Source organism: Novosphingobium colocasiae, from assembly GCF_014652555.1.
GTDB lineage: Bacteria > Pseudomonadota > Alphaproteobacteria > Sphingomonadales > Sphingomonadaceae > Novosphingobium > Novosphingobium colocasiae.
This window is the reverse complement of record NZ_BMZA01000004.1, coordinates 1-112,994: the sequence shown is the minus strand read 5'-3', so window position 1 is coordinate 112,994 and position 112,994 is coordinate 1. Positions and strand designations below refer to the sequence as shown.

Genomic DNA, 112,994 nt, shown 5'->3' with positions numbered 1-112,994 from the left:
GAGCCTTCCGGGGCACTGCAACCTCCCGGTCAGGCACCATGCGCCCAAGCGTTGCCTTTCAAAGGTCCGCATTCCAGCGGATGGAAAGGTATAGGGCTTTCGTGCCGGACAATGTGCCGCCCGTTGCAGCAACTGCATCCCCCGTTCCCGATTTTCCCGAACTGGTGCGGGTGTTCGCGCGCATCGGTTGCCTCAGCTTTGGCGGCCCGGTCGGCCAGATCGCGCTCATGCACCGCGAACTGGTCGAAGAACGCGGCTGGGTGACCGAGGATCAATATCTCCACGCACTGAACTTCTGCCATCTCCTCCCCGGCCCCGAGGCGCAGCAACTGGCGATCTGGATCGGCAACAAGCTGCATGGCATCAGGGGCGGGATGGCGGCGGGGCTGCTGTTCGTCATCCCCGGTGCGGCGGTGATCCTCGCCCTGTCGATCCTCTATGGCTTCGCCGCCAAGCTGACGTGGTTCGCCGCGCTGTTCCTCGGCATCAAGGCGGCGGTGCTGGCGATCGTGGTGCAGGCGCTGATGCGGGTCGCCGGAAGGGCGCTCAACACGGGGTTCAAGCGGGCTCTGGCGGGTATCGCCTTCCTGTGCCTGTTCCTGTTCAACCTGCCCTTCCCGCTGGTGGTGCTGGGGGCCGGGCTGATCGGCACGATTGCCGCCGCCAAGGTGCCGCATCTGCTGGCGCTCAAACCCGTCGCGCCGGCGGGGGAACTGGCCCCGCGCCCGTGGCGGCACAGTCTCAACGCCGTCGCCATCGGCAGCGCCGCCTGGGCCGCGCCGATGATCGCGGTGTTCGCGCTGCTCGGGCCGGACCACGTCCTGTGGCAGGTGGGCGTGTTCTTCTCGAAGCTCGCGGTCGTTACTTTCGGCGGGGCCTATGCGGTGCTGGCCTATATGGCCCAGCAGGCGGTGCAGGGCTTCGGCTGGCTTTCGCCCGGGGAGATGGCCGATGGCCTGGGGCTTGCCGAAACGACGCCGGGCCCGCTGATCATGGTGACCCAGTTCGTCGGCTATCTGGCGGCGTTTCGCGACCCTGCCCCGTTCACGCCCATCATCGCCGGCCTGCTGGGCGCGGCGCTGACCACCTGGGTGACGTTCGCCCCCTGCTTCCTGTGGATCTTCGCCTTCGCGCCGTGGATCGAGCGGCTGGAACATGCGCCGCGGCTCAAGGGGGCGCTCGCCGCGGTCACGGCCAGCATCGTCGGCGTGATCGCCAACCTGTCAGTCTGGTTCGCGCTGCACGTCCTGTTCACACGGGTCGCTCCGGCCACCGTAGGCCCGGTGCAGATCGCACTGCCCAACCTGACCAGTCTTGACTGGCGCGCGGCGCTGATTGCGGGCGTGGCCGCCTGGCTGGTGATCGGCCGCAAATGGAACGTCATGGCCGTGCTCGCGCTGGCGGCAGGGGCCGGACTGGTGCTGTGTCAGGCCTTCCCGGCCTGATCCCCCCGCTCAGGCACCGACGAGCCCGCGCACCGCGCTTTCGAACAGCGCGCGCCCGTCGGTGCCGCCATGCGTCGTCTCGATCGCGCGTTCGGGGTGCGGCATCATCCCCAGCACGTTGCCGGCGGCATTCAGCACGCCGGCGATCTGCCGCGCCGAACCGTTGACGTTTTCGGCATAGCGGAAAGCCACCCGGCCTTCACCTTCGAGACGGTCCAGCGTGGCATCATCGGCGTAGTAGTTGCCGTCATGATGCGCGACCGGCACGGAGATGGTCTGCCCCGCCTCATAGCCGCCGGTGAACAGCGACTGGGCGTTCTCCACGGTCAGCTTCGCGTCCTTGCAGACGAAGCGGATGGTGGCGTTCCGCAGCAGCGCGCCGGGCAGCAGGCCGCTTTCGGTCAGCACCTGGAAGCCGTTGCACACGCCCAAGACCGGCACGCCGCGATTGGCCGCTTCGATCACCGCCTGCATCACCGGCGAGCGCGAGGCGATGGCACCGCAGCGCAGGTAATCGCCATAAGAGAAGCCACCGGGCAGCGCGATGAAATCGAGCCCCTGCGGCAGGTCGGCATCGCCGTGCCAGACGCGATGCGGCGCGGTTCCCGATACCTTCTCCAGCGCCACCGCCATGTCGCGGTCGCAGTTGGAGCCGGGAAAGGTGATGACGGCAGAGTTGAAAGCCATCAGGCGGCCACCTTCTCGATGCGGTAATTCTCGATCACCATGTTGGCGAGCAGCTTGCGGCACATATCGTCCAGCGCCTCATCCGATACGCCGTTGTCGACATCCAGCTCGAACAGGCGACCGGCGCGCACATCGTGGACACCCGCGAAGCCCAGACCTTCGAGCGAGTGCTGGATGGCGCGGCCCTGCGGATCGAGGACGCCGGGCTTGAGGCTGACGTGGACGCGCACTTTCATGACCGGGGCCTTTCGCTGTTCCGACAGGACAGATTCGTTGATGCGCCTATGACTCCGCATGGCGTCCGGGGCAAGTCGCGCTATGGAAGAAGTCGGGCCGATCCGCGGCCCCTTGCGCCAGAATCGCTTCGCACGGCCTTCGGAGACCCGCCTCATGACCATATCGTTCGCCGGCCAGGTTGCCATCGTGACTGGTGCCGGCAATGGCCTCGGCCGGGCCTATGCGCTGGAACTGGGGCGGCGCGGTGCCAGGGTGATGGTCAATGACCTCGGCGGCGCGCGCGACGGCAGCGGCCATTCCGATGCCGCCCGCGCCGTGGTCGAGGAAATCCGTGCCTCCGGTGGTGAAGCCATGGCCGATGGCGGCGACGTTTCCGATTTCGCGCAGATGGAGGCGATGGCCGCCCGGGCGAAAGAGGCATGGGGCGGTGTCCACGTCCTCATCAACAACGCCGGGATCCTGCGCGACCGCACCTTTGCCAAGATGGACATGGCCGATTTCGAACGGGTAGTGCGCGTCCACCTGCTCGGCAGCGCCTATGCCACCAAGGCGGTGTGGAACATCATGCGCGATCAGGGCTACGGCCGGGTGCTGATGACAACCTCGTCCACCGGGCTCGGCGGCAACTTCGGCCAGGCTAACTACGGCGCGGCCAAGGCGGGCCTGATCGGCCTTGCCCGCACCCTGCGTATGGAAGGCGCGCGCTACGATATCCGGGTCAACGCGATCATGCCCACCGCCGGCACCCGCATGACCGCCGATATCTTCCCGGAAGAGGCCTATCACGCCTTCGGGCCCGACAGCGTGGTTCCGGCGGCGATCTACCTGGTATCGCGCGATGCCCCGACCAACGCCATCGTCGGCGCCGGGGGCGGCGTGTTCCAGAGCGCGCACATCACGATGAATGATGGGGTGCTGTTGCAGGGTGAAGCGCTATCCGCCGAAGGCTTCGCCGCCGCCTGGCCCGAAATCAGCGCCTGCGCCGGGGACGCCGAATTCGTCAACGGCATGGACCAGGCTGCACACGCGCTGCGGATGCTCAGCCGATGATTGCAAATATTTAACACCACACCGCCGCATCACGATTGACCGCGCGCGTTCGCACCGGCAGCTTCGTGCGGCAACGGGCTGGGGGCAGTCAGCATGCGCGGAGTGATCGATCGGGGCCGCACCGGCCGGTTGAAAGTGCTGGGCGTCCTGGCGCAACTGTCGCTGGGCGCGTTCGTGCTGCTATGGGGCCTGGCGCTGCCCCTGTGGCTGTGGCGCTGCGTCCAGGTGCTTTCGAATCCATACGCCGTGCCGCAGTCGGCGATGGAAGTGGGGGCGATCGCCGTCATGTCGTTAACCACGCTGCTCGGCGTGCTCACGGTCGTCCCTGCCGCGCTGTTCTTTCTCGTCTGGCTCTATTTCGCGATCGACAACCTGCACGATGCCGGTTTGCCGGGGCTCAAGGCCCGCCCGGTGTAGAGCGTGGCAAGCTACTTTGTCCCGATCGCGAACCTGTTCGTGCCCCCCGGCATCGTCCGTGAACTGTGGAACCGCAGCCACGGCGAGGACGAATGGCAAGCGAAGGCGGATGTCGCCGGCGTCAGCATCTGGTGGGCCGGCTATCTCGGCGGTGGCCTGATCCTTACCTTGCTGGGCATCCTTGCCCTGTACGACGGGATGACCAACGCCATAGTGCTGGTTCCCCCCGGCGCGAACGAGGGTATGCTCGCCCTCGCCATGCTGCTGCTGTGTGGTTCGGCATCAAGCCTCGTGCTGGTGATCGGCGGCATCACCAAGGCCCAAAGTAACCTGGACAACACCGACCTGATTTTCGGTTAAGCGCCGAACACCAGCAGCGCCAGGCGTTTGGCGACACATTCCGGCAACGCATGAACGGAGCGATAAGTGTATTCAGAGAGCGAGATTGCCTCCGCAGTGGCCGCCGGTGCCATCACCGCACAAGCCGCCGATGCATTGCGGGACCATGTCGCCAAGCTTCGCAACCTGCCGGCAGCCGACGAAGAGAATGTGCGCTTGATCTCGAGCTTCAATGACATTTTCGTCACCATTGCCTGCTCGCTCGTCATCTTTTCGGCCATCTATGTGGGGACTGACAGCCATGCCTGGGTCGGCGGCGCTCTGGTCGCTATCGCTAGTTGGGCGATGGCCGAAATATTCACCCGCAAACGCCATATGGCACTCCCGTCCATTGTTTTGCTGGGCGCGCTTGTCGTTGGCGCAGGGATCGCGGCGAGTGACGTTGCGGGACTGCTAATGCCGCGGCATGAGATCGTCCGTTCCTTCAATTATAACGGCCACACCAACTTCTGGACCGCAGAAGTCCGCTATCCGTGGCAGGAGGGACTGATGGCTTTGGCTGGGGCCGCAATTGCGGGAATTTGCGCTGTCCTGCACTGGTTGCGTTTCCGCATCGCGATCACAGTCGCAGCCGCAATCGGCGCAGCCGTGCTCATTGTCCTGGCCATTGTGGCCGCCTTGACGGACCAGAAAATTGCCGCAAATCCCTTCATCGCGCCCGTTGCCCTCGGTTGCGGGATTGTCGTGTTCATAGTCGCGATGCGGTGGGATCTATCTGATCCTGAACGCCGAACCCAGCGTGCTGACATCGCTTTCTGGCTTCACCTTCTCGCAGCACCGTTACTCGCCCACCCGATGTTTTACTGGCTGGGGGTTCTCGGCAATAATCGCATTTCGCTTGCTAGCGGCCTCGCCGTGCTGGGGATTTACTGCGCCTTTGGCTTTATCGCGTTGATCATCGATCGCCGGGCGCTGCTGGTATCGGCGCTGGCCTATGTGATTGCGGCCCTATTCGCGTTGCTGGACACCTTTGGCTCCGTAAGCTCGGCGGTAGCCCTGACGACATTGCTCATCGGCTGTGCATTGCTGGCGCTATCGGTATTATGGGCCCCTCTGCGCGCGCGGGCACTACATCTCGCGCCCGAAGCTCTGCGCTTGCGGTTGCCGGCTGCGGCTGTCCTGATCCCCGGAAGGATCAGTCTTCCACCACCTTGAGCAGCTTGCGTTCCAGCGGGCTCAGCACGCCTGCCAGTTCGTGGCCGCGCTTGAGGATCTGCCCGGCTTCGCCGAACAGCGTCCACATGCCTTGGCGGGTACGGAGCGACGGACGTTTTTCGATGCGGGCCTGCGGGCGTTCGGCCGCGCGGCGATAGGCGCTGAAGGCGGCGGCGTCCTTGTCGAAATCCATGGCATAGTCACGCCACAGCCCGGCCGCGACCATGCGGCCGTAGAGATCGAGGATGCGCTGGAGTTCCGGCCGCTCGAACCCGATCTGGAGCGGGGCGCGGCCGGGGAATGCGACGATGCTGGCAGGGGTGCTGGTGGGACCGTTAGGGCCAACGCTCATCCCGGTCAGATGCCCTTCACCACCGGTTCGTCGGCCCGGACATCCTCACGCGCCGCCTTGAGCGCGTCGATCTCACTACGCAGCAGCGCGATTTGTTCTTCCAGTTCATCGACGCGCTGGTTCGGGGCTGGCTCGCACGGCTCCTTGCACGGCGTGCCATAGGGCATGAACTGGCGGGCATAGGTCTCGGCCGAAACCAGCGTGGAGCGGGCCTTGACGCCGATCATCGTCGCGCCTTCGGGCACGTTCTCGGTCACCACCGCGCTGGCCCCGATCCGCGCGCGACGGCCGACGGTGACGGGACCTATGATCTGCGCGCCCGAGCCGACGATCACGTCATCCAGCAAGGTCGGGTGGCGTTTGCCGCCGACGCCGTTGGTGGGGTTCGAGCCGCCCAAGGTAACGCACTGATAGATCGTGACGTTATCGCCGATCTCGGCCGTTTCGCCGATGACGGTGAAGCCGTGGTCGATGAAGAAGTTCTTGCCGATGCGGGCACCGGGATGAATGTCGATCGCGGTCAGGAAGCGCGAGAAATGGTTCACCGCGCGGGCGAGGAAAAACAGCCGCGCCTTGAACAGACGGTGGGCGATCTTGTGAAAGAACAGCGCCCAGGCTCCGGGATAGAGCAGCACTTCCCAGCGCGAACGCGGCGCGGGATCGCGCGCGACGACGGAATCCAGGTAGCGGACAAGATCACCCAGCATGGCCTAAATTTCCCATCAATTCCGTCGCGTGGCAAGCCCCACCGCCGCGACCAGCCTTCACTCCGGTTTGCCGGGCCCCATAATCTCTTCCAGCGCATCACGCCAGATGGCGATTCCAGGGGCCTGCTTGCGCTCCAGGCTGAGCCGGTCGATCGCCGCAACGAGGCGTTCAGCCGCCAGATGGCTACGCTCCACCCGTCCTACAAGATAAGTGGTTGCACTTTCGTCAAGCACCAGCCCGCGCATCTCGGCCTGCACGCCCAGCAGCGCGGCCATGCTTTCATCATCGGGCGGGCCGATTTCCAGCGCGAGCGCCGCGCCGAGGCGTGAGGCGAGATCGGGGAGTACCACCTGCCAGCGCCCGGCCCCGTTGCCATAAGGCAGGGCACTGACGATCAGCAGCGGCCGGCCGCTTTCCTGCGCCCGGTTCCAGGCATGGAACAGCGCGGTTTCGTCCATCCGGTCGGCATCGTCCACCGCATCGCCCATCCCGGCATCGACGAACCAACGGGCCAGCAGCGACTTTCCCGATCGCGGCGGGCCAGACAGCAGCGCGGTGCGGAACGGCCAGCGCGCCGGCTCTCCCAGCGCGTCAATGACGTGGCCGTTGCCGGTGCCGACGATGATCCGCGAAGGATCACGGGCATCGGACGGGAACGGAAGGGCGATCTGTCGCATGGCCGGGGTGCCGGAAATCGTTCGGGCGAGGCCGCCGGGATCAGCGGCTGATGCGCAGGGTAGCGCCGCCGCCAGAGACATTCCAGCCCTGCGCCTTGAGCGCCCCCGCCAGCCGCTCCGCCCCGCCGACCACGGAAACCCGCATGACCGAGGTGCCGCCGATCGCCAGGCTCACGGTCGCCGCGCCGCGCACGCCCGGCACGCCGCGAACGGCGGCCAGCGCCGCGTCGACGGCGGCGGCATCGGGGGTGGCGAACTGGACCGAAACCTCTGCCGTCTCGCCCAGCACGGTCTGGTCCAGCGTGATCTGCGGGCCGGCCTGCGGCGCAGTCGGCAGGTCCGACGCCTTGGGCATCAGCTTGTCGCGCAGTTCGGCGAAGGCCCCGTCGTAGACCGCCTGCCCGGCGGTCAGCGTGGGATCAGGGGTCAGCAGCCCCTGCGCCAGCGCGCCGCGATAGAGCTGGTCGATGCGCAGTACGGCATCGTCTAGCATGCGCGGCAGATCCTGCTCGTTCGCGGCCTTGAGCCTGAAACTGCCGAGGAAGCGGTTGTCCGGGCCGTAGCGGGCAGTGAACGTGCCCATCACCGGTCCGCCCGGCCACTGCCGTTCCAGCCGGGCCACCGGCACCAGCACGTCCGACGCTTCGAACTGGTCGAGCAGGTTGCGCCACCACAGGCGGCTGTGCCGGCCGACCTGCCCGGCGGTGAGGATCAGCGATTCGCCGCCGGAGCCCGAAGGCCGCACGTAATCGATCGGGCTTTGGGCATCCTGGTATTCGGCCCAGGCGCGCTGCCAGGGGCCGCGCACTTCATAGACTTGCGCAACGCCGCCCGAATAGAGCACCGGGATCGTCAGCATCGGGGCAGAGCGCGTGATCGTGCCACCGGCGGTGATGATGCCGCCCGACTTCGCCTTGTCGAAAATCACGCCAAGCCGCGCGATATAGCGATGCGGGCCGACCTGTTCGCGTTCGATGACCACGGACGAAACCATCGCGTCGATCGATTCGATCGGCATGTCCGGCCCGCCGATCTTCTTCCACGCCAGCTTTTCCGCCTCTTTCCACCCCGCCAGCCGCGCATCCGCGCCGGTCTTGCCGGTGACATCGACGTCTATCCCGGACACTTCGATATCCTGCGAGGTCATCACCGGGGCAATGCCGCGATCGCCTTCGATCTGGGCGATCAGCCGCGAGGTGCCCGCCACGCCCGCGATCGCCAGTGCCGCAACGCCGGCCATCACTGCCGCGCGGCGGCCGGGCGTACCGGCGGCGAAACGGCCTTTGCGCAGGATCTGCGAGGATTTTTGGGGAAAGGCCATGGTCATAGGTCGAAAAGCATGCGCCTTTTGCCCAAACGGCGATGGAAATCCAAGCCGTAAAGCACTATGCGGCCGCAATGTCCGACGATAACTCCCCCAAGAGCTACAGTTACGAGCAGGCCGGCGTCTCGATCGCGGCCGGAAACGCCCTGGTCAAGGCCATCGGCCCGCTGGCGAAGTCCACCGCCCGGCCCGGGGCCGACGCCGAGCTTGGCGGCTTCGGCGGCTTCTTCGATCCGCGCGCGGCCGGGTACAAGGACCCGCTGCTGGTCGCCGCCAACGATGGCGTGGGCACCAAGGTCAAGCTGGCGATCGATTCTGATCGCCACGATCACATCGGCATCGATCTGGTTGCCATGTGCGTCAACGATCTCATTGTGCAGGGCGCTGAACCGCTGTTCTTCCTCGATTATTTCGCCACGGGCAAGCTGGAGAACGGCGTCGCCACGCGCGTCGTCGCCGGCATTGCCGAAGGGTGCCGGATGGCCGGCTGCGCGCTGATCGGCGGCGAGACGGCGGAAATGCCCGGCATGTACGGCGCGGGCGACTATGATCTGGCCGGCTTCTGCGTCGGCGCGGTGGAGCGCGGCGAGCAGTTGACCGGTGACAAGGTGGGCGTCGGCGATGTGCTGCTCGGCCTTGCTTCTTCGGGCGTCCATTCGAACGGCTATTCGCTGGTCCGCCGTCTCGCCGCCGACAAGGGCTGGAAGCTCGACCGGCCGGCGCTGTTCGATCAGGACACCAAGCTGATCGACGCCTTGATCGCGCCGACGCGGATCTACGTGAAAAGCCTGCTGCCCTTCATCCGCGCGGGCCGCATCCATGCGCTGGCGCACATCACCGGCGGCGGCCTGCTGGAAAACATCCCCCGCGTGCTGCCCGATGGCTGCCACGCGCGCATCGATGCCGGTGCCTGGACCCAGCCGCGGCTGATGGCGTTCCTGCAGGCGCAGGGCAATATCGAGCCGGGCGAGATGGCCCGCACCTTCAACTGCGGGATCGGCATGGTGCTGGCCGTGGCGGCAGACGAAGCAGCCGCGCTCCAAGCCGATCTCGAAGCGGCGGGCGAGACGGTCCACGTGATCGGCGCGATCGAGCCGGGGCCAAAGGGCTGCACCGTGCAGGGAACCGCCGAAGACTGGTCGGCGCGCGCGGTGTGGGAGGCCGTCCACCTTGCCTGATCGGGCCAAGGTCGCCGTGCTGATCTCGGGCAGCGGCACCAACATGGCCGCCCTGCTCTACGCCAGCCGCGCCGAGGATTGCCCTTACGAAATCGTCCTCGTCGCTGCCAACGATCCCGATGCGAAGGGTCTGCGGCTGGCCGAGGCGGAAGGCATCGCCACCTTTGCGCTTTCGCACAAGGGCATGAAACGCGCCGAACATGACGCGGCGATGGACGCGGCGATTCGCGCCAGCGGGGCCCAATGGGTGGCACTGGCCGGGTACATGCGCATCCTGACGGAGGACTTCGTATCCGCGTGGGAAGGCCGGATGGTCAACATCCACCCTTCGCTGCTACCCAAGTACACCGGCCTGCACACGCATGACCGCGCCATCGCGGCGGGGGACAGCCACGGCGGCGTCACCGTCCACCTCGTCACCGCCGAACTCGATGACGGTCCGATCCTGGGCCAGACCCCGGTGGCGATTGTCCCGGGCGATACCGCAGAAAGCCTCGCCGCGCGGGTGCTGATCGCCGAACACCAGCTCTATTCGCGGTGCCTCGCCCGCCTCGTCAGCCGCGAGCGCGATCCCGACTGGCTGGCCGAACGGGTGCGCGAACGCGCGCTGGCGCTGCCGGAAAGCGACGAGATCGTCAGCCACGGCATGCCCTGCTTCGGCGTGACCAAGGGCAAGAAGTTCGCCTATTTCACCGCCGACCACCACGGCGACGGCCGCATCGCCCTGCTGGTCAAGATCAGCGGCGTGGAGGAACAGGGCCTGCTGATCGAGCGGGATGAAGAACGGTTCTTCCGCCCCGCCTATTTTGGCGATGGCTGGATCGGCATGCGGCTCGATCGCGGTGGTGTGGACTGGGACGATGTGGGCGCGTGGCTGGCGCGATCTTGGCGCGCGGTCGCGCCGAAGCGGCTGACGGTGCTGCTGGATGCGGCGGATGCGTTCTAACGAAGATGCCCAAGAAAACGCTACGATTCGCGATAATTCTGACGCTCCTCGCCACTTTAGCGGCATTGCGAGCCTACACCGCTCCCGCGGATTGTACAGACGGTGAAGGGCACGGCCCCGACCCCGGGACGGCAGAATGCAACGCATCCATTGCTGCATCCAATGCACGACGCCCACTTGCAGCCGGCATTGTGTTTCTGACAGTCTTAACAGTCGGAATTGGCGGAGCAGCAATCTGGGTCGGTGCGCGAAAAGTTGCCCGATCCGACTGGATCTAGGCCGGCCATGATCCAATTCCTTGGAAAAGCTTCGGCGTCGCAAGCGAAGTTTGCACTAATGGCATGTCTTTGCGCCGGACTGTCGCTCGCGGCAGCGCCGGCCACTCGGTTCCCCGCATGGCGCGCGACTACTATCGATGGCGCAAACCTCGATCTGAGCGCCGCTGATCGCAAGGTGGTGGTCGTCAATTACTGGGCGACATGGTGCGCGCCGTGCCGCGTCGAAATGCCGATGCTGGACGCCGCTTATGCCCGGTTCCACGGCGAAGCGGTGGAGATGATCGGCATCGCCCTCGACAGCGGTGCCTCGCGCGACAAAATCAGACGCGCCGTCCGGGTCAGCTTCCCGCTGGCGCGGCTGGCCGACACGTCGATCAAGCCATCGCAAGTGCCCGGCGCGCTTCCCGAAACGCGCATCTACGGCCGTGACGGACGGCTGCGCTACACCTTCCGTGCCGGCAAGGACACGCTCGACGGGCCGACCCTCGACCGCATCCTCGCCACGCTGAGTGCGGAACGCTAGAACCGCATTTGCAATCCGGTTGAGGCAATGACCTTGGGGGTCAATTGCCAGCCCTTCACCCGCTGGTAGAGCGGCACCTGTACCAGCCCGAAGGCGGACAGGCTGGAGGTCAGCTTCACGCTGGCTCCGGGCGAGAGGTAGACCTGTTCACCGCCGCTGTTGGTCCGATCGGCCTGAACGCCCTTGTCCCGCCCGTTGATGCGGCCATTGATCTGGAGTTCGGGCGTCACCGCCTGCCATCCCAGATAGCGCAGTGACGCCGATGCTTCGCCCAGCGTGCCGGGCCGGAACCCGTCATGGCCGTGCATCGCAAACTGCACCTGCCCCTGAAGCACCAGCGCCAGCGACGGCGCGATCGTGCTGTAGTGATAAGCACCGACGATCGCCTGAACCGTTCCCGTGCCGGGCTGCAACCCCCGGTCGATCTCCTCGCCCGCTTCGGGCCCCGATGCGAAGCGCTTCTTTGTCGATCCGGTGGGCAGAACCACGCCTAGCTGGAGGCCGGTGATGCCGTTCGGCGTCGACAGCCCCTGCCAGCGACCGACCAGCCGCACATCGCCGATCCCCGCGCCGGTAGAGCGGGTCACCGCCACGGTATCTTCGGCGATAGTGCGATGCGGTCGGCTGATCCATGGCACCGCAAGGTTGAATCCGAAGTCATTCGCGAACTGGCGGTCATAGGCCAGCGTGGCGATGTGGTTGTAAGTGGACCGTTCGATCTCCCGCTCGTTGGGCAGGTCAAGATCGGCCGCATCGACCTTGCCGGTGCCGGTTCTCAGATCGGTCTGCGGGATATAGTCGTAGCGGATGGTCACTGCTTGGCCGGGCTGGGTCACCAGCCCTTGGGAGAGCCAGTCGGACGTGAACGTGCAGCCGCACGAGGCGCAGGCAAAAGCAGGCGCGGGCAGAACCGCGGCAAGGGCTGCCGCGAAGTGGAAGGATTTCATTTTGGCATACTCCGTGGCGGCACGCCCGGGTGGGCCGCGTCGCGAACATCATCAGCGGATTGTCAGGCGGAGCGGGCCCTTGGCGGCGCTTGCGAAGGCGGCCGTGATCGTGGAGGTATCGGCAGCAGCAGCGCCTGCTGTGCCGTGGGTTCGGGAAAAGGATCGGGTGAGGATACGGCTGCGACAAGCGGGGCATCGCCGCCGCCCAGTGCTGCCAGCGCCAGCGCGCAGAACACGCAAGGCGTATCGTGCGCGCCCTGATCGGGTGCATTGCGGTCCTGCCCCGAGATCAGCACCGTGCCACCGCCGTTGCACAGCGCGGCGACCACGCGGCCATCCTCGATCCGGGGCATGACCCCGCCGGGCAGTGCCAGCCGCAGCGTCAGGACAAGAAGCACCGCCAGCAGCGCCAGCAGCGCCAGCAGCCCGCGTGCTTCAATCCATCGGCGCAAGTCCCCCATGGCCGCGCCCTTGGCGCAGCCGTGCCATCCCGTCAACCTGACGGGCCGGTCAGATCTGGTCGTAATCCACCAACGGCCGGCTTTCGCGGGTGCCGCGATAGACTTCGTCCGGCTTGTCGGGCGCGCCCTGGATAACGACGTAGTCCGCCCCCACTTCGATGAGGGTGCCGACAAACGGGAAGCCCGATAGCGAACCGGAGACGCGATAGCTTACGGTATCACCCGGCTTGAAGCTGTCAGGATCGAAGTTGAAGCTGAACGGACAGCTATCGTCCCCTGCGCCCATGCCTTGCATCGTAGCCTCCCGCACCGTTTCCTTGACCTCACGCATCTTGCCGATCGCAATGGTCCTGTCCATCGCCGCGCAACGAAAAGGGCCGCCGGATCGCTCCGACGGCCCTTTTTCATCGCTGACGCGAAAGCGTGATCAGCCGACGATTTCTTCCGGCTTGAAGAAATAGGCGATCTCGATCGCGGCGTTCTCTTCCGAGTCCGAGCCGTGGACCGAGTTGGCTTCGATCGATTCGGCGTAGGTCTTGCGGATGGTGCCCTCGTCGGCGTTCTCTGGGTTGGTTGCGCCCATGACGTCGCGGTTGCGCTTCACGGCATCTTCGCCTTCGAGCACCTGCACGACCACCGGGCCGGAGATCATAAACGAAACCAGATCGTTGAAGAACGGACGCTCGGCGTGGACGGCGTAGAAGCCTTCGGCCTGTTCCTTGGTCATCTGGATGCGCTTCGAGGCGACGACGCGCAGGCCGGCATCCTCAAGCATCTTGGTGACGCCGCCGGTCAGGTTGCGGCGGGTGGCGTCGGGCTTGATGATCGAGAAGGTGCGGGTAACCGCCATCGTCTTGTTCCTTGCGCATTATGGTGTGGGAGCTGTTGGGCGCGCCCCTACCCGCCTTTGTACGCCATCGCAAGGATCGCCTTATCCGGCGCGAACCCAGCGGCCGCCATCCTGCTTCCAGTAATTGCGCACCACGCCCTCGCGCTTGCCCAGCATCGCCCACGCCGCCCGCGCAGCATCGCGGTCATGATCCTCGAAAAAGAAGAAGGTGCGCGCGAACGCTTCCTCCCCGTCGCGCCAGACATTGTCGACGATCGCCAGAAAGCGCGCGCCGTTCACCGCTACCGGCTGATCGGACAGGACGATGGGCTGACGTTCGGCATGCGGTTCATCTGCCTCGCCATTGGCAAGGAAGCTGGTGGGCGATGCCGACCACAGCGCCTGCGACAGCGCCTTGCGCTGCGCCGCGTCGCCCGACACCACCACCATGCGCTCTCCGCCCGCCGTGGCCTTGCCGGCGATCAACGCCAGCGCCCCGCCCAGCGGATCGCGCGTGAGGTGGTAGAAATCGACCTGCATGGCCCCGATCCGCCCGATCCTTTCGATCAGGCTTCGAGCGTATCGCGCACGAACCGGTCGAGCAGGCGCACGCCGTACCCGGTCGCACCCTTTTCCCAGGTGGCACCCGGCTTGTCGGCCCAGACAGTGCCGGCGATATCCAGGTGCGCCCAAGGGGTGTCGTTCTCGATGAAGCGCTTGAGGAACTGCGCTGCCGTGATCGAGCCGCCGAACCGGGCACCGGTGTTCTTCATGTCTGCGATCGGGCTGTCGATCATCTTGTCGTAGGACGGGCCCAGCGGGAAGCGCCACAGCTTGTCGCCGCTGGCATCGCCCGCCGCGGTGAGCGCGCCGGCCAGCGCATCGTCGTTTGAAAACAGCCCGGCATATTCGTGAGCAAGGCTGAGGATGATCGCGCCGGTAAGGGTGGCGAGATCGACAATTCGGACCGGCGCGAATTCGCGCTGGGCAAAGGTCAGAACGTCGCACAGGACCAGCCGGCCTTCGGCATCGGTATTGATGACCTCGATCGTCTGTCCCGACATCGAGGTGACGACATCGCCCGGCCGCTGGGCGTTGCCGTCGGGCATGTTTTCCACCAGCCCGCACAGGCCGACCACGTTGGCCTTCGCCTTGCGCAGCGCCAGCGCCAGCATGGTGCCCGCCACCGCGCCGGCCCCGCCCATGTCCCACTTCATGTCTTCCATGCCGGCGGCGGGCTTGATGCTGATCCCGCCGGTGTCGAAAGTGACTCCCTTGCCGACGAAGGCGACCGGCTTTTCACCCTCTGCGCCGCCGTTCCATTCCATCACCAGCAGCCGCGCCGGACGGACCGAGCCCTGCGCCACGCCCAGCAGCGCGCCCATGCCGAGCGCTGCCATTTCCTTGTCGTCCAGCACGCGCAGCTTGAGGCCGGTGCCTTCCATCCGCGCGATGCAGCGTTCCACGAAGCTTTCGGGATAAATGACGTTCGCCGGTTCGGTGACGAGTTCGCGGGTAAACATCACCCCCTGCCCCACGGCCTGTTCGACCTCCCACAGCCCGGCCGCACCTTCAGGCGCGCCGATCACGGTGATTTCGGCGAGCGAGGGCCTGGCATCGTCCGAAAGCTTGGTGCGATAGCGATCGTGCCGCCAACTGCGCAGTTGCGCGCCCAGTGCCAGGCCGACCGCATCGGCCGCCGAAAAGCCGCTGCCGGTGAGGTCGAAAGTCAGCGCGGTTTCCCCCGAAGTCAGATACTTCGCGACAGCGGTAGCGCCTGCGCGTTCGATCGCTCCGGCACGGTCATCCCCGCCGGCCGCACCGATGCCGACCAGCGCGATGCGCGCCACATCGCCTGACCGTTCGGCGAATCCTTCGAAGATCTGCCCCGCCTTGCCGGTGAACCGGGCTATCCTGGCAGCCTGCGCCAGCACCGGTTCGAGATCGGCCGGCACCGCGTCCAGGTTCACCGGACGGACGATCAGGCGCGACGGGGAAGCGGAGACCGCGTCGAGAAACTGGACTTTCATGCATACTCCTGGGTTCAACGGGGGCGCTCGGCTCGGCCCGAACTTTTACGCCGTGGCGCAACACCGCATTGCAGTTAGGCAACGGCGGTGCGATAGGCAAGGCATGCTCCCTGCCGCGCCGTTCCTGCCGCAAGCCTCCTGCGCCCGCTTGCTCTCCCGCCCTGCCCGGTCGCAAGCGTTCGGTGCCCTGCTCGGCCCGTCGCTGGCAACCTTGCTGGTCTGCGCGCTGACGGCCCCCGCCGCTGCCCAGGACCTCTCCGCCCGCCCGGTGGAGGACCAGCCGATCGCCGGGGCACCGCCCGCGCCGCCCGTCCCCACCAATGGCGAGACCCCGGTGGCTTTCGCCGCCGATGCCGTGGAATACGATCAGACCGGCGATATGGTCACCGCCAGCGGCAACGTGGTGCTGCGCCACGAGAACGATTCCGTGCGCGCCGATACGGTCACGTGGAACCGCAAGACCGGGCTCGTCATCGCCACCGGTAACGTCCGTGTCGTCGATCGCGATGGCAACCAGGCCTATACCGACCGGGTGGAGCTGACGGACGAGCTCAAATCGGGCGCGATGGAAAACCTGCTGGTGGTGATGCGCGAAGGCGGCCGGCTCGCCGCCGAAAAGGGCCAGCGCGACGAAGCGGGCAACATGGTCCTCACGCACGCCGCCTATACCGGTTGCGCGGTGGAGACGTCCAAGGGCTGTCCGCGCAATCCCACCTGGCGCATCCTGGCCGACCGGCTGACCTACACCGAGGCGAACAAGCGCCTGCGCTTCGAGAATGCGCGGATCGAGCTGTTCGGCGCGATCCAGCTTCCGCTGTTCGGGCTGGCGATGGCTTCGGACGGGCGCGCCCAGTCAGGTCTGCTGGTGCCGGATTTCCGGTTCAGCCGGTCCAACGGCATCGAAGTGAGCGACGGCTGGTACTGGCGGATCGCCGACAACCGCGATCTGACCACCACCGCCTATGTGTTCACCGGGGCCGCGCCGATGGTTTCGGCCGAATACCGCGCCCTGACCGAGCGCGGAGCCTATCAGATCACCGGTTACGCAACGTCGAGCAACCGCACCACCATCGCTACCAGCAGCCCCAGCAGCCAGGACACTTTTCGCGGCTATATCTTCGCCAACGGGCGGCTCCAGCTCGATCCCAACTGGAGCGTAAGCTTCGCGCTGCGCCGGGCGACCGATCGCACGTTCCTGCGCCGGTACGACATCAGCCGCGATGATCGCCTGCGCTCGATGGTCAACGTCGAGCGGATCGACGCCGACAGCTACTTCTCCTTCGCCGGCTATGCCACGCAGACGATGCAGGCAGGGACCGATCAGGGGATGATCCCGGTGGCGCTGCCCGCGATCGACTATCGCCGCCGCTTCAGCGATCCGCTGCTGGGCGGCAAGATCGAGGCACAGGTCAATACGCTGGCGATCAGCCGCACCGATGGCCAGGACACCCAGCGCGCTTTTGCCGGGGTGGAATGGTCCTTGCGCAAGCTGACCGGGCTGGGCCAGCTCGTGACCTTCACCGCACTCGGCCGTGCCGACGTTTATCATTCCGACGAAAACGCCGATACCGTGACGTCACTCTATGCCGGAAATCCGGGCTGGGAAGCGCGCGGCGTGGCTTCGGCGGCGGTCGATGTGGAGTGGCCGCTGGTGGGCGCGGCTTTCGGCGGCACCCAGGTGCTGACCCCGCATATCCAGCTCGTCGCGCTGCCGAAGATCAAGAACCTTTCAGTCCCGAACGAAGACGCCCGCTCGATCGAACTGGAAACCGGCAACCTCTTCGCACTGAACCGCTTTCCCGGCTACGACCGGATCGAGGACGGCGTGCGCTTTACCTATGGCGTGCACTGGCAACTCGACGTCCCGCGCTGGCGGATCAACACCGTGGTCGGCCAGTCGGTCCGCCTCAGCAGCCGGCCGACGCTGCTGCCGGACGGCACCGGCCTGTCCAGCAAGGTTTCCGACATCGTCGGCCGCACCGAGGTGCGCTATCGCGATTTCGTGAGCCTGGTCCAGCGCTTCCGCCTCGACAAGGACACGCTGGCCGTCCGGCGCATGGAATTCAACGCCACCGTCGGCAGCCGCAAGACTTACGCCGAAATTGGCTACACCAAACTCAACCGCGGCATCACCAGCGGCATCGAGGACTTGCGCGATCGCGAGGAAGTGCAGGCGGCGGGGCGGGTCACCTTCGCCAACTACTGGTCGCTGTTCGGATCGACCACGGTCAACCTGACCGACCGCAACGAAGACCCGACATATGGCTCGGACGGGTTCCAGCCGCTGCGCAGCCGCCTTGGCCTTGCTTACGAGGACGATTGCCTCGAAGTTTCGCTGACCTGGCGGCGGGACTACCAGACCAATGGCGACGCCAAGCGAGGCGACTCTTTCCTGGTCCGGTTCAACTTCAAGAACCTCGGCACCCGCTGACGCGACCGGGGGATTTTTCACAGTGGACAAGCCGCCCCGCCGCCCCTGCCGCCACCGTTGGCAGGCGGCGGCAAACGGTCTATCGGACACGCTCATTTTCAGTTAAGCCCCCGCGCGGCACATCACGCAAAGGTTGCCTAACGATAGTCGGACAGGCCAGAATCTGCCGGGCTGGCCAGCGATGGCGAGGCCGGTGCGGTCGGGAACGGGATTAAGATCACGGTGCAAGCATTCCATCGAAAGACATTGCAGCGGCGCGCAGGCGCGATCCTGAGCGGCGCGGCGCTGATCGCCGGCCTGATCCCGGCGGCCCCGCTGCTGGCGCAGGATTCGCCGCAAGGGGCGATCGTCATCCCCGACAACGTCACGATCTTCACCAACGACAACCCCAACGTCCGGCGCGCGACCGCCGTGGTCAACGGAGCCGTCATCACCGGGACCGACGTCGCCCAGCGCCTGGCGCTGATCCTCGCCGCGAACCAGGGCAAGATCAGCGACGAGGAAAAGGACCGCCTGCGCCTGCAGGTGCTGCGCAACCTGATCGACGAAACGCTGCAGATCCAGGAAGCCAAGGCTTCGGATATCGACATCTCGCAGGACGAGATCGATCAGTCCTATGCCCGCGTCGCGTCGCAGAACTTCAACCAGAATATCGAGGCGATGAACGCCTACCTGACCCGGATCGGTTCCTCCGCCGATTCGCTCAAGCGGCAGATCAAGGGCGAGCTGGCGTGGCAGCGGCTGCTCCAGCGCAACGTCTCCCCCTTCATCAACGTCTCGGCCGATGAAGTGAAGGAAATGCTGGACCGGCTCAAGGCCGCCAAGGGCACGGACGAGTATCGCCTCGGCGAAATCTATCTCGCCGCCCCGGCCGAAGCGCAGGAACAGGTACACGCCAACGCGCTCCAGATCGTCGATCAGTTGCGCAAGGGCGGCAGCTTTGTCGCGTATGCCCGCCAGTATTCGCAGGCTTCCACTGCAGCGGTCGGCGGCGATCTCGGGTGGATCCGCCTGGGCCAGCTTCCCGCCGAACTCGCCACCGCCGCGCGCGAGATGCAGCCCGGCCAGCTTGTCGGCCCGATCCCGATCCCCGGCGGCTTCTCGATCCTCTACCTGATCGACAAGCGCCAGGTCCTCACCGCCGATCCGCGCGACGCGGTGCTGGCGCTCAAGCAAATCTCGGTCGATTTCCCCGCCGGCACCAGCGAAGCGGTGGCCAGCGCCAAGGCGAAGACCTTTGCCGAGACGATCAAGACCGCGAAGGGCTGCGGCGACGTGGACCGGGTGGCAGCCTCGATCGGCGCATCGGTCGTCGCCAACGATCAGGTTCGCGCGCGAGATCTGCCGGGGCCGCTGCAGAACGCGGTGCTGACCCTCTCCATCGGCGAGACCTCGCCGCCGTTCGGCTCGATCTCCGAAGGCGTGCGCATGCTGATGCTGTGCGGCCGTGATGACGCGCAGACCGACGAAGGCCCGAGCTTCGACGAGCTGATGGCCCAGATGGAAGACGATCGCGTCAACAAGCGCGCGCAAGCCTATCTGCGCGACCTTCGGCGTGACGCTGTCATCGAATACAACTGATCCGGACTGGTGCGGCTGACGCGATGGCGGCGGCCGCGCCCCTTCTGCCGCTTGCCGTTTCGCTGGGCGATCCCGCCGGGGTCGGCCCGGAGCTGTTTGTGCACGCCTGGGCCCAACGCGGCGAAGCGGGGCTTGCGCCGTTCTTCGTTGCCGGTGGCTCGCAGGTCTTGCACGAGGCGGCGCAAGGGTGCGGCCTACCGGTGCCGATCATTGCCATCAGCGACCCGGCTGAGGCGATCGACGCTTTCGCCCACGGCTTGCCGGTGCTTGGTGCCGAGGGTTGTGGCTGGCACCCCGGCGCGCCGGACGCCGATGGCGCGCACCTCGCGCTCGACAGCCTGACCCGCGCCGCCGGCCTTGCGCGTGATGGCGTTGCAGGCGCGATCGTCACCGGCCCCATCGCCAAATCGCATCTGGCGCGGATCGGCTTTACCCAGCCGGGGCAGACCGAATTCGTCGCGGATGCCTGCGGAGTCGCTCATAGCGATGCCGTGATGATGCTGGCGGGGCCTTCGCTGCGGACCGTGCCGCTCACAGTCCATTGCCCGCTGGCCGACGTGCCCGGCCTCATCAGCCGCGCGCTGATCGAGAACAAGGCCCGCATCGTCGCCCGCGCGCTGATCCGGGATTTCGGCATCAGCCAGCCCCGCATCGCGATCGCCGGGCTCAACCCCCATGCCGGTGAGGACGGCCGCATGGGCAGCGAGGATCGCGAGGTGATCGCCCCCGCCATCGCCGCGCTGCAGGCCGAAGGGCTGGCAGTCACCGGCCCGCACCCGGCAGACGCGCTGTTCGCGCCCCATGCACGCGCCGGCTTCGACGTGGCGCTGTGCATGTACCACGATCAGGCGCTGATCCCGATCAAGGCGCTGGACTTCGATGAAGGCGTCAACGTCACGCTTGGCCTGCCGATCGTGCGCACATCGCCCGACCATGGCACCGCGTTCGCCATCGCCGGCAAGGGGCTGGCCCATCCCGGTGCCACTATCGCCGCCTTGCGCATGGCAGGTGCATGCGCGGCACGGCGGCAGGGAACCGTATGACCGCCCCCCTCCCCGCTCTGCCTCCCTTGCGCGAAGTGATTGCCCGCCACGGCCTCACCGCCAGCAAGGCGCTGGGCCAGAACTTCCTGTTCGACGAACAGTTGCTCGATCGCATTGCTGCTATTCCCGGATCGTTGCGCAGCGAGCAGGTGCTGGAAGTGGGCCCCGGCCCCGGCGGCCTGACGCGGGCATTGCTGCGCGCCGGGGCGCACGTCACCGCGATCGAAATGGACCGCCGCTGCCTGCCCGCGCTGGCCGAGCTTGGCGAGGCTTTTCCCGGCCAGCTTCGCGTCATCGAGGGCGATGCGATGAAGGTCGATCCCGGCATTACCGGGCCTTTCCACGTCGTCGCGAACCTGCCTTACAACGTCGGCACCGCGCTGTTCATCGGCTGGCTGGCGGGCGAAGCGTGGCCCCCCGCCTGGCGCTCGCTGACGCTAATGTTCCAGGAGGAAGTCGCGCGGCGCATCGTCGCAGAACCGGATACGGGGGCTTACGGCCGGCTGGCGGTTCTGGCGCAATGGCGCGCGCGGCCGCGACTGGCCCTCAAAGTCCACCGCAGCGCCTTTACCCCGCCCCCCAAGGTGATGTCCGCAATCGTCCACGTCGTGCCCGGAGACGCGCCGGAGGGTGTATCGATGCGCACGCTCGAACGGGTCACCGAAGCCGCGTTCGGCCAGCGGCGAAAGATGCTGCGGCAAAGCCTCAAGGGCGTGCCGGGCGCGCTCGATGCCCTGACAACGCTTGGCATCGACCCCCAGCGCCGCGCCGAAACGCTGTCCATCGAGGAATTCTGCGCGATCGCGCGCGTGATCGGCTAAGTTGGGGGCGGTGCGAGCGAATTTCGGCTGCCGGCGACGTCATCGCAGCCCCAAGGCACTCGCCCCCGTCCGATCACGGGGATAAACCGCGACGGACACCTGCACCTTGCGGTTGAGCCGGTCGAGGATGGTCATCAGCCGGTCGATCGTGAAGCTCTTGAGCCGTGCCTGCCGGATGCGTGAGAAGTCGGCGGCAGCAACGCCGGTAAGCTTTTCGGCCGCCCGGACGGTCAGCTTGTCGGCAGCCAGCGTCTTGCCGATTTCGGCAGCAAGGATGGCACGAAACTGTTCCAGTTCGGCATTGGGCAAACCCAGATCGGCGAACACATTGCCGGACCCGCGCACCAGTTCGAAATCGTCTTCTTCATCCGTCATGACAGCGCTTCCTTCAAGCGTTTGATGCGCTCCTTCACCACGTCGATTTCATGCTTCGGCGTGGCGATTCCGCTGGTCGATTTCTTCTGAAAGGCGTGAACGACCCAGACGTCATCGTCGAGCTGAAGCGCATAAACTACGCGAAATGCATCCCCGCGCTCCTTGATGGCCAGTTCCCACACGCCAGTTCCAAGGCCGATCATCGGCTTGGCAATCTCCGGCGTGTCCCCTTCGGCAATCTGCGTCAGCCCACGCGCGGCCTTTTGCTGTGCGGGCACCGGAAAAGCCCTGAAGTCTTTCAGCGCCCCCTTGAGCCATGAAATATCGCGGAGTGCTTTTCGAGCCACCCCGCATTTGTAGTTAAATTAAACTACAAATGCAAGCGGTGATCCCCTTTAACGAACATGCCCATCCAGCAGCGCCACTTGCGGCGCATCGGGCGAAAGTGCCGCCGGGGCAAGGCGGCTGATCGCGAAGGCACCGCTGGCGACGGCAGCGACCAGCAACAGGCCCTGTAGAACGCGAGAGACCAGGGGGCCGTCGGACACCGCAGCACGGAAGATGCCGGGGTTGCCCAATGCACTGTCGCGTTCGGTCACGAAGGTTACCGGCACGGCCTGCCCTTCGAGCAGATCGGCGACGCTGATGCTGCCGCCAAGAGCAATGCCGCAGCGGTTCGCGCCGGACCAGCGGACCTGGCCATTGAGGATCGAGCCGCCGATCTCGATCGCCACCCGGGTACCGCGCTTGGGCGGCGTGTCGAGCAGCGCGAGGACGCCGCGCGGCGAAGCGTTAGCCAGCGTCACCGGTTCATCGCGCCCGTCAAAGCGCAGCCGGCCATGCACGGCGATGACCGTGCGTTCTTCGAGGCGCTGCTTGTTGAAGAACATCGGGCGGGTCCTTTCCCCGGATCACAACACCGGGACCGGCCCAAATCTACGGCCCAACCCTTGAGGCATCGTTAAGGATTGCGGGAAGCCGCCGCGTTTTCGCCGGCCATGGCGGCCTGAGCCCGGGTGACCGAGGCGAGGCTGGACGAGGCGTAGCGGACCATCGCATAAGACGCCCCGCCCACGGCGATGACCAGCAGTACCGCCTGCATCGCCCGCGCCACCAGCGTGCTGTCGGACCCGATGGCGCTCAGCATGCCGCCCGAAACGCGCCGGGCTGCCCGGCTCCCCGCCAGCGCCGCGGAGCCCGCGCTGCCGCCTAGCAGCGCCGAAACGCTGATCCGCTCGCGCAGGACCACGCCGAACCGGCCACCGGCCCGCCAGCGCACGTGGCCGATCAGCGAATGGCCACCGATCCGCACTTCGACGAATTCTCCGCGGGCGGGCGGATCGCTCATCATGCCGAGCAGCCCGCGCGAGGACAGATCGATCACCGTCATCGCGCGCTCACCCTGCGTGCAGCGCAGCCGCGCGGCCAGGCTCATGCGGGTGCGCGGTTCGACACGCGGCTTATCGACATCGGCCAAAACGAAAAGTCCCCAGGTTGCCCGGCCGGCAACCTAGGGACCATTCCTTGAAGGGCTGTTAAGCCGGGGCGGCGATCAGGCGGTTGCCAGCGCCGCCGCCTTCTTCTTCAGGCGCCAGCCGTGCAGCAGCGGCTCGGTATATCCGCTGGGCTGTTCGACGCCCTTGAACACGAGGTCGCAAGCGGCACGGAAGGCGAAGCTGGTGTCCCAGTTGCCCGCCATCGGTTCATACAGCGGATCGCCGGCATTCTGGCCATCGACCTTGACGGCCATGCGCTTGAGGCTGTCCATCACCTGATCTTCGCTGCAAACGCCGTGCAGCAGCCAGTTCGCCATGTGCTGGCTGGAGATGCGCAGCGTGGCGCGGTCTTCCATCAGGCCGACATCGTGGAGGTCCGGCACCTTCGAGCAGCCGACGCCCTGATCGATCCAGCGCACGACATAGCCGAGGAGGCCTTGCGCGTTGTTGTCCAGTTCCGCCTGGACTTCTTCTTCGGACCAGTTGATGCCGCCGGCCAGCGGCATCTGCAGCAGCAGGTCAAGGCCGGGGATCTCGGCATCGTCCATCGTCTCGCGCAGGGCGAACACGTCGACTTCGTGATAGTGCATGGCGTGGAGCGTGGCGGCGGTCGGCGAAGGCACCCAGGCGGTGTTGGCACCGGTGCGGGGATGGCCGATCTTCTGCGCCATCATGTCCTTCATCATGTCCGGCGCGGCCCACATGCCCTTGCCGATCTGGGCGATGCCGGAAAGGCCGTGCTTCAACCCGATGGCGACATTGCGCTTCTCGTAAGCCGCGATCCAGACCGATCCCTTGACGTCGTTCTTGCGGATCATCGGCCCGGCGCGCATCGAGGTGTGGATCTCGTCGCCGGTGCGGTCGAGGAACCCGGTGTTGATGAAGACGATGCGGTCCTTCACCGCGTGGATGCAGGCTGCAAGGTTGGCCGAAGTGCGGCGCTCCTCGTCCATGACGCCAACCTTTACGGTGTGGCGGGGAAGCTGCAGCAGATCCTCAACAGCATCAAACAAGTCATTGGTGAAGGCGCATTCCTCCGGCCCGTGCATCTTCGGCTTGACGATATAGATCGAGCCTTGGCGGGAGTTGCCGAAGCGGGTCAGCTTCTGCACATCCTGCGTGCTGATGGCGCTGGTGATGACCGCGTCCATGACGCCTTCGGGGATTTCCGAGCCATCGGCCAGACGGATCGCCGGATTGGTCATGAGGTGGCCGACATTGCGCACGAACAGCAGGCTGCGGCCCGACAGGGTGATTTCTTCGCCGGAAGCGGCAGTCCAGACGCGGTTGCCGGCCAGTTCGCGGGTCAGCGCGCGGCCGCCCTTCTGGAAGGTTTCCGCCAGATCACCCCGGATCACGCCCAGCCAGTTGGTGTAGGCAGCCAGCTTGTCCTCGGCATCGACAGCGGCAACCGAATCTTCCAGATCGACGATCGTGGTCAGCGCGGCTTCGAGCAGGACATCAGCGATGCCCAACGGATCATCGCGACCCACTTCGCTGGCGCGATCAAGGACGATTTCGATGCCCAGGCCGTTGTGGGTGAACAGCACCCCGCCATCGCGGGTGGCGAACGGATAAGGGCATTCCCCGCCGGTCAGCGCGGCTTCCCAGCCGGGCAGCGTCGCATTGAGGAAAGCCCGGGCGCGGGCGACCACGGCCGCGCCGCGCGCCTTGTCATAGCCGCCGGGAACGGCGGGCGCGGCGTCAAGGACGTCGGTGCCGTAGAGCGCATCGTAAAGGCTGCCCCAGCGCGCGTTCGCCGCGTTCAGCAGGAACCGGGCGTTCAGCACCGGCACGACAAGCTGCGGACCCGCCATCGTGGCGATTTCGGGATCGACGTTTTGCGTGCCGATGGTGAAATCGCCGGGTTCGGGGACGAGATAACCGATCTCACGCAGGAACGCCTGATATTCGCCCCGCTCGATCGGCTTGCCTGCGCGTTCCCCGTGCCAGGCATCGATCGTCGCCTGGAGGGCATCGCGCTTGGCTAGCAGCGCGCGGTTGCGCGGGGCGAACTGGTCCAGCAGCGCCGCAAATCCTTGCCAGAAGGCACCCGCTTCGTGGCCGATCGGCGGCAGTACCTGCTCCTCGACAAAGCGCGCCAGCGCGGCATCGACCTGGAGCCCGGCACGTTCAACAGAATTGGTCATTTTTCCTCGCACACGTTCACCGTGCGCCACCATGACGGTGTCCCGTCGCGCGACGCAACCATACTTTCCGATAATGCCCTGGGGAAGGAAGCCACCCTATGACGCAAGCCCGCCGCGAAGGCAAGATTGGGCGTGATCAGATCGGACCGCCCCGTTTCGTGACAGCCCTGTAGGGCAGGCTTACACTGCGCGTCGGTTGACCTTACATTAACCTTGAATCGCAGTGATGGATTCGGCGGTAACACGTGTCTGGCACGATCATTGCTGAAACGGTGGGCGTTACAAGAGGATGAAAATGCTCCGCAAAATTGGTCGCCTGTTCGTAATCAAGACCCACTGGGAAGCGTACATGATCATTTACGCCCTGGCGCTGGGCGCTGTCGAACGCGGCAGTGTCTATCTCGGGCGCTTTCCGGGCTTCGGCGGCAAGCTGCTGTTCCTTGCGTGCACCGGCGCGGTGTTCATGGCCGGAGGCAAGATCCTCGATTGCATCAAGTACGAAAAGGCCGAAAGACTGGCCCGTTCCCACGCAGCAGCCGCGGTGGTATCGGCACATCCGGACCGGGAGGCGGCCTGAGCGGAACGGCAAAAGGGCAGGAAGGTGGGGTGATTCTGTTGCAAGGCTCACCCCGGGCCCCTGGAATCCGCTTCTGTTACCCGGTGGGTCCAACCGTGTTCTGACTTTGTAACTTCAGGGCGTTAGCCCCTAGAATTACGCCGCGAGAGCAAGTGCTTCGTTGTCGTTGGCACTTATGAGTTTTGAGCCTTGAACGGGTTACTCAGCCCGGACGAAAACACCGCTTTTCAACACACGTCGATCCTAGTTCGGCCCCGTCATTTGCCCCGCACTGTCCGAAGACACGCGAGGGAAGTGGTGGAGCCGCCGGGTACCGCCCCCGGGTCCGCTGCATCTATTGCACGCTGCAATTTATCGTCATATCCGGCAAGCCGGCACCACCGCATATAAGCGCTTGTGCGCGAATGTGAAGGGAGGGACGAACGCCCTCCCCGATCAGCGATTCTTCAGCGCATCACGAATTTCAGCGAGCAGTTCGACCTCGGTCGGCCCGGCCGGCGCGGCGGGCGCTTCTTCCGCAGGCTTGTGGAGCAGCTTGTTCGCCTGCTTGACGATCAGGAAGATGATGAAAGCCAGGATCAGGAAGTTGATCGTGGCGGTGATGAACGCGCCATACCCGAACATTGGCACGCCCGCCGCCTTGAGCGCGGCGTAAGTCTTCTCGCCGGTATAGTCGGCCGGGATGGTACCGAGCACCAGGAACTTGTTGGTGAAATCGATACCGCCGGTGATGAGGCCCACGAACGGCATGATGACGTCTTCGGTCAGCGAGGCAACGATTTTGCCGAACGCCGCGCCGATGATGACACCCACGGCAAGGTCGAGAACATTGCCCCGCGCGATGAAGGTCTTGAATTCCTGAAACATCTTCACTCCTTCCGGTTCGGCACGCCGATGCACCGGCCACGGATGGCATAAAGGGCCTTGCCTCACAATCGGTTGTTAGCCACCTGCCCGGACATTCCCGCGCGCAGTCCTTGAACCGCCACCCGGCGCTGCTATCTATCGCTCGATAGCCCCTGCGCTTCAGCAGGGCGCACCGAGGAGATCGCCGATGTCGTTCGCCGCGCTCACCCGCAAGGGCCGCACTGTCCTCGCGCTGGGCCTTGCCCTCTCGCTGGCCGCCTGCGGTTTCAACTCCGTGCCGACCAAGCAGGAAGCGGCGAAGGCGCGCTGGGCCGATGTCCAGGCGGCCTTCCAGGAACGCGCCAACCTAGTTCCCAACCTGGCCGCCACCGCCAAGGGCGCGGCCGAACAGGAAAAAGCGATCCTGACCGGCGTGGTCGAAGCGCGCGCCAAGGCGACCAGCGTGCAGATCAGCGCCGAAGACCTCAACAATCCGGCCAAGATGCAGCAGTTTCAGGCGGCACAGGGCCAGTTCGGCCAGGCACTGTCACGGCTGCTTGTCAGCGTCGAACAGTACCCCGATCTCAAGTCGATCGTGAACTACCAGATGTTGCAGACCCAGCTCGAAGGGCAGGAAAACCGCATCCGCATCGCCATCCGCGACTATAACGGCGCGGTTCAGGACTATAACACCGAAGTGCGCACCTTCCCCTCGATGATCGGTGCCAAGCTGCGCGGGGCCGAGCCGCTGGTGCCTTACCAGTCGGTCACGCCGGGTGCCGAAGTCGCGCCCAGCCTCGAAGGAAAGATCTGATCCGGTGATCCGCTTACGCGCTCTCGGCGCGGCGCTGATCCTGGGCCTCGCGCTTGTCGCCGGGATACCGGCGCAAGCGGCCCCGAGCTTTCCCGAGCTGACCGGGCGGGTCGTCGATGCCGCCAACGTCATTCCCGATGACGCCGAAGCGCGGCTGACCCAGAAGCTCGCCGCGCTGGAAACCCAGTCGCAGCGGCAACTGGTTGTCGTCACCGTGCCTGATCTTCAAGGGTACGAGATATCCGATTACGGCTATCAGCTCGGTCGCGCCTGGGGGATCGGCAGCAAGGCCCGCAACGACGGCGCGCTGCTGATCGTCGCCCCGAACGAGCGCAAGGTGCGGATCGAAGTCGGCTACGGCCTCGAGCCGGTCCTGACGGACGGCATGAGCTTCCTCATCATCAACCAGGCCATCGTCCCGCGCTTCAAGGCGGGCGATCTGCCCGGCGGGATCGAGGCGGGCAGCGATGCCATCATCCGCCAGCTCACCCTGCCGCCCGAAGAAGCCGCCAAGGTGGCCGCAGCGGCCGATCAGGCGCAGCAGAACGACAGCGGCGGCTGGGTCGGGCCGCTGATCTTCGTGGTGTTCATCCTGTTCTTCTTCATCCTGCCGATGATCCGCAGCGCCAGCCGCGGCGGCCGGCGCACCGGCGGCTGGGGTGCGCCGATCGTATGGATACCGGGCGGTTCGTCCGGATCGTCCTGGGGGTCCGGCGGCAGCGACTGGGGCGGCGGTGGCTTTTCCGGCGGCGGCGGCAGCTTCGGCGGCGGCGGATCGAGCGGAAGCTGGTAGGACGAAGCACGATGGCGAACACCCGGCCCCTTGACGATAGCGATCACGCCCGGATCAGCGCGGCCGTCACTGCCGCCGAACTGCACAGTTCGGGAGAGATCGTGACGATCCTCGCTGATCGCTCGGACGGCTATACCGATGTTGCGCTGGCCTGGGCCGCTGCCACCGGGCTGGTCGCGCTGATGGCGCTGGCGATAGCGCCCGATTTCTACATGGGCCTGTACGACCACCTGCTGGGCGGCTGGGGCCACGAATGGACCCCGCGCACGATCTTCGCGCTGGCGGCGCTGGTTGCCGGCCTCAAGTTCGCCGGGATGATGGTCCTGCAGATGTGGCAACCGCTGCGGATGCTGCTGGTGCTGCCGGCGATCCGCACCCGGCGGGTCCACGCCGCCGCGATCCGCGCCTTTCGCATCGGGGCGGAGCGGCGCACTGCCGGGCGCACCGGCGTGCTGATTTATCTTTCCATGCGCGAACGGCGGGCCGAGATCGTCGCCGATGCGGCGATCGCCACGCGGGTCGCCCCCGAAGTCTGGGGCGAGGCGATGGCCGCCATGCTGGCGGAGGTAAGCGAGGGCCGCGTTGCCGACGGCATGATCGCCGCCGTCGATCGGGTCGGCGCGATCCTTGCCCCGCATTTCCCGCGCAGCGACCAGGATATCAACGAATTGCCCGACAGGTTGATCGAAGTATGACCGCAGACCGCGATTCCCCCGAAGAAGTCATGTGGGAAGGCCGGTTCATCACCGCCAAGCGGCGGGGGCGCTGGGAATACGTCGGCCGGGCGCGCGGCATACACGCGGCGGTCATCCTCGCCGTCGATGCCGAGGATCATGTAATTCTGGTCGAGCAGTACCGCGTGCCGCTGGGCCGGCCGTGCATCGAACTGCCGGCCGGGCTGGTCGGCGATCATGACCACAACCAGGGCGAAGACCCCGGCATCGCCGCCGCCCGCGAGCTGGAGGAAGAGACCGGCTACCGCGCCGGGCGGATGGAGAATCTGGGCGAGTTCTTTTCCTCGCCCGGCATGGTCAGCGAAAGCTTCACGCTGTTTCGCGCGCACGATCTGGTCAGGACCGGCGCAGGCGGCGGCGTCGATGGTGAGGATATCCGCGTCCACCGGATCCCGCTTGCGGAGATCGAGGCGCGCATGGCGGACTGGCGCGCGCAAGGTTATGCGATGGACGTCAAGCTGCTGATGCTGCTGGGCGCAAAGCTGCTGGGCTGATCGCCTGCGCACCCGCCCAGCCATCTGCCGACGCAAGGCCCGCTATGCCGACGAAGCGGCGGCGCTGGCCGTGGCGGAACAGGCTCCCTTCCCGCTGCGCCCCTACCGCTGCGAACTGTGCCGCGCCTGGCACCTGACCAGCCGCACCAAGGGCATGCGGCTGCCGCGCTTCGAGACCGAGCGGCGGCGGACCCAGAAGCAAACGGCCAGCTGAACCCTTCAGCCGGCCGAATTGCAAAGTTTCCAGCGATGCGGAGCCGGTCATGACCGGCTCCGGACCAGGTTCAGCGGCCGGTCCAGTTGCCGGGGCGCTTTTCGACGAAGGCGGTCATGCCCTCGGTCTTGTCTTCGGTGCCGCACAGCACCTGGAACATGCGGCGTTCCATCAGGATGCCGGTGTCGAGCGTGGTTTCGAACGCCACGTTGACCATTTCCTTGTTCATCATCGCGGCCAGCGGCGGCATCGCGGCGATGGTTTCGGCGGTCTTGAGCGCGTCTTCCAGCAACTGATCGTGCGGGACGATCCGGCTGACGAGGCCGCCGCGTTCGGCTTCCTCGGCGTCCATCATGCGGCCGGTCAGGCACATTTCCATGGCCTTGGCCTTGCCGACGGCGCGGGTCAGGCGCTGCGAGCCGCCCATGCCGGGGGCTACGCCCAGCTTGATTTCCGGCTGGCCGAACTTGGCGCGATCCGAAGCGAGGATGAAATCAGCCATCATCGCCAGTTCGCAACCGCCGCCCAGCGCAAAACCGTTGACCGCCGCGATCCACGGCTTGCGGGTGACGCGGGTGATCTTGCTGGTCCAGTCGGCGAAGAAATCGCCGGCGTAGAAATCGGCAGGCGATTTCTCGACCATTTCCTTGATATCGGCACCGGCGGCGAACGCCTTGTCGCCCGAGCCCGTCAGCACGGCGCAGCGCTGGCTGCTGTCCGCGTCGTAAGCGGCGAACACTTCGATCAGTTCCGTCAGCACCACGGAGCTGAGCGCGTTCAGCGCCTTGGGGCGGTTGATCGTGATGAGCGTGACAGCGCCCCGGGTTTCTACCAGGACCGTTTCGTAAGCCATCGTTTTTCCTCTCTCGTTCAGTTCGACAATACGGGCAGCGGGGTCCAGGCCCGGTTCTTGGGCAGCGGCTGGAACACCGAGGCGACCAGTTCATCCGGCACGTCTTCGGGCTTGGCGGGATGCCAGCGCGGCTTGTTGTCCTTGTCGATCAGCAGCGCCCGCACGCCCTCGATGAAATCGTGCTGGCGGAACATGCGATGGACGATGCCGAATTCGAGCCGCATCTCGTCCTCGAAGCTGCCGAAGTGCGGGCTGACGACCAGCAGGCGCAGGGTCACCTTGCAGGACAGCGGCGACTTGGTGCGCAGGATCGAAAGCTGCTTCTGCGCCCATTCGGACGGGTCCGCTTCGAGCGCGGCAAGCGTATCCTCCAGCCGGTCAGACGCGAACACGCGGTTGATATCGGGCAGGATGTCCATGACCTTGGCCGGCGGCGGCGCTTCGCTGGCATTGTCGAGGATCGAGCGCAGGCCTTCGGGGTGAAGGAGAATCTGTTCCTTGACCTCTTCCAGCCGTTCCGAAGGGATGTAGTGCGTGGCCAAGCCCGTGGCGACGCATTCCGCGCCGTCAAGCCTGCCACCGGTCAGTCCCAGATACTGTGCGATGCGGCCGGGCAGCTTCGACAGATAGCGTCCGCCGCCGACATCGGGGAACAGGCCGATGCCGGTTTCCGGCATGGCGAACACTGTCCGCTCGGTCGCGACGCGATAGCGGCACGGCATCGATATGCCGACGCCGCCGCCCATGGTGATGCCGTCCATGAACACCACCCCAGGCTTGAGGTACGTGTACATGAGATGGTTCATCCGGTATTCCTGGAAGAAGAACGCATCCCCCGCCGAACCGTGCCCGGTGGCACTGTTGGCGATGCTGACGACGTCACCGCCCGCACAGAAGCCGCGGCCTTCGGCGTGATCGATGATCACCACCTGGACTTCGGGCTGCTCCCGCCATTTCAGCAGGGCCTCGGTCATGTCGCGGACCATGTTGAGGTTGAGTGCGTTGATCGCCTTGGGGCGATTGAGCCGCAGCCGGCCTACCCGCCCTTCGATGAAGCACTGGACGTCGTTGTTTTCCACGCTCGAAAAAACTCCCTGGTATCTCGATCTCAGGCGCCCAGCACGTAGCTGCCCGGGGCCTTTTCCAAAACCTTCAATTTGCCGCCGCCCAGCTTGCGGGCCGGCACTTCTTCGCCCGGATCGTTGGCATAAAGCCAGTCGGACCAATGCGGCCACCACGATCCTTCGTGTTTCTGGGCACCGGCGAACCAGGCGTCGGCGTCGGTGGTCTTGTCGGCATTGGTCCAGAACCCGTGCTTTTTGCGCGACGGGTGATTGATCACGCCGGCGTTATGCCCGGAACCGCCCAGGATATAGATCGGCTCACCGCCGAAATACTGCCGGCCGCGAAACACGCTTTTCCATGACGAGACGTGATCGTCCTTGAGGCCGATGATCGTCACCGGAACGGTGATCTGCGTAAGGTCCAGGTGCTCCCCCAGCAGCGTCACCGCGCCCGGTTCGCGCAGCTTGTCTTCCAGCAGGAGCTTGCGGTTGTAGGTGCGCAGGAACGCCTCGGGAATGTGCGATCCATCCTCGAACCAGAACAGCAGGTCCGAAGGCGGCGCTTCCTTGTCCAGCAGATAGTGGCTGATGTACGACGACCAGATCAGATCGTTCGCCCGCATCATCGAGAACAGGCGCTGCAACTCGTCCTTGGCGATATAGCCCTTGTCGCCGATGTGGACGTCGAGCGCATCGACATGCGCGTCGTTCACGAAGGCCGACCATTCCATCATGTCGGTGAAATCGACCAGCGCGCCGATCAGCGTGGCGGAACCCACCTTGTCCAGTTCGCCGCGCGCGGCCAGCACCGCGGTCGCCATCGATAGCAGCGTGCCACCCATGCAGAAGCCGAACAGATCGACGGCATCGGAGCCCGTGACCTTGCGGACCTGCTCGATCGCCTCGATCACCCCGGTGCCGACATAGTCCTCCACCCCGCAATCGCGGTGGCTCTCGTCGGGATCGACCCAGGATACCACGAACACGGTATGGCCCTGATCGACCAGCCACTTCACCAGGCTGGACGCAGGCTGCAGATCGATCATGTAGTACTTGTTGACCAGCGGCGGCACGTAGAGCAGCGGCCGGGCGCGCACCGATGCGGTGGTGGCGGTGTACTGGTTGATCTGCATCAGGTGGTTCTGGAACACCACCCCGCCCGGCGTGCAGGCCAGGTTCTCGCCCAGCCGGAACGCCCCGTCATCGGTGCGCCGCTGGACGATGCCGCGTCCGGTGGCGAGGTCTTCCAGCATGTTGGCGAAACCGGCGATCAGGTTCGCGCCGCAGGTGTCGATAGTCCGGCGCATGACCTGCGGGTTGGTCAGGATGAAGTTTGTCGGCGAAACGGCGTTAAGGTATTGCTCGACGATCAGCTCGGCCATCGCCCGCTTGGACTTGTCCTCCTCGGTCGAGGACTGGACGAATTCGCGCAAGTGGCGGGCTGCCAGCAGGTGGCTGTCCTTGAGCGAGCGGAAGAACGGGCTGCTTTCCCAATCGGCATCGCTGAACCGGCGATCACCGCGCTCTGGCGCTACGGCCGGCTTGGCAGCCAGACCGGGGGTCCACATGTCCTGCCACATCCGCGACCATTCATCGAACGCCTTCATCTGCGTTTCGATCAGCCGCTGCGGCTGTGCCATGACGCCGGTCATCACATCGGTCATGGCCGCCAGCACCGCCGACGTGTCGTAAGAGGTCGCCATGGAGAGCGACGGCGGATTCTGCAGGAAATGCTGCATCGCACCGGAAAGTTTGGCGCAGGCATCGGTAAGGTAATCGATAGATGCCTGTGGGTTAGGCATTTTCGGCGGCTTGGTCATGACGGCTCCCGCATCACTGGATTTTGCAGCGCAGCATACAAAGGCATTGCCGCGCTGCCAATCGCAATCCGACGTCTGTCAAGCCAGCATCTCGCGCCCGACGATCATCCGCATGACCTCGTTCGTCCCTTCGAGGATGCGATGGACCCGCAAGTCGCGCCAGAAGCGCTCGATCGGGTATTCCTTGAGATAGCCATAGCCGCCGAAAAGCTGGAGCGCGCGATCCACCACGGAGGAACCGGTATCGGTTGCCATCAGCTTGGCCATGGCCGCGAACCGGGTCTTGTCGGCCGTCTTGGCAGTCACCTTGTCCGCCGCGATATAGAGCAGCGCGCGCGCAGCCTCCAGTTCGGCCAGCATCTGCGCGAGGGTGAACTGGGTGTTCTGGAATTCGGCAATCGCCTGACCGAACTGCTTGCGGTCCTTGACGTACTGCACCGCTTCATCAAGGCAGCGCTGCGCCCCGCCGAGCGAGCACGCGCCGATGTTGAGGCGGCCACCATCCAGTCCGGCCATCGCGAACTTGAAGCCATCGCCTTCGGCACCGACCCGGTTCGCGACCGGAATGCGCGCGTCCTCGAAGATGACCTGTGCGGTGGGTGAGGAGTTCCAGCCCAGCTTCTTCTCGGTCGCCCCGAAGCTGACGCCGGGGGTATCCTTGTCGACCAGGAACGCCGAAATTCCGCGCGACTTGTGCTCGCCGGTGCGCGCCATCACGATATAGACATCGTTGACGCCGCCGCCCGAGATGAACTGCTTGGTGCCGTTCAGCACATAGGAATCGCCGTCCAGCTTGGCCGATGTGCGCAGCGCCGCCGCATCGGAACCGGAACCCGGCTCGGTCAGGCAGTAGGAACCGATGAGATCCATCGACACCAGCCCGGGCAGGTAGCGATCCTTGAGCCGCTGATCACCGAAGGCATCGACCATCCACGCCACCATGTTGTGGATCGAGATGAATGCGCTGGTCGAAGGGCAGCCATAGGACATGGCCTCCATGATCAGCGCCGCTTCGAGCCGGCCAAGGCCGATGCCGCCGCTTTCCTCCGACACGTAGATGCCGCCAAAGCCGAGTTCGCCGGCCGCCTTCCACACGTCCACCGGGTAGTGGCACTTTTCGTCCCACTCGGCCGCGAACGGAGTGATCTGGTCGGCGGTGAACTTGCGCGCCATGTCCTGGATCGCAAGCTGATCCTCAGTCAGCCCAAACTGTTCAGTCATCTTGGTCCCTGTTTTTGCTGTTCGTGCGACCATTGCGCACGGCCCTTGGGGCGGTCATTTGCGGGAAGAAGCGGCAATCCCTGTCGATCCGGCGTGCCATGATGCCGAACCATGCGGCATGGTGCCGATCGATTTCGCCAGACGATATTTCATCCGGGCGAAGTGGCGGGCGGTGCGCGGGAAGCCGATAGCCACCCGCGCACCGCCCTGCCCGATCAGCCGATCAGTTCGATAATGTCCTTGCCGAACAGGGCTTCATCCGAAGGAATGGTCTTCGGGGTCGCCAGCGGCTTGGACACCCAGGTCTCATTGATGAGATCGCGCCAGGTGATGTTGTTGTTGGTCGAGTTGCCGCCCCACGAACCGCAGCCCAGCGAGAAGGTCTGGCGCATGCCGTTCCACAGGTTGCCCGAATTGGAGGCAGACTGGGGCTGGTTGACCATCACGCGGCTGGTCTTGGTGCCGTTGGCCAGCTTCATGATGTTCTCGTCGGAATTCGAGTAAATCCCGCAGGAGTGGCCCTGGCCCTGATAGGCCTGGATGGCGTTGGTCAGCTTGACCGCCTCGTCGATGTCCTTGGCGCGATACAGCGTCATGGTGACGGTCATCTTCTCGCCCGAGAACTTGTAGTCCGCACCTGTACCGGTTTCGGGAACGATGAAGAACTGGGTGCCTTCGGGGATCTCGAAGCCGGCATAGTTGGCGATGAATTCGGCCGGCTGAGCAACGACCTTGGCGTTGATATGCTCGCCGTCTTCCCAGATCGCGTTCTGCAGCTTGGTCTTGTTCGCGCCTTCGATGATGAAACCACCCTTCTCGATCAGCTTGGCCAGCATCGCATCGTAGATGGCATCGACCAGGATGACCGAGTTATCGGACGAGCACGAAGCCGCGTTGTCCAGCGTCTTCGACAGCAGGATCTTGGCCGCCGCATCGTCAAGATCGGCAGTCTCATCAACGGTGATGACCGCGTTGCCGACGCCGACGCCCAGCGCCGGGGTGCCCGACGAATAGGCCGCCGTCACCATCGCGCCGCCGCCGGTGGCGAGGATGCGATCGCACTGCTTCATGACTTCATTGGTCTTTTCCACCGAAGGCTGTTCGATGGCGATCACCAGATCGGCCGGCGCGCCCATCTTGACCAGCGCATCGCGCATCAGGCCGCAGATCTTGGCGTTGATGAACTTGGCGCGCGGGTGCGGGCAGACGATGATCGAATTGCGGCCCTTGACCGCGCTGATCGCCTTGATGACCGGGGTCGCCTCGGGGTTGGTGGAGGGCGACAGCGCACCGATCACGCCGATCGGCTTGGCGATCTTGACGATGTTGCGCTCGGGCAGTTCCTCGATGATGCCAACCGACTTGTCGTCGATGATGTCATAAAGGGTGGCGCGGGTCTTGACCGAGATCTTCTTGAACTTGCCCTCGTAGTTGCCGAGCTGGGTTTCCTCCACGGTTTCGCGGGCGATTTCCTCGTCCATGCCGGGACGGGCAACGGCGTAGACCATGCCGCGGATCAGGCGATCGACCTGCTCCTGCGTATAGTCGGCGATCTGAGCCTGCGCCGCACGCGAACGCGCGACCAGCTCGGCCACCTCGGCAGCGACGGGGGTTTCGGCAATCAGTTCAGCGGTAGCCATTATGCATCGTCCCTTGTGTTCAGGCCCGAAATCCTGCTCGCGACGGCTGGACGAGTTTTCCCGCCCCTGCCGTCCGCCAGACCTCGCGCAGTGATCGATTTAATCAAGCCATTAAATTCCAACTTCGCCTTTGGCAAGTCGAGACAAAGGCACCTATCACGCAAACGCCAGCGCCCATGTGCAAAAAATTAAACCAGTGTACCTTTAAACGCAAGCCGGCACGGGCGCGAAGCCCGGTCAGCCGGAAACCGGCGCAAGGTCTGCTGCGGGCGGGGACGGTGCAGCACGGTTCCGCCGGGGCGACAGCCCGATCAGCGGCCGCAACCAGCGAAGCTCCCGTCCACCCAGATAGAAGGCCCAGCAGGCGGCGAAAGTCACCATCATCAGCGCCAGGAATTCGGGCAAGGCGGTCAGCCCCTTGTCGCGCAGCCAGTAGCCGAAGCAGACCTCGGCCGTCTGGTGGATGATATAGAACGGGAACACCGCTTCTGCCAGCATCGCCCGCCAGCGGTTGTCGCGGTTCCAGAACCGGTCCGCGATGCCGAACAGCGCCACGATCATGCCCCAGCACTGCACTGCCTTGGCAAAGTGCAGCGGTACGAGCAGCGGGCCCGGCGTCGGCACGTTGCCGGGATAGCGGATGGCATCGGCGGCCACGAGCGCGAAGGCCCCGACGCCGAGCGCGAGGGCAAGCTTCCACTGCGCCGCGATCGCCAGCCGCAGCTTCTCCGAGCGGCGCAGCATGATGCCAAAGAAAAACAGCAGGCAGTAATGCACATGGGCGACAGGATCGCGGAAAAACTCGTGGCTGTCGGTCCAGTTGCCCGGGAACAGGCGCACCGCAAAGATGATCGCGATGCCTGCCGGCAGCAGCCACGGCCCCGCCAGCACCCGCTCCGCCACCTGGCCGGCCGCCTGCCGGACCCGCAGCGGCAGCTTCAGCGCAGCGGCCAGCACGAGCGTATAGGTCAGCAGATAGATCACGAACCACATGTGCATCGGGCGCGGCACATATTCGCCCCGGATATCCTGGAACGTGAAAGCGTCATGGACGAAATAGTAGAGATAGGACTGGGTGTATCCGCCATGGACCAGTCCGGCATAGGGCTGCGGCGGCACGATCACGATCAGCGCGAACAGCAAGGGCACCCCCAGCCGCACCAGCCGGCTGCGCAGGAACGCGCCGTCGCTCTTTTCGCGGGCGAGCAGCGCCGCGCTGGAATAGCCGGAAATGGCGAACAGCAGCCCCAGCCGCCACGCGCTGGTCGCCAGCAGCGGGATCTCCGCCCACGGCACCACGCCCCGGGTTGGCGTGGTATAGCCCCAGGGGGTGAAGTTGATGCCGATGTGGTAGAAGATCAGCAACACGAAAGCGCCGATGCGCAGCCAATCCATCCCGTAGTGGCGTTGCGTCGTGGAAGCCTTCATCATCACTCTTCGGGGTTGCGCGCCATGGCCCATAGCAGGATTGCCTGCAACCGCAACGGACTTGGGACCAGCCGCAAGCGCCGCGACCGGCTCCGTTTCGGAGCCATTTCGGCTGGGTAACCGGTGACAGGACGGGCACTCCCCGCCGCCATGTCAGGTTCTTCCCAACGCATCACCATCAACGATATCGCCCGCATGGCCGGGGTCTCGAAAAAGACCGTCAGCCGGGTGATCAACAATTCCCCGCTGCTCGGTCAGGCCACGCGCGACAAGGTGGCGGCGGTGATCGCGCAGACCGGGTTCGTGCCCAATGCACAGGCGCGGGCGCTGGCGCTGCGCCGCAACTTCCTCGTCGCGCTGGCGCATGACAGCCGTGAACTGCCGCTCTCTGCGCTCACCGCGCAAGTGGCATGCGGCATCGAGTGGGCACTGGCCGGCGGCGAATATGCGCTGCTGCTCCAGCCGATCCCGGCAGTCGGCGGCGGCCCTGCCCTCGCCGCCTTCCTCGACCGGCACCACCCCGCCGCCATCGTCCTGCCGCCGCCGCTGTCTCAGGATAGCGCCCTGACCGATGCTTGCGCACATGCGGGCGTGGCCTGCATCCGCCTGGGCCCGGGCCGAGATAGCGCTGGAAAGGAAGCGGACGATCGCGCCGCCATGGCCGGAGCGGTGGACTGGCTGGTCGCAGCAGGGCACACCCGCATCGGGCTGGTCGCCGGGCCCGATACCTCGCTGCTGGCGCGGGAGCGCGAACTGGGTTTTCTCGATGCGATGGCCGATCACAGGCTCGATCGCGGGGCCATGCTGATCGAACCGGGGGACCTTTCGTTCGCCTCCGGAGTCCGCGCCGGGCGGCTGCTGCTGGCGGTCAGCCCGCGCCCCACCGCCATCCTCGCCTGCGACGATGCGATGGCGGCGGGCGTGCTGCGCGCAGCGTCAGAGGCCGAGGTCGCGGTTCCCGCAGAGCTGTCGGTCATCGGCTTTGACGACACACCGCTGGCCGAGCAACTGACCCCGCCCCTCGCCAGCATCGCCGTGTCATGGGACCGGCTTGCATGCGACGCCGTGCGCGCGGCCCTGCGTCTGGAGACACAAGGCGATGTGGCGACGGGCGAGATCCCGCCACCGACCGGGCTCATCGTCCGTGGATCGGCGGATTCGGCACCCGACAGCCAATTGAAACGCGGCCCGGCGCTCCTAGATCAGGAACGCGGCCTTGTACCGCCCCTCGCATAAGGACATGCCCCCGGTGAACGGTTTCAAGACGACGATGCTGCTGGCCACGCTGACCGCGCTGTTCATGGTGGTGGGCTATACCTTCGGCGGCAGCAGCGGGGCGGTGATCGCGCTGGTGGCGGCGGCGGGCATGAACCTTTTTACCTACTGGAACGCCGACAGCATCGTCCTGCGGATGCACAACGCGCGCGAGGTCGATGCCCGCAGCGCTCCGGAATTTCACGGGATCGTTGCCGAACTGGCGCGCCGGGCGGGACTGCCGATGCCCCGCGTCTACATTGTCGACAGCGCCAACCCGAATGCCTTCGCCACCGGTCGCAACCCCGAGAACGCCGCGGTCGCGGCGACCACCGGGCTGCTGGACATGCTCACCCCGGAAGAGGTCGCCGGGGTGATGGCGCATGAACTGGGCCATGTCCGCAACCGCGATACGCTGGTGATGACGATGGTCGCCACGATTGCCGGCGCGATTTCGATGATCGCCAATTTCGGCATGCTCTTCGGCGGTCATGGCGATAACCGGCCCCATCCGATGGCCGCGATCCTGACCGTGTTCATGGCTCCGTTCGCGGCGATGATCGTCCAGATGGCGATCAGCCGCACGCGCGAGTACGGTGCGGACAAGGCTGGCGCGGAAATCAGCGGCAACCCTCGCGCGCTGGCTTCGGCGCTGGCCAAGATCGCCGGACCGGCCCAGCAGGTCCCCGCCGCAGCGGTTGAGCGCAATCCGGCAGCGGCGCAGCTCTATATCGTTCCGACCCATGTCTCGGAACTGTTCTCCACCCATCCGGCGACGCAGAAGCGGATCGATGCGCTGGTGGCGCTGGAAGGCCAGGGGGCATCCCCGCCACGCCCAGCGGGCAATCTCGGTGCCGTTCCCCCTGCACGCCGCCCGATGTCGAGCGTGCCGCGCACCGGAACGGGCCCTGAAGCCGATCTAAGCGGCGGCCCGCGCCGCTCCAGTTCGGCGCTGGATCCCAACCGGCGGCGCTGATCGCCAAGTTGAAGCCGATCAGGCCGTCAGCGCCTGCACCAGCGAGCGGACTTTCTGCTGGCGCCACTGCGGCAGCGGCGCGACCAGCCAGTAGCCGTGGCGGCAGGCTGCTCGAGCACCGGCCACGGCCGCTTCAGGGGCCAGCCCCTGCGCCAGCAACGCCGGTACACGGGCGCGGCCCATACCGGCCAGCGCTGCCGATAGCGCTTGCCCGGCATCGGGGACCATGATCGGCGGCCGGTTATCGTCATTCCCGGTGGTTTCACCGGGCGTCGGATCGCCGGGCCAGCCGATCCAGTCCCCGGCTCCGATCTCCACCCACTCCGGCGAGCCCAGCGGCACGCCTTCCAGCTCGCCCGGCCCTTCGGTCCAGCGCACGGCAAGATCGAGGTTGGCTTCGGTAAAGTCAGTCAGCTCGCCGTCGACCAGAGCATAGCGGACATGGGGATTGTCGTTGCGGTAAGCGGTCAGCCGGTCGAGCAGCCAGCCAGCCAGAAATTCGCGCGGCGCGGCTATCGTCAGGACGTGGCTGGACTGGCCGGCCTGCATCGCCTGCACGGCGTCCTCGAAATGCAGGAACCCGGTACGCAACGCGGATAGCCCCGCGTTCGCTTCCTCCGTCAGTTCCAGGCCCTTGCTGGTGCGGCGAAACAGCACGACGCCAAGCACGTCTTCCAACGCACGGATCTGCTGACCGACCGCCGCCGGCGTCACCGCCAGTTCATCGGCAGCGCGGGTGAATGACAGGTGACGGGCGGCGGCATCGAAGACGCGCAGCGCATTGAGGGGCAAATGGGTACGCTTCATGCGCGATCCTCAGCCGTCGCGATGGCCATCACCCCGCCGTGGCGGGCGCGGCCAGCGGGAAAAACGGGATCAGCGCGCGCAGTTCCGTGCCGTTGCCGCGGCGGAAGACGTAATAGCCTTCCATGCTGCCGTGCGAAGTGGAAAGCGGGCATCCGGAAACGTAATCGTGGCTGCCGCCGGGCGGGATCGTTGGCTGTTCGCCAACCACGCCCTCGCCTTCGACGATGCTGACATCGCCGTTGCCATCGGTGATCTTCCAGCGGCGCGAGAGCAGCTTCAGCGCTTCATCGGCGTCATTCTCGATGCGGATGTGATAGACCCAAAACCACTTGCCCGCCTCGATGCGGGATTGCTCGGGCAGAAAATTGACGGCGACCCGCACCGTGATGCCGTCCGTGACGGCGGCGTGCTGGAAAAGTTCCTTCATAATCCGGCCAGCCTAACGCCGAATGAACCGGTCCACAACTCCATTGACCGCACCTGACCCTGCCGCCCGCCGCAATGCAGCACGGCGATCAGTCCAGGGCATCGGCACCACAGGTCAGCGTCCAGCGAAATCCTTCACGCGGATAGTCGACCGTCACTTGCGCCGAAAGCTTGACCCGGGGCACATCGACCATGATCCGCGAGCCGAAGCCCTTGCGCTGCGGCGGCGCGACCGCTGGTCCGCCCGCCTCGATCCAGCCGATGCGGAACTGGCCATCATCCAGCGCCCACGAAATCCGCACCCGTCCTTCGGGCACCGACAGCGCCCCGTATTTGAGCGCGTTCGTGCCCATTTCGTGGATCGCCATCGCCAGCGCTTCGGCCGCGCCGGGAGACAGCGGCACTTCGGGACCGTGGCACGTTACCTGTGCCCGCGAATCCCCGAGCGATCGCAACTGCCCCTCGACCATTTCGGAAACCGGAATGCGCGACCACGCCCGCCGCACCAGCACATCCTGATTGGCGGCCAGCCCCCGGATGCGCTGTTCGAGCTTGTCCACGAACTCTTCGCGATCCCCGTCGGTTCGCCGGGCCAGCGACTGGATGATCGCCAGCATATTCTTGCTGCGGTGGTTGACCTCTTGCAGCAGCAGTTCGATCCGCTGTTCGGCCTCGCGCATTTCCGTGACGTCGGTGTTGGTCCCGAACCAGAACATGATCTGCCCGTCATCATCGCGGATCGGCACCGCGCGTGATAGGAACCAGCGGTATTCGCCGTCGGCACCGCGCAATGGGAAGGTGTCCTCCCAGGACTCGCCACTGGCCAGGTGGGTTTGCCAAAGCAAAGTCACCCGATCGATGTGATCGGGATGGTGGACCTGGCTCCAGCCCCAGCCTTCCATCTGCGCCAGCGTGGTGCCGGTGTAATCGTACCAGCGCTTGTTGTACCAGAATATCCACCCGGTGCTGTCGGTGATCCAGGTTAGCTGCGAGATGTTGTCGGCCAGCAGGCGGAACCGCTGATCGGCATCGCGCAGTTGCAATTCGATGCGCTTGTGGTCGGTGATGTCGCGCGCGATCTTGCTGGCGGCGACGACGTTTCCCCCACTGTCCAGCACCGGCGACACGGTAACTGCCACGTGGACCTCGCTGTCGTCCTTGCGCAGGCGGACGGTTTCGAACGTCGGAACCCGGCGCTTGGCACCGATGTTCGCGATGATGTCGTCCTCTTCGCGCTGCCGGTCGGCCGGGATCAGGGTACGGATATTGCGGCCGACCATTTCGGCGGTGGTCCAGCCGAAAATCCGCTCGGCCGCCGCGTTCCACGAAAGCACCGTGCCGTCGAGCGCCTTGCCGACGATCGCGTCGTCGCTCGATTCGACGATCGCCGCCAGCAGCGCGGCCGGATCGGCGTGAGGCACGGTCCCGGTCAGAGCCCGGCCTTCGCGAACGCCTGATCGAGATCGGCGATCAGGTCGTCAGGGTCTTCCAGCCCGATGTTGATGCGCAGCATGCCCTCTGAAATCCCCATGGCCTCGCGTCCTTCCGGCCCCATGTTGTGATGGGTCGTAGAGGCCGGGTGACACATCAACGAACGAGAGTCGCCAATGTTGTTGGAGATATCGATCAATTCCAGACCATCGAGCACGGCGTGGGCCTGGGCCCGCCCGCCGTCGAGCACCATCGAGAAGATCGGGCCGCAATCGTCCATCTGCTTTTGCGCCAACGCCTTGGCCGGATGGCTGTCCAGCCAGGGGTGCAGGATGCGCGGCACCCGCGTTTCCACGAACTGGCCCACCTTGAGCGCGTTCTCGCTCTGCCGCTTCGCACGCAGGTCCAGCGTCTCCAGCCCCTTCAGCACCACCCAGGCGTTGAACGGCGACAGGTTGGGGCCGGTGTTGCGCTGGAACGGCAGCAGCTTCTCGTTGATGAACTGTTCGGTCCCGCAGACCGCGCCGGCCAGCACCCGACCCTGCCCGTCCATCAACTTGGTAGCCGAATAGGCGACCACATCAGCCCCGAACTCCAGCGGTCGCTGCAGCGCGGCAGTGCAGAAGGCGTTATCGATGACGGTAGTGATACCGTGCGCGCGGGCGAGGCCGCAGATGTATTCGAGGTCGGCCACGTCCATGGTCGGATTGGCCGGGGTCTCGAAGAAGAACACCTTGGTGTTCGGCCGGATCGCCGCTTCCCACGCGGCATTGTCGGTGGCGTCGATGACCGAAACCTCCACCCCGAAACGGGGCAGCAGGTGATCGCCCAGCCAGCGGCACGAACCGAACGCGGCGCGCGCGGTGACGATGTGGTCGCCCGCCGAAAGCTGGCAGAGCAGTGCCGCCGTCATCGCCGCCATCCCCGATGCCTGAGTGCGACACGCCTCCGCCCCTTCCAGCAACGCGATGCGTTCTTCCAGCATCGCCACGGTGGGGTTCTGCAGGCGCGAATAGGTCATGCCGTCCTGCTCACCGGCAAAGCGCGCGGCGACAGTGGCGGCATCGTCGTAGCTGTAGCCGGACGTGAGGAACAGCGCCTCGCTCGTCTCGCCCATTTCCGAACGCCAGGTGCCCCCGCGAATGGCGCGGGTAGCCGGTTTCCAGTTGCGGGTCTTGGTGCGGTCTTGTCCGGTCGTGCGTTTCATGGCGGCAGCATCTACGAGCGCAGCGGATGGAGCGCAAGCGGATCGCGCGCGCGGTGTACGTGTGGACCATTGCGCGTTTTCACAATCGCTCCTATCGCACGCGCCCGATGCAACTCGACCGCCGCCATGACCACGATCCATACGGCTGGTGCATCGCCATCGCGCTCGGTTTCCTTGCCCTCGCCCTGTGGCGGATCGGCGTGCCGACGCGCTACTACTTCGACGAAGTGCACTATGTCCCGGCGGCGCTCAAACTGCTGAAGATGATCCCGGCCAACCGCGAGCATCCGATGTTCGCCAAGGAAGTGCTGGCCGCCTCGATCCATTTCCTCGGCGATCGGCCGTTTGCCTGGCGCATCCCTTCGGTGATGCTCGGCACGCTGGGCTTGTTCGCGTTTTCGCGGAGCGTCTGGCACGCATCGAAGAACGGCTGGGCGACCGTTGCCGCCATGATCCTGCTGGCCACCAACTTCATGTGGTTCATCCAGAGCCGCATCGCCATGCTCGACATGACGATGGCATCGCTGGCGATGGTGGCGCTGTGGCAGTTCGGCGCGGCGCTGGACGCCGGATCGCCGGGCCGGGCGCGAGTGCGGCTGATGCTCGCCGGGCTGTGCATGGGCCTGTCGATCGGTGCCAAGTGGACCAGCGTGCCGGTGATGATCGTCCCCGGCCTCACCTTTCTGGTCCTGCGCCTGCGCGAGAGCGGCTGGCGGATCGTCGGCCGCTCGGGAGCCGGGCCGATGCCGGGCATCTCGCTGGCGGAAGCGGCGCTGTGGCTGGGGTTGTTCCCGCTGGCGGTCTACTGGCTGACCTACCTTCCGGCCATGTTCTACGATCGCAAGCCGGTGCTGCCGTTCGACTTCATCGGCCAGCACCTCAAGATGCTGAAATTGCAGGATAGCGTCACCAAGGCGCACCCCTATCGCAGCGTCTGGTACCAGTGGGTCACCGACTGGCGGCCGATCTGGTACCTGTTCGAGAACGTCGACGGTGCGCGGCGCGGGATTATCATGCTGGGCAACCCGCTGACGCTGCTCGCCGGGCTGCCGGCGGTATTCTGGGCCCTGTGGGCAGCGCTGCGCCACCGGCGTTACGACGCGCTGTACTTCGCCGTGCTGTACCTGCTGTGCATCGGCATGTGGGTGCACAACACCAAGCCGGTGCAGTTCTTCTACCACTACCTGCTCGCCGCGAGTTTCCTCATGGCGGTGCTGGCGCTGGCCCTTGAACAGGTCGCGCGCCGCAAGGGCCGCTGGCGCTGGCTGGGCGCGGGCACGGTGGCCGCCAGCGTGGCCCTGTTCGTGCTGTTCTACCCGATCATCGCCGGGTATCCGCTGCCGTACCTGAAGGCCTACAACTTCTGGATGTGGTCACCGACCTGGCGGTGAGCCGGGGCCTTGCGAAGTTTACAAAGGTTACAGTGTGTAACTTTCGTTCTTTGCGATATTTCAATTTTATATCAAGTATTTATTGGCGTTTTCCGAAAGTTACAGTTTGCGCGAAAAAATCGCGATTCGCGCGCTGTCGGAACCTGACGATGGGAAAGAGCCACGGCCACCATGCGCCGGGACAGGGTGCGTAGGAAACAGATATCGACGCGATCTACAGGTTTGACAGACCATCGCCCGTGATGCGGCGAAGCGCCGTCTTTGACCGCTGAGCGTGCTGTCAGTGACAACCTGCACCGGATCACCTTTCCGGATCGGCACGCTCGGGCCGCGATTCCCATAAAAAGAATGAGTTCGCGCAGAGACGCAGAGGCGCAGAGATGTCGCTCTGCGCCGCAGGCTTGAGCCATGTTTCAGCATCAAGACAAACGCTCCGTTGGAAGAGAATGCGGCGCTGCCGCAAGCGCGGCACCTTTGCGCCTCCGCGTCTCTGCGCGAACCCATTTGCCTGTTTCGGACCAGCCCGCCGGTTGGGGGGGGCGGTACCCCCTATTATCGTGCACCACGCGCGAACCGGGCAAAACGATGAATGGGCCCTGAAACAAGTTCAGGGCGACGAGGGCTTCCTGATCAGCGTTCTCAGGGCCGGCCACCACACCGCATTCCAACAACATCGTCATGCTGAACTCGTTTCAGCATCCATCAGGCAGAGCGGCGCTGTTCACGATCCGCGCGCAGGGCCGGAGCTTCAGCATCCGACCTTGGCGCTGCCTGCACGCAAGCCTCAATACTTGCCCCAGACGAACTTCGACGACAGCGCGAAATTCCATACCGAGCCCAGCACGATGCCGCCGACCACGGCGATCATCTCGTTGATGCCGATGGACTTGAGCACGGCAGCAGACCCGACGTTCGTGAGCAGGCCCAGCGAGCAGGTCAGCGCGAACTGGGCCCAGCCCTTCATCAGCGGGCCGAAACCGCGCAGGCGCTTGTCGGAATAGGTGAGTTCGTTGTTGAGGACGAAGTTGAACGTCATCGCCACGATCGCCGCCAGCGTGTTGGCGAGGATGAAATATTCGTTGCCGGAAAGCTGGGTGGACGCGAGGCTGTGGCCCAAGAGCGCCTTGATCGCATGCAGCGCCGCCACCTGCACCAGCACGCCGAGCGCGCCGACGGTGCCGAACAGGGCGAAGCGGGTCGGGATGAAGCGGCCCAGCCACTTGTCGTACAGTCCTACGAGGAATTCGAACACGACGGTCTGGTCCAGCTTGCTTTCGCCTTCCGCGCGGGCAGCGAAGTTGAGGGGGAATTCCTTGACCTTGAGCGGCCGGTCGACCGTGGCCAGGATGTCGAGAAGGATCTTGAAGCCGACCCCGGAAAGCCGGTGGGCATCGCCGCGCAGGGTTTCGGCGCGCAGCATGAAAAAGCCGCTCATCGGGTCGGTCAGTTCGACGCCGGTGACCTTGTTGGCGATCTTGTTGGCAAGGCCCGAGGCCTTGACGCGATCGGGCCGGCCCCAGGCTTCCGTGCTCGCCCCTTCGGCAAAGCGCGAGGCATAGGCAAGGTCAAACCCCTCCTGCGTCACCGCGCGCAGCATGCCGGGCAGCAGTGCCGGATCGTGCTGATGATCGGCGTCCATCACCGCGACCACGGGGGCGGCGGTGGAGCACATGCCCTCGATCGCGGCACTCGACAGGCCACGCCGGCCGATGCGCTGGATGCAGCGCACGCGCGGGTTCGACAGCGACAGCCGGCGCACTTCGTCCGAAGTGCCGTCCGGGCTGTTATCGTCCACGAACACCGCTTCCCAGGCGATCCCGGCCAGCGCCGCTTCCAGCCGCTCGACCATGGTGGCGACGTTTTTGCGCTCGTTGAAAGTCGGCAGCACGACCGCGAGTTCGAGCGGGCGGCTGGCGGCATCGACGGCCTGGCTGAGATCCGATCCGGAAATGGTCATGCGCCCCGTATTAGGTAGTAAACCTCAAGAAACCATTGCCCGCGTGTTAGCCGCGTTTATGGCGCATGTTACAGGCGCGCAAGCACCGCGTCACCGATTTCGCGGGTCCCGGCGCTGCCGCCCAGATCGCCGCCCTTGATGCCGTCGGCCAGCGCGGCTGCCACTGCCGCCTCGATCCGCGCTGCCTGATCTTCAAGGCCGAAGCTGTGGCGCAGCAGCATGGCCGCCGACAGGATCGTCGCCATCGGATTGGCGAGGCCCTTGCCGGCGATGTCCGGCGCGGAACCGTGGATCGGCTCGTAAAGTCCGAACGACGTCTCCGCCAGGCTGGCCGAGGCGAGCAGGCCGATCGAGCCCACGCACATGCTGGCCTGATCGCTGAGGATATCGCCGAAGAGATTGCCGGTGACGATCACGTCGAACGCGCCGGGGTTCTTCACGAGCTGCATCGCCGCATTGTCGACGTACATGTGGGTCAGTTCCACCTCGGGATACTCGGCCGCGACCTCGATCATCACATCGCGCCACAACTGCGAGGTTTCCAGCACGTTGGCCTTGTCCACCGAGCACAGCTTCTTGCCGCGGCCCATGGCGGCCTTGAAACCGACATGGGCGATGCGGCGCACTTCGTCCTCGGCGTAGGACATCATGTCCCAGCCCTGGCGGCGGCCGTCGTCCAGCGTGCGCATGCCCTTTTCGCCGAAGTATACGTCGCCGTTCAGTTCGCGCACGATCAGGAGGTCGATCTTTTCGGCCACTTCGGCGCGCAGGGTGGTCAGGCTCTCAAGGCCCTGGAATACCCGCGCCGGGCGCAGGTTAGCGAAAAGGCCCAGTTCCTTGCGCAGGCCCAGGATCGCCTGCTCCGGGCGCAGCGCGCGCTCCAGATGATCGAGCGTGAAATCGCCCACCGCGCCGAACAGGATGGCACCGGCCGAGCGCGCGGTTTCCAGAGTGGCGGCCGGCAGCGGATGGCCGTGCTTGCGATAGGCCGCGCCGCCGACATCGCCTGCGACCAGTTCGAGACCGGGCAGGCCCAGTGCTTCGAGCACGCGGACGGCCTGTTCGGTCACTTCGGGGCCGATCCCGTCGCCTGCAAAGACCGCGATACGCATTGCCTGTTCCTTTGTCCGTCAACCGCCCTCGATGCGCGCCAGCCGGGCACGCAGGGAATCGCGCGCCGCCATAACATCCGTTCGGCAATGGGCAAGCGGGTTGCGCGCCAGCGCCGGGCCGAGCCGGTCGAACGCGGCCAGCACGGCGCTCCAGTCCGCCGGGTCGGGCCGCCCGACCGGCACGCCGAAGCCCAGCTCGCGCAGCAGCAGCACTTCGTACCCCAGCAGCGCCACCGTCCAGCCGCGCGCCGATGGCGACACGGTGATCGCGTCCAGCAGCGCGGCCAGCGCGGCGAACAGCGGCGGATGGGGCTGATGTTCGGGCAGGGCCGCGGCGGTCAGCGCGGTGGCCCAGGCGATCGCGGCGGCCGGCAGCGGCTCGCTCAGCCAAGGCCCCCGGCTGGTGACCAGTTCGATCCGCGCGAACGGCAATTGCCCGGCGGCGCGGGCGCGGATATCGGCTTCGACCAGATTGCCCGGCAGCAGCACCGGCCGCAACTGCCGCCCCCGGCCCCCGGCGACATAGGCCCCCACCAACCCCGCTTCGGCCGTCAGCAGGCGGGCGATGGCGGCGGTCTCACCGTGCGAACGGGTAGCGCAGACTATGGCGGGCGCGCGCAAATGCATGGCAGGGCTGTGAACCGTTACGCGCGGGGCTGCAAGCGAGGGTCGGTTTGCGATATAACGCTGGAGGGAGACGGAAAGCGGGAGCCCGGGTCAAGCCCGGGCCGACGAAGATTGGGGGGCCAAGCTTATGCCCCACCCCTCCCCACTTCGTCGTCCCGAACCTGATCCGGGACCCGCTTGTTAACGAGACTGCAGATCAACGATGCAGAACAACGCATTGTAATTGCGACGAATTGCAACAAATCTTTACAACACTAAGTGCAAACCGCAGCTTGCTCATGCTCGGTTCCGGCGCACGCCTCGCATGCCTCGCCCGCCGCGCGTTCAGCGGCTTTGTCCCTGGCGATCAAAGGATTTTCGCCGCGCCCCATCGTCCAGTTGCGGCCCAGCCGCACGGTCGGGTTAGGGGCGCACCAGATCTCGCCCGAATTGTCGAGCGCGGTGACCCAGATCAGATTGTGTTCCTGGCCATAGTCGATCATGCCGATCGCATAGCCGTCGCCCTTGCCTAGGACGTGAAGGGGAATGGTGGGGTTGAGCTGTGTGAACATCATGAACCTCAGGAAGGGTTTACGATGTTCAACGCCGCCTTGCCGATTGCGTTCCCCGGTAACGCTCAGCCGTTCCTGGCTTCCAGCGCGGCGACACGCGCCTTGAGGGCTTCGGCCTCTTCGCGGGCGGTGGCGGCAAGCTGCTTGACCGCGTCGAATTCCTCGCGGGTGACATAGTCCATGTCGCCCATGAATTCCTTGAACTTCTCGCGCGCGTTTTCCCGCGCTTCGCGGCCCATCCCGGCGAGCGTGCCGGCCGCGCTGTTCATCATCTTCACGAAATCGGCGACGAAGGGATTTTCGCTTTGCATGGGTTTTTACTCTTGTCCGGTTAGATTTCGAAGCGCTCGACCGCCGCCGGGGCTTCCGCCCCGTCCAGTGCCGGATTGGCTTCCAGGAATGCCCAGTTGAGGTAAGTCGCGAAGAGCACCCAGACAAGATAGGGAACCAGCAGCCACGCCGCCAGCGGGCGGATGCGGCGAAAGAAAAAGATCGTGGCGATCAGCGCCAGATCGAGCAGGCCGATGACGATCAGCCCGCCGGTGATGTGATGCCCGCCGAAAAACACCGGCGACCACGCAAGGTTGAGCGCGAACTGTACCGCGAACGCGCCTGCCGCAACCGTCCGCCCCCGCGCCCCGCGCGCGGCGATGACCATCGCCAGCGCCAGACCCATCATCACGTAGAGCGTGCTCCACACCAGCGGGAACACCAGCGGCGGCGGATAGGCGGCCGGCTTGACCAGCGCGGCGAACCACGGATTGTCCGGCCCGCTGACCGAAGCCTTGCCCGAAAGGAAGCCGAGCAGCAGGCACAACGGGACGCAGACCAGCGACCAGCGCAGCAGGCTGGCGCGCAGTTGCGCGGGGCTTGCCAGGAAATTCATCGGACCATGCCCTTCAAGCTGACCTCACCGTCCCGAATCACAGCGTCTTGCCCAGCGTTATTGGGTGCGTTCCGGCGTTGTGCAATCGTTCCGCATAGGCGCGGGCGCGCGGCGATGCGTCATTTCGAACCATTTCCCCGCCATGCGGACACCAGAAACTCGACATTGCCCTCCGGCCCGGTGATCGGGCTTTCGACGATGCCGTCGATCGTCCAGCCCCCGGCTTCGAGCCAGCCGCGCACCTCGCCGCAGACGCGCGCGTGCAGTTCGGGATCGCGCACCACCCCGCCCTTGCCCACTTCGCCACGCCCTACCTCGAACTGCGGCTTGATCAGCGCCACCAGCCGGCAATCGGGCGCGGCAAGCCGCAACGGCACTTCCAGCACTTTGGCGAGGCCGATGAAGCTGGCATCGCAGACCACCCAGTTGCACGCTTCGTCGATATGCTGAGGGGTGAGGATACGGGCGCTGGTCTGCTCCAGCACGGTCACGCGCGGGTCCTGGCGCAACTTCCAGGCAAGCTGGTTCGTCCCGGAATCGACTGCGAAGACGCGCCGCGCGCCATTGGTCAGCAGCACATCGGTGAAGCCGCCGGTCGAACTGCCGATGTCCATCGCCACCGCCCCGGAGGGGTCGAGCGCGAAATGGGCGATCGCATGGGCCAGCTTGATGCCGCCGCGCGAAACCCAGGGATGATCGCGCCCGCGCACGTCCAGCACCGTATCGCTGCGCACCTGCTGGCCCGGCTTTTCGATCTTGGCCTCGCCGCTGAACACCAGCCCGGCCAGCACCAACGCCTGCGCCCGGGTCCGGCTTTCGGCCAGCCCGCGATCGACCAGCAACTGATCGACACGCGCCTTGGCCGGCGGCTTGCGCGGCCGGTCTGGCGCATCTGACGGGGCGGAAGGGGTCATCGGTCGCATCAAGCCTTGTGAGGGAGGGCGTGTCATTCCATACCGCAAGGATGAAGGCAAATCCGCGCGTCCGCCCTGTCCCGTCCCTGTCCCGCCGCTATCGTCTTCCCTGCATGGCCGGGCTCGCCGTGCTGGCGGGATTGAGCGGCTGTTCCGAACGGCAGGTGATCCCGCGCCCGACGCCGACGCCCACCCCCACGTCGGCGAGCAGACTGCCCCCCGCCCTGCCCGCTCCCGTCACCCCGCGCGCACCCGCCACCGCCCGGCCTGCCGCGCCGCCGCCGCGCGCACCCGCCGCCACAGGATGGATCGACCTGCCGGCAACGCCCGGAAACTGGGTCTGGCGGCCGCTGCCCGGCGGTTCGCAAGCGGTCTTCGCCGACGGCCAGTTCACCCTGCGGTGCGACGCGGTGGCGCGTACCGTCACGCTGATCCGCGCCGGCACCGCGAGCGGCCCCGCAACGATGACGGTATCCACCACCGGCTCCAGCCGATCGCTGACCGCCCAGCCGCAAGCCGATGGCCTTTCGGCGGTGCTGACGGCGCGCGATCCGCTGCTCGATGCGATGGCCTTCAGCCGCGGCCGGTTCGCCATTGCGGTGCCGGGAATGCCGCTTTTGTCGATTCACAACTGGGCCGAAGTGGGGCGCGTGATCGAGGATTGCCGGTAGGCGGCGCGGGCCGTTTCAGGGGCCCTTTCAAGGCTGGGGAAAACCGGCCCGAAGTGCTGATAATGACCGCAAAAAAATTGATTGCAAGACTTGTTGTGCGCTGCGGAATCGGACACAAATTCAATCAAGACGAAGGGAACCGGGAAACGCGCCCAGGAACTCCTGAAGTCCCGGCCGCATTCTTGCGGTGATCTTGGCTCAACAGCGCGAAAGGAGGTGATCCGATGTCTCATGGTTCAGCAGAGAGGTCGGCAATTTCCGTCGCGGAGCATTATCGCTAAAGTCTTCCAACTAGCGATAAAGGCTTCGCTGGCGGCACTTCCCGGCCGCTGACCATGCGAAGGGCCGTACCGGACTACCGGTGCGGCCCTTCTCATTTGGGCCTTGCTCAATCCACCATGGAAACCCCACCATGCGCGCCTTGCCCGCGTTCCTGATCATGGCCATGATCGAAGGCGTTTTCGTTTTTGCGGTCGCGTGGCTGGCGAACCGGCTGCTTCGCCAGACCGGCCGGGCAGCGCGCATCCGGGCGATGGTGATCGCCTGCACCGCTTGGATCGCATTTCTCTCTGGCGGCTATCTGCTGACAGGCGGCAGCGGCGCGCTGATGGAAGGCATGGGACTGATCATCGTGCTGGCGGCGGCCTGCGTGGCGGGGACGCTGCTGGCGACGATTTTATGGGTTTCGCGTGGGTAAGCCGCTTTCTATTCTCCGAACATGCGGGCCTGCGCGGACTCGATCTCTTCCAGATAGCGGCGCCGGACAAAGTTTTCTGAGACGACGCCGACAACCTTTCCATCCTTATCAACGATGGCCAGTTCATCGGCCATCGATGTTTTGAAGACGGCCAGCACCTCCTTGATCCCGACCTCTGGCAAGAGCATGGTCTTGCGAAGCGTCGCAAGTTCCGACACCGGGCGGTGCGGATCGAGATCCGGAGCATAGGCGGCGGCGGTCGGCACAATGCCGTGATAGGCACCGTCCTCGCCCACCAGGATCGCCTTGCTGGTCGATCCGATCGGGACCGCCACCCGAAACTCGGTCACGGTCGCGGCAACCGGCACCGATTTCCAATCGCGCCGCATCATCCGCGCCGCCGTCAGGGACAGCATCCAGCCGATGTCGCGCGGCCCCTTGATGGCGGAGCCGCGCACGTGCAGCCGCCAGGTGGAGAACGAATAGCCGAACACCTCGCGGGTGACGGCGGTCGACAGCAGCGATGCAGTTAGAACGACGGCCATCAGCGCAAAGTTGTGCGTCGTCTCCAGCATCAACATTGCCAGCGTCATCGGCCCGCCGACGATCGCCACGCTGAGCGCCGCCATGCCCACCAAGGCCGCATCGGTCGGCACCAGGGCCAGTCCCCACGGGTTGAGATTAAACGCGAGGCCATAGGCCTGCCCGATCAGCGAGCCCAAGAACAGGGATGCAAAGAACAGACCACCGCGAAACCCGCTGGCCAGCGAAATCACTGAAGCGGCGATCTTAAGGACCAGCACCACCAGCAGGAACGTCAGCGACGGATGCAGCATGAGGTCGATGTGCAAGGCCCCGTGCCCAGCGGAAAGCGTCTGGGGCGAAACCAGCGCCAACGGCATCAGCAGCACGCCGCCCGCGACCGGCCGCCAGCGATGCGGCACCGGCACCCTTTGCGCCCAGCGTTCGGCCAGTGTGACCAACCGCATGATCACGATGCCGAGCCCGGCACAGACAACGCCGAGCACAGCATAGGCGAGGTAATCGAGCAGGGTGAAGCTGCCCGATACCGTCGCCAGCAGATAGGGCTCCACCCCAAGCAAGCGCATGACCACGCTGCTCGTCAGACTGGCCGCGATTACCGGGGCGACATAGGCCGACGTATAAGTGCCGATCACGATCTCGAAGGCATAGAACGCACCGGTCAGCGGCGCGCCGAAAGCGGTGCCCACTGCCGCACCGGCCCCCGCTCCGACCAGCGTGCGCAAGTCCTCGCGGCGCAGGCTCAGCCATTGCCCCAACAGCGAAGCGATCCCCCCGCCCACCTGCGCATAAGTTGCCTCCAGCCCCACAGACGCTCCGCAGCCATTAGAAACGATCGTCTGCGCGGCAATCACCACATTGTCCGATGCGGGGATCCGGCCACCGTGCAGGGCATTGGCCTCGACCACGTCGATCGGCGCGCGCCGACGCCGTGCGACCACCCGGTCGATCAAGGCCAGGGCCAGTCCACCCGCCGGCAAGGCCAGCAGCTTCCAGAAATGGCGGATCGATCCCAGCGCGCTCAACCGGTTAATCGTGACACCGTAGAACATATGCTGCAGCGAATGGGCCAGCCACCCTTGCGCCACGGTGGCCACACCTGCGGCCGCCCCCACGATCGTCGCCAGCACCACGAACGCCGCCTCGCTCGATCGCAACCACTGGCGTGCGTGGACAACAGCCCGGCGGATCAGATGCGGTCGGATGAACAGCATGAACGAAGCTGCTCGGACCGAACTGCGCAAAGGTCAAGGGGTTGTCAGCCCGACACAAGCGCTTATCATCGCTGGAGCATTTCCCTCCCCGGCCGCTGGTGCTAAGACAAAAGATAACTAACTGAAAATTTCTTTTCGGTTGCGCATTTTGTAATTTTAATTCAAAGCGCCCCGATCTGAACAATCGAGGATTCGTGTTCCCATGGCGACTCTCGCCGCAGAAGGCCTGACTTTTACCGCCCTCCCGCTTGCCAGCCCCACCAGCGACGAGGCGCGCGCCGCCGTTCTCGCCAATCCCGGCTTCGGCACCCACTTCACCGATCACATGGTGGTCATCGAATGGAGCGAGGGCGAAGGCTGGCACGATGCGGTCATCGGTCCCCGCCAGCCGATCGCGCTCGATCCCGCCGCGGCGGTGCTGCACTATGCCCAGGAAATCTTCGAAGGCCTGAAGGCGTACAAGCAGGCCGACGGCACCATTTCGCTGTTCCGCCCCGAAGCCAATGCCGCGCGCTTCAATGCCTCGGCCCGTCGCCTTGCCATGCCCGAACTGCCCGAATCGCTGTTTATCGCCGCGATCGAGGAACTGGTGAAGGCCGATGCCGGCTGGATCCCGTCGGCCGAAGGGGCTTCGCTGTACCTGCGCCCGTTCATGATCGCGACCGAGGCGTTCCTGGGCGTGCGCCCGGCCAAGCAGTACAAGTTCATCGTCATCGCCAGTCCCGCCGGCAACTACTTCAAGTCCGGCGCGCCCGCAGTTTCGATCTGGGTTTCGGACTATACCCGCGCCGCGCCCGGCGGCACCGGGGCGGCCAAGTGCGGTGGCAACTATGCCGCCAGCCTGGTGCCCCAGGCCGAAGCGCTGGCGCGCGGTCACGATCAGGTCGTCTTCCTTGATGCCGCCGAACACAAGTGGATCGAGGAACTGGGCGGCATGAACCTCTACTTCGTGTTCGATGACGGGACGCTGGTCACCCCGCCGCTGAGCGGCACGATCCTGCCCGGCATCACCCGCGACAGCCTGCTGGCGCTGGCCCGCGACGAAGGCCTGACCGTGCGCGAGGAGCGCTACAGCCTTGACCAGTGGCGTGATGACGCCACCAGCGGCAAGCTGATCGAGACCTTCGCCTGCGGCACCGCCGCCGTCGTCACCGCCGTCGGTCGCGTCGTCGGCCGCGATGGTGAATTCACCGTCGGCTCGGGCGGGCCGGGCCAGCTTACCGGCAAGCTCAAGGCCCGGCTGGTCGCCATCCAGCGCGGCGAGGCCCCCGATCCGCATGGCTGGGTGCGCAAGATCGCCTGACTTTCCGCCATAGCGCCCTTGCCCTGCGGCCCGCCGAACCTACCTGAGGGGGACATTCCCGCCCCCTCAGGAGATCGCCCTTGTCCGCCACTTACACCCCGCCGCGCGTCTGGACCTGGGACAAGGAGTCCGGCGGCCAGTTCGCCAACATCAACCGCCCCGTCTCCGGTGCCACGCACGACAACGAGCTGCCGCGCGGAGAACACCCGTTCCAGCTCTATTCGATGGGCACGCCGAACGGCCAGAAAGTCTCGATCCTGTTCGAGGAACTGCTGGCGGCCGGGATCGCCGGAGCCGAGTATGATGCCTGGCTGATCCAGATCGGCGAAGGCGACCAGTTCGGCTCGGGCTTTGTGTCCATCAACCCCAATTCCAAGATCCCCGCGCTGCTCGACTGTTCGGGCGAAACGCCGTTCCGGGTGTTCGAATCGGGCGCGATCCTGCTCCATCTCGCCGAAAAGTTCGGGCGGTTCCTGCCCACCGGCAGCGCGGCACGGGCGGAATGCCTGTCGTGGCTGATGTGGCAGATGGGCAGCGCGCCGATGATCGGCGGCGGCTTCGGCCACTTCTTCGCCTATGCGCCCGAAAAGTTCGAATACCCGATCAACCGCTTCGCCATGGAAGCCAAACGCCTGCTCGACGTGGCCGACAAGCGGTTGGCTGAGAGCGCCTATCTGGCCGGAGACGATTACACCGTGGCGGATATCGCCGCCTGGCCGTGGATCGGCCGGCTGGCACTGGGCCAGACATACGTGGGCGCAGACGAATTTCTCGACACCGCCAGCTACGAACACCTCAACCGCTGGGCCCGCACGATCGCCGATCGCCCGGCCGTACAACGCGGCGTCATAGTCAACCGCAAGGGCGACGGCCTGCTACCGGAACGGCACAGCGCGGCGGATATCGACGCCGTTCTTCGCGCATAACCGCAAAAGAAGCCTTTTCAGGACCGGAGAGAGGCGTTAAGCGCCCCTCTCCCGCTGGGGCGTCGCCAAGTGGTAAGGCACCGGTTTTTGGTACCGGCATTCGCAGGTTCGAATCCTGCCGCCCCAGCCAGCTATCACAATTCGCACAAATCTGCGCTTTTCGGCAGCACCTGACCGGAGCGGATTTCGTTCGAGAGGCTTGCTGTCACGGTCCCGGTCGGGTCTTTCGGGGTGCAGCACCCGACCGGTCCGCGATAAGGCCACGGTCAGAGCAGGAAATCACTCGCGCCGAGCGTCAAGGCACCGGTCAGGTGGAGCATGAAATCCGCCTTGCCGTCTCCATCGACATCACCGACGACGTAAGTATCTGCTCCGTTGATGACGGAACGCAGTTCGCCAGCATTGTGCGTGAAGGCAGCCGAGCCGAGATAGGTGAAAGCATCGTCTGCGCCGCCGGCAATGGGGTCGATCGCCGACAGATCGATGCGATCGCCCTCCGCCTGGCTGAAATCGGCGATGAGATCGCTGGTGCTGCCGGACACGCCGCCGAAATCGGCGAGCGACAGGAAGGAGAACTTGTCCGCCCCGCTGCCGCCGTACAGCAGATCGCGCGCCAGCCCGCCGATCAGCGTATCCGCGCCGTCCATGCCGTAGAGCTTGTCGCTCCCGTCAAGACCCGAGAGGACGTCCTTGCCGGCCGCGCCGGTCAGGGTGTTGGCGAGGGCATTGCCGGTCCCGGTGAAGGCGAGGGCACCGGTGTAGGTCATGTTCTCGACCTGATCGGCAAGGGTATACGCAGCCGCCCGCGTCAGCACGGTGTCGATCCCGCCCCCGGCCGCCTCCACCACCAGATCTCCCGCTTCGCTGACCACGTAGGTATCGTCGCCAAGCCCGCCGATCAGCGTATCGGCACCCACGAGGCCATCGAGCAGATCGGCACCTTTGCCGCCCTGGATGACATTGGCGAGCGCATTGCCGATCCCCGTGAAGGCACCGGTGCCGGTGTAGGTCAGATTGTCGAGCGCCGAGCTGAGCGTGAAGGACGTGAAGCTGGTGCGCACGGTGTCGATGCCCTGCCCGGCCAGTTCGCGGATGGAGTCCCCGGCATCGTCGACGACATAAGTGTCGTTGCCGAGCCCGCCGATCATTCGGTCTGCCCCGCCCTTGCCGTCGATCCAGTCGTCACCCGTTCCGGCCGAGGTGTCAATCACATTGGCGGCGGCATTGCCCGTGCCGGTGAAGTTGCCGGTACCGGTGAAGAGCAGGCTTTCGAGGCCGGCCGCAAGCACGTAGCTGGCGCTGGTGGCGAGCACGGTATCGACCCCGGCGGTATCGACCACCCGGTCGAGCGCATCATCGACGAGGTAGGTATCGTTGCCCGCGCCGCCGCTCATGTAGTCGACCCCGGTGCCGCCATCGATACGGTCGTTGGTGGCGTTGGTGGAGGAGACCACGATGCGGTTGTTCTCGGCATTGCCAACGATCACGTGGTTCGCCGAGCCGCCCGCGTCGAGGTTTTCGACATTGGCGGCGAGCGCTATGATAGCGGCATCGGTGCGCAGGGTGTCGATGCCCCCGCCCGCCGCTTCGACGATGGTGACACTGCCGGAAGTGCGGCCGATGTCGGTATAGACATCGTTGCCACCGTTACCGATCAGCGTGTCCAGCCCGGCGGTGCCGCCGCTGAGCCGGTCGATCCCGGCACCGCCATTGATGACATTATCGAGCGCGTTGCCGGTGCCGGTGAAGTTGCCGAGGCCGGTATACGTCAGGTTTTCGATGTTGGCGCCGAGGGTGAATGCGCTGAGCGTCGTTTCAACCGTGTCGGTGCCCTGGCCGACCTGTTCGACGATGAGGTCACCGACATTGTCCACGCGATAGGTGTCGTTGCCCTGCCCGCCGGTCATCGTGTCACGGCCGACGGCACCATCGAGCGTATCGTCGCCGGTGCCGCCGATGATCGCGTTGTTGAGAGCGTTGCCGGTTCCTGCGAAGTTGCCGATGCCGGTGAAGGTCAGCTTCTCGACGTTCGCGGCCAGTCCATAGAGGTTGAGCGTCGTACGCACCTCGTCGATGCCGTCGCTGGCATTTTCGAGGACAATATCGCCGGCATCGTCGACATAATACGTGTCGTTGCCGGTGCCCCCGAACATAGTATCTGCGCCAGCGCCGCCATCGAGCGTGTCGTTGCCCGTGCCGCCAACTGACGTAATCAGATTGGCCAAGGCATTGCCGGTGCCGGTGAATGCGCCAATGCCGATGAATACGAGATTTTCGACGTTGTCGGCCAAGGTGAAGCTGCTCAGCATGGTGCCGACGGTGTCGGTGCCCGCGTTCGCATCTTCGACGATGACATCCTCGGCGTCGCCGTCGCCGAGGATGTAGGTATCATCGCCCGCCCCGCCCCTGAGCATATCGGTGCCGCCGTCACCGGCAAGGGTGTCATTTCCGGCGTTGCCATTGATGACATCATCGCCGTCGCCACCGTAAATTGCGTTGGCGTCATTGGAACCGGAGAGCGTGTCAGCAAAGCCGGAGCCGATGATGTTTTCGACGCCGTATAGCTTGTCTCCAGAACCAGTGCCCTGCTGGTTCAGGTCTCCGAGTGCGACTGTGACCCCTGCCGCAGACTTGGCGTAGGAGATGGTATCCCTGCCATCATCGCCGTAGAAGGCGTCAGCCGCTGACCCGCTGACGAAGGTGTCGTCGCCAGCGCCGCCGTGGACTTCTGCCGCAAGACTGTCCGTGATGACCGTGTCTGCCCCTTCTTCTCCAAAGACTGTCACCTGGGCTCCAGAAACAGTCACTTGATCGTCCCCGGCTCCGGCACGGACTTCAAGCGGACCGAATGTCGCGGTAACATTCAGGCTATCCGACGATTGCGTCAGTCTCAAATATGCGAATTTTTCAAAGTTGCTGACCGTGCCGTCGAAAAGCTCAAAAGTGCCGCTTGCAATGAAGAAGTTTGTGTTCAGATCGACCCCCCCGGTTGATCCGCCCAGCGACAAACGCAGAGTATCGGGTCCCGCTCCCCCGTCGGCGTCATCGCCGAGTCCAACGCTGATCTGATCAGCGCCATCGTCACCTTCAACAATGTCCTTTTCAAGATCGACGTCGTCTTGGGCTACCAAGTCAAGAAAATCGCCGGACGCTAGATAATCGTCCGCAACATCCCCCAATATTCGATCAGCCCCTCTGCCACCACTGATATATGAACCACTGCCTGCCGCATGTATGTAGTCGTTCCCGGTCTCTCCGAACGCAATCGATCCATAATAATCAAACTGAAGTTCGATATGATCATGACCCGACCCACCGTAGGTGTAATTTCCGCCATAAATTATGTCATTTCCAGAACCGCCGTAAGCAGTATCCGAAGAACTTGCAGGCATACTGATGATGTCATTGCCATCGTCGCCGTAAACAACAGGTCCGTACTGCGCAATAGTGGCGTCGATGTTGTCATTGCCATCGCCGCCGTAAATCGCCGCTCCCCATCCGGTATAGTAATTGGCGATGATCGTATCGTTACCGCCCATCCCGTACACAGGCCCCCCCGAAGGATATGCAGTGTCGATGGTGGCGATGAAATCGTCGAAATTGCTGCCTTCGAAATAGCCGATATTCTGGATGTTCTCGATGACGCCAGCACCGATCGTTACCGATTGGCCGCTCTGCAGAGGACGAAAATCTGCATGAACGCCCGAGATCGCGCCTTGAAAACTGATGTATAGCCGATTTCCAAAGGCTGAATAGGCCCCTCCATCAACGCTGTCATTATACCCTGCGTATATGTGATCATCACCGGAACCGCCCAAAATGACATCCGCTTCATCTGTCGCATCTAGCGAAGGTACTATAGCTTCAAGAGAGAACGGACCTGCGATCCCAAAATCACGCTGATCCGAAAAGATCAGGTCATCGCCAGCACCACCCGATAACTGGTCCGCCCCGCCGTTCCCGGCAATGAAATCTGTTCCCGGCGTACCCACATAGATGTCGTCGCCGCTGCCGCCGTTGAATTCCGCCACGCTAAATTCCCCTTGATTTAGCACCTCTATCCGCAGCAAAAACGGGCAAGTCAACGCAAGGGCTGTCATATAGTCCTTCCCGTTACAGGATTTTAACAGCACAGTGGTCGAGCATCGCTTGTCGGTCCGCTTGCCTCCTCGCAAAGGGCGAACCCGCGATGCTTGCGCGGATTACACCAAACTGGAACATTGCGAGCCGAATGCCGGGGCCGATTCGACAGACGGGCGGGCGACGTTCGTTGGGGGGCAGACTTGTTGAGGCGAATGGGAGCAGGGACGGCGCGCGGGGCCGGCGGCGACGCGGCGCTGGCAGCGATGGTCGCGCGCTTCCGCTCGGCTCTGGTCATGGTCGGCCTGCTGAGTGCGGTGCTCAACTTCCTCCTGATCGGCGGGTCGCTGTACCTGATGCTGGTCTACGATTCGGTCCTGCCGAGCCGGTCGCTGCCCACGCTTGCGGGCCTGTTCGCGATGGTGACGGCGGTCTATGTGTTCCAGGGGCTGTTCGACCGCATGCGGCAGCACATCCTGTCCGACATCGGGGCGTCGGTTGACCGGCAACTGTCGGCACGGGTCCAGGACCTGATGAGCGCGATGGCGCTGCGCGGTCACCGATCCGGCGATGGTCTGAGCGCGATGCGCGATCTCGACGCGGTGCGCGCGTGGCTTTCATCCGGGGGGCCGGCGGCGCTGATCGATCTGCCGTGGATCATCTTCTTCCTCGCCGCCGTCTGCCTGCTGCACTGGATTCTGGCAGCCGTGGCGCTGGCCGGGGCGGCGATCTCGATCGGCCTCACATTCCTCAACGAACGCGCCACCCGCCAGCCGATGCGCGAGGTGTCGCAGATCCAGTCGGGCCGCAACGGCCTGGCCGAGAGCAACCTGCGCCATGTCGAGGTGCTGGCCGCGCTCGGCATGCGCCGGCGCATGCGCGAACGCTGGGAAGCCGTGAATGCCACGTACCTGGGTGCCAACCGCCGCCTGGCCGAGAGCATTTCCTATTACGGCGGTATCGGCCGCGTGTTCCGCCTGTTCCTGCAAAGCGCCCTCATCACGGTGGGCGCGCTGCTGGTCATGAGCGGGCAGGCCAGCGGCGGCGTCATCTTCGCCTCATCGATCCTGTGCGGCCGCGCGCTGGCACCGGTGGATCAGGTGATCGGCGGCTGGCGCACGTTCAGCGCCGCGCGCGACGGCTGGGCGCGGCTGAACGCGCTCTTCGTGCAAGTGCCCGAGACCGCGCCGGCCGGGGTGGACCTGCCCCTCCCGAACCGGACGCTGGCGGTGGAGCAGATCCACGTCGCGCCGCCCGGCACGCAACGGCTGACCGCGAGCGGGATCGACTTCAAGCTGGCTGCGGGCGATGCCCTCGGGATCATCGGCCCCAGCGCCGCCGGCAAGACCACGGTGGCCCGCGCGCTGGCCGGTGTGTGGAAGCCACTGCGCGGGGCGATCCGGCTTGATGGTGCCACGCTCGAGCAGTGGGACCCGGAACGGCTGGGTACTGCGCTGGGCTATCTGCCGCAGACCGTCGAACTGCTCGAAGGCACGGTGGGTGAGAACATCGCCCGCTTCGATCCGGCGGCATCCTCCGAACAGATCATTGCCGCCGCCCGCGCCGCCGGGATGCACGACATGATCGTCGCCCTGCCCCAGGGCTATGACACCCCGGCCGGCACTGATGGCCAGGCGCTTTCTGCCGGGCAGCGCCAACGCATCGGGCTGGCCAGGGCGCTGTACGGCGATCCGTTCCTGCTGGTGCTCGACGAGCCCAACTCGAACCTCGATGCCGAAGGGGAAGCGGCACTGGAAGGCGCGATCACCGGCACCCGCGCGCGGGGCGGCATCGTCATCATCATCGCCCATCGCCCATCGGCACTCTCGCGCGTCAGCCACGTCCTGTTCCTCCGGGCGGGCAAGCAGGAAGCCTTCGGACCGCGCGACGAGGTTTTGCGCGCCATCACCCGGACTTCGTCGGCACCCGCGCCGATCGACATTCCCCCCTCTCCCGCTGCTGCCCTGGGTTAAGCCACATGCCCCCCCTGCCATTTGCCGTGCCATCGTCCGGGGACCCGGCCGCAGCCGCTGACGATCCCGACCTGCGTGTCGCGCATGGCATCCGCACCGCAAGGCACACCCTGGCGCTCGTGGGCCTCGCCGCCTTCGTGGGGCTGGTGCTCGTGCCGATCGGCGGCGCGGTCGTCGCTTCCGGGCAGGTGGGGGTGGAATCGCGGGTCAAACGGATCGCCCATCCGACAGGCGGGGTGGTCGCCCGCATTCTCGTCGCCAACGGCGATCATGTCGAGCGCGACCAGTCGCTGGTCCAGCTCGACGACAGCGTGTCCGGCGCGGAAAACCTCTACTCCAACCTGACGGTGGCGCAGATGCTGGCGCAGCGGGCGCGGCTCGACGCCGAACGGATGGGCGCGCCGGCGATCACCTTTCCGGCAGAACTTCTGTCCAGCCGCGATCCGGGCGCGCAGGCGGCGATGGCCAGCGAGCGCAGGCTGTTCCTGACGCGCAACGCCGAACTGGCGCAGAGCCACGCCCAGCTCGATGCCCGCGCCTCGCAGTACCAGCGGCAGATCGCCGGTTTCACCGCCCAGATTTCCGCGCTGCGCAAGCAGCAGGCGCTGATCGCCCCGGAGCGCGAGGGCGTGCGCACCCTGTGGGACAAGGGGCTGGTGACGATCAGCCGCCTCAACCAGCTCGAACGCACTTCTGTCGACATCGAGGGGTCGATCGCCTCGCTGCAGGCGCAGATCGCGGAAGCCGAGGCGCGCATCAGCGAGACGCGCGAACAGGCGCTCACTCTGAAGCAGAGCCGCCGCGCCGAGGCCGGAGCCCAATTCGCCAGTCTTTCGAACACGATCAACGATCAGCAGATCAAGCGGGCGGTCGCCGCAGCGGCGGATGACCGCGCGATCGTGCGCGCGCCCTATGCCGGGATCGTCGACAAGCTGGCGCTGACCGCGGTGGGCGACGTGATCCGGCCGGGCGAGCCGTTCATGGAAATCGTTCCCGACCGCGACCGGCTGACGGTTGAGGTGATGATTTCGCCGGCCGACATCGATCAGGTCCACGTCGGCCAGGCCGCGCGGGTCAAGTTCACCGCCTTCAACAGCACCGCAACCCCGGAGCTGGAGGGCCGGCTGACTTATCTGGCACCCGAGCGATCGACCAATCCCGATACCCGGCAGTCGTTCTACGAGGCGCGGATCGCGATCGCGCCGCAGACCCTGCGCCGCCATCCCGAAATGGTGCTCAAGCCCGGCATGCCGGCCGAGGTGTTCATCTCCACCAGCACCCGTTCGATGCTGTCGTACATCACCAAGCCGCTGCGCGACCAGCTTGGCCGGGCGTTTCGGGACAACTGATCCTTGCGCAGCGTGCTTCTCTGGCCGGCGCTTGCGGCTGCCGAATATGTCCTGGGGTCGCCGGCCTGGGCGAAGGGTCCGGCCGATCCGGGCTCCGGCATCGCCGCTGCCGTCGCCGCCAGTCACGAGAGCGGCATCCCGCCGACGCCGCGTCAGTCCACTGCGGCCCCGATGCTGCCCCCCGGCCCCGACGCTGCCCCGAGCGCCCCGGAACCGGTCCGCACGCTGACCCAGGCGATCACGCTTGCCTCCACCGACAACCCGCGGCTGGCCTCCCAGCGGGCCAGCGCCAGCGCGGCAGACCATCGCGTGGCCCAGGCGCGCGCCGCCTATGGCCCGACCCTTGATGTAGAAGGCAGTTACGGTCTCACCAGTGATCGTAACGACACGATCCTCGGCACCCAGTCCCGTCAGAGCGGCTGGGCCAGCAGCGCCGCAGCCGTGCTCACCCAGCCGCTGCTGACCTTCGGCCGGAACCGCGCGGGAGAGGCGGTGGCGCGGGCGCAGAGCGATTACGGTGCCGAGCAACTGCGCTTCGTCGAGAACGAGGTGCTGCTGACCGTCGTCACCGATTACGTCCTGGTGATCCGCGATGCCAATGCCGTGTCCATCGCGCGGCAGAACACGGCCATTCTCGCCAAGCAGCTCGACGACGACGGTGTGCGGTTCTCGGTGCGCGAAATCACCGCCACCGACCTGCAGCAAGTGCAGAACCGCTATGCCGCGGCCCGCGCCGGACTGGCGCAAGCCGAAGGCCAGCTCGGCGCGAGCCAGGCGCAGTTTCTTCGCGATGTCGGTGCCCCGGCCGGGGATCTGGCCCCGCCGGACCTGCTGGAACTGCCGGTTACGACGCTTGATGAAGCCTACACCGCCGCAGACGAGCGCAGCCCGCTGGTCGCCGCCGCGCGTGCGCGCGAACGCATCTCGCGCGGACAGGCCGACCGGCTGCGGGCCGATTGGCTGCCGCAGGTGGACGTGCGCGGCACCGCTGCCGTGGGCACGCTGACCCCCTATACCGATGACCGGCGCACCCGAAGGCTGCAGGCGCAAGTGACCGCGACGATCCCCCTGCTCGATCTGGCGCGAGCCCCGCGCGTGGCCGAGGCGCACGATGCGAACCGGGCGGACTGGCTGCTGATCGACCAGGCGATGCGCGAAAACCGGGCGAGCGTCGCGGTGGCCTGGAACACGCTGGCTTCGGCGCGCACGAGCCTGGGGTGGTACGTCACCGCCGTTGATGCGGCCCGCGCGGCCTATGAGGGGGCACGCATAGAGGAGCGTGCGGGACAGCGCACGACGCTGGATGTGCTCGACCTGGCGCGCGATCTGCTGAACGTCCAGAACGGCTACAACGCGGCGCTGGCGAGCGAATATGTGGCCCGGGCAAACCTGCTGTCGGCGATGGGCCGGCTCGATGCGGCGAGCCTGCTGGGCGGTGCCCCGGCTGGCGACAGACCGGGGCGGGGACTGATCCAGCGCGGCGACGTGCCGCTGGTGACACCGCTCCTGCGCCTGCTGGACTTGCCGGTGCTCTCGGCAGGCGACGATCCGCGCCCGATCACCGATCCCGGCCTTGCCACCAGGGTCGGTGCCGCACTGCCGTTGCCTGCGGATAGGCCGGAACTGCACATTGATCCCACCACCCCGGACAGGCCGCCGCACTGACGGCAACCGCTTGCCGCCCCGCAACCGGCAGGCCCCTTCACCGCCTTGTCCGGCTGCAAGGCCGGTTCGGAAGCCGGGTCAGCGGCACAAGCTAGCCAGCGGCGGCACCGTCACGCCGGTCTTGTCGATCATGAACCGGCACACGTCGATGTTCGCGTCGACATAGGCGCACATCCAGCGGCGATAGGCCAGGCCGTGTTGACCGCCTGCCGCCGCGATCAGGGCGCGGCGTCTGGCGGGGTGCGGGACGTTGGCGGCGAGGATGGCCGGGGTGACATAGCCCATGCGTCCGTTGAGGAACGCTGCCGCCCGGCCTGCGCCCTCATGATGCGCAAGGTAGGCGAGCTTGGCCGCTGCGGCGGGATCGGGCCGGGCCGGCAGCGCCCTCATGCGGACTAGCTGGGCGAGGTTTACCACCGCGAAATCGGCACCTGCCAGGATCGCCACGCGCGGATCGCAGCGCAGGGCCAGCAACGCGCCGTCGTCTGTGATCGCGTGGGCAGCGTTCACGCACCCGGCGGCGCGCGCCTCGGCGTTGAGCAGACCGCCGGCGCGCCGTGCTTCGCTGCGCCAGGTGCGGTCGAGGAACTGGGTCAGCCCGGTGGCGGACGAGGTCGCCGCCTTGCTGCGCGGGTCCCACTGCCCCGTGCCGCGCCGCTTCGCTGCCTCGGCATCGACGATCGTGGCGATGGTCGATGCCGGCAGGCCGGTGCGCTGCGCCGCTTCGACGAGCGCTGGGCGATAGCGTTCGTTGGCCGGTGGCAGCAGCAGGTTGTTCGCCGCCCAGAGGTCTGACGCCGACACCGTTAGAGGCTTGCGCCCCGGCAGCTTGAGCACCAGCCCCGTCCGCACCCGATCGGGATCGGCGATCGCATTGAGCGCGGCCAGCGTCGCGACGGTCGTGCGATGCGCCTCAGCGATGCGGCCAAGATTGTCGCCCGCGCGCACGATATAGTGCCCGTTGTCCATATTCCACCCTCCAGCCTGATGAAGCCGGGCAGCTTACGCAAAAGGCGAAGTGTAGGAAAATCGGCGGCGAGCGGGGCTTTTGGCTACTGCGGCGACGCCAGCGGCGTGGGTGCGCCGGTAGCATCGACTTGCGCCTCGATATCGGCGGCAGTCCGGGCGATGCGCTCCTGCGCGGACTTGTAGCGCTCATCGAATTCGGGCTCGCGCCGGCATCCGGCCAGCGCCAGCAGCAGACCCAGACCGATCGCTGCCGCGCGCATCAATAGTCCTTCTTGATGCGCACGTTGACGCTGTTCACGCCCGAACCGCCGGCCTGGCTGAGCACCGAAAGCCACTTGGTCACGCTGACTTCGAGCTGGGTGGCGGTGAAGCCGCGCGCGTCAGTGATCAGTTCGACGTAGATGTCGTCCGTCAGGTACTGCCCGGCGGCAACAGCGGTGCCGCGCCCGGTGGCCTCGTCCGGCCCGAGGATGCGCAGCCGGTCTATGCCCGATGCCGCCCGCAGCTTGCCCAGCGGGTTGAGCCCGCCGCCGCTGCCGCGCAAAGAATTGAGCGAAGCGGCAAGCTGCACCGCCTGAAGCGGCGTGAGGTTTTCGACCGAACTGCCGAACAGGATGCGCGAGAGCACCTCGTCGTTCGGCATGCTCGGCGAGGAGGTGAAGGTGATCTGCGGATTGCTCGATCGGCCGCCCACGTCCACCGTCACGTCGATATCGTCGATCGTCTCGGTGGCGGTGATCGCCACGGTCGGATCGATCGGCGATTCGCCGGTGAAGCCGATCAGCCCCTTGGTCAGCTCGAATGACTTGCCGGCAAAGCCCAGCGTGCCGCGGATCAGCCGGACCTGGCCACCCATCACCGGCGCGGCGCTGGTGCCGGACAGGTCGAACCGGGCGCTCCACTCGGATTCCAGCCCCATGCCGGAAACATAGAGCTTTTCGGGCGCGCGCAAGTGCAGGTCCAGTCTTACCAGCGAGAAGGCGCTGGCCGCGTTCGGCGCGGTCTCGTCGCCGGTGATGCGCTTGGGGCCCTTGGGTGGCTTGAAGCGCACGCCGGTCAGCCGGGGGACTTGCGCCGCGCCTTCGCGCACGATCGTGTAGCGCGTTTCCGGCAGCGTCAGCTCGCCCGACAGCAGCGCGGGTTGCCCGGCCACCTTGGTCAGCCGGATGGTCCCGCTGGCGCTGGCCGAGAGCGAGTTGCTGCGCGCCAGCCGCGCGTCGTCGAGCGTGGCGCTAAGGTCCATCGGATAGCCGGCATCGGCGGCGAGGCTGACCGTACCCTTGGCGGTAATCGTTCCGCTGCCCGCCCTGGCGTTCAGCGATTGCAGTTCAAAGCGGTTGCCGGTGAAGGTGCCCGCCAGGTCCATCGCCGTCAGCTTGGTGCCATACGTCACATTTTCGTAAGTCAGCCCGGAACCCTTGACGAGGCCGTTGAGGCAGGGATCGGATACCCGGCACGAGAAGTCCGCCGCCAGCCCGATCGGCCCGCTCAGCCGCTGGTCGGCCTGACCGGCGAAGGAGAACAGGGTATCGGCCGGGCCGTTATAGCGGATGCCGCCGCCCAGCGGGGCCTGCATCAGCCGTTCCATCCAAGGACCGGAACCGGGCGGCAGCGGCCGCAGGCTGGCGACCATGCGGCCGATTACCGACCCGCCCCGGCGCATCACCGCCCGCGCCTCGCCGCCGTCCGGCAGCAGCTTGCCGACTAAGTTGACATCGACCCCCTGGCTGACGGTGGCAGCAGTGGTGCGGGTGAAGTTGTTCAGCGTCAGCCGGGCATCCGCGCGCGGGAAAGCGCCGGGCGATGCCTGCTCGAAATCGAGGCTGCCGCTGGCCCGCCCGCCAACGCCGTAACCGGGCAGGAAAGCGTTCACCAGCGCCAGGTCCACGCCTTCGAGGCGGCTCTGCACCTTGATACCGGGGCCATAGCGGCCGGCCACTTGCGCGGTACCGCCGCCGATCTCGATCGCGGTGGGCAGCAATTCGTAACCGCCCTTGCCGGGAATGATCCGCGCCGGCGATCTGGTCTTCAGATCAAGCCCGCGCGCCTTGCCGTCCAGCGCCACGGTCCACAGGCTGGGCTCCATCCGGGCATTGAGCGCAACCCGGAACGGCACCCCGCTCACGCCTTCGATCAGGCCCTTGGCCGCGCCCCGGCCATCCTGATACTGCACCAGCACGCGTGCCGCGGCGAGGTTGAGCGAACCGTAAGTGGTGCCCGCAAGCTGCGCATCTGCGATGACCTTGGGCTTGTCATACAGCACGGCCCGGCCATCGACGATCGCCGATCCGATCGACAGGTTGGCCGCGCCGGGGAAGATCGCGTTCTGCGCGCGCAGGTTGAAATCTATGGCCTGGTATCGTCCTTCGGCCGCCAGCCGCAGCAGGCCGTTCACGCCGTTGCCGTTCGCGGTCAGCGTGCCGGCAAACGGGCCGCTACCGGTTTGCACCAGACCGCCGGCAAAATCGACGCCGGACAGGTTTGCGCTGTTGATCGTCACCGCCATCGCCGTGCCCATGCCCAGCGTCACGTCCGCCTTGAGAGGTCCATAATCGGTGTCGCCGGTCAGGTCGAAACGGTATCCGCCGCGCGCGCCGGTGACCCTGGCATCCAGATTGGCAAGGCCGATGCCGAAGCCGGGACGCTCGGCCAGAACATGGGCGTTCGGGTTGGCAATCGTGCCGGTCACCCGCACCGCAAGGTTGCCGTAGCGGCGCGATGTGCCCTTGGCATTGAAAGCGATCGCCCCGCTGGGGGACCAGCTACCCTGCCCGCCGCGCACCTTCAGATCGGGCGCGTTGAGATCGAGCCCGGCGAAATGGACCACCCCGTCAGAGCCGTAGCGCACATTGCTCGACACCGCGAAGTTGCCGCCCAGATAGCTTTCCACGCTGGGGTTCAGCAGTTTGGTCGAATGGGCCATGACCTTGCCGGTCAGGGCATAGCCGCTCGGCTCCGCCTTGAGATCCATGTTGGTGCGGATGTTGAAGATGCCCACGCTGGCAAGCCGGTAATTGTCGATCCGGCCATCGACCGCGCCGGTATAGAAGCCCTTGGAAACATCGGCGGCCAGCACCAGGCCGGCATCGATGCGGTCCGAAGCCAGTCGCATGTTGTCGGACAGCACCCGGGTGCCCGAGATCGCCAGATCGCCGTTGAGCCGGACATTGGCGAGCGTCCCGCCGGCCACCGTGTCGAGGCCCGTGATGCGCCGCACCCGCGCTGAAACCGGGATCAGGATGCGATCGGCATCGACGCGCGCCGCGCCGCTGGCGGTCAATCCCTCCAGCCCCATGTCGTTCATCACCACCCGGTTCGCCGCCAGCGAATAGGCGACGGCAGGCGTGCGGAATTCACCGTCGAGCGTCAGCACGGCGTGCATGCCGGCACCGCTCAGCTTGGGCGCGATCGCCGAAGGCCGGATCAGGTCAAAGGTCAGCTTGAGACCATCGAAGCGGTTCGCCGAAAGGTCGACGGTGCCGTCGGGCACCAGCACGAAGGCATCGCTGGCCAGCCGCCCGGACAGCTTTGCCCGTCGTTTTTCAAAAGCTGCGGTCAGGTCGAAATCGGTGACCGGGCCCAGCAGTTGCGCCGTCGGCCCAGTAAACAGCCGCGCGAAGCGGGTCGGGCCCTGAAGGTGGAACGTGCCGTTCTGCGCGGTCAGGCCCAGCCGGGTCATCTCGCCCGCGCCGTAGTTGGCATCGATCCGCCCCTGCCATGCCGCCCAGGTGCCCTTGCCGCCGGCCTTGAGCCGCAACGGCTGTTGCAATCCGCCCAGCGCCGCGATCAGACCGCCGGTCGGCGCGCTGAGATCGAGATCGAGGTCGAGCCGGTTCTGCTCGGGCACGGCATCCAGCTTCGCAATGAAGCGGTCGCCGCCTTCCTTGCCGGCAATGGCGATCGTGCCGCCGCGCGCGAAGATCTGCGCGCGGCCGTCGGCGATGTGTGCCTTGGCATCGATCGTGGCGATGCGCCGCACGCCCGCCACCGCCGGCTCGAACACGAAGCGATCGACCTTGAGCCGGCCGATGTCGATATCGAGGTCCGGCAACAGCGGAGCATCGCTGGGCGGGGTCTCGACCAGTTCGGGGCTGCGGCGTAAGATGATGCGCTGCGCGGTGGCGGAGCGGACATCGACATGCTTGTCGAGATAAGCGAACGGTCGCCAATCCACATGCACTTCGGGGGAGAACAGGAATTCGCCCTTGGTGTCGCGCACCGAAAGATCCTGCAGCACCATCTTGCCATAGAGCGAACCCTCGATCCGGCCGACGGTGATGCGCATGCCGTTGGCAAATTTCAGCGCGCCGATCTGGTCGGTCACGAAGCGGTGCCCGGGTCCGGTATCGATGCCGAAGATCACCGCAACGACCAGCGCCGCCAGCCCGATCACTCCGGCGACCACGGTCTTGGCGATCCGCAGGCGCGAGCGTTGCCACAGGCTGCGGCGCTCGATCACCACGGTTTCGCCGGTGTTCTCTCCAACCACGGCATCGCCGGGCGCGGTATCGTTGGGCTCATCCATCAGAAAGCCTGCCCGATGGAGACATAGACGTTGATCCGCGATTCACCCGGCCGACGGGCCAGCGGAGTCGCCACATCGAGCCGGACCGGACCGAAGTTGGTATAGAAACGCCCGCCGATCCCCACGCCGTAGCGCAAGTCCGAAAACTGCGGCGTCGTCTCACGATAGGCCTGGCCGGCATCGACGAAGGCGACCACGCCGTAATTGCCGAAGCGATAACGCACCTCGGCCGATCCTTCGTTCAGGCTGCGTCCACCCAGCGGATCGCCATCGCCCGCCTGCTCGCCCAGCTTCTGATAGGCAAAGCCGCGCACCGAGCCGCCGCCGCCGGCGTAGAGCCGCCGCGACGGCGCGATCTCGAACAGTCCTGCCCCCTGAATGGTGCCGAAGCGCAGCCGCCCGGCAAGGACGATCCCGTCCGTCACCGAATAATAGGCCGAGCCGTCGATACGGGCACGGACGTAGGGATTGAAGCCGCCCTTCACTGTCGCTTCCGGCTGGATCAGGGTGGTCAGGCGGAAGCCCTCGGTGGGGTCCAGCAGGCTGTCGGTATGGTCCAGCCCGACCTGCCCGTTGAGCCCGGCGACGTAGAACAGCTTGCGATCGCGCGTCTGGGTGGCGGAGTTATAGTCGGTCTCACCGGTAATCAGCGCTTCGACACCGTAGGCATAAGTCCAGCGCTTTTGCCAGATCGGCGTGGAATCGCGGCTGATGCGCGCGGCGATGCGCCCGGTATAGGCGCTGTAGGCGTCGTAGTCGTTATGATAAGCCTCGGCCGTCAACTCAAAGGTGCGATCGCGCTTGCCCGCGTTCGAACGGCGGAAGGTGGCACCCACGTTCTGCTGGCGCGTCCCGGCCAGCCCGGTCAGGATCAATGCACCTTCGGGCGGGAACAGGTTGCGGTGAGTCCAGGTCGCCTGCGCCGAAAGCCCCTCACCCGCCGCATAGCCCAGCGAGCCGGCAATCGTGCGCGGTTTGCCGGCCATCTGGTGGACGGAAAGGTCGACGAATTCGGTCCCCTCGCCCGCATCCTGCCCGGTGCGGCTGGGTTGCACCGTCACGGTATTGAACAGGTTGGTCGCCACCAGCGCCTTGCGCAGATCATCGACCTTGCGGCTATCGTAGAGTTCGCCGCGCTTGAAACGGGCCAGCACCGCGATGTGATCGGCCGCGAACGCCTGCCGCCCGTCGGTCACGAAACCGCCGAACTTGCCGCGCGGGCCGACCTCGACCGGCAGCGTATAGACGCCATCGCCGGTATCCTGATCGAGCAGGATATCGCGATCGCCGACCTTGGCGAAGGCATAGCCGTTTTCGGGCAGCGCCACCGCCACGCGCGCCTCGGCCCCCTGCACCCGATCGGCGACGATCGGCTCGCCAACCTTGAGCGCCAGGTTGCTGCGAATGAGATCGACCGGCACCGTCGGGGCGGCCTGCACCACGATGTCGGACAGCACATAGCGCTTGCCCGGATTGACCGCGATCACGGCGCTGAGCGGCTGCCCGTCCGGCGCTTCGGAACGATCGATGCGGGTCTTTATCAGCGGCGAGTACCAGCCCTGCGACGCCAGCACGGTTTCCATCAACTGGCTGTCTTCGGTCAGCCGCGCCGAAACCATCGCGATATTGGCAGCCTTGCCCTTGCCCTTGTGAAGCGCCGACAGGCCCTTGAACTCGCTTGCGAGGTCGGCACCGGTATCCTTGTCGGCCTTGTCCAGGCCTTCGAGCTTGGTGGTATAGGCAACCTCGACGTCGTCGTCATCGGCGTCGTCACCGGCGATCTTGACCGGTGTCACCTGGAACTGATCGATCGGCGGCAACGGCGCGGTCAGTTCGGCATCGCGCACCGGCGCATCGCCGATTTCCTCGGTCGTATCATGATCGGCCAGCGCCGGATCGCCGAGCGGCGCTTCCTGGCCCTGCGTCGGCTTGGCCCCGGCCTGCTCACCCGCAAGCCGCGCTTCGAACGCCTCGATCGATTCGAGCGGCTTGTTCAGTTCGGCATCGTCAGTGGTGTCGAGCGCCGGGACGGCGGAATTGAACTCGCTGTCCGGGATGATCGGATCGATGGCCGGCAGCGGCGGCTGAGCGGGCGGCGGCGGGACCGGGACGGAGCCCGCCTTCAGGTCATCCGTCACCGGTTGCGCGGCGGTGCCGTTCACATGTTCCTGCGGGGAAGCGGAGGATTGCGCGCGCACCGGAGCGGCAAGCGACAGCGCTGCCAGCACCACCGCCAGACCGGTGAAGCTGCGGCCGCGCGGCCCAAAATAGTCGGCAGACCGGGAACCGGCTCGCTCTTGGTCGATTTGCCTCATCATGGTCTGCGCTACGAATCACCCCCTGGGACAGCCGGCGTTCCGGCAGAATCCTGATTGGTTCAATCGCTGCGTTGCGGCAATGGTTCCCGGTCAGATCGACGCTTATGACAGATAGTCCGGCGCTGTCGCCGATTTCTCCACCCGGTGCCGATGCTCAGGCCCCCTGGGCAATGCCGCGTGCCGCCTGGAAGCGGGTTATCAAGCGCGTCTGGGTGATGATCGGTTTCCACGAGCTGGCGCTGCTCGCGGGCGGGCTCGCGTTCTATTCGTTCCTTGCCATCACCCCGCTGATCGCCGCGACGGTCATGCTCTACGGCCTGCTCGGCGATGCCCATACGGTGCGCGATCAGATGCAGCGGATCGTCGATATCGTCCCGGCGGACGTGGCGCGGCTGCTGGAAGACCAGTTGATGCAGATCGTCAACACCAGCACCGGAGTGACCGGGCTGGCACTGGGCATCGCGCTGCTCTTTGCGATCTATGGCGCGATGCGCGCGGCGAGCGGGATGATGAGCGCGCTCAACATCATCAACGAAGAGCATGAGACCCGCAATTTCATCGCCCTCGCCCTGCGTGCCGCCGCGCTGACCTTGGCGGCCATTGCGCTGGCCGTTACCGGCGTGCTGTCCGGCGGCGCGTTCGCTTGGCTGCAATCGCAGGCGGACCGGCTGCTTGGGGGGACCACGGCACTGGTGTTCCAGATCGTCACCTGGCTTGCCGCGATCCTGCTCGGCAGCGTCGGCTTCGCGCTCATCATGCGCTACGGCCCCGATCGCCGCCCGGCCAAGTGGCGCTGGCTGGCTCCGGGCTCGATCCTGGCGACGCTGCTGTGGATCACCGTATCCTTCGGCTTCTCGCTCTATGTCGCCTATATCAGCGATTACAACGCGACTTACGGGTCGCTTTCAGCCTTCGTGGTGTTCCTGATGTGGCTCTATCTTTCGGCTTATGGCGTGCTGGTGGGAGCCTTGGTCAATGCCGAGATCGAGCGGCAGACTTTTTGCGACACGACCGTCGGCCCCACCCGCCCGCCGGGAGAGCGCGGGGCGGTACTGGCTGACCTGATCGACGATGGTGTACCGCGCCTGCGCGACTTGGAAAAGCGCAAGCTGCGCTCTGCCGCCCGCGCCCGTGCGGCCGCAGATAGTTCGACCTAACTTACGATATTTCCAGCACTTCGCGCGCCGGACCAAGCCGGATGACGCGATCGGCATAGCCCGGCATGTCGGCCAGAATGTGCCGCGTCAGCCGCTCGTAATGGGCCACGAACCGTGCCAGTGCCGCCCGGTCCATCAGTCGCGAACCGGTGCCCGACGCCGCGCTTGCCGCGCGTTCCTCCTGCTCGGCGCGCCACCCTTCGACCACGGCAAAGTCGGGTGCGGCGAGCAGGATCAGCCGGTCCAGCCGCGCGAAAAGCTGCGCATAAGGCCCGGTTAGCGCCACATTAGCGTGGCCTCGCCAGGTCCCCTCGGCGTCTTCCTGCGCTTCAAGCGCGTTGACGGTGTGGGCCAGCGCCTCGACCGGTTGCGGCCGGGCTCCCACGCACCACCCTTCGAACAGCAGCACCGCGCAGTGTGCCGGGGCGCATGGCCAGTCGGCACGCGGCACGCGGTCGTCGCGCGATTTGTCGAAGCGGGGCATCGGCACCGGCGCGCCCTGCTCCAGCGAGGCGATCGTTTCGCGGCCCAGGGCGACATCGTGTGTGCCCGGCACCCCGCGCGTGGCGAACAGCGGATGCACCGTGCGCGCCAGTTCGTGGCGCTCGGCGCGGGTGAGGTAGAGATCGTCGAGCGAGAGGATCGCGGTCGGCAGATCGAGCGCTTGCAGCCGGGCCGCCGCTTGAGCCGCCAGCGTAGACTTGCCCGAACCTTGCGCCCCGCACAGGCCCAGCACGACCGGGCGGCGGGTGGTCGCGGCGAGTGCGGCGCGGATTTCAGCGATCACCGCATCAATCACCCCCGCGCCCCAGGGCCCTGCCACAGCGCCGGTCATGCCGGCCAGTCGAATGTCGCCGCCTGGCCGTGGCGGATGCCGTCCGCGTCGATCAGGTTCCACACGATCCCGCTGCCGATCATGAACCGCGTGCCCCGGGCGCTGATCCGCATGCCCCGGTAATCATCGATGAAGCCATCGCGCGTGACGCGGGCCAGCATGTCCTCGCGCTCGGCCCGGTTCGGTGCTTCGGCCGACAGGCGCGAGGGCAGCCGCACGAAGTCTTCCAGCGAAATCTCGAAAGCCTCCAACGCCCGCGCGTTGCCGAAGAAGAACACCGGATCGACCTCCGTCCCGTGCGCCACGATCACGCAGGGCGCAGCCCACAAGGCGGCGACCGGATCGTCCCCGGCCGGAACCAGCGGCCGCCCCAGCAACCGGGCATAGCTTTGCGCCACCAGCGCTATCCGTGCCGCCGTTTCGGGTTCTCTATAGCAGGATGGAACCGGCAGGGTTGAAGGGGCAGGATCAGGCATCGCCAGCGGTTTATCAGCGCGCGGCAGCCTTGGCGAGGTGGAGCGACGCTCCGCTAAGTTTGGGACTTGAATTTCGATGTGAATGCGACGAAATGCCGCACATTGAAATGTGAGGATCAAGAGTCGTGGCGACGGATGTCATAGAAAAGGTTCGCAAGCTGGTCACCGAAGGAGGGATGAGCCGCGCCGGCCTCGCCCGTGCTGCCGGGCTGCATTCCAACACCCTGCGTGATTGCACCGAGGCGGACTGGAACCCCACGGCCGAAACGCTGAGCAAGCTGGAAAAGGCGCTGTTTTCCAACGACGACCGCGACATGCTGGTCCCGATCGAGGAAATCATCGACGAAGCGCGCAACGGCCGGATGTTCATCCTGGTGGACGATGAGGATCGCGAGAACGAAGGCGATCTGGTCATTCCCGCGCAGATGGCGACCCCCGCCGCGATCAATTTCATGGCCACGCACGGCCGCGGCCTGATCTGCCTGACGCTGGCCGGCCAGCGGGTCGAGGAACTGGGCCTCAACCTGATGAGCCGCAACAACGGCACCCGCCACGAGACCGCCTTCACCGTTTCGATCGAAGCGCGCGAAGGGGTGACCACCGGCATCTCCGCCGCTGACCGCGCCCGCACCATCTCGGTCGCGATCGACGGGACCAAGGGGCAGAACGATATCGTCACCCCCGGCCACGTCTTCCCCTTGCGCGCCCGCGAAGGCGGCGTTCTGGTCCGCGCCGGCCACACCGAGGCGGCGGTCGACATTTCGCGCCTGGCGGGGCTCAACCCCTCCGGCGTGATCTGCGAGATCATGAAGGACGACGGCACGATGGCGCGGATGGACGACTTGATGTCGTTCGCGCGGCTGCACGATCTGAAGATCGGCACTATCCGCGATCTGATCGCGTATCGCCGCAAGCACGATCACATGGTGGTGCGGATATCCGAACGCCATTTCACCAGCCGCTGGGGCGGCGATTGGCGAGCGATCTGCCTCCTCAACAAGTCCACCGGCGACGAGACGTTCGCGCTGGTCAAGGGCACCATCAATCCGACCGAGCCGACGCTGGTGCGCATGCACGCGCTGTCACTGTTCGATGACCTGTTCGGCGAGAGCAACGATCGCGCAAACCTCCTCAGCCGGTCGATGGAACTGATCGGCGAAGCGGGCAGCGGCGTCATCGTCGCCATCAATCGGCCGATGCACAAGCTGCTCAGCCGCACGTTCGAGACGGCAGGAACCGACGCGGCGCACAGCGGCGAGACGGTGGAGGAACTGCGCGACTATGGCGTCGGCGCGCAAGTGCTGGCGGAGCTGGGCATCCACGACATGATCCTGCTTACCAATTCGCACCATTCGCTGGTCGCCCTGGAAGGCTACGGCATCAACATCGTCGGCGAACGCCGCATCGAACTCGCGCAAGGATAAGACCATGTCCCGTTTTCTGATTGTCGAGGCGCGTTTCTACGATCACCTCAACGACATGCTGGTCGCCGGTGCCCGCGCCGCGCTGACCGCCGCCGGCCACCAGGTCGATGTCATCACCGTCCCTGGCGCGCTGGAAATCCCCGGCGCGATCGCGCTCGCGGACGGGGCTGGCGACTATGACGGCTATGTCGGCATCGGCGTGGTGATCCGGGGCGAGACCTATCACTTCGAGATCGTCGCGGGCGAAAGCGCGCGCGGGATCATGGCCTTGACGATGGACGGCATCGCCATCGGCAACGGCATCCTGACGGTCGAGAACGAGCAACAGGCGCTGGTCCGCGCCGACCCCGCGCAAAAGGACAAGGGCGGCGAAGCGGCCAAGGCGGCGATTGCCCTGCTCAAGCTGCGCGAGCGTTTCGGGGCCTGATCGGCCTGGCTTCCCGGCCGGCGCGATGTCGGCCGGGGAGTGTGGGACTTTTTTGCCACGCGGAGACGCGGAGGCGCAGAGAGGTTGTGCGGGTTGCTTGAGTAGCGCGCGCGGCTCAGGCTGTGCAGCCCTTGCCCCAAAACCTTGCTCCACCTGATCCGTTCGCATCGAGCTTAGTCGAGATGCCTTGACCTGCGCCGCGGCGTCTCGACTAAGCTCGACGCGAACGGGACATCCGGGCGAGGCTGATGGCTTCTGCCTGATGCCCCTGCGGCACGGCAGCGCCCGGCTCACCGGCACCCGTGCCCTTCCCGCAGAGGATCGCCGCCTCTCTGCACCTCTGCGTGCATCTTATCGATGTGGCACAGTCACGCAACATATCCGCGATTTGTTTTCCTCTGTTAAGTAAATTTACTTATATAAATTCCCTTAAACTAATCTCCCGCACCGAACGCTTTACAAAATTCACAAACACTTACAAAATGTTCACTATCAGGACAGTCGAAACTGCCCGTTTTACGCCGGACGAATTTCGGGACAGGATGATAGCATTGCTTCCGTTTCTACTCTTAAATGGAGGCAATTCTCGACAGCGGAGCGAATTCCGCTGCGGGTCGCAATGTGGCAGCCATCAAGGACGGGCGCTGGCCCGCGATGGCTGCCATCTGGAGTTTTTACCCGTGAATGCCGTTGGAACAGCCATGAACATGATCGAAGACCTCTCGCGCCACCTGGAAAGCCTGGATCGGCTGGGCGCGAGCATTGCCGCCGCACACCTGCAGGCGGCTATCGACGCCGTGCGGCGTGAATTCAGATTGGAGGGTGATACGTCCACTGCGGACCAACATCTGCGAGACGCTCTGCACTGAGCATGCCTATCCTGCCCGCCAAGGGCACATGACGCACGACTGGAAGACCATGCTTTTCAACGGGCGCGGTTCCTCCATCCCGCGCCGCCATGGCCTGATCCTGCAATTGTGGATCGCCCGCACGGAAGGGGAAACCGTGGCGGGCATCCCGGCAAAGGCGGTCATTCCACCCGATGGAAAAGAAAGAACAGGTCAATCGCAACAGGGCAAAGGCGGTGCGCCTGATCGGCATTGCCAACGAACTTCTCGCCATGGCGCGCGAACTGGAAATCAACCACACGATGGCGATGGAACTGCCGGCCAACGGCAACGATGTGCTCTCGGGCAAATCGTCGCAGGAAGCGCGCACCGCGGCCAGCCGCGACCATCCGGTCTGGGTGGAACTCGCCCGGCAAAGCTATGACGATCGCCGCCGCCGCACCAAGATCTTCCGGTCCGATGATCTGTTCGGCGAACCCGCCTGGGATATCCTGCTCGATCTCTTCATCGCCGCCAAGGAGCGGCGGCGGGTGTCGGTCACCAGCGCCTGCATCGGCTCGGCCGTGCCGTCCACCACCGCGCTGCGCTGGATCACCATCCTCGAAAAGCAGGAACTGCTGGTGCGCGAGGCGGACCCGGGCGACGCGCGGCGGATCTACGTCAAGCTCAGCCCCAAGGGATATGACGCGATGCTGGAATACTTTGGACAGTCCTCGCGGTCGGTCGTGCTGCTGGACGATCCGCCGTACCAGTCGGCCGCCTTGCGCTAGGCGTTTTCCCGGCCTCTGTCGCCCCACCCGGTCGCCCCCCTCGCCCAGACCGGAGCGGTCCCGCACAGATGGTCTGCGGAAAAAGGGTGGCGGGTTCCCTTTCCCACCGGGGCCCGTCACCCGATCTGGCCAGTGGTCCTGGGGTGTCGAGCGAAGTCGGGACACGGAAGCGTGGAGCGACGTATCTCGATTTTGGCGCTGTTCCGTGGCGACGGGTGCTTTCGGCGTGCGTTGACCTTTGCCGGCAGCGGCCGTGCAGAGGGCCTCATGGATGCTGAAACAAGTTCAGCATGATAAATTCAGGGAATTAGCCCTGCGCCTGTGAACACGGGTAGGCACCGCATTGAAGATGCAAGTCCTCATTCACAGACCACGTCATGCTGAACTTGTTTCAGCATCCATCGTGCCTGCAAGAACTGCGATGCGTGGAAAGTCCTCGCCCGAAACGCCTGAGGAGAACTAACCCGACGATATCATAACTTTAACGCCCCACACCTCCCCCGGTTCACCGGGAGAGGTGCCGGGTTCAGGTCAGGACGCCAGCCGGCCGAACGCGGCCAGCCCGGCGTAGTGGGCGGCAGCGCCCAGTTCTTCCTCGATGCGGATGAGCTGGTTGTACTTGGCAAGCCGGTCCGAACGGGCGAGCGAGCCGGTCTTGATCTGGCCGCAGTTGGTGGCAACGGCGAGATCGGCGATGGTCGCGTCCTCGGTCTCGCCCGAGCGGTGCGACATCACGGCAGTGTAGCCGTTGCGCTGCGCGATCGAGACCGCCTCCAGCGTTTCGGTGAGCGAGCCGATCTGGTTGACCTTGACCAGCAGCGAATTGGCGAGGCCCATGTCGATGCCCATCTTGAGGCGCTTGGGGTTGGTGACGAACAGATCGTCGCCCACGAGCTGCACCTTGCTGCCGATCTTGTCGGTCAGCGCCTGCCAGCCTTCGAAATCGTCCTCGCTCATGCCGTCCTCGATCGAGATGATCGGATAGGCTTCGCACAGGTCGGCAAGGTAATCGGCGAAGGCGACCGGCGAGAGCGACAGCCCCTCGCCCGAGATTTCGTACTTGCCGTTCTTGAAGAATTCGGTCGAAGCGCAGTCCAGCGCCAGCTTGACTTCGCTGCCGGGCTTGAAGCCGGCCTTTTCGATCGAGGCCATGATGAAGTCCAGCGCATCGCGGGTGCTGGCAAGGTTGGGGGCAAAGCCGCCCTCGTCGCCCACCGCCGTCGCCAGGCCCTTTTCGTGGAGGCCCTTCTTCAGGGTGTGGAAGATTTCCGCACCCCAGCGCGCGGCTTCGGCCAGCGACGACGCGCCGACCGGCATGACCATGAATTCCTGGAAATCGATCGGATTGTCGGCATGTTCGCCGCCGTTGATGATGTTCATCATCGGCACCGGCAGGACATGCGCCGAAACGCCGCCGACATAGGCATAGAGCGGCAGGCCGCGCGCCGATGCGGCTGCCTTGGCGGTGGCGAGGCTGACGCCGAGGATGGCGTTCGCGCCCAGCCGGCTCTTGTTCTCGGTCCCGTCCAGCTCGATCATCGCCAGATCGATGTCGCGCTGGTCTTCGGCGTCGAGGCCGACCAGCGCTTCGGCGATCTCGGTGTTGACGGCTTCGACCGCCTTGAGCACGCCCTTGCCGAGATAGCGGCTCTTGTCGCCATCGCGCAGTTCCACCGCCTCGTGCGCGCCGGTCGATGCGCCCGACGGCACAGCGGCGCGGCCGAAGCTGCCATCTTCGAGCAGCACGTCCACTTCAACCGTGGGATTACCCCGGCTATCGAGAATTTCGCGGCCGTGAATGTCGATAATGGCTGTCATCTGCGGGACCTCCTGAATGATGCGCGGCATTCGCGCGGTTGGCGGCGGTCTTAGCAGCGGAACCTCGCAAGACAAGTTGCGTTGCAACACCAGGGACGCAAGTTTGTGTGACTTCGCGCGTCGCAACCCTATATAACGCGGATGGACGATGCGCATCGTCCGGATGCTGTGCTGGAAGGACCCAAGGCCATGACCAATACGTCTGCCCCCGACGAGACTGTGACCGAAAACGCCAAGTCGCACTTCGCCAAGGCGATCGACGAAGCACGCGCCGGTGCCCAGGCATTGGCTGACGGCTATCGCGAGAAGATCATGGCGACCACCGGCGAACTGTCGAGCGAGGCGAAGGCCCGTTCCGACGAAGCCATGGAAAAGGCCAACGCCTTCGCTACCGATGCGCGCGACAAGGCCAATACTTTCGCCGATGACGCGATGGCCAAGGCCGGCGTCTATGCCGCGGATGCCAAAGCAAAGGCCACCGGCTGGGCCAACGACGGCAAGGCGATGACCAGCCGCACCATCGCCACCCTTGCCGGCATGATCGACGAGAACATCGCCATGATCGATGACAAGGCCGGCGAAAAGTACGGCGATTATGCCCGCAGCGCCTCGCAATCGATGAAGGACGCGGCCGCCAGTCTGGATGAAAAGTCGCTCGACGAGCTGGGCGAGGACGCGGTGGACTTCGTGCGCAAGAGCCCCGGGGTCGCCATCGGCGCGGCTATCGCGGCCGGCTTCATGCTGGGTCGCATGTTCAAGGGCAAGTGAGCGAAGTGGCGGCGGCGGGGCCGGTTCCCGCCGCCGTACCCGCGATACGCATCATTCCAAGCCCGGCCTTCGCCGGGCATCCAGGCGAGCCCGACTTGAACGACATCGACACAGAGGCTGACGACAGCCCGACCTTGGGCGAGGACCTGAGGGACCTTGCCGCCGAAGCCAAGGCGCTGGCCCTAGCGGAGCTGGCGTATCAGAAATCGCGTGCGGCCTATGCCGCCGGCGAGGCGAAGGGTATTGCCGCGCTGGCGGTGGTCGCGCTGGTCTTCGTGTTCTTTGCGGTCATGGCGCTGGTCGTCGGCCTGGTCATCGCGCTCGGCCCGCTGCTGACCGCATGGGGCGCGATGGCGGCCGTCACGCTGGCGCTGCTGGCAATAGCCGCACTGTGCGGCTTGTCGATCAAGGCACGGATGGCGCGGATCGGGCGGGTGCTGGGCGACGATGCCCGCACCGCGCTGGGAGACGTGGCATGAGCGCGCGGCTGGCCGCGCAGGTCCTGGCCGATCGCGCTGCGCGTGATGCGGCGCGGGCTGCCTATGATACCCGCCTGGAAGCCATCAAGGCCGACTATGCCGAACGTGGCATCGGTGGCCGGCTGATGGACGAAGTGTCCGAACAGGCGCATGCCATGTTCGACGAAGCCGTTGCCGTAGTCGAGGAACATCCCGGCGCGATCGGCGCAACCATCGCCACGCTGGCGCTTTGGATATTGCGTAACCCGATCATGGCCTGGATCGACGTCCTGCTTGGCCCGGGACATCACCGAGGAGACAAGAAATGACCAAGTCCGCAACCAAGGTAACGCCCATCACCCCGGAAGCGACCACGCCGGAAAACGCGCTGATCCTGTCGGACAAGGCGGAAGCCGCGAAAGAGGCAGTGGCCGAGACGACCGACAAGGTGGTCTCGTTCGTCAAGGCGCACCCGGTCGCGGTGATCGCAGGCGGCATCGCGGCGGGCATTCTCGTCAGCGCGCTGCTGCCGCGCCGCTCCGGCCGCAAGGCTCTGGGCAAGGCGCTGAAACTGGCCGAAATTGCCGGTGCCGCCTCGATGCTCGTCGGCGAAGGTGCCGGTGCCGCCAAGGTCCTGGGCAGCGGCGCTGCCAGGGGTGCAGGCACGCTGGCCAACAAGGCCGGCCGCGCCTCCAGTTCGCTTGGCACCACGCTGGGCAAGGCGGGCGTGGCTGCGCTCGGTGCCGCCGCCACCCTCGGCAAGGCGACCGCTGCAAAGGCTGGCGATGTCAGCCATTCGGCGGGATCTGCGGCCGAGCGGATCAAGGATCGCTTCGTCCACTGACCTGGATCTGCAACCGGTCGGCCGAGCCCTTTTAAGCGGGGGCACAGCCGGCCGGTGCGCTATTGAAAATCAGTGACACAAACAGGCCGAAAGTCTCACAATTCCGCGCTTGCGCGAAGGGTGATGCTGACGATAATGGGCGCTTCCTCCTAACCAGGAAGCCCCAGCCTATGCAAAAGCTGCATCTCGTCATGGGCGGCCGGGTCAAAGACCCGCGCAGCCTCGAATTCACTGATCTCGAAACGATGGACCTCGTCGGCGTCTACCCCAACCTGGCGACCGCCAAGGACGCCTGGAAGTCCGCCGCCCAGCGCACCGTGGACGATGCCGAAATGAAGTACGTGATCGTCCACCTGCACAAGCTGCTCGATCCCGACCACGATCACTGAGCGGTCCGAACCCAACGCAAAAAAGGCCGGCGGATTGCCGGCCTTTTTTTGTGCGTTGCTGCGGCCTTCGAGATGGTCTGCCCAGACCGAGCGGGCAAATTCAAACCACATCCTGCAGTCGGCGCACCGGTGGTTGCTCATGCTGCATGGCGCACCAGAGATCATAGTTTGCCTGCATAGCAAGCCACGCCCGCGCCGTGCTTACGCCCGCCTGTTCAAGCCGAACCGCGAGATCGGGGCTGATCGCCGCCTTTCCGTTGAGGACACGCGACAGCGCGACCCGGGACATCGCAAGCCGGTTGGCCGATTCGGTTACGGAGAGGTTCAGTGCCGTAATTACTTCGTCGCGGAGCAGTTCGCCGGGATGGGGAGGATTGTGCATCATAGTCAGAGCCTCAATGATAGTCCTGATAATCGACCAGTTCGACATCAGCGCCGACAAAACGGAAGGTGATACGCCAGTTTCCGTTGACCCACACGGACCAATATCCCTTCAGATCACCCCTTAATGGATGAAGTTTGAAGGACGGCAGGTTCATATCATGCGGTCTTACCGCAACTTCCAGCAGACCGAGGATATTCCGGAGCTTCTTTGTATGAGACGCCTGAATGCCGCGTGTTGTGCCGGTGCTGTAGAACGCTTCGAGCCCCTTGTCCCGGAATCCGATTATCATGAGCCAGTGTATCGCGTTGCGTTACACGACGCAAGGAATCGAGGCGGGGCGACCGACCGAAGAATTCCGGGGGTGTTACCGTCCGCCTTCCGCCGGCATTATAACGGTAGCCTCCGCAGAACGCAAAAAGGCCGGCGGTTTGCCGGCCTTTTCATATCTGCCGCAATCGGCAAGCAGCGTTCAGATGAACTCGATCTTCTGGACGAGGTAGCACTTGTCGCCCGCAGGGACGGTGACTTCCACTTCCTCTTCGACCTTGCGGCCGATCAGCGCCTTGCCGAGCGGCGAGTTGTAGCTGATCCGGCCGACTCTGGCGTCCGCCTCGTAAGGGCCGACGATCTGGTAGCGCACCGGCTTGTCGTCATCGTCGAGCAGGGTCACCGTCGCGCCGAAGATGATCTTGTCGCCCGACAGCGATGCCGGATCGACGATCTGGGCGCGGGTGATCTTGTCTTCCAGATCGGCGATCGTCGCCTCGACCTGGCCCTGGCGTTCTTTAGCGGCGTGATATTCCGCGTTTTCGGAAAGGTCGCCATGCGCGCGCGCCTCTTCGATCGCATCGACGATACGCGGACGTTCCTCGCGCAGCGCCTTGAGATCGGTGAGCAGCCGTTCATACCCTTCCGCGAGCATCGGCAGCTTTTCGACACTGGCCATCAAATCATCCTCCAGACGCTCCCCGTCAGTATCGACAGTTCGGCTGCCTGACCCCCTGGGGAGGGGATCAGGACCGATCCGTAGCGATGTGGGGAAGCTAGATCGAACTCAGTTATAATAATCCTGCAACGAACGCACTTCAAGCTGGCTGCTGCGCAAAGCGGAAATTGCCTGTGCAGCGGCGCGGCTGGCGGCCGCGGTCGTGAAGTACGGGACCTTGCTGGTCAGCGCCGAGGCGCGGATCGATTGCGAATCCTTGAGGCTCTGCCAGCCTTCGGTGGTGTTGAAGATCAGCGCCACATCGCCATCGACGATCTTGTCGACCACGTGGGGGCGGCCTTCGGCCACCTTGTTGACCCGTTCGACCGGCAGGCCGGCATCGGCCAGGTACTTCTGCGTGCCGCCGGTGGCGATCACCCGGAAGCCTTCCGCCACCAACTGGCGCACCGCATCGAGGATCTGCGCCTTGTCGGCGTTCTTGACCGAGACGAAGGCGGTCCCACCCTGCGGCAGCGTCATCCCGGCACCAAGCTGCGCCTTGAGGAACGCATGGCTGAAATCGCCATCGATTCCCATGACTTCGCCGGTAGACTTCATCTCCGGGCTGAGCACCGGATCGACGCCGGGGAAACGCGCGAAGGGGAACACCGCTTCCTTCACCGCCATGTACGGCAGCGCGCGCTTGAACGGCGGGAAGGTGGAGAGCTTCTCTCCGGCCATCACCCGGCTGGCGATCTTGGCGACCGGCTGGCCGATCGCCTTGGCGACGAACGGTACCGTGCGGCTGGCGCGCGGGTTCACCTCGATCAGGTAGACCTCCTGACCATCGGGCCCTTCCTTGACCGCGAACTGGATGTTCATCAGCCCCTTCACGCCCAGCGCCATCGCCAGCGCTTCGGCCTGGCGCTCCATCTCGGCGACGATATCGTCCGAGAGGCTATAGGGCGGCAGGGTGCAGGCGCTGTCGCCCGAATGGATGCCGGCTTCCTCGATGTGCTGCATGACCCCGGCGACGACGACCTGTTCGCCATCGCACAGGGCATCGACATCGCACTCCACCGCATCGCGCAGGTACTGATCGATCAGCACCGGCGAATCGCCCGACACCTGCACGGCGGTGGCGATGTAATCATCGAGCTGTTCGATCGAATCGACGATTTCCATCGCCCGGCCACCCAGCACGTAGCTGGGGCGCATCAGCACGGGATAACCGATGCGGTTGGCCACCGCGACCGCCTCATCACGGCTGCGGGCGATGCCGTTGGCCGGCTGCTTCAGCCCGAGGTTCTCGACCAGCGCGGCGAACCGCTCCCGGTCTTCGGCCAGGTCGATCGCGTCAGGCGAAGTGCCCAGGATCGGGATGCCTTCATCCTCCAGCGCCTGCGCCAGCTTGAGCGGGGTCTGCCCGCCGAACTGGACGATGACGCCGACCAGCGTGCCGTTGGACTGTTCGACGCGCAGGATTTCCAGCACGTCCTCCGCCGTCAGCGGCTCGAAATAGAGGCGGTCCGACGTGTCGTAATCGGTCGATACGGTTTCGGGGTTGCAGTTGACCATGATCGTTTCATAGCCCGCCTCTGCCAGCGCGAAGCAGGCGTGGACGCAGCAATAGTCAAACTCGATCCCCTGCCCGATCCGGTTCGGTCCGCCGCCCAGAATGACGATCTTGTTGCGATCCGAAGGCATCGCCTCGTCCTCGGGCGCGCCGAAGATCGGGCCTTCATAGGTCGAATACATGTATGGCGTGACCGCCTCGAATTCGGCGGCGCAGCTATCGATGCGCTTGAACACCGGGTGGACGCCCAGCTTGCGGCGCAGGCTGCGGACCTCTTCCTCGCTGGTGGCCCCTGCCATCGCGCGCATGGCATCGTGCAGCAGGCCCGAACGGCGCGCCTGGGTCTCGCCCAGCCCGCCCGCCACCCCGACCGAGCGCACCGCCAGCGTGGCAAGCCGCTTGTCGGAAAAGCCCATGGCTTTCAGCCGGCGCAGGCCTGCGGCATCGATCGGCAGGCCGTTTTCCATGACCTGGGCCTCTTCGGCGATGATCTCGGCGATGTGGCGCAGGAACCACTTGTCGTAATGGGTGATCGCGTGGATCTCGTCCACGGTGAACCCTTCACGCAGCGCCTGGCCGACCACCAGCAGGCGTTCGGGCGTGGCGCGAGCGAGCTGCGCGGTGATGGTATCGCGGCCGGCCCCTTCCAGCGCGGGAACGCGGTTGAAGCCGTCGAGCCCGGTTTCCAGCCCGCGCAGGGCCTTCTGCATCGATTCCTTGATGTTGCGCCCGATCGCCATCACTTCGCCGACCGACTTCATCGCCGTCGTCAGCAGCGGTTCCGCGCCCTTGAACTTTTCGAAGGCGAAACGCGGGATCTTGGTGACGACATAGTCGATCGTCGGCTCGAACGAGGCGGGGGTGGCCCCGGTGATCTCGTTCGTGATCTCGTCCAGCGTGTAACCCACCGCCAGCTTGGCGGCGACGCGGGCGATCGGGAAGCCGGTGGCCTTCGATGCCAGCGCCGACGAGCGCGACACGCGCGGGTTCATCTCGATCACGATCAGCCGGCCGTCGGCGGGATTGACCGCGAACTGGACGTTCGAACCGCCCGTTTCCACGCCGATTTCCCGCAGCACCGCGATCGAGGCGGTGCGCATGATCTGGTATTCCTTGTCGGTCAGCGTCAGCGCGGGAGCGACGGTGATGGAATCACCGGTATGGACGCCCATCGGATCGACGTTCTCGATCGAACAGATGATGATGGCGTTGTCCTTGCGATCGCGGACAACCTCCATCTCGTATTCCTTCCAGCCCAGCAGCGATTCCTCGATGAGGACTTCGGTGGTGGGCGAAGCATCGAGGCCCGACCGCACGATCGTCTCGAACTCGGCCTTGTTGTAGGCAACGCCGCCGCCGGTGCCGCCCAGCGTGAAGCTGGGGCGGATGATCGAGGGCAGCCCGGTGCGCTCCAGCACCGCGAAGGCCTCTTCCAGCGTGTGAGCGGTGCCTGACCGTGCCGATTCGAGCCCGATCTTGTCCATCGCCTCGCGGAAACGGGTGCGGTTCTCGGCCTTGTCGATGGCATCGGCATCGGCACCGATCATCTTGACGCCGAACTTCTCCAGCGTGCCGTCGTTGTACAGCGCCAGCGCGGTGTTCAGCGCGGTCTGCCCGCCCATGGTCGGCAGCACCGCATCGGGGCGCTCCTTCTCGATGATCTTGGCCACGATCTCGGGCGTGATCGGCTCGACATAGGTCGCATCGGCGAACTCGGGATCGGTCATGATCGTCGCCGGGTTGGAGTTGACGAGGACGACGCGATAGCCCTCCTCCTTCAGCGCCTTGATCGCCTGCGTGCCCGAATAGTCGAACTCGCAAGCCTGGCCGATGATGATGGGGCCGGCGCCGATGACGAGGATCGAGGAGATGTCAGTGCGTTTGGGCATTGGGAGGAAACACCTGCTGTGTTAATTCTGTAGGTAAGCGACAAGGAGACGGGCGACGGTGGAGCGATACACGATTGACGTGCCGGACGAAGCCGCTGCTTCGCTGCGCGAGGCAGCGCAGGCGAGCGGCGTGTCGGTGGAGGATGTAATCGGCGGCCTCGTCGAACGCACGTATGCCAAGCGTGCGCCTGATGACTGGGTTCACGAGCTCATCGCCATGACCCGACCGGGGATCGAGATGAACAGCCCCGGCCGCATGCCTTGGGAACGCGAGGTGCCTTGGGAATACGATGATTTTAGTTGATACCAACGTCTTCAGCGAACTGGTCAAGCCTGTCCCCGAACCGGCGGTTGTCGATTGGCTGTTTGAACACAGAACCGAGACCGCGCTGTCCGCGTTCGTCGTCGCCGAACTGAACATCGGCATCCGCACCACGCCGGGAGCAGACAAACGCCGCTTGCTGACGGCATGGCTGGAACGCCTCATCGCCGAACACGAAGGGCGCACGATCGGCTTCGATCTGGCCATGGCACGGCGATGGGGCACCCTGTCAGCCAGTGTGCTCATCGCCGGCGGAAGGCTGGGATCGCAAGTGTTCGACACGCTGATCGCAGCGCAGGCCGCAGACCGCGACCTGCCGCTGGCCACCCGCAACGTGCGGCACTTCCAAGGGGTGGGGCTGACGCTGATCAATCCTTGGGAACCTTGATCATCTGGGTGTCCGAATAGTCGAACGCGCAGGTATGACCCATAACGATCGGGCCGGTGCCGATGACAAGGATCGAGGAAATGTCAGTGCGTTCCGGCATTAGATTTCTATCCCAATCTTTTCTTTAATCAGTCGTTTCAACAAGTCGATGAGCAGAGACCACGCGGTTTCCCTACCTACCTTTTGCAGCGCGTTTCCAGCATCCTCCACTGCCAATATCACGCCCACGCGAATTTGAATGACCTTCAACTCAAGAGAGCCCCAAAGCTCGTTTGCAGCATCTAACGACCGAACAATTCGGTCGCGTTCCTCTGGTGTGTCGCCTATTTTATTGTTACCGCGAACCTCAGAAAGAAGGACGGACAGACCTTGTTTAAATTCGCGATATTGGGGTGAGTTGTGATCCAACGGGACCACGCGATCAGATGCAGGCACATGACCCGCCGCATTTCCACCATCAAGAATCAATTCGCCGGGAGCAGCACCTCTTATTTCGAAAACGTCGTCGACCTGCTCTTCCGCTTTGAAAATCCCATCGTCCGTGAGACGGTAGAAACTGGCCGCGTCATCATCGTCTTCATCATACCGATCAAATCTTCGCTCAAGCAGCCCATCTGCGACCAATTTCTCTGCCGCCCGACCTACGACAGCGCCAAATAATTGCCCGTTACGCCGAGCAATTTCCGACGCATTAAAGAATTGCTGACTATCCTCACTATGGAGGCACAGCAAAAGAGTTTTGAGTACCTCGTTTTGCGCGTCAGCAAATTTGATCACCCCAACATCCCCACGAACTTCTCGAACAGGTAAAAGCTGTCCTGCGGCCCCGGCGACGCCTCGGGATGGTACTGCACCCCGAACGCCTTCTTGCCCGAAATCGAAATGCCGCAGTTGGAGCCGTCGAACAGGCTCCGGTGCGTTTCGATCACGCCTTCGGGCAGGCTCGCCGCGTCCACTGCGAAGCCGTGGTTCATGCTGGTGATCTCGACCAGGTTCTCGGTTTCGCCCCACACGCCGCCGACGCGCTGGACCGGGTGGTTGGCACCGCGGTGGCCCTGGTGCATCTTGATCGTGCGGGCACCGGCGGCAAGGCCGAGCATCTGGTGGCCGAGGCAGATGCCGAAAATCGGCATGTCGCGATCGAGCAGCGCCTTGATGACGGGGACGGCATAGGCCCCGGTCGCCGCCGGATCGCCGGGGCCGTTCGACAGGAAGACGCCATCGGGCTGCAGCGCGAGGATCGTCTCCAGCGTCGCCTCGGCCGGCACCACGGTGACCCGCGCGCCGGCCTTTACCAGGTTGCGGAAGATGTTGTCCTTGGCCCCGAAGTCCATCGCCACGACATGCGGGCGCTCGTCACGCGGCGAACGGCCATAGCCTTTGCCGAGTTCCCAGGTGGAGCCTTCCCAGCCCTGCTGATGCGCGCGGCTGACCAGCTTGGCGAGGTCCATGCCTTCGAGCCCCGGCCATTCCCGCGCCCGGCGGATCAGCGCCGGGATGTCGAACGCGCCGTCCGGGTGATGAGCAATCACCGCGTTGGGCGCGCCGGACTGGCGGATCATCCGGGTCAGCGCGCGGGTATCGACGCCCGCCAGCCCGACCTTGCGCTTGGCGGCCAGCCATTCCTGCAAGCGCCCGTGCGAGCGGAAATTCGAAGGCTCGGTCACATCCTCCCGCACCACGCAGCCGACCGCGCCGTCGACCAGCGATTCGAGATCCTCGTCGTTGACGCCGACGTTGCCGATGTGCGGGAACGTGAAGGTGACGATCTGCCCGGCATAGCTGGGATCGGTCATCACTTCCTGATAGCCGGTCATCGCCGTGTTGAAGCAGACTTCGCCCACGGCCTCGCCCACCGCACCGAAGCCGCGGCCCCAGATCACCTGCCCGCCGGCAAGGACGAGAACGCCGGTGGCTCCATCTGGTTTAGGCGCGTGAGAAGTGGCGGCGTCGGCCATTATGCGGTCGCTCCGTTATCGGATATCAGGGTATGTGTGCTAAGGCCCGTCCGCTAGAGACGCCTGCCCCCGCCGTCAACCCCGACGCGCCTGCAAACGGGTGCAATTTTCGGCAGGCGTTGCTAGGGACGCGCCCGACACATTATCTGCTTATCGGGAAAACGAAAACACGATGCTCCGCGATACCATCAAGTCCGCGCAGGTTTCCGCCATGAAGGGCGGCGACAAGCCCCGCCTCGCCGCCGTCCGCCTGATCCTCGCCAAGATCAAGGACCGCGACATCGAACTGCGCACCGCCAGCGAAAAACCCGACGATGACGCGCTGGTCGTGGACGTGCTGCAGAAGATGGCCAAGCAGCGCCGCGAATCGATCACCCTGTTCGAACAGGGCGGCCGCCCCGAAAAGGCCGAAGTGGAAAAAGCCGAACTGGTGGTGATCGAGGAATTCCTCCCCGCCCAGATGAGCGAGGAGGAAACCCGCCTCGCGATCGAGGCGATCAAGGCCGAAGTGGGTGCCAGCGGGATGAAGGACATGGGCAAGGTGATGGCCGAACTGAAGGCGCGGCACGGCACGCAACTGGACATGAGCAAGGCGAGCGGGTGGGTGAAGAGCGCGCTCGCCTGAAAGGCCGAGCACCCAGCCTCCCCTCCCGCCTGCGGGAGGGGCCGGGGGAGGGCCTGTTCCAAGCGACTAACCGGAGGGGCGATTGGCGAGCGGCGGATTTCGCGACGATGACAAAGGCTACACCCGGCCGACCGCGCGCTCGCGCAGGTTGCGTCGTGATGCCACCGAGGCCGAAAGGCGTCTATGGCAGGCGATCCGGGCGAGGCAGGTTGCCGGCGTGCGGTTCAATCGCCAGTTTCCGGTGGGGCAATACATCTGCGATTTCGTCTCGCGCGAGTTGCGGCTGGTCATCGAGGTAGATGGCGGACAGCATGCGATCGCGGGCGATTACGATGCCCGCCGCACCGCCTTTCTCGAAACACAGGGCTATATCGTGATCCGGTTCTGGAATGCCGAGGTGATGGACAATCTGGAGAGCGTGCTGGCGCGCATTGCGGAAACTATTGCCAACATGCCCTCCCCCGACCCCTCCCGCAGGCGGGAGGGGAGTTTGTGGGGCCCGGCGCGTTCGCGCGGGCATGACGTTCGATGCTAAGCCCCCAATGGCTCGACCAGCTCCGCACGCGGATCACCCTGTCCGCGCTTATCTCGCGCAGCGGGGTGCGGTTGCTGCGCGCCGGGCGCGAGCAGAAGGCGTGTTGTCCGTTCCATAGCGAGAAGTCGCCCAGCTTCACGGTCAACGACGAGAAGGGGTTCTACCATTGCTTCGGCTGCGGGGCGCATGGCGATGCGATCCGGTGGATGACGGACCATCAGGGACTGTCGTTCATGGACGCGGTCAAGGAACTGGCCGCCGAGGCCGGGCTGGATGTGCCCGCGCCCGATCCGCGCATGGCAAAGGCAGCCGAAAAACGCGATTCGCTCCATGATGTCATGGCCGAGGCGCAGGGATGGTTCGTCCACAACTTGACCGCCCCCGGCGGCGAGGGCGCGCAGGCCTACCTTGCCTCACGCGGGTTCGATGCGGCGACGGTGCAGCGCTTCGGCTTCGGCTATGCGCCCGAGGACCGGCAGGCGCTCAAAGGTGCCCTCTCCCGCTTTCCCGAGCCGATGCTGATCGAGGCGGGGCTACGCATCGTGGTCGAGGATCGCGATCCCTATGACCGGTTCCGGGGGCGGCTGATGCTGCCGATCCAGGATGCGCGCGGGCGGGTGATCGCGTTTGGCGGGCGGATCCTGGCCAAGGACAAGACCCCAAAGGACTCTGGTGCCCCGAAATACCTGAATTCCCCCGACACGCCGCTGTTTGACAAGGGGCGCACGCTTTACAATCTGCACCGCGCCGCGCCGGCTGCCCGCGAGACCGGGCGGCTGGTGGTGGTCGAAGGCTATATGGACGTCATCGCGCTCGCCGCCGCCGGTATCGCCGAGGCGGTTGCGCCGCTGGGCACCGCGCTGACCGAGCAGCAGATCGAGATGCTGTGGCGGCATATCGAAACGCCGGTGCTGTGCTTCGACGGCGACGCCGCCGGCCAGCGCGCCGCCATGCGCGCGATCACCCGGGCCCTGCCCCTGCTGCGCCCCGCCCATTCGCTGCGGATCGTCCGTCTGCCCCAAGGGCTCGACCCCGACGATCTCATCAAGGCGCAAGGACCGGCGGCGATGCGCGCAGTGCTGGACGAGGCGCGGTCGCTGATCGACGTGCTGTGGGAAACCGAGCGTGATGCCGTGCCGCTGGTCACCCCGGAGGACAAGGCCGGGCTCAAGGCCCGGCTGATGGCGCATGTCGAGGCAATCGCCCACCCCGATATCGCCAGCCTCTATCGCCGCGAGCTGACCGACCGGTTTTCCGCTTTCGCGTTCCCCAAGCGCGACAGCGGCTGGTCGAACCAGAGCCAGCCGCGCGGCCGTCCGGGCCGCAACGGGCGCTTCGGCCAGCCCGCTCCGGCTCCGTCCTCGCCCGAATCACTCGAACGCCTGCGGCGCGCTTCCAGCGGCGGCGCGCGGGACAGTCTGGCCGCCGCGGTCATCGCCGGGTTGCTGCGCTGGCCCGCCCAGATCGCGCAGCACGCCGAGATGCTGGCCCGCGCGCCAAGCCTCGATCCGCGCCTTGCGCTGCTGGTGGACAGCGTCGATGCCGGGGAGCCGCTTGAAAGCGAACATCTGGCTACCATATTGGCAGCCAATGGACTGGAAGTGCCCGGCCCTGCTGCCTATTCCGGCCTGCGCTTCGGCTTTCTCGGTCCTGATGCAACCCTGGAACAGGATGGCCCGGACCTGGCATCTGCAATTCTCATTCTGGTGGAACGACCGATGCTGGAAGCGGCGCTCAAAGCGGCAACCGATCGCCACATCCACGAGTTCACCGAGGAAAGTTTTGCGGAACAGCAGCGTCTGCGCGAGAGAATGCTGGAATTTGACGCGCGGCTAAGGCACATGGCCGCAAGACATGCGGCATCGTCCTGATCGTATAATTGAAGGGGTCTGTCGGTTCCGGTCGTTTGCCGGGTCACTGACGGAGCGGGGCAGTACGGGATAAACGGCGTAAAGAATGAGCAAGAACGAAACCACCGGCGGCGAAAACGACGGCAACGATGCTCCGCTGATCGACCTCAACGAGGCCTCGGTCAAGAAGCTGATTGCCCGCGCCAAGCGTCGCGGCGTCATCACGTATGACGAGCTGAACGAAGCGCTGCCCCAGGATCAGATGTCTTCCGAGCAGATCGAGGACATCATGGCCGCGATCTCGGAAATGGGCGTCAACATCGTCGAAAGCGACGAGGACGCCGATCGCGAGCCCGACGATGATCGCGATGCCGAGGAGCCCGAAGATTCCGACGGCACCCCGCGCATGGTCGCGGACCCGAAGAAAAAGGAAACGATCGAGCGCACCGACGATCCGGTGCGGATGTATCTGCGCGAGATGGGCGCGGTCGAACTGCTCAGCCGCGAGGGCGAAATCGCCATCGCCAAGCGGATCGAAGCCGGCCGCGACATGATGATCCTGGGCCTGTGCGAAAGCCCGATCACCTTCCACGCCATCATCCAATGGTCCGAAGCGCTCAACAACGGCGAGATGCAACTGCGCGAGATCCTCGATCTCGATGCGATGCTTTCGAAGGAACCCGCGCCCGAAAACCTCAACGAGGACGGCGAAGGCGACAACGACGGCGAGATCAGCGAGGCGACCGCCGGCCCCTCCTACAAGGAGGAAGAGGACATCGAGGAAGAGGAAACTTCCGAGGACGAGGACGAGGACGGCATCGAACGCCGCGCCAAGCGCCCCGCCGAGGAAGAGGAAGAGGACAACACCCTCAGCCTCGCCCAGATGGAAGCCGCGCTCAAGCCCGAAGCGCTGGAGAAGTTCGCCCTCATCACCGACCTGTTCCAAGCCTTCGAGAAGCTTCAGAACGAGCGGCTGGACGCGCTAGCGCTGGGCATCGATTTCCCCGGCGGCAAGGAAGACCAGTACCAGCAGTTGCGCGAGGATCTGACCGCGCAGGTGGAATCGGTGCAGTTCCACGCCACCAAAATCGAATACCTGGTCGATAACCTCTATGCCTTCAACCGCCGGCTGACCGCGCTGGGCGGCCAGATGCTGCGCCTGGCCGAGCGTCACAAGGTCAAGCGGGCCGAGTTCCTGGAAACCTATGTCGGCCGCGAACTGGACGACAGTTGGCTGCCGGAAATGTCGAAGCGCGACAAGAAGTGGGCCGCTTTCGCCGATAACGAGGCCGATTCGGTCGAACGCATCCGTTCGGAAGTATCGGACATCGCCGCCGCCACCGGCATGGCGCTTCCCGAATTCCGCCGCATCGTCAACATGGTCCAGAAGGGCGAGCGCGAGGCGCGCATCGCCAAGAAGGAAATGGTCGAGGCGAACCTGCGGCTGGTTATCTCGATCGCCAAGAAATACACCAATCGCGGCCTGCAGTTCCTGGACCTGATCCAGGAAGGCAACATCGGCCTGATGAAGGCGGTCGACAAGTTCGAGTATCGCCGCGGCTACAAGTTCAGCACTTATGCTACGTGGTGGATCCGGCAGGCGATCACCCGCTCGATCGCCGACCAGGCGCGCACGATCCGCATCCCGGTCCACATGATCGAGACGATCAACAAGCTGGTCCGCACCAGCCGCCAGTTCCTGCACGAGCAGGGCCGCGAGCCCACGCCCGAGGAAATGGCCGAGCGCCTGTCGATGCCGCTCGAAAAGGTCCGCAAGGTGATGAAGATCGCCAAGGAGCCGATCAGCCTCGAAACGCCGATCGGCGACGAGGAAGATTCGCACCTGGGCGATTTCATCGAGGACAAGAACGCGATCATCCCGGTGGATGCCGCGATCCAGGCGAACCTCAAGGAAACGGTCACCCGCGTGCTGGCCAGCCTCACCCCGCGCGAGGAGCGCGTGCTGCGCATGCGCTTCGGCATCGGCATGAACACCGATCACACGCTGGAAGAAGTTGGCCAGCAGTTCTCGGTCACCCGCGAACGCATCCGCCAGATCGAAGCCAAGGCGCTGCGCAAGCTCAAGCACCCCAGCCGATCGCGCAAGATGCGCTCTTTCCTGGACCAGTAATACGAGTTATGTCGCTCTCTCCCCTTCAGGGGAGAGATACGCAGGCTTGGCGGCTTGTCCGCCTAGCCGGAGTAGAGAGGGGGCGAAGCGGCCCCCCCCTCTCCCAACCCTCTCCCCTGAAGGGGAGAGGGCTATGTGGTCGGATCAACGAGCCTTGGTCTCAGCCGATGCCGGACAGCGCCAGCAGCGCTTCGGTCGACGGGTCGAAGCGGGTGCCGCCCTGTTCGATCTGGTTGGCGATCGCCTTGCCCAGTTCCACGCCGAACTGATCGAACGGGTTGATCCCCATCAGCACCGCATTGGCGAAAGTGCGGTGTTCGTGGAACGCGATCAGCGCGCCAAACACGCCGGGGGTCAGATCGTCGAGCAGGATCGTCGCGCTCGGCCGGTCACCCGGATAGGCGCGGGCGGGGTCATCGCTCGGCTTGCCCGCCATCAGCGCGGCCCCTTGCGCGAAGCAGTTGGACAACAGGATGCGGTGATGCGCCGGATCGAGATCGTCACCCGGCGCGATCGAGGCGATGAAGTCCACCGGCACCAGGCTGGTGCCCTGATGCAGCAACTGGAACACCGCGTGCTGGGCATCGGTGCCCACCCCGCCCCAGGTGATCGGCGCGGTCGGCCCGTCCACCGGCTGGCCGTCGAACGTCACGCTCTTGCCGTTCGATTCCATTTCCAGTTGCTGGAGATAGTCCGGCAGCAGCGCCAGCCGCTCGTCATAGGCGAACACGCCGCGCGTCTGGCAGCCGCGCAGGCGGGTGTAGTACTGATCGGCGAAGGCCGCGCGCAGCGGCAGGTTGGCAGCCCCTTCGGCATCGCGGAAATGCACGTCCATGGCCGCTGCACCGGCGAGGAATTCGGCAAAATCGGGCCATCCCAGCGCCATCGCCACCGGGAAGCCGATCGATGACCACAGCGAATAGCGTCCCCCCACGCTTTCGCTGAACGGCAGCACCCGCGTCTCGTCCACGCCCCATTCCACCGCCTTGTCGGGCGATGCGGTGAGCGCGACTACGCGGCCATAAGGATCTTCCACGCCGTTCTCGCGCAGCCACTGCAGCGCGCTTTCGGCGTTCGTCATCGTTTCGATGGTGGTGAAGGTCTTGGAAGCGATTGCCAGCATCGTGGTGGCGGGATCGCAGGCGGCGAACGCCTGTTCCATGGCGCAACCATCGATGTTCGAGACGACATGCACGTCCACCATCGCCCCGTCTCGCGCCAGCGCGTCGATCGCCAACGCCGGGCCCAGCGCCGATCCGCCGATGCCGATGTGGATCAGGTGCTTCACCTCGCCCATCGCGCCGCGATGGATCGCCTCAACGATGGCGGCGGTGCGGTGGTGCAGGTCTGCCGCCAGCCTGACGCTGTCATCGCTGCCAACACCGCGCTGGGCGGTATGCTCGGCCGCCCGGCCCTCGGTCGGGTTGACGATATCCCCGGCGAACAGCGCGGCGCGGCGGCCCGCAAAGTCCATCGCTGCCGCCAATTCCTCGAACGCGGCGATATGCGCGGCATCAAGGTGCGTTTTCGACCAGTCGAAGCGGATCGCCCCCGCAGCGGCATCCTCACCCAGTTCGAAACGGGTGGCCAGCGTGTCCAGCCGCGCCGGATCGCCTGCAAAAAGCTGTCCCAGTGTCGGTTTTTCGAGTTCTTTCAGCTTGTTCCAGACGGCTTGGGCCACGCTTTCCTCCTCGCACCACGCTGCGCCCGGACTTATGCATACCGCAGGTGCGAAGTCCAACCCCAATGCCGCTGCGTTGCCGATCGCCGGCACTGTCCCGCAATGCCGCGTTCAGCCGCAGGGTGCGATGAGTAACGCACTTGACGAGACGAACCGCGCGCAACAAGTGTCCCACCATGACCCAGCCAGACAACCAGCCTGCCGATCCCGCCACCGTCGCCGCCCAGGATAGCGGGGCCGGCACGTTGCCGGCGGCGGACGGACAGCCCAAGCCGAAGAAGGATGATGGTTTCTTCGCGTCGATGGCGTGGCTGATCCTGGCGGTGGTGGTGCTGCGCAGCTTCATCATCTCGCCGTTTTCGATCCCCAGTGAATCGATGCTGCCCCGGCTGCTGGTGGGCGATTACCTGTTCGCCTCCAAGTGGTCCTACGGTTTCTCGAAGTATTCGCTGCCGTTCTCGGTGCCGCTGATCCCCGGACGGATTCTGGCGCACCAGCCGGCGCGCGGCGATATCGTCATCTTCAAGGCCCCGCCGTCGAACGATGTCGATTGGGTCAAGCGGGTCATCGGCCTGCCCGGCGATCAGATCCAGATGAAGGGCGGCCAGCTTTTCATCAACGGAAAGTCGGTCCCCAAGGTGAAGACCGATGATTTCGTCGTTCCCGAAAGCCCCAACACGCATTGCTATTCGCCCGAATTCGAAAGCGTGGACGACAAGGGGCTGCCGGTCTGCCGCTATCCCCAGTTCCGCGAGACCCTGCCCGAGGGCAAGAGCTATAACGTCCTTGATCTGGGCCAGATCCCGCGTGACGATACCGCCGTCTACGTCGTCCCCGAAGGCGCGTTGTTCCTGATGGGCGACAACCGCGACAATTCGCTCGACAGCCGCTACAGCACGGACGAAGGCGGCATTTCCTTCGTTCCGCAGGGCAATCTGGTAGGCAAGGCATCGGTGATGATGTTCTCTACCGACGGGTCTGCGAGCTGGATCAAGCCGTGGACCTGGTTCACCGCCGCCCGCTGGAGCCGCATCGGAGGCATGTTCTGACCTTGCTCGATACGGAAACCCGCACATTCATCGAACAGACCACGGGCGCTGCGCCGGGCGATGACCGGCTCTGGACCGCCGCGCTCACCCACGGCAGCACCGGCGACAAGGAAACTTACGAGAGGCTGGAATTTCTGGGCGACCGGGTGCTGGGCCTGACCATCGCCGAATGGCTCTACCAGACCAGCCCCGAAGCCGAGGGCCGGCTGTCGCAACGGCTCAACGCGCTCGTCAGCCGCGCAAGTTGCGCCCAGATCGCCCGCGCCATCGGGCTGGGCCCGCGCATGCGGCTAGGCAAGCAGGCGCGCGACGATGGCGGCCAGGAGAGCGACAATATCCTGGGCGACATCATGGAGGCGCTGATCGGCGCATGCTTCCTGGAACACGGCATGGACGCGGCGCGGCAGATGGTCCGCCGGTTGTGGCAGGAGGCGATGGAAGGCAAGACCGGCAAGCGCAAGCATCCAAAGTCCGCGCTGCAGGAATGGGCCGCAGGCAATCGCCGCCGTATGCCCGAATATCGCCTGCTCGACCGCTCCGGCCCCGATCACGCCCTGGTATTCACGGTTGAAGTGGCCATTCACAACATCGGCGCGGCGCAAGCCACCGCCGGTTCCAAGCAGGACGCCGAAACCCAGGCGGCGGAGGAATTCATGAGGAAATTCGCGTGACGCAACATTGCGGTCTGGTCGCCGTCATCGGCGCGCCCAACGCCGGCAAATCCACGCTGGTCAATGCGCTGGTCGGCCAGAAAGTGGCGATCACCTCGGCCAAGGCGCAGACCACCCGCGCGCGGCTGCTGGGTATTGCCCTTCACGATGACACGCAGATCATCCTCGCCGATACTCCCGGCATTTTCGAACCGCGCCGCCGGCTTGACCGGGCAATGGTCGCCGCCGCGTGGGAAGGCGCGCAGGAAGCCGATGCGGTGCTGCTGGTGGTCGATGCGGTCAAACTGCGCCGCCACGAACTGGAGCCGCTGCTGGAAAGCCTCAAGGGGCGGCGCGAGCGCAAGCTGCTGGTGCTCAACAAGGTCGATGCCTCGGTCAAGGAGAAGCTCCTCGAACTGGCGCAGGAACTGACCACCGCCGTCGATTTCGCCGAAGTGTTCTTCGTTTCCGCGCTCACCGGCGACGGCGTGGCGCAGCTCAAGGGGCATCTTGCGGGCCTGATGCCCGAAAGCCCGTGGCACTATCCCGAGGATCAGGTGTCCGACGCTTCGCAGCGGTTGCTGGCCTGCGAGATCACCCGCGAACAGATCTACCGCCTGCTGCATGATGAACTGCCCTATGACAGCGCGGTCCGGCCCGAAGCCTATGTCGAGCGCAAGGACGGCTCGGTCGAGGTGCGCCAGCAGATCGTCGTCGCCCGCGATAGCCAGAAGGCGATCGTGCTGGGCAAGCGCGGTGCCAAGATCCGCGCCATCGGCGAGGCCGCGCGCACGGAACTGGCGGCCGTTCTGGGCCAGAAAGTCCACCTGTTCCTCCACGTCAAGGTCGAGGAAAACTGGGCGGAAGCACGCGACATCTATGAGGAGATCGGGCTGGAATGGGTAAAGTGACGGGGCGTCTGGGGTTAAGCGCGCTGGCCGGTGTCGCGGCGGCGGCGGTCCTGGCGGGTGTCGGGGCCTGGGTCGGCGCGGGCGCGGTGGCGACGGAAAATCCCCAGCACGCAACGAAGCCGGCACCCAAGCCGGTGGTCGCAGCCACGCCCCTTGCCCAAGCTTCGGGCAAGGAAAAGAAGCGCAAGGCACCGGTCATCTGGAAGCGCAAGGACAAGGCCGTGGTGCGCCAGGCCGAGGATGCGCTGTTCGGCGGCCGCTATGTCGCGCTGGGCAGTTCGTTCGCTGCCGGCCCGGGCCTCGCCCCCGGCAAGCCTCCCGCGCCGGGTGCCCCGGCGCGCTGCGGGCAGAGCATGGCGAACTACCCCACCCTGCTTGCCGAACGGCTGAGCCTGGTGCTGATCGACCGTTCCTGTTCGGGGGCGCAGACCACCAACATCCTGAACTCCTGGGGCGAGATCCCGCCGCAGATCGAAGCGGTGACTCCCGATACCCGGCTGGTCACGCTGACCATCGGCGGCAACGATCTCAACTATGTCGGCAACGCCTTCGCCGCCTCGTGCCGCGCCCAGGTCGCCACCGCATCGCCGGCGCTGCCGGGCGACAAGGCCCGGGTTTGCCCAGCCCTGTTCATCCCCAGCGAGGCGGACTATGCCGCCAACGAGGACCGGCTGCGCCAGATCGTGCGCGAAATCCACCGCCGTGCGCCATCGGCGCGGGTCATGTTCGTCCAGTACCTGACCTTGATACCGACTGCCGATCGCATGTGCGCCGCCGTGGCGATGAGCCCGGAGGATGCCGATGTCCTGCGCACAATCGCCGCGCGGCTGAGCGAGACCATCCTGCGCACCGCCGCCGCCGAAGGGGCGCAGGTGGTGCAGATGAACGAGGCCTCGGCCACGCACACCCCGTGCGACAAGGTGCCGTGGATGAACGGGTCCAAATTCGGGCAGCAGGCTACTGACGGGATCGGCTGGCACCTCAACGCCGCGGGGATGAAAGCCACGGCGGACGGCATCGCCTACTGGCTCACGTCTCCGGCCCGGCGCATCTTCGACCCCCGTTTCGAACCCGCGCCCGCGCAAATTGCCCAGCCAACCCCCGCACCGACATCGCCGGCCCCCGGCTTCGGTTCGGCACCGGTGTCAGCGGCAGGCACAGCATCGGCCGTGCCCGCCCCGAAAAACAGATAACCAATTGAAATAGAAAGATGGCTCGTTGATCCGAACTCATAGCCCTCTCCCCTTCAGGCTACCGCATGCACACATCGCGGTTCGAGCCAATTTCGCTTTCGAAAATTGCGCGAAAGTGGCGGCTGGGATTCTAAATCGAATCCATTTGGCCGTCTCCGGATTCCATTCAGCATCCTAAAATGAGCCAAAACACGATGTGTGCATGCGGTAGCCCCTTCAGGGGAGAGGGTTGGGAGAGGGGGATGGTGCCGCTTCGCCCCTCTCTACTCCGGCTAGGCGGCAAGCCGCCAAGCCTGCGTATCTCTCCCCTGAAGGGGAGAGAGCAACATGAGTCAAAGTTATCGAGACTTGGTAGAAGTTGGTGATGATAAGGCGGTGACGGCTTCCTGCGCCACAGCACCGGAAGCCCCGCAAAATTCATCCCGCCAGCAACCGCGCGATGTCCTTTTCCAGCGCTTCGGGCTTGGTGGTCGGGCCATAGCGGCGCACGGGGTGGCCGCTGCGGTCGATCAGGAACTTGGTGAAGTTCCACTTGATCGCCCGGGTGCCGAGCAGCCCCGGGGCAGCCTGCTTCAGCCACCTGAACAGCGGAGCGGCGTCAGGGCCGTTGACGTCCACCTTGGCCATGAGCGGGAACGAGAGGCCGAAGTTCACCGCGCAGAACTGCGCGATCTCCTCCGCACTGCCGGGTTCCTGCGCGCCGAACTGGTTGCACGGGAATGCCAGCACTTCGAAACACTGCGGCCCGAACTTGCGCCACAGCGTTTCGAGGCCGGCATATTGCGGGGTGAAGCCGCACTGGCTGGCGGTATTGACCACCAGCACCACCTTGCCCAGCCGATCCGCCAGGCTGGCCGATCCGCCTTGGGGCAGATCGGCCGAGAAATCGGCGATCGTGCGGCGATCAGCCATGCGGGGCGGGGAAATCGGGCCGTCTGGACAGGGTACGAATCTCGCCGGCTTTGAACAGGCGATCGCCTTCTTTCTGGATCGCGTATTCGTCCTGGTGATCTTCGGGCAGGTCCATCACGAACCGGATCAGTTCGGCGAAGCTGCCGCGACGGATGGTCTTGAAACGATGGAACAGTCCGCCGCCGTCGGCGCATTTGTGCAGTTCGGCGGCATCGCCCCATCCGAACCCCGCCGGCTTGCCTGTTTCGCCCTGAACCGTCCCAGGAGTATCGGTCATCGCGGCCTTCCTTTCTTCTGGTCTTGCGTGCCTTTCCACAATCTGGCGCTGGGAAAGCCCTGGTTCAACGCACCAAAAGCAAAAAAGTCACTCTTCCAGAATACCGTCGTGCAGGCGGACCACGCGGTCCATCGCGGCCGCCAGCCGTTCATTGTGCGTGGCGACCAGCGCGGCGCTGCCCTCTCCGCGCACCAGCGCAAGGAACTGCTGAAACACCTTGTCCGCCGTCGCTTCATCAAGGTTGCCGGTCGGCTCGTCAGCCAGCACCAGCCGGGGCCGGTTGGCCAGCGCCCGCGCCACCGCCACGCGCTGCTGCTCGCCGCCGGAAAGCTGGCTGGGCCGGTGATCGAGCCGTTGGCCAAGACCCAGCGCTGTCAGCAGTTCGGTGGCCCGCACCTCGGCATCGCCGCGCGGCGTGTCGGCGACCAATTGGGGCAGCACCACGTTCTCGATCGCGTTGAAATCGGGCAGCAGGTGGTGGAACTGATAGACGAAGCCGATGTGATCGCGCCGCACCGCCGCGCGCATGTCCTTGCCCAGCTTGCTGGCGTCTATACCGGCAATCTCGATCCTGCCGCCAAACCCGCCTTCAAGCAGGCCGATCGCCTGCAGCAACGTCGATTTGCCCGAGCCCGAAGGCCCCAACAGCGCAACGATCTCGCCCGGCCGCACCGACAGGTTGACACCGCGCAACACATCGATCGTCACCCCCCCTTGGGCGAAGCTGCGGGTCACGCCGGCAAGGCGGACGACGGGGCTGCCCGCTGTCATCGTTTCCTCATTCATAGCGCAGCACCTGTACGGGATCGGTACTCGCCGCCTTCAACGCGGGATAGAGCGTGGCGAGGAAGCTGAACAGCAAGGCCATGACGCAGATGACCGAGATTTCGACCGGATCGGCCCGCGCCGGCAGTTCGGTGAGGAAACGGATTGAAGGGTCCCACAGGTTCTGGCCGGTGACGATCTCTACCAGCCGGACGATCGGCTGGCGGAAATAGAGGAACACGAAGCCCAGCACCAACCCCGCCAGCGTGCCCAGCATGCCGATGCAGAAACCGGTGGTGACGAATATCTTCAACAGTGAACGGCGGGTCGCGCCCATGGTGCGCAGGATCGCGATGTCGCGGGTCTTGGCGCGCACCAGCATGATCAGGGAACTGAGGATGTTGAACACCGCCACCAGCACGATGATCGAAAGGACGACGAACATCGCCACCCGTTCCACGGCCAGCGCCTCGAACAGCGATGCGTTCATCTTCTTCCAGTCGGACACTGCCGCGCGGCCGGCCAGCTTGCGGGTCAGCGGGGCGAGGATCGGCCCGACCTGATCGGGATCGGTCGTCGTCACCTCGATCATGCCGATGGTGTCGCCGGTCAGCAGCAGCGTCTGGGCATCCTGCATCGGCATCACCACGAAGGCCTGATCGTAATCGTAGACACCGATCTCGAAGATGGTGGCCACCCGGTAAGCAACTTGTCGGGGCACGGTCCCGAACGGCGTCGCGCGGCCTTGCGGATTGATGACGGTGATCATGTCGCCCACTTGCGCGCCGAGGTTCTGCGCCAGTTGCGATCCGATCGCCACGCTATCGGCACCGGGTTTGAGGTCGGCCAGGCTCCCCGCCTGGACCTTGTCCTGCAACCGGCCGAGGTCTTCGGGCGTGTTGCCGCGCACCAGAATCGCTTCGACACGGCCGTTGAAGCTTGCCAGCAGCGGCTGCTCGATCAGCGGCGACGCGCGGGTGACGCCGGGCGTCGCCTTCACTTCTTTCAGCACTTCGCGCCAATCGTCGAGCCGGCCACCGTAGGCCTGGATGATCGCGTGGCCGTTAAGCCCGACGATCTTCTCGAACAGTTCGGCGCGAAATCCGTTCATCACGCTCATCACGATCACCAGCGCGGCGACCCCCAGCATGACCGCGAACAGGCTGATACCGGCAACGAGAGCGATGAATCGCTCCCCCTTGCCGGGAAGCATGTAGCGCTTGGCGATAGTCCATTCGAAGGGTGAGAGCAGCAAGCGGCGTGGTCCGTCGATGCGAGGGGATGAATGACAAGGCCCGCACTTAGGCGGCACGCGGGAGACTGGCAAGCGGCGCGGGTGAGCCGCGTCCGGGCGCAGCACAAACGTCATCGCGCGGTCATGGTTCCGATATAGGCTGCAGCAAATCCGGCACGCCTGCGTCCCGATTCCCGCCAGGCCGTTCTTTCCCTTGCATTTGGGATCGACTGACGCCAAATGCGCGGACGTTTTGAAGCGCCAAGGCGGCCGGACACACCCATGAACCTGACACACCCCTTCCGTGATGCCGACGGGGACAAGCTGCACGAAGAGTGCGGCGTTTTCGGCGTCATCGGCGCTCCCGGCGCCGCGAGCATCGCGGCTGCGGGGCTGCATTCGCTTCAGCATCGCGGCCAGGAGGCGGTGGGCATCACCAGCTTCGACGGCAGCGAATTCTATTCGCACCGGGGCCTGGGCCATGTCGCGCAGGTCTTTTCGGGCCGCGAGCTGGCCAACCTGCCCGGCTCCATGGCGTCCGGTCATGTGCGGTATTCCACCACCGGTGGCTCGGGCCTGCGCAATGTCCAGCCGCTGTTCGCTGACCTTGCTTCCGGCGGGTTCTCGATCGCACACAACGGCAACATCTCGAACGCGATGACGCTGAAGCGCGATCTGGTGTCCAAGGGGTCGATCTTCCAGTCGACTTCCGACACCGAAGTCATCATCCATCTGGTCGCGACCAGCCGCTATCCCACCCTGCTCGATCGTTTCGTCGATGCGCTGCGGATGGTCGAAGGCGCCTATTCGCTGATCTGCATGACCGCCGAAGGCATCATCGCCTGCCGCGATCCGCTGGGCATCCGCCCGCTAGTGATGGGCCGCATCGGCGATGCCACGGTGTTCGCGTCCGAAACCGTCGCTTTCGACGTCATCGGGGCCGAATTCATCCGCTCGATCGAACCGGGCGAACTGGTCCAGGTCGATCACAAGGGCACGATTTCCAGCCACCGCCCGTTCGGCGACCCTTCGCCGCGCCCCTGCATCTTCGAGCACGTCTATTTCAGCCGTCCCGATTCGGTGATGGATGGCCGCTCGGTCTATGAAGTGCGCAAGCAGATCGGCAAGGAACTGGCCAAGGAATCGAGCGTCAGCGCCGATCTGGTGATCCCGGTTCCCGACAGCGGCGTGCCGGCCGCGATCGGCTTCGCGCAGGAATCGGGCATACCGTTCGAACTGGGCATCATCCGCTCGCACTATGTCGGCCGCACCTTCATCCAGCCCGGCGAACAGGCCCGCAACACCGACGTCAAGCGCAAGCACAACGCCAACCGTGCCATCGTCGAAGGCAAGCGGATCATCCTGATCGACGATTCGATCGTGCGCGGCACCACTTCGCTCAAGATCGTCGAGATGATGCGCGATGCCGGGGCGGCCGAAGTCCACATGCGCATCGCCAGCCCGCCGACCGAGCATTCCTGCTTCTACGGCGTCGATACCCCCGAACGCTCCAAACTGCTGGCCGCCAACATGGACACCGAGGCGATGGCCCGGTTCATCAAGGCCGACAGCCTGGCCTTCGTCTCGATCGACGGGCTTTACCGCGCCGTGGGCGAACCCAAGCGCAACGCCAAGTGCCCGCAGTTCTGCGACGCCTGCTTCTCCGGCGAATACCCCACCCGCCTGACCGACTTTTCCGGCCGCGCCAACGCCGAGCGTGACGCGGCGTGAGCGACGGTCAGTTTGCAGGCCAGATCGCCCTCGTCACGGGGGCGAGCAAGGGCATCGGCGCGGCCACCGCGATCGCGGTGGCAGCCGAGGGCGCGCACGTTCTCCTGACCGGGCGTGACACCAAGGCGCTGGAAGCGGTCGAGGACCACATCTTCCAGGCCGGCGGCAGCGCCACGATCGCGCCGGTCGATCTGGTCGAGCCGGACGGCATCGCACGCCTGGCAACGGCCGTGCTGGAACGCTGGGGCAAGCTCGATATCCTCGTCATCGCCGCCGCGCTGCTGCCCGAACTGACGGCCGTGGCCCAGATCGACCAGAAGGCCTTCAACAAGGCGCTGACGGTCAATCTGCTGGCCACCCAGGCGCTCATCGCCAACTTCGATCCGCTGCTGCGCAAGAGCGCAGACGCGCGGGTGATCGGGCTGACGACGACGGTGGCGGAAAAGCCGCGCGCTTACTGGGGTGCTTATGGTGCCACCAAGGCCGCGTTCGAGGTGCTGCTCGATTGCTACGCGCAGGAAGTGGCGAACATCTCCAAAATCCGCGTTGCGCTTTACAATCCCGGTGCCACCCGCACCGCCATGCGCGCCCGCGCCTATCCCGGCGAAGATCCGGCATCGGTGAAGCCGCCCGAGGCCGTGGCCGAAGCGCTGATCGCGCTGCTTGGTAAACAATTCCCCTCTCCCACCCGGCTTTCCTTTAACCAACCTGCGTAAGTCGCGGGTAACCGCCCGGTGACATCTTCGGCAATCGCGGGCCCGCATCTCGGGCCGCGTCGCTTCCAAGGATGCCGCCGATGCCCGGGCTGGATCAGGATCGATACCAGATCGCTGCGCAGGAAGATCGCAGCGGCTATCGCAACCGCACTTCGGTCCCGGCATCACTGCGGGCATCGGGCGGCCGCGCATTCCAGACCGTGGTGCGCGACCTTTCGGTGTCGGGCTTTTCGGCAACCGCGATCAGCTTCGTCCATCCCGGCACCCGTTGCTGGCTCACCATGCCCGGCCTCGACAGCCAGGCGGCGCGGGTGGTGTGGTGGGAATCCGGCGTGGTCGGTTGCGCGTTCGAAGACCTGCTGGACCCGGACCTGTTCGAAGGCGTGCTGGAACGCTGGCAGAATCGCGGCGGCATGCCCGCAGGCCGGTGAACCGCTTTATCCGGGCCGCACCAGCGTCACTTGCGCGACATCGATGCCGCGCCCCAGGAACCCACCCTCGCAATAGCTGAGGTAATAGCGCCAGAAGCGCACGAAGCGCTGATCGAAACCGGCGGGTAGCCGCCCGTCCCGCACCGCCGCGTCGAACGCTTCGCGCCATTCGCGCAAGGTCCGGGCGTAATCGAGGCCGAAGCCCTGCCGATCCTGCCACTGCAGACCCCGCTCCTCGGCCAGCGCGCGGAACTCGCTTTCCTTGATGAGCAGCCCGCCCGGGAACACATATGCCTGGATGAAGTCGGCACTGCGGGCATAGGCTTCGAACAGATCATCGCGCAGGGCGATATACTGGATCGCCGCCCGGCCACCCGGCTTCAGGTTGCGGGCGATGCAGTCCATGTAATCGGGCCAGAACTCACGCCCTACCGCCTCCACCATCTCGATCGAGACGATGGCGTCATAGGCCCCGTCGACATCGCGGTAATCCTGCTTGCGAAAGTCTACCGATCCCTGCTCCAGGTTCCAGTGATCGCGCGCAAACGCCAGTTGCTCGTCCGAAAGGCTGATCGCATCGACGTGAACATTGCGGTTGCTGGCGAGGAACGCCGCCGTCGTGCCCCAGCCGCAGCCGATCTCCAGCACCCGCGCGCCTTCATCAAGGTCCAGCCGCTCGACAATGGCATCGATCTTGGCCGCCTGCGCCCGGTCGAGCGGAGAGAAGAACTGCCCCATCGCATCCGGCCCCTCCGGCAGCCGCTCGTACAGCGCGCTGGAATAGAGCATCGTCTCGCCCAGCCAGGCGGCGTAGAAATCGTTGCCGAGATCGTAGTGGGCGTGAATGTTGGTCAGTGCGCCTTCGCGGGTGTTGCGGTGCAGGCGGTGGAGCATCCGCGCCAGCAGCCGCCACGGCCCGTGCGCCCGCGCCGTGCCGCCCAGCGCTTGCGCATTGTCCATGAACAGCGCGAACAGCGGCACCATGTCCGGACTGTCCCATTCGCCGTTAGCCCAGGCCTGATACCAGCCGACCGAGCCACCGGTCGCCAGACGAAGCAGCGCACGCCAGTTCCGGACGTGAACCTCGCAGGACATGCCCGCCAGCCGCCCACCCAGAATGCGCGATGTTCCGTCCGGAAACGTCGCGGCGATGGTGCCGCGTTCCAGACCGGCGTCGATCCGGTCGAGTATCCGTGCGATTCCGCCCGACCACAGGCGCGCCAGCCATTGCGGACCGATGCCGATGGCTCGGCCCGCTGTGGTCAATTCCTCGCCCCTGGCAGTTTGCGCGGTCATCGTGCCAATATGGTCCGGCAATCGGGTCAGGACAATCCGTCCGGTCGGCTCAGCCGCGATGATCGCTCCACGCGGCCAACGCCCGCTCGCGCGCCGCCTTGTGATCGATCAGCGGCACCGGATAGTCCTTGGGCCGGCGACCCGGCGACGGATCGTGGATATCTGCGTCAGACAGGCCTGCCAGTTCGGGGACCCACTGGCGGATATAGTCGGCCGCATCGAATTTTTCCGATTGCGACAGCGGAGCCATGATCCGCACGAACATCTGCGCATCGACACCCGACCCCGCCGACCATTGCCAGTTCACCGCGTTGCTGGCGTAATCGGCATCGACCAGCGTATCCCAGAACCACCGCTCGCCCTCGCGCCAGTCGATCAGCAGATGCTTGATGAGGAAACTGGCGGCAATCATCCGCACCCGGTTGTGCATCCACCCGGTGTGCCAGAGCTGGCGCATCCCGGCATCGACGATGGGATAGCCGGTGCGCCCCTGCTGCCATGCCGCCATGTCTGCGGCGGCCGCCTTGCCCGATCGCCACGCGAACGCATCAAACCCCTCCTTGGCCGATTTTCCGCCGTAATCGGGAAACTGGAGGATCACGTTCTGCGCATAGTCGCGCCAGCCTAGTTCACCCAGGAATGTGCCGACCGACCCGCCGGCATCGGCCACGGCGTGCCATACCCTGGCAGGCGAAATCTCGCCGAAATGGAGATGGGGTGACAGGAACGAAGTCCCATCGTCCGACGGCAGGTTGCGGCGCGCTTCATAGCGCGACGCCGCATCGGCAAAGGCCCGCAAGCACTTCGCCGCGCCCGCCTCGCCCGGCTGCCACATCGCGCGCATGCCCCCCGCCCAGTCGGGCCGGCTTGGCAGCAGCTTCCAGTCCGCCAGCGCATCAGATCGCGGCCACTGGGCCGGCGCTGTGATGGTGTGCGGGCGCGGCGTGGGCTCGGGCGGGGGCATACGTTCGTTGAGCGCGCGCCAGAACGGGGTGTAGATCTTGTAGGGATTGCCGGCACCCGTCGTCACCGATCCGGGCGGGGCCAGGTAATTGCCATGGTGCAGGCACAGCGTCAGCTTTGCCGCCAGCGCCTTCTCGGCATTGCGCCACCAGGGTTCGTAGTGGTGCAGCGCGTGGACCTCCTGCGCCCCGGTTTCTTCGGCCAGTTCCGCCAGCACCTGAGCGCTGACACCCCGGCGCAGGATCAGCCGCGACCCCTTTTCGCGCAGCGCGGCATCAAGGCTTTCCAGCGAACGGTGCAGCCACCACCGCGAAGCGCCGCCCATCCTGCGGTGCCTTGGCGTCTCGTCATCCATTACGTAGACAGGGATCACCGGGCCTTGTGCTGACGCTTCGGCAAGCGCAGCCTGATCGGACAGGCGCAGATCGCGGCGAAACCAGACGATGACGGGGGAAGGCATGAGCGTGCAACGACTCCACGAGAATGGCGTTCCCTAGCGCAATGGTCGTCGCCTCCGAAACCGTCATCCTGCCGCGCCGCGGCTTTCGCATCGATCCGGGCAAGGCCCTGCCGCTGGGCCTCGCCTGCTGGGCCGGCTTCGCGCTGGTTGCCTGGGCAGTGCGGACCGGCCACGCCGAGACCATCGATCAGCTTGGACTGCTGTTCTGGCGCGATGCCACGCTTGCCCCCTCGGGCCCGAAATGGCTGCTCGAGGCCGTGCGCGACGTCACGGGCCTCGGCGGCGTGCTGCTGCGCAACCTGTTCGGCCTCGCCGCGATCTCCGCACTGCTGTTCCTGCGGCTGCGGCGCGAGGCGGTGCTGTTCGCATTGACGGTGGCGAGCGGGTGGCTGGTCAACTCGCTCGTCAAACACCTCGTCGGCCGCGCCCGGCCGGAGATCGTGCCCCACCTCACCGAGGCCGGCGGCAACAGCTTCCCGAGCGGGCACAGCTTTAATTCGGCGGTGGTCTATATCGCCATGGCCCTGGCCTTCGCCGCGTTGAGCAGCCGCGCCGCCGTGCGCCACACGGTGATCTGCGCCGCGCTGGTCGTCAGCCTTGCCATCGCCTGGACGCGGGTCTGGCTCGGCGTTCACTGGCCAAGCGACGTCATCGCCGGCTGGCTGGGCGGTACCGGCTGGGCATTCCTCGCCAGCGCGGTGCTGTATCGCCCGGCGAAGGCGGCGGCCGAAAACATTCCTATTGCCGAATTTTCACCGGATAACTGACGGATACCGTGAACCGATCGCGCAAGGAAGGCGCATCGAACCGTGCGTCACGAAAGGTCACCTTTACCACCCCGCCGTTCTGCACGACTTGCGCCATTGGCATTTGCGACCACGCGAGAAACGACTGCAATCGGCGGTCTAGGCTTTGTGCAGCCCGGCGAACGCGTGGATCATTCATGTAGTCCGGCTGCGCAGCCGAGAATTCCACAAGCCCCGTCGGGTGGCGCAAAGGATCATAGCGTCCATGCGTGATCGCACCTTGCTGCCGCCAGACGATATCCCGCCGCCAGAAGGCGATGGGCTCAGGCGATGCGAAAATCCTGTCCGGCCTGGCATACGGGGCATCTGCTTCGACGGCGGCATAGGCTTGTCGGGAGATGCCTATATTTATCAGGACGAATACGATGGTGGCCGCAATTGCGGCGAGAGCCGGGCGACCAGCGCAATGCGCGCCTGTGTTCCACCTTCGCCGGGCAATGGCAACGCCAAGGCCACATATCACCAACAGCCACGGCGAAATGATAAACAATCCATCGGTGTGGAACCAGCGGTCGCTTAACGGAGAGAACAGTTCGACCGCATAGACGTTCTGGAGATCAAGCAACGAATGCGTCAAGGCACCCAGATAGCACAGCGCGATCAGCCATCCGAACCGCATCGGCCAATGCGGCAACGATGAACCGACACGCCACTGCTGCCAGCGATCAAGCAGCCAAAGCAGCCCGGCCAGCACCGGCGGCATCAACAGAACCCCGCCGACCAGCCCGTGGGTGAACCCGCGGTGCATCGCCAGCGGCGGCCATGGTGCCCCACCGAACAAAACATCGATATCCGGCATGTTGGCGGCCAGGATACAGGCAGCCGTACCTTTGCGCGTGAGCCGTTTTAGGCCAGTCTCGGCCAGCGCCCAGCCGACGAGGCTGTGGGTCAGGTTATCCAAAAGCCTGACCCGACTCTCTCAGTCCATCAGGCCGTGCGCGGCCTCGGCTTCGGTGACCGTCCAGGTCTGGCCCTTGGCGAGCAGCTTGGTGAGGTTCGGCTCCTTGCCGGCGATCAGCTTGGCGCGTTCCTCGACAACCTGGCTTTCGAAGGTGGGGCGCGGATCGTCGTAGATCACGCCGAGCGCCATCGGGAACGGGCCAAACGGCATTTCCACCAGCATGTGGGCGAGACCCCGGTTGCGCACGTTGTGCACCGCGACGCCGGCCGCCTTCCAGTCCCCCCCGGTCACGTCGACTACCTTGAGCGTCAGCGTGTCATGATCGAGCGACAGGCCCTTGGTGCCCTTGGCGAACAGCAGCGGTTCGCCGTCGTTGCACCAGATCTGGTTGTCCGATGCCACCCCCTTGG

At 65.4% G+C, this 112,994-nt stretch carries 111 protein-coding genes, 1 tRNA gene, 1 other RNA gene and 2 pseudogenes; 53 read left to right on the top strand and 62 right to left on the bottom strand.

Translation table 11 applies throughout. The features are described from left to right. Nucleotides 1–80 precede the first annotated feature (80 nt). On the top strand, nt 81–1,445 hold the full coding sequence (gene chrA, locus IE122_RS08100) for a chromate efflux transporter (protein WP_189620656.1): 1,365 nt from the start codon (nt 81–83) through the stop codon (nt 1,443–1,445). Nucleotides 1,446–1,454: 9 nt separating this feature from the next. Here chrA and purQ read toward each other — a convergent pair whose 3' ends face one another. Together purQ and purS are read right to left on the bottom strand one after the other, a co-directional pair. Further along, nucleotides 1,455–2,132 carry a phosphoribosylformylglycinamidine synthase subunit PurQ gene (gene purQ / locus IE122_RS08095; protein WP_189620655.1) on the bottom strand — a complete coding sequence of 226 codons (678 nt, stop codon included), beginning with the start codon at nt 2,130–2,132 and terminating at the stop codon, nt 1,455–1,457. After that, a complete protein-coding gene (gene purS, locus IE122_RS08090) occupies nt 2,132–2,368 on the bottom strand; it encodes a phosphoribosylformylglycinamidine synthase subunit PurS (protein WP_189620789.1) in 237 nt (78 codons plus the stop codon). The genes purQ and purS overlap by 1 nt, the downstream gene beginning before the upstream one ends. A gap of 154 nt (nt 2,369–2,522) precedes the next feature. Between purS and IE122_RS08085 the strand changes: the two genes are divergently transcribed. The 4 genes from IE122_RS08085 to IE122_RS08070 all read left to right on the top strand — a co-directional run bounded on the left by IE122_RS08085 (nt 2,523) and on the right by IE122_RS08070 (nt 5,390). Then, the gene (locus tag IE122_RS08085; protein ID WP_189620654.1) at nt 2,523–3,419 is read left to right on the top strand and encodes an SDR family NAD(P)-dependent oxidoreductase; all 897 of its coding nucleotides are present in this window, start codon (nt 2,523–2,525) and stop codon (nt 3,417–3,419) included. A 93-nt stretch (nt 3,420–3,512) separates the two neighbouring features. Beyond that, on the top strand, nt 3,513–3,836 hold the full coding sequence (locus IE122_RS08080) for a hypothetical protein (protein WP_189620653.1): 324 nt from the start codon (nt 3,513–3,515) through the stop codon (nt 3,834–3,836). A 3-nt stretch (nt 3,837–3,839) separates the two neighbouring features. Next, nucleotides 3,840–4,196, top strand: a complete 357-nt coding sequence (locus tag IE122_RS08075; protein WP_189620652.1) for a DUF4328 domain-containing protein — start codon at nt 3,840–3,842, stop codon at nt 4,194–4,196. Nucleotides 4,197–4,262: 66 nt separating this feature from the next. Beyond that, entirely contained in the window at nt 4,263–5,390 is a 1,128-nt protein-coding gene (locus tag IE122_RS08070; protein WP_189620651.1) for a hypothetical protein, read from the top strand. Here IE122_RS08070 and IE122_RS08065 read toward each other — a convergent pair. Genes IE122_RS08065 through IE122_RS08050 form a run of 4 tightly spaced genes read right to left on the bottom strand, consistent with a single transcriptional unit; the run spans nt 5,371 to nt 8,454 of the window. Continuing rightward, nucleotides 5,371–5,742 carry a DUF2794 domain-containing protein gene (locus tag IE122_RS08065; RefSeq protein WP_189620650.1) on the bottom strand — a complete coding sequence of 124 codons (372 nt, stop codon included), beginning with the start codon at nt 5,740–5,742 and terminating at the stop codon, nt 5,371–5,373. The genes IE122_RS08070 and IE122_RS08065 overlap by 20 nt on opposite strands. Nucleotides 5,743–5,747: 5 nt before the next feature. Then, nucleotides 5,748–6,449 (bottom strand): serine O-acetyltransferase EpsC, encoded by a 702-nt coding sequence (epsC, locus tag IE122_RS08060; RefSeq protein ID WP_189620649.1) that lies wholly within the window; start codon nt 6,447–6,449, stop codon nt 5,748–5,750. A 57-nt stretch (nt 6,450–6,506) separates the two neighbouring features. After that, nucleotides 6,507–7,127, bottom strand: a complete 621-nt coding sequence (locus IE122_RS08055) for a P-loop NTPase family protein (RefSeq protein ID WP_189620648.1) — start codon at nt 7,125–7,127, stop codon at nt 6,507–6,509. Nucleotides 7,128–7,167: 40 nt separating this feature from the next. Then, nucleotides 7,168–8,454: a heavy-metal-associated domain-containing protein gene (locus tag IE122_RS08050; protein ID WP_373299122.1), complete on the bottom strand. Its 1,287-nt coding sequence runs from the start codon at nt 8,452–8,454 to the stop codon at nt 7,168–7,170. 71 nt (nt 8,455–8,525) lie between these two features. Between IE122_RS08050 and purM the strand changes: the two genes are divergently transcribed. From purM to IE122_RS08035, 3 genes are all read left to right on the top strand, one after another. Then, nucleotides 8,526–9,629 (top strand): phosphoribosylformylglycinamidine cyclo-ligase, encoded by a 1,104-nt coding sequence (gene purM, locus IE122_RS08045; protein ID WP_189620647.1) that lies wholly within the window; start codon nt 8,526–8,528, stop codon nt 9,627–9,629. After that, a complete protein-coding gene (purN, locus tag IE122_RS08040) occupies nt 9,622–10,575 on the top strand; it encodes a phosphoribosylglycinamide formyltransferase (RefSeq protein WP_189620646.1) in 954 nt (317 codons plus the stop codon). Before purM ends, purN begins: the two co-directional genes overlap by 8 nt. A 336-nt stretch (nt 10,576–10,911) precedes the next feature. After that, entirely contained in the window at nt 10,912–11,376 is a 465-nt protein-coding gene (locus IE122_RS08035; RefSeq protein WP_189620645.1) for a TlpA disulfide reductase family protein, read from the top strand. On the opposite strand, the gene IE122_RS08030 is transcribed toward IE122_RS08035, so the two are convergent. The 6 genes from IE122_RS08030 to IE122_RS08005 form a co-directional block, all read right to left on the bottom strand. After that, entirely contained in the window at nt 11,373–12,323 is a 951-nt protein-coding gene (locus IE122_RS08030; RefSeq protein WP_189620644.1) for a hypothetical protein, read from the bottom strand. The genes IE122_RS08035 and IE122_RS08030 overlap by 4 nt on opposite strands. Nucleotides 12,324–12,385: 62 nt before the next feature. After that, nucleotides 12,386–12,775: a DUF2946 family protein gene (locus IE122_RS08025; protein ID WP_189620643.1), complete on the bottom strand. Its 390-nt coding sequence runs from the start codon at nt 12,773–12,775 to the stop codon at nt 12,386–12,388. Nucleotides 12,776–12,833: 58 nt separating this feature from the next. Then, nucleotides 12,834–13,142, bottom strand: coding sequence for a reeler domain-containing protein (locus tag IE122_RS08020; protein ID WP_373299121.1), 309 nt, complete (start codon nt 13,140–13,142; stop codon nt 12,834–12,836). A gap of 69 nt (nt 13,143–13,211) precedes the next feature. Next, the gene (gene ndk / locus IE122_RS08015; protein ID WP_189620642.1) at nt 13,212–13,634 is read right to left on the bottom strand and encodes a nucleoside-diphosphate kinase; all 423 of its coding nucleotides are present in this window, start codon (nt 13,632–13,634) and stop codon (nt 13,212–13,214) included. Nucleotides 13,635–13,715: 81 nt separating this feature from the next. Further along, nucleotides 13,716–14,153, bottom strand: a complete 438-nt coding sequence (locus IE122_RS08010; protein ID WP_189620641.1) for a DNA polymerase III subunit chi — start codon at nt 14,151–14,153, stop codon at nt 13,716–13,718. Nucleotides 14,154–14,179: 26 nt separating this feature from the next. Next, nucleotides 14,180–15,643: a leucyl aminopeptidase gene (locus tag IE122_RS08005; RefSeq protein ID WP_189620640.1), complete on the bottom strand. Its 1,464-nt coding sequence runs from the start codon at nt 15,641–15,643 to the stop codon at nt 14,180–14,182. Between the two features lie 103 nt (nt 15,644–15,746). Between IE122_RS08005 and IE122_RS08000 the strand changes: the two genes are divergently transcribed. From IE122_RS08000 to rsmA, 4 genes are all read left to right on the top strand, one after another. After that, nucleotides 15,747–18,074: an LPS-assembly protein LptD gene (locus IE122_RS08000; RefSeq protein WP_189620639.1), complete on the top strand. Its 2,328-nt coding sequence runs from the start codon at nt 15,747–15,749 to the stop codon at nt 18,072–18,074. 270 nt (nt 18,075–18,344) lie between these two features. Next, a complete protein-coding gene (locus IE122_RS07995; protein WP_373299125.1) occupies nt 18,345–19,655 on the top strand; it encodes a peptidylprolyl isomerase in 1,311 nt (436 codons plus the stop codon). Between the two features lie 23 nt (nt 19,656–19,678). After that, nucleotides 19,679–20,698, top strand: a complete 1,020-nt coding sequence (gene pdxA, locus IE122_RS07990; protein ID WP_189620637.1) for a 4-hydroxythreonine-4-phosphate dehydrogenase PdxA — start codon at nt 19,679–19,681, stop codon at nt 20,696–20,698. Next, the gene (gene rsmA / locus IE122_RS07985) at nt 20,695–21,519 is read left to right on the top strand and encodes a 16S rRNA (adenine(1518)-N(6)/adenine(1519)-N(6))-dimethyltransferase RsmA (protein WP_189620636.1); all 825 of its coding nucleotides are present in this window, start codon (nt 20,695–20,697) and stop codon (nt 21,517–21,519) included. The genes pdxA and rsmA overlap by 4 nt, the downstream gene beginning before the upstream one ends. Nucleotides 21,520–21,558: 39 nt before the next feature. On the opposite strand, the gene IE122_RS07980 is transcribed toward rsmA, so the two are convergent. From IE122_RS07980 to IE122_RS07960, 5 genes are all read right to left on the bottom strand, one after another. Further along, nucleotides 21,559–21,894: a helix-turn-helix domain-containing protein gene (locus IE122_RS07980; protein WP_189620635.1), complete on the bottom strand. Its 336-nt coding sequence runs from the start codon at nt 21,892–21,894 to the stop codon at nt 21,559–21,561. Next, nucleotides 21,891–22,241 carry a type II toxin-antitoxin system RelE/ParE family toxin gene (locus IE122_RS07975; RefSeq protein ID WP_189620634.1) on the bottom strand — a complete coding sequence of 117 codons (351 nt, stop codon included), beginning with the start codon at nt 22,239–22,241 and terminating at the stop codon, nt 21,891–21,893. Before IE122_RS07975 ends, IE122_RS07980 begins: the two co-directional genes overlap by 4 nt. A 48-nt stretch (nt 22,242–22,289) precedes the next feature. After that, nucleotides 22,290–22,784, bottom strand: a complete 495-nt coding sequence (locus IE122_RS07970) for a hypothetical protein (RefSeq protein ID WP_189620633.1) — start codon at nt 22,782–22,784, stop codon at nt 22,290–22,292. Between the two features lie 71 nt (nt 22,785–22,855). Beyond that, nucleotides 22,856–23,371, bottom strand: a complete 516-nt coding sequence (locus tag IE122_RS07965; RefSeq protein WP_189620632.1) for a PilZ domain-containing protein — start codon at nt 23,369–23,371, stop codon at nt 22,856–22,858. Nucleotides 23,372–23,446: 75 nt separating this feature from the next. Then, a complete protein-coding gene (locus IE122_RS07960; RefSeq protein WP_189620631.1) occupies nt 23,447–25,540 on the bottom strand; it encodes a malate synthase G in 2,094 nt (697 codons plus the stop codon). A gap of 295 nt (nt 25,541–25,835) precedes the next feature. Between IE122_RS07960 and IE122_RS07955 the strand changes: the two genes are divergently transcribed. Next, nucleotides 25,836–26,117, top strand: a complete 282-nt coding sequence (locus IE122_RS07955) for a hypothetical protein (RefSeq protein WP_189620630.1) — start codon at nt 25,836–25,838, stop codon at nt 26,115–26,117. A gap of 62 nt (nt 26,118–26,179) precedes the next feature. Here the strand turns inward: IE122_RS07955 and ssrA are convergent. Continuing rightward, nucleotides 26,180–26,532: a transfer-messenger RNA gene (gene ssrA / locus IE122_RS07950) on the bottom strand. Nucleotides 26,533–26,552: 20 nt separating this feature from the next. Further along, nucleotides 26,553–26,984, bottom strand: coding sequence for a large conductance mechanosensitive channel protein MscL (gene mscL, locus IE122_RS07945; RefSeq protein ID WP_189620629.1), 432 nt, complete (start codon nt 26,982–26,984; stop codon nt 26,553–26,555). 187 nt (nt 26,985–27,171) lie between these two features. Between mscL and IE122_RS07940 the strand changes: the two genes are divergently transcribed. From IE122_RS07940 to IE122_RS07920, 5 genes are all read left to right on the top strand, one after another. Further along, on the top strand, nt 27,172–27,777 hold the full coding sequence (locus IE122_RS07940; RefSeq protein WP_189620628.1) for a LemA family protein: 606 nt from the start codon (nt 27,172–27,174) through the stop codon (nt 27,775–27,777). A gap of 4 nt (nt 27,778–27,781) precedes the next feature. Continuing rightward, entirely contained in the window at nt 27,782–28,570 is a 789-nt protein-coding gene (locus tag IE122_RS07935; protein WP_189620627.1) for a TPM domain-containing protein, read from the top strand. Nucleotides 28,571–28,581: 11 nt separating this feature from the next. Beyond that, nucleotides 28,582–29,265: a TPM domain-containing protein gene (locus IE122_RS07930; RefSeq protein WP_189620626.1), complete on the top strand. Its 684-nt coding sequence runs from the start codon at nt 28,582–28,584 to the stop codon at nt 29,263–29,265. After that, complete coding sequence (locus tag IE122_RS07925; RefSeq protein ID WP_189620625.1) at nt 29,262–29,798, top strand: NUDIX hydrolase; 537 nt, start codon at nt 29,262–29,264, stop codon at nt 29,796–29,798. The genes IE122_RS07930 and IE122_RS07925 overlap by 4 nt, the downstream gene beginning before the upstream one ends. Before the next feature lie 70 nt (nt 29,799–29,868). Next, complete coding sequence (locus IE122_RS07920) at nt 29,869–30,012, top strand: hypothetical protein (RefSeq protein WP_373299120.1); 144 nt, start codon at nt 29,869–29,871, stop codon at nt 30,010–30,012. A 70-nt stretch (nt 30,013–30,082) separates the two neighbouring features. Here the strand turns inward: IE122_RS07920 and IE122_RS07915 are convergent, their stop codons facing one another. The 7 genes from IE122_RS07915 to IE122_RS07885 all read right to left on the bottom strand — a co-directional run bounded on the left by IE122_RS07915 (nt 30,083) and on the right by IE122_RS07885 (nt 38,041). Then, the gene (locus IE122_RS07915) at nt 30,083–30,865 is read right to left on the bottom strand and encodes an enoyl-CoA hydratase-related protein (protein WP_189620624.1); all 783 of its coding nucleotides are present in this window, start codon (nt 30,863–30,865) and stop codon (nt 30,083–30,085) included. A 17-nt stretch (nt 30,866–30,882) separates the two neighbouring features. Beyond that, nucleotides 30,883–31,944 carry an enoyl-CoA hydratase/isomerase family protein gene (locus IE122_RS07910; protein WP_189620623.1) on the bottom strand — a complete coding sequence of 354 codons (1,062 nt, stop codon included), beginning with the start codon at nt 31,942–31,944 and terminating at the stop codon, nt 30,883–30,885. A 29-nt stretch (nt 31,945–31,973) separates the two neighbouring features. Next, nucleotides 31,974–33,749 carry an alpha/beta fold hydrolase gene (locus IE122_RS07905; protein WP_189620622.1) on the bottom strand — a complete coding sequence of 592 codons (1,776 nt, stop codon included), beginning with the start codon at nt 33,747–33,749 and terminating at the stop codon, nt 31,974–31,976. A 78-nt stretch (nt 33,750–33,827) separates the two neighbouring features. After that, nucleotides 33,828–34,970 (bottom strand): acyl-CoA dehydrogenase family protein, encoded by a 1,143-nt coding sequence (locus IE122_RS07900; protein WP_189620621.1) that lies wholly within the window; start codon nt 34,968–34,970, stop codon nt 33,828–33,830. Nucleotides 34,971–35,024: 54 nt separating this feature from the next. After that, complete coding sequence (locus IE122_RS07895) at nt 35,025–35,165, bottom strand: hypothetical protein (protein ID WP_189620620.1); 141 nt, start codon at nt 35,163–35,165, stop codon at nt 35,025–35,027. 20 nt (nt 35,166–35,185) lie between these two features. Beyond that, the gene (locus IE122_RS07890) at nt 35,186–36,610 is read right to left on the bottom strand and encodes an aldehyde dehydrogenase family protein (protein WP_189620619.1); all 1,425 of its coding nucleotides are present in this window, start codon (nt 36,608–36,610) and stop codon (nt 35,186–35,188) included. A gap of 237 nt (nt 36,611–36,847) precedes the next feature. Continuing rightward, nucleotides 36,848–38,041 (bottom strand): acyltransferase family protein, encoded by a 1,194-nt coding sequence (locus IE122_RS07885; RefSeq protein WP_229813896.1) that lies wholly within the window; start codon nt 38,039–38,041, stop codon nt 36,848–36,850. Between the two features lie 147 nt (nt 38,042–38,188). Here IE122_RS07885 and IE122_RS07880 point away from each other — a divergent pair, with 147 nt between their 5' ends. Together IE122_RS07880 and htpX are read left to right on the top strand one after the other, a co-directional pair. Further along, nucleotides 38,189–39,274, top strand: a complete 1,086-nt coding sequence (locus tag IE122_RS07880) for a LacI family DNA-binding transcriptional regulator (protein ID WP_189620618.1) — start codon at nt 38,189–38,191, stop codon at nt 39,272–39,274. A 13-nt stretch (nt 39,275–39,287) separates the two neighbouring features. After that, the gene (gene htpX / locus IE122_RS07875) at nt 39,288–40,268 is read left to right on the top strand and encodes a zinc metalloprotease HtpX (protein WP_189620617.1); all 981 of its coding nucleotides are present in this window, start codon (nt 39,288–39,290) and stop codon (nt 40,266–40,268) included. A gap of 18 nt (nt 40,269–40,286) precedes the next feature. On the opposite strand, the gene IE122_RS07870 is transcribed toward htpX, so the two are convergent. The 4 genes from IE122_RS07870 to IE122_RS07855 form a co-directional block, all read right to left on the bottom strand. Continuing rightward, entirely contained in the window at nt 40,287–41,075 is a 789-nt protein-coding gene (locus IE122_RS07870) for a LysR family transcriptional regulator (RefSeq protein WP_189620616.1), read from the bottom strand. 28 nt (nt 41,076–41,103) lie between these two features. Further along, nucleotides 41,104–41,502, bottom strand: a complete 399-nt coding sequence (gene apaG, locus IE122_RS07865) for a Co2+/Mg2+ efflux facilitator ApaG/CorD (RefSeq protein ID WP_189620615.1) — start codon at nt 41,500–41,502, stop codon at nt 41,104–41,106. A gap of 88 nt (nt 41,503–41,590) precedes the next feature. Then, nucleotides 41,591–42,922, bottom strand: a complete 1,332-nt coding sequence (locus IE122_RS07860) for a PAS domain-containing HWE histidine kinase family protein (RefSeq protein WP_229813894.1) — start codon at nt 42,920–42,922, stop codon at nt 41,591–41,593. A gap of 8 nt (nt 42,923–42,930) precedes the next feature. Continuing rightward, a complete protein-coding gene (locus tag IE122_RS07855) occupies nt 42,931–44,139 on the bottom strand; it encodes a trans-sulfuration enzyme family protein (protein WP_189620614.1) in 1,209 nt (402 codons plus the stop codon). Between the two features lie 107 nt (nt 44,140–44,246). On the opposite strand from IE122_RS07855, the gene IE122_RS07850 reads away from it, so the two are divergent. After that, nucleotides 44,247–45,530 carry a dolichyl-phosphate-mannose--protein mannosyltransferase gene (locus IE122_RS07850; protein WP_189620613.1) on the top strand — a complete coding sequence of 428 codons (1,284 nt, stop codon included), beginning with the start codon at nt 44,247–44,249 and terminating at the stop codon, nt 45,528–45,530. Between the two features lie 784 nt (nt 45,531–46,314). Here IE122_RS07850 and IE122_RS07845 read toward each other — a convergent pair. The 7 genes from IE122_RS07845 to IE122_RS07815 all read right to left on the bottom strand — a co-directional run bounded on the left by IE122_RS07845 (nt 46,315) and on the right by IE122_RS07815 (nt 51,577). Next, complete coding sequence (locus IE122_RS07845) at nt 46,315–47,487, bottom strand: glycosyltransferase (protein ID WP_189620612.1); 1,173 nt, start codon at nt 47,485–47,487, stop codon at nt 46,315–46,317. Nucleotides 47,488–47,555: 68 nt separating this feature from the next. After that, the gene (gene leuB, locus IE122_RS07840) at nt 47,556–48,599 is read right to left on the bottom strand and encodes a 3-isopropylmalate dehydrogenase (RefSeq protein ID WP_189620611.1); all 1,044 of its coding nucleotides are present in this window, start codon (nt 48,597–48,599) and stop codon (nt 47,556–47,558) included. Nucleotides 48,600–48,617: 18 nt separating this feature from the next. Next, a complete protein-coding gene (locus IE122_RS07835; protein ID WP_189620610.1) occupies nt 48,618–49,226 on the bottom strand; it encodes a recombination protein O N-terminal domain-containing protein in 609 nt (202 codons plus the stop codon). Between the two features lie 254 nt (nt 49,227–49,480). Next, a complete protein-coding gene (locus IE122_RS07830; RefSeq protein WP_189620609.1) occupies nt 49,481–49,780 on the bottom strand; it encodes a hypothetical protein in 300 nt (99 codons plus the stop codon). A 62-nt stretch (nt 49,781–49,842) separates the two neighbouring features. Further along, nucleotides 49,843–50,088, bottom strand: a complete 246-nt coding sequence (locus tag IE122_RS07825) for an accessory factor UbiK family protein (RefSeq protein WP_189620608.1) — start codon at nt 50,086–50,088, stop codon at nt 49,843–49,845. A gap of 20 nt (nt 50,089–50,108) precedes the next feature. Next, nucleotides 50,109–50,663 carry a TspO/MBR family protein gene (locus tag IE122_RS07820; RefSeq protein ID WP_189620607.1) on the bottom strand — a complete coding sequence of 185 codons (555 nt, stop codon included), beginning with the start codon at nt 50,661–50,663 and terminating at the stop codon, nt 50,109–50,111. Between the two features lie 119 nt (nt 50,664–50,782). After that, nucleotides 50,783–51,577, bottom strand: a complete 795-nt coding sequence (locus tag IE122_RS07815; protein ID WP_189620606.1) for a TlyA family RNA methyltransferase — start codon at nt 51,575–51,577, stop codon at nt 50,783–50,785. A 113-nt stretch (nt 51,578–51,690) separates the two neighbouring features. Between IE122_RS07815 and IE122_RS07810 the strand changes: the two genes are divergently transcribed. Both IE122_RS07810 and IE122_RS07805 read left to right on the top strand, forming a co-directional pair. Then, on the top strand, nt 51,691–52,248 hold the full coding sequence (locus IE122_RS07810; protein ID WP_189620605.1) for a hypothetical protein: 558 nt from the start codon (nt 51,691–51,693) through the stop codon (nt 52,246–52,248). Nucleotides 52,249–52,660: 412 nt separating this feature from the next. Continuing rightward, nucleotides 52,661–52,945, top strand: coding sequence for a hypothetical protein (locus IE122_RS07805; protein WP_189620604.1), 285 nt, complete (start codon nt 52,661–52,663; stop codon nt 52,943–52,945). 8 nt (nt 52,946–52,953) lie between these two features. Here IE122_RS07805 and IE122_RS07800 read toward each other — a convergent pair whose 3' ends face one another. Next, entirely contained in the window at nt 52,954–54,702 is a 1,749-nt protein-coding gene (locus IE122_RS07800) for a chloride channel protein (protein WP_189620603.1), read from the bottom strand. Between the two features lie 202 nt (nt 54,703–54,904). Between IE122_RS07800 and IE122_RS07795 the strand changes: the two genes are divergently transcribed. The 3 genes from IE122_RS07795 to IE122_RS07785 all read left to right on the top strand — a co-directional run bounded on the left by IE122_RS07795 (nt 54,905) and on the right by IE122_RS07785 (nt 57,061). Continuing rightward, nucleotides 54,905–56,005: a branched-chain amino acid aminotransferase gene (locus tag IE122_RS07795; protein WP_189620602.1), complete on the top strand. Its 1,101-nt coding sequence runs from the start codon at nt 54,905–54,907 to the stop codon at nt 56,003–56,005. A gap of 80 nt (nt 56,006–56,085) precedes the next feature. Next, nucleotides 56,086–56,931 (top strand): glutathione-dependent disulfide-bond oxidoreductase, encoded by an 846-nt coding sequence (yghU, locus tag IE122_RS07790; RefSeq protein ID WP_189620601.1) that lies wholly within the window; start codon nt 56,086–56,088, stop codon nt 56,929–56,931. A gap of 55 nt (nt 56,932–56,986) precedes the next feature. Continuing rightward, nucleotides 56,987–57,061: transfer RNA gene (locus tag IE122_RS07785), tRNA-Gln, on the top strand. 136 nt (nt 57,062–57,197) lie between these two features. Here the strand turns inward: IE122_RS07785 and IE122_RS07780 are convergent. Further along, the gene (locus IE122_RS07780; RefSeq protein WP_189620600.1) at nt 57,198–61,031 is read right to left on the bottom strand and encodes a beta strand repeat-containing protein; all 3,834 of its coding nucleotides are present in this window, start codon (nt 61,029–61,031) and stop codon (nt 57,198–57,200) included. A gap of 195 nt (nt 61,032–61,226) precedes the next feature. Here IE122_RS07780 and IE122_RS07775 point away from each other — a divergent pair, with 195 nt between their 5' ends. From IE122_RS07775 to IE122_RS07765, 3 genes are read left to right on the top strand one after another with little or no spacing between them, the layout of a single operon-like run. Further along, a complete protein-coding gene (locus tag IE122_RS07775) occupies nt 61,227–62,984 on the top strand; it encodes a type I secretion system permease/ATPase (protein WP_189620599.1) in 1,758 nt (585 codons plus the stop codon). A 5-nt stretch (nt 62,985–62,989) separates the two neighbouring features. Next, complete coding sequence (locus tag IE122_RS07770) at nt 62,990–64,333, top strand: HlyD family type I secretion periplasmic adaptor subunit (RefSeq protein WP_189620598.1); 1,344 nt, start codon at nt 62,990–62,992, stop codon at nt 64,331–64,333. A gap of 12 nt (nt 64,334–64,345) precedes the next feature. Continuing rightward, a complete protein-coding gene (locus tag IE122_RS07765; RefSeq protein WP_189620597.1) occupies nt 64,346–65,998 on the top strand; it encodes a TolC family protein in 1,653 nt (550 codons plus the stop codon). 78 nt (nt 65,999–66,076) lie between these two features. Here the strand turns inward: IE122_RS07765 and IE122_RS07760 are convergent, their stop codons facing one another. The 4 genes from IE122_RS07760 to IE122_RS07745 form a co-directional block, all read right to left on the bottom strand. After that, a complete protein-coding gene (locus tag IE122_RS07760) occupies nt 66,077–66,967 on the bottom strand; it encodes a LysM peptidoglycan-binding domain-containing protein (RefSeq protein ID WP_189620596.1) in 891 nt (296 codons plus the stop codon). An 83-nt stretch (nt 66,968–67,050) separates the two neighbouring features. Further along, nucleotides 67,051–67,227, bottom strand: a complete 177-nt coding sequence (locus IE122_RS07755; protein WP_189620595.1) for a hypothetical protein — start codon at nt 67,225–67,227, stop codon at nt 67,051–67,053. Beyond that, nucleotides 67,227–71,492 (bottom strand): translocation/assembly module TamB domain-containing protein, encoded by a 4,266-nt coding sequence (locus tag IE122_RS07750; RefSeq protein WP_189620594.1) that lies wholly within the window; start codon nt 71,490–71,492, stop codon nt 67,227–67,229. Before IE122_RS07750 ends, IE122_RS07755 begins: the two co-directional genes overlap by 1 nt. Next, nucleotides 71,492–73,810 (bottom strand): autotransporter assembly complex protein TamA, encoded by a 2,319-nt coding sequence (locus IE122_RS07745; protein ID WP_229813892.1) that lies wholly within the window; start codon nt 73,808–73,810, stop codon nt 71,492–71,494. Before IE122_RS07745 ends, IE122_RS07750 begins: the two co-directional genes overlap by 1 nt. Before the next feature lie 104 nt (nt 73,811–73,914). Between IE122_RS07745 and IE122_RS07740 the strand changes: the two genes are divergently transcribed. Then, a complete protein-coding gene (locus tag IE122_RS07740; protein ID WP_229813890.1) occupies nt 73,915–74,967 on the top strand; it encodes a YihY/virulence factor BrkB family protein in 1,053 nt (350 codons plus the stop codon). A gap of 1 nt (nt 74,968) precedes the next feature. Here IE122_RS07740 and IE122_RS07735 read toward each other — a convergent pair whose 3' ends face one another. After that, nucleotides 74,969–75,802, bottom strand: coding sequence for a kinase (locus IE122_RS07735; protein WP_229813888.1), 834 nt, complete (start codon nt 75,800–75,802; stop codon nt 74,969–74,971). Then, on the bottom strand, nt 75,799–76,278 hold the full coding sequence (locus IE122_RS07730) for an MEKHLA domain-containing protein (RefSeq protein WP_189620593.1): 480 nt from the start codon (nt 76,276–76,278) through the stop codon (nt 75,799–75,801). Before IE122_RS07730 ends, IE122_RS07735 begins: the two co-directional genes overlap by 4 nt. Nucleotides 76,279–76,403: 125 nt before the next feature. Between IE122_RS07730 and ribB the strand changes: the two genes are divergently transcribed. The 4 genes from ribB (at nt 76,404) to IE122_RS07710 (ending at nt 79,747) form a co-directional block, all read left to right on the top strand. Beyond that, nucleotides 76,404–77,702, top strand: coding sequence for a 3,4-dihydroxy-2-butanone-4-phosphate synthase (gene ribB, locus IE122_RS07725; protein WP_189620592.1), 1,299 nt, complete (start codon nt 76,404–76,406; stop codon nt 77,700–77,702). 4 nt (nt 77,703–77,706) lie between these two features. Then, entirely contained in the window at nt 77,707–78,129 is a 423-nt protein-coding gene (gene ribH / locus IE122_RS07720; RefSeq protein WP_189620591.1) for a 6,7-dimethyl-8-ribityllumazine synthase, read from the top strand. Nucleotides 78,130–78,830: 701 nt separating this feature from the next. Further along, on the top strand, nt 78,831–78,998 hold the full coding sequence (locus IE122_RS07715) for a hypothetical protein (RefSeq protein ID WP_189620590.1): 168 nt from the start codon (nt 78,831–78,833) through the stop codon (nt 78,996–78,998). Between the two features lie 173 nt (nt 78,999–79,171). Further along, complete coding sequence (locus tag IE122_RS07710; protein ID WP_189620589.1) at nt 79,172–79,747, top strand: helix-turn-helix domain-containing protein; 576 nt, start codon at nt 79,172–79,174, stop codon at nt 79,745–79,747. A gap of 531 nt (nt 79,748–80,278) precedes the next feature. On the opposite strand, the gene eno is transcribed toward IE122_RS07710, so the two are convergent. Then, nucleotides 80,279–81,565 (bottom strand): phosphopyruvate hydratase, encoded by a 1,287-nt coding sequence (gene eno / locus IE122_RS07705; protein ID WP_189620588.1) that lies wholly within the window; start codon nt 81,563–81,565, stop codon nt 80,279–80,281. 189 nt (nt 81,566–81,754) lie between these two features. Here eno and IE122_RS07700 point away from each other — a divergent pair, with 189 nt between their 5' ends. The 5 genes from IE122_RS07700 (at nt 81,755) to IE122_RS07680 (ending at nt 84,024) form a co-directional block, all read left to right on the top strand. Beyond that, nucleotides 81,755–82,333: a hypothetical protein gene (locus tag IE122_RS07700; RefSeq protein ID WP_189620587.1), complete on the top strand. Its 579-nt coding sequence runs from the start codon at nt 81,755–81,757 to the stop codon at nt 82,331–82,333. 95 nt (nt 82,334–82,428) lie between these two features. Further along, nucleotides 82,429–82,812: a phage holin family protein gene (locus IE122_RS07695; protein WP_189620586.1), complete on the top strand. Its 384-nt coding sequence runs from the start codon at nt 82,429–82,431 to the stop codon at nt 82,810–82,812. Continuing rightward, nucleotides 82,809–83,120 carry a hypothetical protein gene (locus tag IE122_RS07690; RefSeq protein ID WP_189620585.1) on the top strand — a complete coding sequence of 104 codons (312 nt, stop codon included), beginning with the start codon at nt 82,809–82,811 and terminating at the stop codon, nt 83,118–83,120. Before IE122_RS07695 ends, IE122_RS07690 begins: the two co-directional genes overlap by 4 nt. Continuing rightward, nucleotides 83,117–83,635, top strand: coding sequence for a hypothetical protein (locus tag IE122_RS07685; protein ID WP_189620584.1), 519 nt, complete (start codon nt 83,117–83,119; stop codon nt 83,633–83,635). Before IE122_RS07690 ends, IE122_RS07685 begins: the two co-directional genes overlap by 4 nt. Before the next feature lie 170 nt (nt 83,636–83,805). Further along, a complete protein-coding gene (locus IE122_RS07680) occupies nt 83,806–84,024 on the top strand; it encodes a DUF4170 domain-containing protein (protein WP_189620583.1) in 219 nt (72 codons plus the stop codon). Nucleotides 84,025–84,124: 100 nt separating this feature from the next. Here the strand turns inward: IE122_RS07680 and IE122_RS07675 are convergent, their stop codons facing one another. The 4 genes from IE122_RS07675 to carB form a co-directional block, all read right to left on the bottom strand. Then, complete coding sequence (locus tag IE122_RS07675; protein ID WP_189620582.1) at nt 84,125–84,409, bottom strand: HigA family addiction module antitoxin; 285 nt, start codon at nt 84,407–84,409, stop codon at nt 84,125–84,127. A gap of 10 nt (nt 84,410–84,419) precedes the next feature. Further along, nucleotides 84,420–84,698: a type II toxin-antitoxin system RelE/ParE family toxin gene (locus IE122_RS07670; protein ID WP_189620581.1), complete on the bottom strand. Its 279-nt coding sequence runs from the start codon at nt 84,696–84,698 to the stop codon at nt 84,420–84,422. Between the two features lie 180 nt (nt 84,699–84,878). Next, nucleotides 84,879–85,355 carry a transcription elongation factor GreA gene (greA, locus tag IE122_RS07665; RefSeq protein ID WP_189620580.1) on the bottom strand — a complete coding sequence of 159 codons (477 nt, stop codon included), beginning with the start codon at nt 85,353–85,355 and terminating at the stop codon, nt 84,879–84,881. Nucleotides 85,356–85,463: 108 nt separating this feature from the next. Further along, nucleotides 85,464–88,799, bottom strand: coding sequence for a carbamoyl-phosphate synthase large subunit (gene carB, locus IE122_RS07660; protein ID WP_189620579.1), 3,336 nt, complete (start codon nt 88,797–88,799; stop codon nt 85,464–85,466). A 58-nt stretch (nt 88,800–88,857) separates the two neighbouring features. Between carB and IE122_RS07655 the strand changes: the two genes are divergently transcribed. Continuing rightward, nucleotides 88,858–89,103, top strand: coding sequence for a hypothetical protein (locus tag IE122_RS07655; protein WP_189620578.1), 246 nt, complete (start codon nt 88,858–88,860; stop codon nt 89,101–89,103). Beyond that, complete coding sequence (locus tag IE122_RS07650; protein WP_189620577.1) at nt 89,090–89,509, top strand: PIN domain-containing protein; 420 nt, start codon at nt 89,090–89,092, stop codon at nt 89,507–89,509. Before IE122_RS07655 ends, IE122_RS07650 begins: the two co-directional genes overlap by 14 nt. Here the strand turns inward: IE122_RS07650 and IE122_RS18620 are convergent. The 3 genes and pseudogenes from IE122_RS18620 to carA form a co-directional block, all read right to left on the bottom strand. Further along, nucleotides 89,493–89,609, bottom strand: a pseudogene (locus IE122_RS18620) (carbamoyl phosphate synthase preATP-grasp domain-containing protein); the annotation flags it as partial. The gene IE122_RS07650 and the pseudogene IE122_RS18620 overlap by 17 nt on opposite strands. Then, a complete protein-coding gene (locus IE122_RS07645; protein WP_189620576.1) occupies nt 89,609–90,286 on the bottom strand; it encodes a hypothetical protein in 678 nt (225 codons plus the stop codon). The pseudogene IE122_RS18620 and the gene IE122_RS07645, both read right to left, overlap by 1 nt. Continuing rightward, on the bottom strand, nt 90,283–91,467 hold the full coding sequence (carA, locus tag IE122_RS07640) for a glutamine-hydrolyzing carbamoyl-phosphate synthase small subunit (RefSeq protein ID WP_189620575.1): 1,185 nt from the start codon (nt 91,465–91,467) through the stop codon (nt 90,283–90,285). The genes IE122_RS07645 and carA overlap by 4 nt, the downstream gene beginning before the upstream one ends. A 172-nt stretch (nt 91,468–91,639) precedes the next feature. On the opposite strand from carA, the gene IE122_RS07635 reads away from it, so the two are divergent. From IE122_RS07635 to rpoD, 4 genes are all read left to right on the top strand, one after another. Continuing rightward, nucleotides 91,640–92,092, top strand: a complete 453-nt coding sequence (locus IE122_RS07635; protein WP_189620574.1) for a GatB/YqeY domain-containing protein — start codon at nt 91,640–91,642, stop codon at nt 92,090–92,092. An 82-nt stretch (nt 92,093–92,174) separates the two neighbouring features. Continuing rightward, complete coding sequence (locus IE122_RS07630; RefSeq protein ID WP_189620573.1) at nt 92,175–92,627, top strand: endonuclease domain-containing protein; 453 nt, start codon at nt 92,175–92,177, stop codon at nt 92,625–92,627. After that, a complete protein-coding gene (gene dnaG / locus IE122_RS07625) occupies nt 92,621–94,498 on the top strand; it encodes a DNA primase (RefSeq protein ID WP_189620572.1) in 1,878 nt (625 codons plus the stop codon). The genes IE122_RS07630 and dnaG overlap by 7 nt, the downstream gene beginning before the upstream one ends. 85 nt (nt 94,499–94,583) lie before the next feature. Continuing rightward, nucleotides 94,584–96,608 (top strand): RNA polymerase sigma factor RpoD, encoded by a 2,025-nt coding sequence (gene rpoD / locus IE122_RS07620; protein ID WP_189620571.1) that lies wholly within the window; start codon nt 94,584–94,586, stop codon nt 96,606–96,608. Between the two features lie 160 nt (nt 96,609–96,768). Here rpoD and pgi read toward each other — a convergent pair whose 3' ends face one another. Further along, a complete protein-coding gene (gene pgi / locus IE122_RS07615; RefSeq protein WP_189620570.1) occupies nt 96,769–98,289 on the bottom strand; it encodes a glucose-6-phosphate isomerase in 1,521 nt (506 codons plus the stop codon). Nucleotides 98,290–98,465: 176 nt separating this feature from the next. Here pgi and lepB point away from each other — a divergent pair, with 176 nt between their 5' ends. The 4 genes from lepB to IE122_RS07595 are packed head-to-tail and all read left to right on the top strand — an operon-like array spanning nt 98,466 to nt 102,092. Then, nucleotides 98,466–99,338 (top strand): signal peptidase I, encoded by an 873-nt coding sequence (gene lepB, locus IE122_RS07610; RefSeq protein ID WP_189620569.1) that lies wholly within the window; start codon nt 98,466–98,468, stop codon nt 99,336–99,338. 2 nt (nt 99,339–99,340) lie between these two features. Further along, entirely contained in the window at nt 99,341–100,009 is a 669-nt protein-coding gene (rnc, locus tag IE122_RS07605) for a ribonuclease III (protein ID WP_189620568.1), read from the top strand. Beyond that, complete coding sequence (gene era, locus IE122_RS07600; protein ID WP_189620567.1) at nt 100,006–100,899, top strand: GTPase Era; 894 nt, start codon at nt 100,006–100,008, stop codon at nt 100,897–100,899. Before rnc ends, era begins: the two co-directional genes overlap by 4 nt. After that, the gene (locus tag IE122_RS07595; RefSeq protein WP_189620566.1) at nt 100,887–102,092 is read left to right on the top strand and encodes an SGNH/GDSL hydrolase family protein; all 1,206 of its coding nucleotides are present in this window, start codon (nt 100,887–100,889) and stop codon (nt 102,090–102,092) included. Before era ends, IE122_RS07595 begins: the two co-directional genes overlap by 13 nt. A gap of 417 nt (nt 102,093–102,509) precedes the next feature. Here the strand turns inward: IE122_RS07595 and IE122_RS07590 are convergent, their stop codons facing one another. The 4 genes from IE122_RS07590 to IE122_RS07575 form a co-directional block, all read right to left on the bottom strand. Next, nucleotides 102,510–103,004, bottom strand: coding sequence for a glutathione peroxidase (locus IE122_RS07590; protein WP_189620565.1), 495 nt, complete (start codon nt 103,002–103,004; stop codon nt 102,510–102,512). After that, a complete protein-coding gene (locus tag IE122_RS07585) occupies nt 102,997–103,281 on the bottom strand; it encodes a hypothetical protein (RefSeq protein ID WP_189620564.1) in 285 nt (94 codons plus the stop codon). The genes IE122_RS07590 and IE122_RS07585 overlap by 8 nt, the downstream gene beginning before the upstream one ends. A gap of 87 nt (nt 103,282–103,368) precedes the next feature. Beyond that, nucleotides 103,369–104,052: an ABC transporter ATP-binding protein gene (locus IE122_RS07580; protein WP_229813885.1), complete on the bottom strand. Its 684-nt coding sequence runs from the start codon at nt 104,050–104,052 to the stop codon at nt 103,369–103,371. A gap of 7 nt (nt 104,053–104,059) precedes the next feature. Continuing rightward, nucleotides 104,060–105,301, bottom strand: a complete 1,242-nt coding sequence (locus IE122_RS07575) for a lipoprotein-releasing ABC transporter permease subunit (RefSeq protein WP_189620562.1) — start codon at nt 105,299–105,301, stop codon at nt 104,060–104,062. A gap of 261 nt (nt 105,302–105,562) precedes the next feature. Between IE122_RS07575 and purF the strand changes: the two genes are divergently transcribed. The 3 genes from purF (at nt 105,563) to IE122_RS07560 (ending at nt 108,158) form a co-directional block, all read left to right on the top strand. Further along, nucleotides 105,563–107,011, top strand: coding sequence for an amidophosphoribosyltransferase (gene purF, locus IE122_RS07570; RefSeq protein WP_189620561.1), 1,449 nt, complete (start codon nt 105,563–105,565; stop codon nt 107,009–107,011). Then, nucleotides 107,008–107,727, top strand: a complete 720-nt coding sequence (locus tag IE122_RS07565; RefSeq protein ID WP_189620560.1) for an SDR family NAD(P)-dependent oxidoreductase — start codon at nt 107,008–107,010, stop codon at nt 107,725–107,727. The genes purF and IE122_RS07565 overlap by 4 nt, the downstream gene beginning before the upstream one ends. An 80-nt stretch (nt 107,728–107,807) precedes the next feature. Further along, on the top strand, nt 107,808–108,158 hold the full coding sequence (locus IE122_RS07560) for a PilZ domain-containing protein (RefSeq protein WP_189620559.1): 351 nt from the start codon (nt 107,808–107,810) through the stop codon (nt 108,156–108,158). 6 nt (nt 108,159–108,164) lie between these two features. Here IE122_RS07560 and IE122_RS07555 read toward each other — a convergent pair whose 3' ends face one another. Continuing rightward, nucleotides 108,165–109,454, bottom strand: a complete 1,290-nt coding sequence (locus IE122_RS07555; protein ID WP_189620558.1) for an SAM-dependent methyltransferase — start codon at nt 109,452–109,454, stop codon at nt 108,165–108,167. A gap of 49 nt (nt 109,455–109,503) precedes the next feature. Next, on the bottom strand, nt 109,504–110,877 hold the full coding sequence (locus IE122_RS07550; RefSeq protein ID WP_189620557.1) for a cryptochrome/photolyase family protein: 1,374 nt from the start codon (nt 110,875–110,877) through the stop codon (nt 109,504–109,506). Between the two features lie 41 nt (nt 110,878–110,918). Here IE122_RS07550 and IE122_RS07545 point away from each other — a divergent pair, with 41 nt between their 5' ends. After that, nucleotides 110,919–111,644: a phosphatase PAP2 family protein gene (locus IE122_RS07545; RefSeq protein ID WP_189620556.1), complete on the top strand. Its 726-nt coding sequence runs from the start codon at nt 110,919–110,921 to the stop codon at nt 111,642–111,644. Here IE122_RS07545 and IE122_RS07540 read toward each other — a convergent pair. Further along, nucleotides 111,616–112,584: a metal-dependent hydrolase gene (locus IE122_RS07540; RefSeq protein WP_189620555.1), complete on the bottom strand. Its 969-nt coding sequence runs from the start codon at nt 112,582–112,584 to the stop codon at nt 111,616–111,618. The two genes, IE122_RS07545 and IE122_RS07540, sit on opposite strands and share 29 nt — an antisense overlap. An 18-nt stretch (nt 112,585–112,602) precedes the next feature. After that, nucleotides 112,603–112,994: pseudogene (locus tag IE122_RS07535) on the bottom strand (2-oxoacid:ferredoxin oxidoreductase subunit beta); the annotation flags it as partial.

Bases quoted from the DNA above. Each gene is read 5' to 3' on its own strand.
- lepB (WP_189620569.1), top strand. From the start codon at position 98,466: ATGACCCAGCCAGACAACCAGCCTGCCGATCCCGCCACCGTCGCCGCC.
- dnaG (WP_189620572.1), top strand. From the start codon at position 92,621: ATGCTAAGCCCCCAATGGCTCGACCAGCTCCGCACGCGGATCACCCTG.
- IE122_RS07955 (WP_189620630.1), top strand. From the start codon at position 25,836: ATGCTCCGCAAAATTGGTCGCCTGTTCGTAATCAAGACCCACTGGGAA.
- IE122_RS07735 (WP_229813888.1), bottom strand. From the start codon at position 75,802: ATGACCGGCGCTGTGGCAGGGCCCTGGGGCGCGGGGGTGATTGATGCG.
- IE122_RS07635 (WP_189620574.1), top strand. From the start codon at position 91,640: ATGCTCCGCGATACCATCAAGTCCGCGCAGGTTTCCGCCATGAAGGGC.
- rpoD (WP_189620571.1), top strand. From the start codon at position 94,584: ATGAGCAAGAACGAAACCACCGGCGGCGAAAACGACGGCAACGATGCT.
- IE122_RS07925 (WP_189620625.1), top strand. From the start codon at position 29,262: ATGACCGCAGACCGCGATTCCCCCGAAGAAGTCATGTGGGAAGGCCGG.
- IE122_RS07550 (WP_189620557.1), bottom strand. From the start codon at position 110,877: ATGCCTTCCCCCGTCATCGTCTGGTTTCGCCGCGATCTGCGCCTGTCC.
- IE122_RS07815 (WP_189620606.1), bottom strand. From the start codon at position 51,577: ATGACCCCTTCCGCCCCGTCAGATGCGCCAGACCGGCCGCGCAAGCCG.
- chrA (WP_189620656.1), top strand. From the start codon at position 81: ATGGAAAGGTATAGGGCTTTCGTGCCGGACAATGTGCCGCCCGTTGCA.
- IE122_RS07690 (WP_189620585.1), top strand. From the start codon at position 82,809: ATGAGCGCGCGGCTGGCCGCGCAGGTCCTGGCCGATCGCGCTGCGCGT.
- IE122_RS07680 (WP_189620583.1), top strand. From the start codon at position 83,806: ATGCAAAAGCTGCATCTCGTCATGGGCGGCCGGGTCAAAGACCCGCGC.
- purS (WP_189620789.1), bottom strand. From the start codon at position 2,368: ATGAAAGTGCGCGTCCACGTCAGCCTCAAGCCCGGCGTCCTCGATCCG.
- IE122_RS07715 (WP_189620590.1), top strand. From the start codon at position 78,831: ATGAACATGATCGAAGACCTCTCGCGCCACCTGGAAAGCCTGGATCGG.
- IE122_RS07555 (WP_189620558.1), bottom strand. From the start codon at position 109,454: ATGACCGCGCAAACTGCCAGGGGCGAGGAATTGACCACAGCGGGCCGA.
- IE122_RS07730 (WP_189620593.1), bottom strand. From the start codon at position 76,278: ATGCCTGATCCTGCCCCTTCAACCCTGCCGGTTCCATCCTGCTATAGA.
- IE122_RS07595 (WP_189620566.1), top strand. From the start codon at position 100,887: ATGGGTAAAGTGACGGGGCGTCTGGGGTTAAGCGCGCTGGCCGGTGTC.
- IE122_RS07890 (WP_189620619.1), bottom strand. From the start codon at position 36,610: ATGGCTACCGCTGAACTGATTGCCGAAACCCCCGTCGCTGCCGAGGTG.
- IE122_RS08080 (WP_189620653.1), top strand. From the start codon at position 3,513: ATGCGCGGAGTGATCGATCGGGGCCGCACCGGCCGGTTGAAAGTGCTG.
- IE122_RS07835 (WP_189620610.1), bottom strand. From the start codon at position 49,226: ATGCATTTGCGCGCGCCCGCCATAGTCTGCGCTACCCGTTCGCACGGT.
- IE122_RS07825 (WP_189620608.1), bottom strand. From the start codon at position 50,088: ATGCAAAGCGAAAATCCCTTCGTCGCCGATTTCGTGAAGATGATGAAC.
- IE122_RS07855 (WP_189620614.1), bottom strand. From the start codon at position 44,139: ATGAAACGCACGACCGGACAAGACCGCACCAAGACCCGCAACTGGAAA.
- apaG (WP_189620615.1), bottom strand. From the start codon at position 41,502: ATGAAGGAACTTTTCCAGCACGCCGCCGTCACGGACGGCATCACGGTG.
- IE122_RS07560 (WP_189620559.1), top strand. From the start codon at position 107,808: ATGCCCGGGCTGGATCAGGATCGATACCAGATCGCTGCGCAGGAAGAT.
- IE122_RS07710 (WP_189620589.1), top strand. From the start codon at position 79,172: ATGGAAAAGAAAGAACAGGTCAATCGCAACAGGGCAAAGGCGGTGCGC.
- IE122_RS07885 (WP_229813896.1), bottom strand. From the start codon at position 38,041: ATGATGAAGGCTTCCACGACGCAACGCCACTACGGGATGGATTGGCTG.
- eno (WP_189620588.1), bottom strand. From the start codon at position 81,565: ATGACAGCCATTATCGACATTCACGGCCGCGAAATTCTCGATAGCCGG.
- IE122_RS07740 (WP_229813890.1), top strand. From the start codon at position 73,915: ATGACAGATAGTCCGGCGCTGTCGCCGATTTCTCCACCCGGTGCCGAT.
- carB (WP_189620579.1), bottom strand. From the start codon at position 88,799: ATGCCCAAACGCACTGACATCTCCTCGATCCTCGTCATCGGCGCCGGC.
- mscL (WP_189620629.1), bottom strand. From the start codon at position 26,984: ATGTTTCAGGAATTCAAGACCTTCATCGCGCGGGGCAATGTTCTCGAC.
- IE122_RS07970 (WP_189620633.1), bottom strand. From the start codon at position 22,784: ATGTTCTTCAACAAGCAGCGCCTCGAAGAACGCACGGTCATCGCCGTG.
- IE122_RS07580 (WP_229813885.1), bottom strand. From the start codon at position 104,052: ATGACAGCGGGCAGCCCCGTCGTCCGCCTTGCCGGCGTGACCCGCAGC.
- IE122_RS07670 (WP_189620581.1), bottom strand. From the start codon at position 84,698: ATGATAATCGGATTCCGGGACAAGGGGCTCGAAGCGTTCTACAGCACC.
- IE122_RS07750 (WP_189620594.1), bottom strand. From the start codon at position 71,492: ATGGATGAGCCCAACGATACCGCGCCCGGCGATGCCGTGGTTGGAGAG.
- IE122_RS07795 (WP_189620602.1), top strand. From the start codon at position 54,905: ATGGCGACTCTCGCCGCAGAAGGCCTGACTTTTACCGCCCTCCCGCTT.
- IE122_RS07745 (WP_229813892.1), bottom strand. From the start codon at position 73,810: ATGATGAGGCAAATCGACCAAGAGCGAGCCGGTTCCCGGTCTGCCGAC.
- IE122_RS07870 (WP_189620616.1), bottom strand. From the start codon at position 41,075: ATGAAGCGTACCCATTTGCCCCTCAATGCGCTGCGCGTCTTCGATGCC.
- IE122_RS07780 (WP_189620600.1), bottom strand. From the start codon at position 61,031: ATGACAGCCCTTGCGTTGACTTGCCCGTTTTTGCTGCGGATAGAGGTG.
- IE122_RS07590 (WP_189620565.1), bottom strand. From the start codon at position 103,004: ATGGCTGATCGCCGCACGATCGCCGATTTCTCGGCCGATCTGCCCCAA.
- IE122_RS08035 (WP_189620645.1), top strand. From the start codon at position 10,912: ATGGCATGTCTTTGCGCCGGACTGTCGCTCGCGGCAGCGCCGGCCACT.
- IE122_RS08005 (WP_189620640.1), bottom strand. From the start codon at position 15,643: ATGAAAGTCCAGTTTCTCGACGCGGTCTCCGCTTCCCCGTCGCGCCTG.
- leuB (WP_189620611.1), bottom strand. From the start codon at position 48,599: ATGCGTATCGCGGTCTTTGCAGGCGACGGGATCGGCCCCGAAGTGACC.
- IE122_RS07930 (WP_189620626.1), top strand. From the start codon at position 28,582: ATGGCGAACACCCGGCCCCTTGACGATAGCGATCACGCCCGGATCAGC.
- IE122_RS07650 (WP_189620577.1), top strand. From the start codon at position 89,090: ATGATTTTAGTTGATACCAACGTCTTCAGCGAACTGGTCAAGCCTGTC.
- IE122_RS07770 (WP_189620598.1), top strand. From the start codon at position 62,990: ATGCCCCCCCTGCCATTTGCCGTGCCATCGTCCGGGGACCCGGCCGCA.
- IE122_RS07700 (WP_189620587.1), top strand. From the start codon at position 81,755: ATGACCAATACGTCTGCCCCCGACGAGACTGTGACCGAAAACGCCAAG.
- IE122_RS08010 (WP_189620641.1), bottom strand. From the start codon at position 14,153: ATGCAGGTCGATTTCTACCACCTCACGCGCGATCCGCTGGGCGGGGCG.
- IE122_RS07755 (WP_189620595.1), bottom strand. From the start codon at position 67,227: ATGCGCGCGGCAGCGATCGGTCTGGGTCTGCTGCTGGCGCTGGCCGGA.
- IE122_RS08055 (WP_189620648.1), bottom strand. From the start codon at position 7,127: ATGCGACAGATCGCCCTTCCGTTCCCGTCCGATGCCCGTGATCCTTCG.
- IE122_RS08085 (WP_189620654.1), top strand. From the start codon at position 2,523: ATGACCATATCGTTCGCCGGCCAGGTTGCCATCGTGACTGGTGCCGGC.
- IE122_RS07585 (WP_189620564.1), bottom strand. From the start codon at position 103,281: ATGACCGATACTCCTGGGACGGTTCAGGGCGAAACAGGCAAGCCGGCG.
- IE122_RS08030 (WP_189620644.1), bottom strand. From the start codon at position 12,323: ATGAAATCCTTCCACTTCGCGGCAGCCCTTGCCGCGGTTCTGCCCGCG.
- IE122_RS07760 (WP_189620596.1), bottom strand. From the start codon at position 66,967: ATGGACAACGGGCACTATATCGTGCGCGCGGGCGACAATCTTGGCCGC.
- IE122_RS07685 (WP_189620584.1), top strand. From the start codon at position 83,117: ATGACCAAGTCCGCAACCAAGGTAACGCCCATCACCCCGGAAGCGACC.
- IE122_RS07775 (WP_189620599.1), top strand. From the start codon at position 61,227: ATGGGAGCAGGGACGGCGCGCGGGGCCGGCGGCGACGCGGCGCTGGCA.
- IE122_RS07900 (WP_189620621.1), bottom strand. From the start codon at position 34,970: ATGACTGAACAGTTTGGGCTGACTGAGGATCAGCTTGCGATCCAGGAC.
- IE122_RS07800 (WP_189620603.1), bottom strand. From the start codon at position 54,702: ATGCTGTTCATCCGACCGCATCTGATCCGCCGGGCTGTTGTCCACGCA.
- ribH (WP_189620591.1), top strand. From the start codon at position 77,707: ATGTCCCGTTTTCTGATTGTCGAGGCGCGTTTCTACGATCACCTCAAC.
- IE122_RS07980 (WP_189620635.1), bottom strand. From the start codon at position 21,894: ATGACGGATGAAGAAGACGATTTCGAACTGGTGCGCGGGTCCGGCAAT.
- IE122_RS07830 (WP_189620609.1), bottom strand. From the start codon at position 49,780: ATGATGTTCACACAGCTCAACCCCACCATTCCCCTTCACGTCCTAGGC.
- IE122_RS08050 (WP_373299122.1), bottom strand. From the start codon at position 8,454: ATGACCATGGCCTTTCCCCAAAAATCCTCGCAGATCCTGCGCAAAGGC.
- IE122_RS07940 (WP_189620628.1), top strand. From the start codon at position 27,172: ATGTCGTTCGCCGCGCTCACCCGCAAGGGCCGCACTGTCCTCGCGCTG.
- purQ (WP_189620655.1), bottom strand. From the start codon at position 2,132: ATGGCTTTCAACTCTGCCGTCATCACCTTTCCCGGCTCCAACTGCGAC.
- epsC (WP_189620649.1), bottom strand. From the start codon at position 6,449: ATGCTGGGTGATCTTGTCCGCTACCTGGATTCCGTCGTCGCGCGCGAT.
- IE122_RS08065 (WP_189620650.1), bottom strand. From the start codon at position 5,742: ATGAGCGTTGGCCCTAACGGTCCCACCAGCACCCCTGCCAGCATCGTC.
- IE122_RS07545 (WP_189620556.1), top strand. From the start codon at position 110,919: ATGGTCGTCGCCTCCGAAACCGTCATCCTGCCGCGCCGCGGCTTTCGC.
- pdxA (WP_189620637.1), top strand. From the start codon at position 19,679: ATGGCGGCGGCCGCGCCCCTTCTGCCGCTTGCCGTTTCGCTGGGCGAT.
- IE122_RS07960 (WP_189620631.1), bottom strand. From the start codon at position 25,540: ATGACCAATTCTGTTGAACGTGCCGGGCTCCAGGTCGATGCCGCGCTG.
- IE122_RS07880 (WP_189620618.1), top strand. From the start codon at position 38,189: ATGTCAGGTTCTTCCCAACGCATCACCATCAACGATATCGCCCGCATG.
- IE122_RS07915 (WP_189620624.1), bottom strand. From the start codon at position 30,865: ATGGCTTACGAAACGGTCCTGGTAGAAACCCGGGGCGCTGTCACGCTC.
- IE122_RS07805 (WP_189620604.1), top strand. From the start codon at position 52,661: ATGCGCGCCTTGCCCGCGTTCCTGATCATGGCCATGATCGAAGGCGTT.
- IE122_RS08020 (WP_373299121.1), bottom strand. From the start codon at position 13,142: ATGGACAGGACCATTGCGATCGGCAAGATGCGTGAGGTCAAGGAAACG.
- IE122_RS07810 (WP_189620605.1), top strand. From the start codon at position 51,691: ATGGCCGGGCTCGCCGTGCTGGCGGGATTGAGCGGCTGTTCCGAACGG.
- IE122_RS07905 (WP_189620622.1), bottom strand. From the start codon at position 33,749: ATGACCAAGCCGCCGAAAATGCCTAACCCACAGGCATCTATCGATTAC.
- greA (WP_189620580.1), bottom strand. From the start codon at position 85,355: ATGGCCAGTGTCGAAAAGCTGCCGATGCTCGCGGAAGGGTATGAACGG.
- carA (WP_189620575.1), bottom strand. From the start codon at position 91,467: ATGGCCGACGCCGCCACTTCTCACGCGCCTAAACCAGATGGAGCCACC.
- ndk (WP_189620642.1), bottom strand. From the start codon at position 13,634: ATGGCGGTTACCCGCACCTTCTCGATCATCAAGCCCGACGCCACCCGC.
- purF (WP_189620561.1), top strand. From the start codon at position 105,563: ATGAACCTGACACACCCCTTCCGTGATGCCGACGGGGACAAGCTGCAC.
- IE122_RS07820 (WP_189620607.1), bottom strand. From the start codon at position 50,663: ATGAATTTCCTGGCAAGCCCCGCGCAACTGCGCGCCAGCCTGCTGCGC.
- purM (WP_189620647.1), top strand. From the start codon at position 8,526: ATGTCCGACGATAACTCCCCCAAGAGCTACAGTTACGAGCAGGCCGGC.
- IE122_RS07850 (WP_189620613.1), top strand. From the start codon at position 44,247: ATGCAACTCGACCGCCGCCATGACCACGATCCATACGGCTGGTGCATC.
- IE122_RS07845 (WP_189620612.1), bottom strand. From the start codon at position 47,487: ATGACCATTTCCGGATCGGATCTCAGCCAGGCCGTCGATGCCGCCAGC.
- IE122_RS07675 (WP_189620582.1), bottom strand. From the start codon at position 84,409: ATGATGCACAATCCTCCCCATCCCGGCGAACTGCTCCGCGACGAAGTA.
- IE122_RS08000 (WP_189620639.1), top strand. From the start codon at position 15,747: ATGCTCCCTGCCGCGCCGTTCCTGCCGCAAGCCTCCTGCGCCCGCTTG.
- rsmA (WP_189620636.1), top strand. From the start codon at position 20,695: ATGACCGCCCCCCTCCCCGCTCTGCCTCCCTTGCGCGAAGTGATTGCC.